121 protein-coding genes, 5 tRNA genes and 1 other RNA gene (2 of these 127 running past the window's edge) are annotated in these 113,051 nt (G+C 52.4%); 82 read left to right on the top strand and 45 right to left on the bottom strand.

Going from position 1 to position 113,051, the window contains the following annotated elements:
• Positions 1-608, bottom strand: the 5' portion of a protein-coding gene (locus KDX31_20675; GenBank protein UTW05535.1) for an FAD-dependent oxidoreductase. The gene continues 577 nt to the left of window position 1, outside the view; 608 of the gene's 1,185 nt are visible here — the first part of the coding sequence; it begins with the start codon at positions 606-608; its stop codon lies beyond the left edge, outside the window.
• A gap of 96 nt (positions 609-704) precedes the next feature.
• Between KDX31_20675 and waaA the strand changes: the two genes are divergently transcribed.
• On the top strand, positions 705-1,985 hold the full coding sequence (gene waaA / locus KDX31_20670; protein UTW05737.1) for a lipid IV(A) 3-deoxy-D-manno-octulosonic acid transferase: 1,281 nt from the start codon (positions 705-707) through the stop codon (positions 1,983-1,985).
• A gap of 15 nt (positions 1,986-2,000) precedes the next feature.
• Here waaA and KDX31_20665 read toward each other — a convergent pair whose 3' ends face one another.
• Together KDX31_20665 and cyaY are read right to left on the bottom strand one after the other, a co-directional pair.
• A complete protein-coding gene (locus tag KDX31_20665; GenBank protein ID UTW05534.1) occupies positions 2,001-2,564 on the bottom strand; it encodes a D-sedoheptulose 7-phosphate isomerase in 564 nt (187 codons plus the stop codon).
• A gap of 12 nt (positions 2,565-2,576) precedes the next feature.
• Positions 2,577-2,894 carry an iron donor protein CyaY gene (cyaY, locus tag KDX31_20660; GenBank protein ID UTW05533.1) on the bottom strand — a complete coding sequence of 106 codons (318 nt, stop codon included), beginning with the start codon at positions 2,892-2,894 and terminating at the stop codon, positions 2,577-2,579.
• A gap of 121 nt (positions 2,895-3,015) precedes the next feature.
• Here cyaY and KDX31_20655 point away from each other — a divergent pair, with 121 nt between their 5' ends.
• The 7 genes from KDX31_20655 (at position 3,016) to KDX31_20625 (ending at position 8,371) form a co-directional block, all read left to right on the top strand.
• Positions 3,016-3,135, top strand: coding sequence for a lipoprotein (locus KDX31_20655; protein ID UTW05532.1), 120 nt, complete (start codon positions 3,016-3,018; stop codon positions 3,133-3,135).
• A 76-nt stretch (positions 3,136-3,211) separates the two neighbouring features.
• Positions 3,212-4,462, top strand: coding sequence for a diaminopimelate decarboxylase (lysA, locus tag KDX31_20650; GenBank protein ID UTW05531.1), 1,251 nt, complete (start codon positions 3,212-3,214; stop codon positions 4,460-4,462).
• A 128-nt stretch (positions 4,463-4,590) separates the two neighbouring features.
• A complete protein-coding gene (gene dapF / locus KDX31_20645) occupies positions 4,591-5,421 on the top strand; it encodes a diaminopimelate epimerase (GenBank protein ID UTW05530.1) in 831 nt (276 codons plus the stop codon).
• Positions 5,418-6,146: a DUF484 family protein gene (locus KDX31_20640; protein ID UTW05529.1), complete on the top strand. Its 729-nt coding sequence runs from the start codon at positions 5,418-5,420 to the stop codon at positions 6,144-6,146. The genes dapF and KDX31_20640 overlap by 4 nt, the downstream gene beginning before the upstream one ends.
• Positions 6,147-6,163: 17 nt before the next feature.
• Positions 6,164-7,111: a tyrosine recombinase XerC gene (gene xerC / locus KDX31_20635; protein UTW05528.1), complete on the top strand. Its 948-nt coding sequence runs from the start codon at positions 6,164-6,166 to the stop codon at positions 7,109-7,111.
• Positions 7,104-7,829, top strand: coding sequence for an HAD-IA family hydrolase (locus KDX31_20630; GenBank protein UTW05527.1), 726 nt, complete (start codon positions 7,104-7,106; stop codon positions 7,827-7,829). The genes xerC and KDX31_20630 overlap by 8 nt, the downstream gene beginning before the upstream one ends.
• Positions 7,830-7,849: 20 nt before the next feature.
• Positions 7,850-8,371 (top strand): hypothetical protein, encoded by a 522-nt coding sequence (locus KDX31_20625; GenBank protein UTW05526.1) that lies wholly within the window; start codon positions 7,850-7,852, stop codon positions 8,369-8,371.
• A gap of 11 nt (positions 8,372-8,382) precedes the next feature.
• Here the strand turns inward: KDX31_20625 and phbB are convergent, their stop codons facing one another.
• The gene (gene phbB / locus KDX31_20620) at positions 8,383-9,126 is read right to left on the bottom strand and encodes an acetoacetyl-CoA reductase (protein ID UTW05525.1); all 744 of its coding nucleotides are present in this window, start codon (positions 9,124-9,126) and stop codon (positions 8,383-8,385) included.
• An 18-nt stretch (positions 9,127-9,144) separates the two neighbouring features.
• A complete protein-coding gene (locus KDX31_20615; GenBank protein UTW05736.1) occupies positions 9,145-10,533 on the bottom strand; it encodes a malonyl-CoA decarboxylase in 1,389 nt (462 codons plus the stop codon).
• 160 nt (positions 10,534-10,693) lie between these two features.
• On the opposite strand from KDX31_20615, the gene KDX31_20610 reads away from it, so the two are divergent.
• The 5 genes from KDX31_20610 (at position 10,694) to KDX31_20590 (ending at position 15,612) form a co-directional block, all read left to right on the top strand.
• Complete coding sequence (locus KDX31_20610; GenBank protein UTW05524.1) at positions 10,694-11,125, top strand: MaoC family dehydratase; 432 nt, start codon at positions 10,694-10,696, stop codon at positions 11,123-11,125.
• 14 nt (positions 11,126-11,139) lie between these two features.
• Positions 11,140-11,685 carry a hydrolase gene (locus KDX31_20605; protein ID UTW05523.1) on the top strand — a complete coding sequence of 182 codons (546 nt, stop codon included), beginning with the start codon at positions 11,140-11,142 and terminating at the stop codon, positions 11,683-11,685.
• A gap of 22 nt (positions 11,686-11,707) precedes the next feature.
• Positions 11,708-13,336 carry an acyl-CoA synthetase gene (locus KDX31_20600; GenBank protein UTW05522.1) on the top strand — a complete coding sequence of 543 codons (1,629 nt, stop codon included), beginning with the start codon at positions 11,708-11,710 and terminating at the stop codon, positions 13,334-13,336.
• 83 nt (positions 13,337-13,419) lie between these two features.
• On the top strand, positions 13,420-14,973 hold the full coding sequence (locus KDX31_20595; GenBank protein ID UTW05521.1) for a PAS domain S-box protein: 1,554 nt from the start codon (positions 13,420-13,422) through the stop codon (positions 14,971-14,973).
• Positions 14,974-14,988: 15 nt separating this feature from the next.
• Entirely contained in the window at positions 14,989-15,612 is a 624-nt protein-coding gene (locus KDX31_20590; GenBank protein UTW05520.1) for a response regulator transcription factor, read from the top strand.
• Between the two features lie 68 nt (positions 15,613-15,680).
• On the opposite strand, the gene KDX31_20585 is transcribed toward KDX31_20590, so the two are convergent.
• The 13 genes from KDX31_20585 to KDX31_20525 form a co-directional block, all read right to left on the bottom strand.
• Positions 15,681-16,586 carry an EamA family transporter gene (locus tag KDX31_20585; GenBank protein UTW05519.1) on the bottom strand — a complete coding sequence of 302 codons (906 nt, stop codon included), beginning with the start codon at positions 16,584-16,586 and terminating at the stop codon, positions 15,681-15,683.
• A gap of 74 nt (positions 16,587-16,660) precedes the next feature.
• Positions 16,661-17,389, bottom strand: a complete 729-nt coding sequence (locus KDX31_20580) for a helix-turn-helix domain-containing protein (protein UTW05518.1) — start codon at positions 17,387-17,389, stop codon at positions 16,661-16,663.
• A complete protein-coding gene (locus KDX31_20575; GenBank protein UTW05517.1) occupies positions 17,364-18,215 on the bottom strand; it encodes a methylated-DNA--[protein]-cysteine S-methyltransferase in 852 nt (283 codons plus the stop codon). Before KDX31_20575 ends, KDX31_20580 begins: the two co-directional genes overlap by 26 nt.
• Positions 18,208-18,354 (bottom strand): hypothetical protein, encoded by a 147-nt coding sequence (locus KDX31_20570; protein UTW05516.1) that lies wholly within the window; start codon positions 18,352-18,354, stop codon positions 18,208-18,210. The genes KDX31_20575 and KDX31_20570 overlap by 8 nt, the downstream gene beginning before the upstream one ends.
• A 119-nt stretch (positions 18,355-18,473) precedes the next feature.
• Complete coding sequence (hemW, locus tag KDX31_20565) at positions 18,474-19,613, bottom strand: radical SAM family heme chaperone HemW (protein ID UTW05735.1); 1,140 nt, start codon at positions 19,611-19,613, stop codon at positions 18,474-18,476.
• 11 nt (positions 19,614-19,624) lie between these two features.
• The gene (gene rdgB / locus KDX31_20560) at positions 19,625-20,224 is read right to left on the bottom strand and encodes an RdgB/HAM1 family non-canonical purine NTP pyrophosphatase (protein ID UTW05515.1); all 600 of its coding nucleotides are present in this window, start codon (positions 20,222-20,224) and stop codon (positions 19,625-19,627) included.
• A gap of 32 nt (positions 20,225-20,256) precedes the next feature.
• Positions 20,257-20,739, bottom strand: a complete 483-nt coding sequence (locus tag KDX31_20555) for a DUF4426 domain-containing protein (protein UTW05514.1) — start codon at positions 20,737-20,739, stop codon at positions 20,257-20,259.
• Positions 20,740-20,750: 11 nt separating this feature from the next.
• Complete coding sequence (gene metW, locus KDX31_20550; protein ID UTW05513.1) at positions 20,751-21,341, bottom strand: methionine biosynthesis protein MetW; 591 nt, start codon at positions 21,339-21,341, stop codon at positions 20,751-20,753.
• The gene (locus tag KDX31_20545) at positions 21,341-22,507 is read right to left on the bottom strand and encodes a homoserine O-acetyltransferase (protein UTW05512.1); all 1,167 of its coding nucleotides are present in this window, start codon (positions 22,505-22,507) and stop codon (positions 21,341-21,343) included. Before KDX31_20545 ends, metW begins: the two co-directional genes overlap by 1 nt.
• A 139-nt stretch (positions 22,508-22,646) precedes the next feature.
• Entirely contained in the window at positions 22,647-22,940 is a 294-nt protein-coding gene (locus KDX31_20540; protein UTW05511.1) for a YggU family protein, read from the bottom strand.
• A gap of 7 nt (positions 22,941-22,947) precedes the next feature.
• Positions 22,948-23,505: a YggT family protein gene (locus KDX31_20535; GenBank protein ID UTW05510.1), complete on the bottom strand. Its 558-nt coding sequence runs from the start codon at positions 23,503-23,505 to the stop codon at positions 22,948-22,950.
• Positions 23,506-23,666: 161 nt separating this feature from the next.
• Entirely contained in the window at positions 23,667-24,491 is an 825-nt protein-coding gene (locus KDX31_20530; GenBank protein ID UTW05509.1) for a pyrroline-5-carboxylate reductase, read from the bottom strand.
• Positions 24,492-24,527: 36 nt separating this feature from the next.
• Positions 24,528-25,238, bottom strand: coding sequence for a YggS family pyridoxal phosphate-dependent enzyme (locus KDX31_20525; GenBank protein ID UTW05508.1), 711 nt, complete (start codon positions 25,236-25,238; stop codon positions 24,528-24,530).
• 348 nt (positions 25,239-25,586) lie between these two features.
• Here KDX31_20525 and KDX31_20520 point away from each other — a divergent pair, with 348 nt between their 5' ends.
• Both KDX31_20520 and KDX31_20515 read left to right on the top strand, forming a co-directional pair.
• Positions 25,587-26,621, top strand: coding sequence for a type IV pilus twitching motility protein PilT (locus KDX31_20520; protein ID UTW05507.1), 1,035 nt, complete (start codon positions 25,587-25,589; stop codon positions 26,619-26,621).
• A 15-nt stretch (positions 26,622-26,636) separates the two neighbouring features.
• Complete coding sequence (locus tag KDX31_20515) at positions 26,637-27,803, top strand: PilT/PilU family type 4a pilus ATPase (protein UTW05506.1); 1,167 nt, start codon at positions 26,637-26,639, stop codon at positions 27,801-27,803.
• 112 nt (positions 27,804-27,915) lie between these two features.
• On the opposite strand, the gene KDX31_20510 is transcribed toward KDX31_20515, so the two are convergent.
• From KDX31_20510 to metK, 9 genes are all read right to left on the bottom strand, one after another.
• Positions 27,916-29,190, bottom strand: a complete 1,275-nt coding sequence (locus KDX31_20510) for a dihydroorotase (GenBank protein UTW05505.1) — start codon at positions 29,188-29,190, stop codon at positions 27,916-27,918.
• A 10-nt stretch (positions 29,191-29,200) separates the two neighbouring features.
• On the bottom strand, positions 29,201-30,202 hold the full coding sequence (locus KDX31_20505) for an aspartate carbamoyltransferase catalytic subunit (GenBank protein UTW05504.1): 1,002 nt from the start codon (positions 30,200-30,202) through the stop codon (positions 29,201-29,203).
• 19 nt (positions 30,203-30,221) lie between these two features.
• Entirely contained in the window at positions 30,222-30,737 is a 516-nt protein-coding gene (gene pyrR, locus KDX31_20500) for a bifunctional pyr operon transcriptional regulator/uracil phosphoribosyltransferase PyrR (protein ID UTW05503.1), read from the bottom strand.
• The gene (gene ruvX, locus KDX31_20495) at positions 30,718-31,194 is read right to left on the bottom strand and encodes a Holliday junction resolvase RuvX (protein ID UTW05502.1); all 477 of its coding nucleotides are present in this window, start codon (positions 31,192-31,194) and stop codon (positions 30,718-30,720) included. The genes pyrR and ruvX overlap by 20 nt, the downstream gene beginning before the upstream one ends.
• A gap of 37 nt (positions 31,195-31,231) precedes the next feature.
• The gene (locus KDX31_20490) at positions 31,232-31,813 is read right to left on the bottom strand and encodes a YqgE/AlgH family protein (GenBank protein UTW05501.1); all 582 of its coding nucleotides are present in this window, start codon (positions 31,811-31,813) and stop codon (positions 31,232-31,234) included.
• A 77-nt stretch (positions 31,814-31,890) separates the two neighbouring features.
• Positions 31,891-32,841: an energy transducer TonB gene (locus KDX31_20485; GenBank protein UTW05500.1), complete on the bottom strand. Its 951-nt coding sequence runs from the start codon at positions 32,839-32,841 to the stop codon at positions 31,891-31,893.
• 36 nt (positions 32,842-32,877) lie between these two features.
• A complete protein-coding gene (gshB, locus tag KDX31_20480) occupies positions 32,878-33,840 on the bottom strand; it encodes a glutathione synthase (GenBank protein ID UTW05499.1) in 963 nt (320 codons plus the stop codon).
• 82 nt (positions 33,841-33,922) lie between these two features.
• Complete coding sequence (locus tag KDX31_20475) at positions 33,923-34,651, bottom strand: 16S rRNA (uracil(1498)-N(3))-methyltransferase (protein ID UTW05734.1); 729 nt, start codon at positions 34,649-34,651, stop codon at positions 33,923-33,925.
• Positions 34,652-34,813: 162 nt separating this feature from the next.
• The gene (metK, locus tag KDX31_20470) at positions 34,814-36,004 is read right to left on the bottom strand and encodes a methionine adenosyltransferase (GenBank protein UTW05498.1); all 1,191 of its coding nucleotides are present in this window, start codon (positions 36,002-36,004) and stop codon (positions 34,814-34,816) included.
• Between the two features lie 66 nt (positions 36,005-36,070).
• On the opposite strand from metK, the gene KDX31_20465 reads away from it, so the two are divergent.
• The 6 genes from KDX31_20465 to KDX31_20440 all read left to right on the top strand — a co-directional run bounded on the left by KDX31_20465 (position 36,071) and on the right by KDX31_20440 (position 43,224).
• Positions 36,071-36,328, top strand: coding sequence for a hypothetical protein (locus KDX31_20465; protein UTW05497.1), 258 nt, complete (start codon positions 36,071-36,073; stop codon positions 36,326-36,328).
• A gap of 4 nt (positions 36,329-36,332) precedes the next feature.
• Positions 36,333-38,327, top strand: coding sequence for a transketolase (gene tkt, locus KDX31_20460; GenBank protein ID UTW05496.1), 1,995 nt, complete (start codon positions 36,333-36,335; stop codon positions 38,325-38,327).
• A 58-nt stretch (positions 38,328-38,385) separates the two neighbouring features.
• Positions 38,386-39,408 (top strand): erythrose-4-phosphate dehydrogenase, encoded by a 1,023-nt coding sequence (locus KDX31_20455; protein UTW05495.1) that lies wholly within the window; start codon positions 38,386-38,388, stop codon positions 39,406-39,408.
• Between the two features lie 79 nt (positions 39,409-39,487).
• Positions 39,488-40,648, top strand: a complete 1,161-nt coding sequence (locus KDX31_20450) for a phosphoglycerate kinase (protein UTW05494.1) — start codon at positions 39,488-39,490, stop codon at positions 40,646-40,648.
• 93 nt (positions 40,649-40,741) lie between these two features.
• Positions 40,742-41,782, top strand: a complete 1,041-nt coding sequence (gene fba / locus KDX31_20445; GenBank protein ID UTW05493.1) for a fructose-bisphosphate aldolase class II — start codon at positions 40,742-40,744, stop codon at positions 41,780-41,782.
• A 395-nt stretch (positions 41,783-42,177) separates the two neighbouring features.
• A complete protein-coding gene (locus KDX31_20440; protein UTW05492.1) occupies positions 42,178-43,224 on the top strand; it encodes an SUMF1/EgtB/PvdO family nonheme iron enzyme in 1,047 nt (348 codons plus the stop codon).
• Positions 43,225-43,243: 19 nt separating this feature from the next.
• Here KDX31_20440 and KDX31_20435 read toward each other — a convergent pair whose 3' ends face one another.
• Entirely contained in the window at positions 43,244-45,787 is a 2,544-nt protein-coding gene (locus KDX31_20435) for a hypothetical protein (GenBank protein UTW05491.1), read from the bottom strand.
• A 115-nt stretch (positions 45,788-45,902) separates the two neighbouring features.
• Entirely contained in the window at positions 45,903-46,544 is a 642-nt protein-coding gene (locus KDX31_20430; protein UTW05490.1) for a glutathione S-transferase family protein, read from the bottom strand.
• Positions 46,545-46,667: 123 nt separating this feature from the next.
• Between KDX31_20430 and KDX31_20425 the strand changes: the two genes are divergently transcribed.
• Positions 46,668-47,534, top strand: a complete 867-nt coding sequence (locus KDX31_20425) for a LysR family transcriptional regulator (GenBank protein ID UTW05489.1) — start codon at positions 46,668-46,670, stop codon at positions 47,532-47,534.
• Between the two features lie 138 nt (positions 47,535-47,672).
• Here KDX31_20425 and KDX31_20420 read toward each other — a convergent pair whose 3' ends face one another.
• The 3 genes from KDX31_20420 to KDX31_20410 form a co-directional block, all read right to left on the bottom strand.
• The gene (locus tag KDX31_20420) at positions 47,673-47,912 is read right to left on the bottom strand and encodes a hypothetical protein (GenBank protein ID UTW05488.1); all 240 of its coding nucleotides are present in this window, start codon (positions 47,910-47,912) and stop codon (positions 47,673-47,675) included.
• Between the two features lie 111 nt (positions 47,913-48,023).
• Complete coding sequence (locus KDX31_20415; protein UTW05487.1) at positions 48,024-49,178, bottom strand: c-type cytochrome; 1,155 nt, start codon at positions 49,176-49,178, stop codon at positions 48,024-48,026.
• A gap of 451 nt (positions 49,179-49,629) precedes the next feature.
• Positions 49,630-50,421, bottom strand: a complete 792-nt coding sequence (locus tag KDX31_20410; protein ID UTW05486.1) for a UDP-2,3-diacylglucosamine diphosphatase — start codon at positions 50,419-50,421, stop codon at positions 49,630-49,632.
• A gap of 148 nt (positions 50,422-50,569) precedes the next feature.
• Between KDX31_20410 and KDX31_20405 the strand changes: the two genes are divergently transcribed.
• Both KDX31_20405 and KDX31_20400 read left to right on the top strand, forming a co-directional pair.
• Complete coding sequence (locus KDX31_20405) at positions 50,570-51,793, top strand: methyltransferase (protein ID UTW05485.1); 1,224 nt, start codon at positions 50,570-50,572, stop codon at positions 51,791-51,793.
• Positions 51,783-52,379, top strand: coding sequence for a uracil-DNA glycosylase family protein (locus KDX31_20400; protein ID UTW05484.1), 597 nt, complete (start codon positions 51,783-51,785; stop codon positions 52,377-52,379). The genes KDX31_20405 and KDX31_20400 overlap by 11 nt, the downstream gene beginning before the upstream one ends.
• 158 nt (positions 52,380-52,537) lie before the next feature.
• Here KDX31_20400 and KDX31_20395 read toward each other — a convergent pair whose 3' ends face one another.
• From KDX31_20395 to hemC, 4 genes are read right to left on the bottom strand one after another with little or no spacing between them, the layout of a single operon-like run.
• The gene (locus KDX31_20395) at positions 52,538-53,794 is read right to left on the bottom strand and encodes a heme biosynthesis protein HemY (protein UTW05483.1); all 1,257 of its coding nucleotides are present in this window, start codon (positions 53,792-53,794) and stop codon (positions 52,538-52,540) included.
• A complete protein-coding gene (locus KDX31_20390) occupies positions 53,794-55,098 on the bottom strand; it encodes a uroporphyrinogen-III C-methyltransferase (protein UTW05482.1) in 1,305 nt (434 codons plus the stop codon). Before KDX31_20390 ends, KDX31_20395 begins: the two co-directional genes overlap by 1 nt.
• Complete coding sequence (locus tag KDX31_20385) at positions 55,095-55,877, bottom strand: uroporphyrinogen-III synthase (protein UTW05733.1); 783 nt, start codon at positions 55,875-55,877, stop codon at positions 55,095-55,097. Before KDX31_20385 ends, KDX31_20390 begins: the two co-directional genes overlap by 4 nt.
• Positions 55,870-56,811, bottom strand: a complete 942-nt coding sequence (gene hemC / locus KDX31_20380; GenBank protein UTW05481.1) for a hydroxymethylbilane synthase — start codon at positions 56,809-56,811, stop codon at positions 55,870-55,872. Before hemC ends, KDX31_20385 begins: the two co-directional genes overlap by 8 nt.
• Positions 56,812-56,996: 185 nt before the next feature.
• On the opposite strand from hemC, the gene argH reads away from it, so the two are divergent.
• The 3 genes from argH to KDX31_20365 all read left to right on the top strand — a co-directional run bounded on the left by argH (position 56,997) and on the right by KDX31_20365 (position 62,689).
• Positions 56,997-58,394: an argininosuccinate lyase gene (gene argH / locus KDX31_20375; protein UTW05480.1), complete on the top strand. Its 1,398-nt coding sequence runs from the start codon at positions 56,997-56,999 to the stop codon at positions 58,392-58,394.
• Between the two features lie 197 nt (positions 58,395-58,591).
• Positions 58,592-60,571, top strand: coding sequence for a HAMP domain-containing protein (locus tag KDX31_20370; GenBank protein UTW05479.1), 1,980 nt, complete (start codon positions 58,592-58,594; stop codon positions 60,569-60,571).
• A 135-nt stretch (positions 60,572-60,706) separates the two neighbouring features.
• Positions 60,707-62,689 (top strand): HAMP domain-containing protein, encoded by a 1,983-nt coding sequence (locus KDX31_20365; protein UTW05478.1) that lies wholly within the window; start codon positions 60,707-60,709, stop codon positions 62,687-62,689.
• 60 nt (positions 62,690-62,749) lie between these two features.
• Here the strand turns inward: KDX31_20365 and KDX31_20360 are convergent, their stop codons facing one another.
• A complete protein-coding gene (locus KDX31_20360) occupies positions 62,750-63,262 on the bottom strand; it encodes an ACT domain-containing protein (protein UTW05477.1) in 513 nt (170 codons plus the stop codon).
• Positions 63,263-63,561: 299 nt separating this feature from the next.
• Here KDX31_20360 and KDX31_20355 point away from each other — a divergent pair, with 299 nt between their 5' ends.
• Complete coding sequence (locus tag KDX31_20355; protein UTW05476.1) at positions 63,562-64,482, top strand: AEC family transporter; 921 nt, start codon at positions 63,562-63,564, stop codon at positions 64,480-64,482.
• 318 nt (positions 64,483-64,800) lie between these two features.
• On the opposite strand, the gene KDX31_20350 is transcribed toward KDX31_20355, so the two are convergent.
• From KDX31_20350 to KDX31_20335, 4 genes are all read right to left on the bottom strand, one after another.
• On the bottom strand, positions 64,801-65,406 hold the full coding sequence (locus tag KDX31_20350; protein ID UTW05475.1) for a 5-formyltetrahydrofolate cyclo-ligase: 606 nt from the start codon (positions 65,404-65,406) through the stop codon (positions 64,801-64,803).
• Positions 65,407-65,432: 26 nt separating this feature from the next.
• Positions 65,433-65,612, bottom strand: a non-coding RNA gene (gene ssrS, locus KDX31_20345) — 6S RNA.
• 131 nt (positions 65,613-65,743) lie between these two features.
• Positions 65,744-66,043, bottom strand: a complete 300-nt coding sequence (locus tag KDX31_20340; GenBank protein ID UTW05474.1) for a cell division protein ZapA — start codon at positions 66,041-66,043, stop codon at positions 65,744-65,746.
• Positions 66,040-66,249 carry a DUF904 domain-containing protein gene (locus tag KDX31_20335; protein UTW05473.1) on the bottom strand — a complete coding sequence of 70 codons (210 nt, stop codon included), beginning with the start codon at positions 66,247-66,249 and terminating at the stop codon, positions 66,040-66,042. The genes KDX31_20340 and KDX31_20335 overlap by 4 nt, the downstream gene beginning before the upstream one ends.
• A gap of 138 nt (positions 66,250-66,387) precedes the next feature.
• On the opposite strand from KDX31_20335, the gene KDX31_20330 reads away from it, so the two are divergent.
• The 8 genes from KDX31_20330 (at position 66,388) to KDX31_20295 (ending at position 75,101) form a co-directional block, all read left to right on the top strand.
• Complete coding sequence (locus KDX31_20330; GenBank protein ID UTW05472.1) at positions 66,388-66,984, top strand: UPF0149 family protein; 597 nt, start codon at positions 66,388-66,390, stop codon at positions 66,982-66,984.
• 17 nt (positions 66,985-67,001) lie between these two features.
• Positions 67,002-68,315 carry a Xaa-Pro aminopeptidase gene (gene pepP, locus KDX31_20325; GenBank protein ID UTW05471.1) on the top strand — a complete coding sequence of 438 codons (1,314 nt, stop codon included), beginning with the start codon at positions 67,002-67,004 and terminating at the stop codon, positions 68,313-68,315.
• Positions 68,316-68,370: 55 nt separating this feature from the next.
• On the top strand, positions 68,371-69,654 hold the full coding sequence (gene ubiH, locus KDX31_20320) for a 2-octaprenyl-6-methoxyphenyl hydroxylase (GenBank protein UTW05470.1): 1,284 nt from the start codon (positions 68,371-68,373) through the stop codon (positions 69,652-69,654).
• 48 nt (positions 69,655-69,702) lie between these two features.
• Positions 69,703-70,962, top strand: a complete 1,260-nt coding sequence (locus KDX31_20315) for a UbiH/UbiF/VisC/COQ6 family ubiquinone biosynthesis hydroxylase (GenBank protein ID UTW05469.1) — start codon at positions 69,703-69,705, stop codon at positions 70,960-70,962.
• A gap of 222 nt (positions 70,963-71,184) precedes the next feature.
• Positions 71,185-72,291 (top strand): glycine cleavage system aminomethyltransferase GcvT, encoded by a 1,107-nt coding sequence (gcvT, locus tag KDX31_20310; GenBank protein ID UTW05468.1) that lies wholly within the window; start codon positions 71,185-71,187, stop codon positions 72,289-72,291.
• A 23-nt stretch (positions 72,292-72,314) separates the two neighbouring features.
• Positions 72,315-72,707: a glycine cleavage system protein GcvH gene (gcvH, locus tag KDX31_20305; GenBank protein UTW05467.1), complete on the top strand. Its 393-nt coding sequence runs from the start codon at positions 72,315-72,317 to the stop codon at positions 72,705-72,707.
• Between the two features lie 121 nt (positions 72,708-72,828).
• Positions 72,829-74,019 (top strand): class I SAM-dependent rRNA methyltransferase, encoded by a 1,191-nt coding sequence (locus tag KDX31_20300; GenBank protein UTW05466.1) that lies wholly within the window; start codon positions 72,829-72,831, stop codon positions 74,017-74,019.
• A 44-nt stretch (positions 74,020-74,063) separates the two neighbouring features.
• On the top strand, positions 74,064-75,101 hold the full coding sequence (locus tag KDX31_20295; protein UTW05726.1) for an NADP(H)-dependent aldo-keto reductase: 1,038 nt from the start codon (positions 74,064-74,066) through the stop codon (positions 75,099-75,101).
• Positions 75,102-75,146: 45 nt separating this feature from the next.
• Here KDX31_20295 and KDX31_20290 read toward each other — a convergent pair whose 3' ends face one another.
• Together KDX31_20290 and KDX31_20285 are read right to left on the bottom strand one after the other, a co-directional pair.
• Positions 75,147-75,551, bottom strand: a complete 405-nt coding sequence (locus tag KDX31_20290; GenBank protein ID UTW05725.1) for a CBS domain-containing protein — start codon at positions 75,549-75,551, stop codon at positions 75,147-75,149.
• 197 nt (positions 75,552-75,748) lie between these two features.
• Entirely contained in the window at positions 75,749-76,402 is a 654-nt protein-coding gene (locus tag KDX31_20285) for an HAD family hydrolase (GenBank protein UTW05724.1), read from the bottom strand.
• Between the two features lie 151 nt (positions 76,403-76,553).
• Between KDX31_20285 and rppH the strand changes: the two genes are divergently transcribed.
• Together rppH and ptsP are read left to right on the top strand one after the other, a co-directional pair.
• The gene (rppH, locus tag KDX31_20280; GenBank protein UTW05723.1) at positions 76,554-77,057 is read left to right on the top strand and encodes an RNA pyrophosphohydrolase; all 504 of its coding nucleotides are present in this window, start codon (positions 76,554-76,556) and stop codon (positions 77,055-77,057) included.
• A 7-nt stretch (positions 77,058-77,064) separates the two neighbouring features.
• Complete coding sequence (ptsP, locus tag KDX31_20275) at positions 77,065-79,344, top strand: phosphoenolpyruvate--protein phosphotransferase (protein UTW05722.1); 2,280 nt, start codon at positions 77,065-77,067, stop codon at positions 79,342-79,344.
• 42 nt (positions 79,345-79,386) lie between these two features.
• On the opposite strand, the gene KDX31_20270 is transcribed toward ptsP, so the two are convergent.
• Positions 79,387-80,160, bottom strand: coding sequence for an NRDE family protein (locus KDX31_20270; GenBank protein UTW05721.1), 774 nt, complete (start codon positions 80,158-80,160; stop codon positions 79,387-79,389).
• 137 nt (positions 80,161-80,297) lie between these two features.
• Here KDX31_20270 and KDX31_20265 point away from each other — a divergent pair, with 137 nt between their 5' ends.
• Positions 80,298-81,086 (top strand): prolipoprotein diacylglyceryl transferase, encoded by a 789-nt coding sequence (locus tag KDX31_20265; protein UTW05720.1) that lies wholly within the window; start codon positions 80,298-80,300, stop codon positions 81,084-81,086.
• A gap of 56 nt (positions 81,087-81,142) precedes the next feature.
• Here KDX31_20265 and KDX31_20260 read toward each other — a convergent pair whose 3' ends face one another.
• A complete protein-coding gene (locus tag KDX31_20260) occupies positions 81,143-81,994 on the bottom strand; it encodes a thymidylate synthase (GenBank protein ID UTW05719.1) in 852 nt (283 codons plus the stop codon).
• A gap of 86 nt (positions 81,995-82,080) precedes the next feature.
• Here KDX31_20260 and folA point away from each other — a divergent pair, with 86 nt between their 5' ends.
• The 43 genes from folA to rplO all read left to right on the top strand — a co-directional run.
• Complete coding sequence (folA, locus tag KDX31_20255; protein ID UTW05718.1) at positions 82,081-82,587, top strand: type 3 dihydrofolate reductase; 507 nt, start codon at positions 82,081-82,083, stop codon at positions 82,585-82,587.
• 11 nt (positions 82,588-82,598) lie between these two features.
• A complete protein-coding gene (gene birA / locus KDX31_20250; GenBank protein UTW05717.1) occupies positions 82,599-83,564 on the top strand; it encodes a bifunctional biotin--[acetyl-CoA-carboxylase] ligase/biotin operon repressor BirA in 966 nt (321 codons plus the stop codon).
• Positions 83,561-84,259 (top strand): type III pantothenate kinase, encoded by a 699-nt coding sequence (locus KDX31_20245; GenBank protein ID UTW05716.1) that lies wholly within the window; start codon positions 83,561-83,563, stop codon positions 84,257-84,259. The genes birA and KDX31_20245 overlap by 4 nt, the downstream gene beginning before the upstream one ends.
• Entirely contained in the window at positions 84,259-84,993 is a 735-nt protein-coding gene (locus tag KDX31_20240) for a hypothetical protein (protein ID UTW05715.1), read from the top strand. The genes KDX31_20245 and KDX31_20240 overlap by 1 nt, the downstream gene beginning before the upstream one ends.
• A 24-nt stretch (positions 84,994-85,017) precedes the next feature.
• A tRNA-Thr gene (locus tag KDX31_20235) sits at positions 85,018-85,093 on the top strand.
• Between the two features lie 22 nt (positions 85,094-85,115).
• Positions 85,116-85,199: transfer RNA gene (locus KDX31_20230), tRNA-Tyr, on the top strand.
• 11 nt (positions 85,200-85,210) lie between these two features.
• Positions 85,211-85,284: transfer RNA gene (locus KDX31_20225), tRNA-Gly, on the top strand.
• Between the two features lie 9 nt (positions 85,285-85,293).
• Positions 85,294-85,368, top strand: a tRNA-Thr gene (locus KDX31_20220).
• Between the two features lie 93 nt (positions 85,369-85,461).
• Positions 85,462-86,685: an elongation factor Tu gene (tuf, locus tag KDX31_20215; GenBank protein UTW05714.1), complete on the top strand. Its 1,224-nt coding sequence runs from the start codon at positions 85,462-85,464 to the stop codon at positions 86,683-86,685.
• A gap of 73 nt (positions 86,686-86,758) precedes the next feature.
• A tRNA-Trp gene (locus tag KDX31_20210) sits at positions 86,759-86,834 on the top strand.
• 60 nt (positions 86,835-86,894) lie between these two features.
• Positions 86,895-87,263 carry a preprotein translocase subunit SecE gene (gene secE, locus KDX31_20205; GenBank protein ID UTW05713.1) on the top strand — a complete coding sequence of 123 codons (369 nt, stop codon included), beginning with the start codon at positions 86,895-86,897 and terminating at the stop codon, positions 87,261-87,263.
• Positions 87,264-87,275: 12 nt separating this feature from the next.
• Positions 87,276-87,809, top strand: coding sequence for a transcription termination/antitermination protein NusG (gene nusG / locus KDX31_20200; protein ID UTW05712.1), 534 nt, complete (start codon positions 87,276-87,278; stop codon positions 87,807-87,809).
• Positions 87,810-87,913: 104 nt separating this feature from the next.
• Positions 87,914-88,348, top strand: coding sequence for a 50S ribosomal protein L11 (rplK, locus tag KDX31_20195; GenBank protein ID UTW05711.1), 435 nt, complete (start codon positions 87,914-87,916; stop codon positions 88,346-88,348).
• Positions 88,348-89,043: a 50S ribosomal protein L1 gene (gene rplA / locus KDX31_20190; protein UTW05710.1), complete on the top strand. Its 696-nt coding sequence runs from the start codon at positions 88,348-88,350 to the stop codon at positions 89,041-89,043. Before rplK ends, rplA begins: the two co-directional genes overlap by 1 nt.
• A gap of 221 nt (positions 89,044-89,264) precedes the next feature.
• On the top strand, positions 89,265-89,759 hold the full coding sequence (gene rplJ, locus KDX31_20185; protein ID UTW05709.1) for a 50S ribosomal protein L10: 495 nt from the start codon (positions 89,265-89,267) through the stop codon (positions 89,757-89,759).
• A 63-nt stretch (positions 89,760-89,822) separates the two neighbouring features.
• Positions 89,823-90,197 (top strand): 50S ribosomal protein L7/L12, encoded by a 375-nt coding sequence (gene rplL / locus KDX31_20180; protein ID UTW05708.1) that lies wholly within the window; start codon positions 89,823-89,825, stop codon positions 90,195-90,197.
• 172 nt (positions 90,198-90,369) lie between these two features.
• A complete protein-coding gene (gene rpoB / locus KDX31_20175; GenBank protein ID UTW05707.1) occupies positions 90,370-94,470 on the top strand; it encodes a DNA-directed RNA polymerase subunit beta in 4,101 nt (1,366 codons plus the stop codon).
• Positions 94,471-94,542: 72 nt separating this feature from the next.
• On the top strand, positions 94,543-98,769 hold the full coding sequence (gene rpoC, locus KDX31_20170) for a DNA-directed RNA polymerase subunit beta' (GenBank protein ID UTW05706.1): 4,227 nt from the start codon (positions 94,543-94,545) through the stop codon (positions 98,767-98,769).
• Between the two features lie 220 nt (positions 98,770-98,989).
• The gene (rpsL, locus tag KDX31_20165; GenBank protein UTW05705.1) at positions 98,990-99,364 is read left to right on the top strand and encodes a 30S ribosomal protein S12; all 375 of its coding nucleotides are present in this window, start codon (positions 98,990-98,992) and stop codon (positions 99,362-99,364) included.
• Positions 99,365-99,507: 143 nt separating this feature from the next.
• Positions 99,508-99,978, top strand: coding sequence for a 30S ribosomal protein S7 (gene rpsG, locus KDX31_20160; GenBank protein ID UTW05704.1), 471 nt, complete (start codon positions 99,508-99,510; stop codon positions 99,976-99,978).
• 42 nt (positions 99,979-100,020) lie between these two features.
• On the top strand, positions 100,021-102,111 hold the full coding sequence (fusA, locus tag KDX31_20155; GenBank protein UTW05703.1) for an elongation factor G: 2,091 nt from the start codon (positions 100,021-100,023) through the stop codon (positions 102,109-102,111).
• Positions 102,112-102,141: 30 nt separating this feature from the next.
• The gene (gene tuf, locus KDX31_20150; GenBank protein UTW05702.1) at positions 102,142-103,365 is read left to right on the top strand and encodes an elongation factor Tu; all 1,224 of its coding nucleotides are present in this window, start codon (positions 102,142-102,144) and stop codon (positions 103,363-103,365) included.
• 603 nt (positions 103,366-103,968) lie between these two features.
• Complete coding sequence (rpsJ, locus tag KDX31_20145) at positions 103,969-104,280, top strand: 30S ribosomal protein S10 (GenBank protein UTW05701.1); 312 nt, start codon at positions 103,969-103,971, stop codon at positions 104,278-104,280.
• A 102-nt stretch (positions 104,281-104,382) separates the two neighbouring features.
• Positions 104,383-105,021, top strand: a complete 639-nt coding sequence (gene rplC, locus KDX31_20140) for a 50S ribosomal protein L3 (protein UTW05700.1) — start codon at positions 104,383-104,385, stop codon at positions 105,019-105,021.
• A gap of 11 nt (positions 105,022-105,032) precedes the next feature.
• Positions 105,033-105,638: a 50S ribosomal protein L4 gene (gene rplD / locus KDX31_20135; GenBank protein UTW05699.1), complete on the top strand. Its 606-nt coding sequence runs from the start codon at positions 105,033-105,035 to the stop codon at positions 105,636-105,638.
• Positions 105,635-105,931: a 50S ribosomal protein L23 gene (rplW, locus tag KDX31_20130; protein ID UTW05698.1), complete on the top strand. Its 297-nt coding sequence runs from the start codon at positions 105,635-105,637 to the stop codon at positions 105,929-105,931. The genes rplD and rplW overlap by 4 nt, the downstream gene beginning before the upstream one ends.
• Positions 105,932-105,945: 14 nt before the next feature.
• Complete coding sequence (rplB, locus tag KDX31_20125; protein UTW05697.1) at positions 105,946-106,773, top strand: 50S ribosomal protein L2; 828 nt, start codon at positions 105,946-105,948, stop codon at positions 106,771-106,773.
• A gap of 15 nt (positions 106,774-106,788) precedes the next feature.
• A complete protein-coding gene (gene rpsS, locus KDX31_20120) occupies positions 106,789-107,064 on the top strand; it encodes a 30S ribosomal protein S19 (GenBank protein ID UTW05696.1) in 276 nt (91 codons plus the stop codon).
• A gap of 15 nt (positions 107,065-107,079) precedes the next feature.
• On the top strand, positions 107,080-107,412 hold the full coding sequence (gene rplV / locus KDX31_20115) for a 50S ribosomal protein L22 (protein UTW05695.1): 333 nt from the start codon (positions 107,080-107,082) through the stop codon (positions 107,410-107,412).
• A gap of 10 nt (positions 107,413-107,422) precedes the next feature.
• Positions 107,423-108,109, top strand: a complete 687-nt coding sequence (gene rpsC, locus KDX31_20110; GenBank protein ID UTW05694.1) for a 30S ribosomal protein S3 — start codon at positions 107,423-107,425, stop codon at positions 108,107-108,109.
• A gap of 12 nt (positions 108,110-108,121) precedes the next feature.
• Positions 108,122-108,535 carry a 50S ribosomal protein L16 gene (gene rplP / locus KDX31_20105; GenBank protein UTW05693.1) on the top strand — a complete coding sequence of 138 codons (414 nt, stop codon included), beginning with the start codon at positions 108,122-108,124 and terminating at the stop codon, positions 108,533-108,535.
• Positions 108,535-108,726 (top strand): 50S ribosomal protein L29, encoded by a 192-nt coding sequence (gene rpmC / locus KDX31_20100; protein UTW05692.1) that lies wholly within the window; start codon positions 108,535-108,537, stop codon positions 108,724-108,726. Before rplP ends, rpmC begins: the two co-directional genes overlap by 1 nt.
• Position 108,727: 1 nt before the next feature.
• On the top strand, positions 108,728-108,991 hold the full coding sequence (gene rpsQ, locus KDX31_20095; protein UTW05691.1) for a 30S ribosomal protein S17: 264 nt from the start codon (positions 108,728-108,730) through the stop codon (positions 108,989-108,991).
• An 82-nt stretch (positions 108,992-109,073) separates the two neighbouring features.
• A complete protein-coding gene (gene rplN / locus KDX31_20090; GenBank protein ID UTW05690.1) occupies positions 109,074-109,442 on the top strand; it encodes a 50S ribosomal protein L14 in 369 nt (122 codons plus the stop codon).
• Positions 109,443-109,544: 102 nt separating this feature from the next.
• Complete coding sequence (gene rplX, locus KDX31_20085) at positions 109,545-109,862, top strand: 50S ribosomal protein L24 (protein ID UTW05689.1); 318 nt, start codon at positions 109,545-109,547, stop codon at positions 109,860-109,862.
• A 14-nt stretch (positions 109,863-109,876) separates the two neighbouring features.
• Positions 109,877-110,416: a 50S ribosomal protein L5 gene (gene rplE / locus KDX31_20080; protein UTW05688.1), complete on the top strand. Its 540-nt coding sequence runs from the start codon at positions 109,877-109,879 to the stop codon at positions 110,414-110,416.
• Positions 110,417-110,426: 10 nt separating this feature from the next.
• Complete coding sequence (rpsN, locus tag KDX31_20075; GenBank protein ID UTW05687.1) at positions 110,427-110,732, top strand: 30S ribosomal protein S14; 306 nt, start codon at positions 110,427-110,429, stop codon at positions 110,730-110,732.
• A gap of 68 nt (positions 110,733-110,800) precedes the next feature.
• Positions 110,801-111,193 carry a 30S ribosomal protein S8 gene (gene rpsH, locus KDX31_20070; GenBank protein UTW05686.1) on the top strand — a complete coding sequence of 131 codons (393 nt, stop codon included), beginning with the start codon at positions 110,801-110,803 and terminating at the stop codon, positions 111,191-111,193.
• Between the two features lie 11 nt (positions 111,194-111,204).
• Entirely contained in the window at positions 111,205-111,738 is a 534-nt protein-coding gene (rplF, locus tag KDX31_20065) for a 50S ribosomal protein L6 (protein UTW05685.1), read from the top strand.
• Positions 111,739-111,747: 9 nt separating this feature from the next.
• Positions 111,748-112,098: a 50S ribosomal protein L18 gene (gene rplR, locus KDX31_20060; protein UTW05684.1), complete on the top strand. Its 351-nt coding sequence runs from the start codon at positions 111,748-111,750 to the stop codon at positions 112,096-112,098.
• 11 nt (positions 112,099-112,109) lie between these two features.
• Complete coding sequence (gene rpsE, locus KDX31_20055; protein ID UTW05683.1) at positions 112,110-112,610, top strand: 30S ribosomal protein S5; 501 nt, start codon at positions 112,110-112,112, stop codon at positions 112,608-112,610.
• Positions 112,611-112,616: 6 nt separating this feature from the next.
• Positions 112,617-112,799 carry a 50S ribosomal protein L30 gene (rpmD, locus tag KDX31_20050; protein ID UTW05682.1) on the top strand — a complete coding sequence of 61 codons (183 nt, stop codon included), beginning with the start codon at positions 112,617-112,619 and terminating at the stop codon, positions 112,797-112,799.
• A gap of 10 nt (positions 112,800-112,809) precedes the next feature.
• Positions 112,810-113,051: the 5' portion of a 50S ribosomal protein L15 gene (gene rplO, locus KDX31_20045; protein ID UTW05681.1), read on the top strand. Its footprint extends 193 nt past the window's final position; 242 of the gene's 435 nt are visible here — the first part of the coding sequence; it begins with the start codon at positions 112,810-112,812; the stop codon falls past the right edge of the window.

Below are 113,051 nucleotides of genomic sequence, written 5' to 3'. Positions count from 1 at the left end.
ATGTAGCGTTGTGCCTCGATTCGCAGTTCAGGCAGCTGTACCCCCTGGATTTCCCCCTCTTTCGTGACCAGCTGCAGCTGATCTGCTGTGACTTTAATGATACGTTGAAGGTGGGGCTTCGCCAGAGCTTCAATGACAGAGGGGACATCCAGCACTATTTCGTTGAGGCGATAGAGGTTGCCACGAAAGCTGGGGTGGTTGAATACTCGGGGGCGCTGATCGGGAGAAATGGTTTCAACTCGGCCTTTCAGCGCTTTACTGGCAAAAAAGGTGGTCATTTTTGAGCCCAGCGAGGCTTTAGACCACATATAGTGGGCCTCTGAGAGAATATGTGCTGTACTCAGATCCAGCTCACCAGAACCCTCAATGCAGGCACGCCAGCGGGATGGCATATCGGCAATGCTGCTGGAAGCTTGTGTCAGCACGCCATTGAGCGCGTATTTGGTACCGCCATGGATGATCCCCTGGGAACGTACCGATTGGGCCCCACCGAGCGTGCCTGTTTCCAGCAGGAGCGCATCATACCCCTGTTGTAGCGCCCGGTTCAGCAGCCACAGACCTGCGATACCGCCACCAAGAATAACCAGATCTGTCTTTATCGTTTGCATGAATCACCCTGCCGGTTAACAGCGCTTATTATACCTTCGGTATCACAGGCTGATAATGGTAAACTGATGTTTTATGAATGGAATTCGTTTATCCCCATGGCCCGATTGCTCTATTCGCTGCTGTTTTACTGTCTGACACCATTGATATTGCTGAAGCTCTGGATGCGCGGACGTCAGAGTCCGGAGTATAGGCGTCGCTGGGGAGAGCGGTTTGGTTTTGTGCCCAGTTACAGCGGGGGGGGCGGGGAACGGCCGATCTGGATACATGCGGTGTCTTTTGGCGAAACCATGGCCATTATCCCGTTAGTTGAAAAACTGCTGGCTGAACGGCCCGAGATCCCGGTGTTTATTACCAGTATGACGCCGACCGGCAGTGCCCGTGTGCAGCACCATTTTGGTGATCGTGTGGGGCACGCCTATTGTCCTTATGATCTGCCCTGTGCTCTGAGTCGTTTTCATCGGCGCATACAGCCCCGCAGCTGTGTGATTGTTGAGACCGAACTCTGGCCCAATCTTATCCACAGTTGTGCTAAACGTGAGATACCGGTGCTGGTGACCAATGCCCGTTTATCGGCCCGCTCTGCCGCCGGTTATCAGCGGTTTAACTGGCTCACCCGGCCGATGCTGCAAGAGATCACGGGTATCGCAGCACAAAATCGTGATGATGGTGAGCGATTTATTGCACTGGGGCTGGCTGCGGACAGACTGCAGGTGACGGGTAGCATTAAGTTTGATATCGACGCACCGGCAGAGGTCACCGAAGAAGCCGGAAAACTGCGCGCTGCCTGGGGCGCGGAACGTCCGGTTATCATCGCTGCCAGTACCCATGACGACGAAGAGTCGCAACTGCTCAGTGTCTACCGTGATCTCAGATCCCGCTATCATAATCTTCTGCTGATTCTGGTGCCCCGACATCCGGAGCGCTTCTCGACGATCTACGATCAGAGTGTTAAATCCGGATTCCGTACTTGCCGCCGAAGTGTTTCACCATTGCCCGCGGCTGACTGTGAGGTCTATCTGGGGGATACCATGGGTGAGTTGATGACGCTCTATAGCGCTGCCGATATCGCTTTTGTGGGCGGCAGCCTGATTGAACGGGGCGGACACAATCCGCTGGAACCTGCGGTGCTGGGTAAGCCGGTGATAATGGGGCCCCACGTGTATAACTTTCATCAGATTGTGGCGACCCTAGAGCAGGAGCTGGCGTTGCAGGTGGTTGCCGGCCCTGAGGTATTACAGCAGACCATCGCTGAGCTGCTGGATCATCCTGATCAGGCCCGCGCGATGGGTACCAGAGGACGTAACTGCATTACCGCGAATCGGGGCGCGCTGGATCAGCAACTGACGCTGGTGAAACAGATGGCCGGTCTTCAGTAACCGTTGTCGCTTTGGCTATGCTGAACCGAGCAGCCGGTCCATCTCTTCACAGAGCCAGTGGCCGATAAAAATATGGGCCTCCTGAATCCGGGCGGTTTCGGTGCTGGGCGCTTTAATCAGGTGGTCGGCAATTGAGTCGAGTTTTCCTCCACTTTCTCCGGTCCATGCCCAGCAGATGGCGCCGATCTGTTGCGCCGCTTCAATCGCGCTGATTACATTTGCGCTGTTACCCGAGGTCGACAGCCCGATCACCAGATCATCGGGGCGACAAAGCGCTTCGATCTGCCGGGTGAATACCGAATCGAAACTGTAGTCGTTGGAGTGGGCGGTCAGAATTGAGCTGTCTACGGTTAACGCAATGGCGGGCAGCGCCCGACGCTCCGCTTTATAGCGGACGACAAACTCAGCCGCCAGGTGCTGACTATCCGCGGCACTGCCTCCGTTACCCATAAACAGCAGCTTACCACCCGCGGCAAAGGTTGCCGCAACCTGATCGGCGAGCGCCTGAACATCAGCCTGAATTTCCGGCAGACGGTTAAAGGTTTGCATATGGCGTTGCAGTGCGCTTTCAAATGACATCGTTTTTTGTCCTTACAGATCGAAGCTGAACTGTTCGCCAGCCTGTTCAGAGAAGATGTCGCTCAGGACATTATTCAGCCGCGCGCTATCACTGTCGCGGATCCAGGTTTCGCCGTTGAAGTCGAAGTGGAAACCGCCGCTACGGGCCGCCAGCCAGAGCTGTTTAACCGGAGTCTGACGGGTCAGGATTACCTGAGTTTTATTTTCACAGATGATGGTCAGCACACCGCCGTTATTGATAACGTCGATATCAGATTCCGCCTCATCCAGGACCTCCTCAATCAGCTCCAGGGTGTCATCAACGCGTTGGTTAAATTCAGATTCGTTCATTGTCATACTCGCAGGCGAAAAATTATCATCAGGGGAGAGTATATAGCAGTTCGTTCAGGTACTCATCATGGCAACAGCGCTGTATAATCGGACGATTAATCTAATATCAGGAATAAAAGCCGTGAAAGCCTGTTGGATCGCCATTTTTTTCAGTGTCCTGTTGATCAGTGGTTGCGGACAGAAAGGTAAACTTTACCTGCCCGACGAAGCGCCGGAACAGACACAGCAGCAGTCGCAGTAACATTCAGTTTTTTACTGTTGAACTAACAGACTCAGCACTCCTGAGCAGTAACCCTATTTGATACAGAAAGAAGACCATGGATAATTTTCAATATTTGAACGGCCGTCTCTGCGCCGAAGAAGTGCCGGTCAGCCGGATCGCCGAAGAGTTTGGCACGCCGACCTATATCTATTCCCGTGATGCGCTGGAACGCGCTTATCTGGATTATGCTCAGGCACTTGAAGGCCGTGATGCGCTGGTCTGTTATGCGGTAAAAGCTAACTCAAATATTGGTGTGCTGAATGTACTGGCCCGTCTCGGTGCGGGGTTTGATATTGTCTCTCTGGGTGAACTGGAGCGGGTTATCAAGGCCGGAGGCGACCCTGCAAAGGTGGTGTTTTCCGGTGTCGCCAAGCGTGAAGATGAGATGCGCCGGGCACTGGAGCTGGGGATTCACTGCTTTAATGTGGAATCTGAGGCGGAACTGGATCGTCTCAATAAAGTCGCCAGTGAGCTGGATAAAGTGGCGGCGATCTCGCTGCGGGTTAATCCCGATGTGGATGCCGGTACGCATCCTTATATTTCCACCGGCCTGAAGGATAATAAGTTCGGTGTGGCGATCGATGATGCCGTGCGTATCTATACCTATGCCGATAGCCTGAGCCATCTGGATGTGCAGGGTGTGGATTGCCATATCGGTTCCCAGCTAACGGAGATTGCACCGTTTCTGGATGCACTGGAGCGGCTGTTATTGTTGATTGATACTCTGGCAGAGCAGGGGATCACGATCAAACATCTGGATCTGGGTGGTGGTCTGGGGGTGTGTTATACCGATGAGGTGCCACCGACACCCCAAGAGTATATCGCGGCAGTGATTGACAAACTGGGTGATCGCCCACTTAAACTGGTCTTTGAGCCGGGTCGTTCCATCGCGGCGAATGCGGGCATACTGATCACTAAGGTGGAGTTCCTGAAGTGCACAGAGCATAAGAATTTTGCCATCATTGATGGGGCAATGAATGATCTGATCCGCCCGGCGCTTTACAGTGCCTATATGGAGATTATTCCGGCAGAGATGCGTGAAACGGGTGAAACACGCTGTTTTGACCTGGTCGGTCCGGTCTGTGAATCAGGCGATTTTCTGGGCAAAGACCGGGAGCTGAATATCGAACCGGGTGATCTGTTGGCGGTCTGCTCTGCCGGTGCTTATGGCTTTGGGATGAGCTCGAATTACAATACCCGCAACCGGGCAGCCGAGGTGATGGTGGACGATAACCAGGTTCACCTGATTCGTAAGCGCGAAACGATTGCTGACCAGTTGCGTGGTGAAACTGTTCTGCCGGGCTGATAGTCTTAAGCAGTGTGGTTAAAACCTGTTCATGAGATTGACTGAAAAGGTCGTCTAAAAAGATGGGCTAAGATAAGCCCCGGGAAAAGGCAAAGCGCTGTCCAATCAGTGCGCCTGAAGAGATAACTATGTTAGTTCGATTTACAAAAATGCATGGGCTGGGCAATGACTTTCTGGTGCTGGATACCGTGACTCAGAAAGTGAAGGTTAATTCTGCCATTGTTGCGCGTCTTGGGGACCGGAATTTTGGCGTCGGTTTTGATCAGATGCTGATCGTAGAGCCGCCAACGAACCCCGATATGGATTTCCGTTACCGGATTTTTAATGCGGATGGCAGCGAAGTCGAACATTGCGGTAATGGTGCCCGTTGTTTTGCTAAATTTGTCCGCGACAAGCGTCTGACGGCGAAAGAAACCATTGCGGTTGAAACCCAGAAGGGACCGATCTACCTGACTATCACTGAAGATAAGCAGGTGGTTGTGGATATGGGGGTGCCGGTACTGGAGCCTCAGCAGATCCCCTTTAGCGCCGACCATCAGGCCGCTACTTATCCGATCGAAGTTGAGGACCGTACTGTTCAGATCAGCGCGGTGTCTATGGGGAATCCCCATGGCGTGCTGGTGGTTGATGCGGTTGATAAGGCGCCGGTTGAAACTTGGGGGCCGGTGCTGGAGGCTCATCCTAAGTTTCCGGCTAAAGCGAATATCGGTTTTATGGAAGTAATCAGCGGCGCCGAGATCCGTTTGCGTGTCTATGAACGGGGCGCGGGTGAAACAAAAGCCTGTGGTACCGGCGCCTGTGCGGCGGTTGTAGCGGGCCGTTTACGCGGGTTGCTGGATGATAAAGTGACAGTTCACCTGCCAGGTGGCACACTTCTGATTGAGTGGGCCGGTGAGGGTGAATCTCTGATTATGACCGGGCCAGCCACGACTGTGTATGAAGGGCAGATTTTTATATGAGCGATAATACGCCAGAAACGATCAGACCAGCAGACGCCGCGTCTGACGAGACTAATGCTGAAATCAGCGCCGCACAGGTTGCTGAATATCTGCAACAGCATCCGGATTTCTTCAGCGGCAATGAATATTTGCTGGAAAAACTGTATGTACCCCATCAGCGGGGTACCTCCGTTTCGCTGGTGGAACGCCAGACCAGTCTGCTACGGCAGAAAAACCGGGAGTTGCACGATTATCTCGGTGATATGATCGGTGTCGCACGGGAAAATGATATCCAGTTCAGTAAAACCAAGAAGATGATTCTGGCGCTGATGGATGCCGAAACCCTCGACGACGTGGCGGTCGCCATCGATGAAAGCCTGTGTCAGGACTTTAACAGTGATACCACCGCGCTGGTGCTGTTCAGTGATGAGCCGGAAGAGCAGAATAATCTGCGCTTGATGCCCCGCAGTGATGCCTCAGCGATTGATGCGCTGGTGGATCAGTCACAGACCCGTTGCGGAAGCCTGACCGAACTGCAAAACCAGTTTATGTTCCGCGAACAGGCCTTCAAGGTGAAATCGGCCGCAGCGGTACCTCTGGTGAAAGGTGAAACGCTGGGGTTGTTGGCGATTGGCAGCTTCGACGCGACCTATTTCCAAAGCAATCAGGGCACCCTGTTTCTCGACTATATCGGTCAGGCACTGAGTCGGGTGGTCTCTCCATTGTTGCAGGGTCGCAAGGCCTGATCGATGAACCCTTGGTAATGAGCTCAGGCAACGTTGCGCTGGATGGGTTTTATACCTATCTGAGCAGCGAACGGCAGTATTCCCGCCATACCCTCAGTAATTACCAGCGTGATCTGGGCCGGCTGCAGGATTATCTGCAGCACAGCACACTGTTTCCGGATGGAAAGGTGGATTGGGCCCGGATCGAACCGAAACATATCCGTAACTTTGTTGCCTGGGTCCATCGCGAGGGACTGGGGGGCAAAAGTATCCAGCGATTACTCTCTGCGATTCGCAGCTTCTATAAATATCTTCACCGGGAAGGGCTGGTGCAGCAAAACCCTGCGCTGGGTATTCAGGCCCCCAGGAGTCCCCGGCGTTTACCGCAGACGCTGGATGTGGATCAGCTGAATCAGTTGCTGGAGAGTGATGAGAGTGAAACGGATCCGCTAGCGTGCCGTGATCAGGCGATTTTAGAGCTGATCTACTCTTCTGGTCTGCGTTTGTCAGAACTGGTCAGTCTGGATCTGCACAGTATCGACTGGCAGGATGCCAGCCTGCGGGTGATAGGCAAAGGCTCAAAAGAGCGGCTGCTACCGATTGGCGGGAAGGCGATGCAGGCACTGGATCGCTGGCTGGATCTGCGGGATAACATGGCCCGACCGGAAGAGATGGCTCTGTTTGTCAGCAAGCGTGGTACCCGTATCAGCACCCGCAGCGTTCAGTTGCGGATCGACCGCCGGGCAAAGATGCAGCATACTCAGGGCAAGGTCTATCCGCACCGCCTGCGCCACTCGTTTGCCAGTCATATGCTGGAATCCAGTGGTGATCTTCGTGCGGTACAGGAATTGTTGGGGCATGCTGATATTTCCACAACCCAGATCTATACCCATCTTGATTTCAGGCACCTGATGGATGTTTACGATAAAGCCCACCCCCGGGCCCACAAACAGTCACACAAGAAGGCCGATAAAGACGATGATTAAATGTATTACCTTCGATCTGGATGATACGCTCTGGGCGGTTGACCCGGTGATCGTTGAAGCAAACAAGACGCTGTACCGCTGGCTCAGTGATAATGCAGCGCTGTTTGTAAAATGTTACCAGTTACGGGATTTTGAACATCTGAAGCAAAAGGCGTTGGCGAATTTTCCCGGAATTAGTCACAGCGTGACCCAGATCCGGCTGAAACAGCTGGAAATTGGCCTGTTGGATGCGGGTTATCCTCAGGCGCAGGCGGAGGCACTGGCGCATCAGGCGTTTGAAGTGTTTATCGAAGCGCGCAACCAGGTTGAGTTGTTTGAACATGCACGGGCGATGCTGGAACAGTTGAAACAGTCCGGCTATCTGATCGGTGCGCTGAGTAATGGTAATGCCGATGTGCGTCGGGTTGGTCTGGGGGATCTGTTTGATTTTGCCCTGAATGCCGACGGCGTAGGCAAAGAGAAACCTCATCCGTTAATGTTTGAGCTGATGCTGCATCAGCAGCAGCTGAGGCCTGAGCAGGTAATTCATATTGGCGATAATCCCCATCATGATATTGTGGGGGCGCGCAATGCCGGACTCTGGACTATCTGGGTCAACCGGGTTCAGCAGGCGTGGCCAGAGGGTGATCCGGCAGATCGTAATGTCACCTGCCTGAGCGAAATCCCGGATAAAGTGGCGGAAATAGCCGCACTTTCTGATCACCGGGCAACTCTTTAGGACAGTCAATGGCAGAGCAGATGTCAGTGAATCAAGTGCCTCAGAATCAGATTAATCTGAGTTACGACTCAGTTGAGGATCGTATTCTGATTCGCGCGTGTGAAAACGGCAAAGAGTATCGGGCCTGGTGGACCCGAAGATTAGCCCTGCGCCTCTTTAAACTGTTCCAGGAGCATACCTTTCCCACCGAGAACAGTGCCAGTCATCTGCAGCCCGATCAGCAGCAGAGTTTAGGCGATATAGAAAAGCATGGCGCAGTTCAGCAGGCCGATTTTTCCACACCTTTCCAGGAGGGTGCCGATCATTTTCCATTAGGGGAGAACGGTATTCTGGTGCAGCGGGTGGATATTAAAACCGAGGGTAAGATAGTGCGCTTTGTTATGCTGCCAGCCGAAGGGGAAGGGATGACCCTGTCATTACCCCCCGGCCAGCGATACTCTTTCGAACATATGTTACAGCGGGTGATGGTCGCTGCCGAGTGGCTGTCAGAGGCTTCGCCCGACAGCAGTGTGGTCCGAGACAAGCCGCCATTAACTCATTGACGTATTAATGCTTAGCTCATATACGCGCCACCATTGACGGAAATATTAGTGCCGGTGATATAACCCGCATCCTCTGCGGTCAGGAATGCTACCGCCCGGGATATCTCCTCCGGTTGTCCAAGACGGCCCACCGGAACGCCTGCGATAATGGCATTCAGTACGTTTTCCGGTATCTGTCGTACCATTGGTGTATCAATAAAGCCTGGTGACACCGCGTTTACAGTGACACCTTTACTGGCACCTTCCTTGGCAATTGCTTTGGTAAAACCGTAGATACCGGCTTTTGCCGCAGAGTAGTTGGCCTGGCCAAACTGCCCCTGTTCCCCATTCAGGGATGAGATATTTACAATCCGGCCGAATCCCCGGCTGCACATAGCCTCAAATACCGGCTGGCACATGTTGTACATCGAATCCAGATTGGTGCGTAACACCGCCTGCCACTGTTGCGGCAGCATTCGTTTCAGGGGTGCATCGCGGGTGATGCCTGCATTATTGATGAGGATATCGATCGGCCCCAACTCCTGTTCCACTGTGCTGATAAAGCTGCAGCAGTGATCGTAGTCGGTAACATCCAACGGATAGAGAGCGATCTCATAACCTTCAGATTTCATCCGTCTCTGCCACTCATGGGCTCCGGCCTCGTCCGTTGGCAGAAAGCCACCTACGACCCGGTGACCCTGTTGACACATTGCAATACACATACTTTCACCCAGGCCACCATTAGCGCCTGTCACCACTGCTATTCGTTGATTCATAGTTAATCCGTCCTGTTATTATTTCTGGGGTTTAAGTCGGTTTTTCAGGGAGGGCGCTATAGCCCGCTCACCGTTGAGAATGTATTTCTGGCTGCGATTTTCGATTTCGGGTAACTGATACAAGTAATTAACCATCAGCCCTGCTGATTGCTTCATTCCCCGTTCAGAACTGTCCGCCAGCCAGTTAAGTTGTTCGATCCGTGCGCCGTTGCTGAGATGAAAATGAGCCACCGGATCTTTGCAGTCATTGCCTCTGCCGGTAACCCGGTAGAGGTAGTGAGCGACAAGTTGTAACAACGCATGGCGACAGCCCTCCCGGGCCAGACTGTCTGGAGTGATGCGTGGTTGCGGTAGCTGACGCCAGAATTCCCCTCCGGGAAGCTGGCTCAGGCTGCTGTCATCCTGCTGCTCCAGCCAACGGCAGAAACCGGGTATCGGTGATAGGGTAGAGAATTGCCGCAGTCCCGGCAGATCATGCTGTAACAGCCCTACCACTCGTTTAATCAGGAAGTTCCCGAAGCTGATCCCGGCCAGGCCGGGCTGAGCATTGGAAATTGAATAGAAAATTGCAGTATCCGCCTGCTCCGGTTCCAGTGCCGGGGCCGCCTGATCCAGCAGTTGCTGAACGTTATCTGCCAGCCCCTGTACCAGCGCTACCTCAATAAAAATCAGAGGTTCGGCGGGCATGCTGGGGTGGAAAAAGGCAAAGCAGCGACGATCGGAGTCAAGCCGGTTTTTCAGGTCTTCCCAGCTTTGAATAGCATGTACGGCCTCATACGCGATCAACTTTTCCAGTATCTCTGCGCTGGTCTGCCAGCTGAGCTGCTCAATTTGCAGTAAACCGATATCGAACCAACTGATTAACAGTCGTTTCAGATCGGCTTCCAGTCCTTTGAGTTGCGGGTGCTCTCGTTTCAGCTGTAGCAGGTCCGCCCGCATATCCACCAGAAATCTGACGCCTTCCGGCAGGCTGCTGAATTGGGTTAGCAGCTTAAGCCTGGGTGGGTCCAGAGCATCCCTCAGGGCCTGATCGGCCCAATGTTTCTGTTCCGGGCTGGCTTCACTCCACTGGCGGAAGCTCTGTTCAACCGCTTGCTGATCGAGATCGTAACGCTCCGCCAGCAGGATCAGGAAACGCAGACGTCCTTGCTTGCTCAACTCGAGATAATTCCTTCCCAGGGTTGCCGCCCGGTTTCTGGCGGTGACACTGTCACCGCCTTTGCTGAGACAGGCGTCGATCCAGCCGGCCAGTTTGTCAATATCCTCAGCGTCCAATTGCGGATTCAGCTGCAGAGGGGGTAATTGGCTGCTGCCCCGTGGTTCGCGCCATAAATGTCTCAGCCGCCGCAATGTGCGCTCCAGTAAAGAGCTGTCGGAAGGGGGTTGTGGATAATTTCTGACGGGCATTGTCATGGAGACCTCCAATGGCTTCCGGTTGGCAGAATTAATCATTTGTGAGGGTAAACTATCAAATAAATATAAAATAACCAAGGGTTAATACTTGGTTTTATAGGTATAAACCATTATGGTGTTTAAAAATAACAACATCTGATAAGAGGATGCAGCGATGCACGAGCTACATGGTTACTACCTTGAGGATCTGGACGTGGGCATGACCGCCAGTTATGCCAAAACGGTCACTGAGGCTGACGTGATTCTGTTTGCCGGGGTTTCCGGTGATGACAACCCTGTCCATATCAATGCGGAGTATGCAGAGCAGACGATGTTTGGTCAGCGTATTGTTCACGGCATGTTCAGTGCCGCCCTGATCTCTGCGGTGCTGGGAACCCGGATGCCGGGACCGGGGGCGATATATGTCGATCAGCAGCTTAAGTTCAAGGCACCGGTTCATATTGGCGATACCGTGGTGGCGACAGCGAAGGTTCTGGAGATCAATGAGGCGCGTCGCCGGGTTGTGCTGGAAACTGTTTGCACCGTCAGAGGTAAGGTTGTCGCTGCCGGTGTTGCAACCAACATGGTCGATCGTCGTCCCGTTTGATTCAGGAGAAAAAAATGCTGATTAACAGAGATGCGAGTGCGTTACTGGTGATTGATGTTCAGGCCCGGTTGTTGCCCGGAGTCCATGAGAGCGAGCAGTTAGTTAAAGGTTGTCGTTGGCTGATGGAGCTGGCCCGGTTGGTAGAGGTTCCGGTACTGGGGACTGAGCAATATCCACAGGGGGTGGGACCGACTGCGGACGAGTTAAAAACACTGCTGCCGGAGGAGGATTTTATCGCTAAGACATTCTTTTCCTGTGCCGACTCTCCCGAGAGTAGTGCCCGGATTGATGCACTTGACCGGGAGCAGATTGTGATCTGTGGTATGGAAGCGCATGCCTGTGTGATGCAGTCAGCCTTAAGGTTACAGGAGCAGGGTAAAAAGGTGTTTGTCGTGGCTGATGCTATCTCGGCCCGTAATCCGCTTGATACTGAATATGCGATCGCCCGGATGCGGGCTGAAGGGGTGAAAATCGTAACCCGGGAGATGGTGGGATTTGAGTGGATGGTGCGCTCTGATGTGCCGGAATTCCGGGATTTCAGTATGAAATTCTTACGCTAACTTAGCGGTGACTGAGGCCGATATGGAAAACAACAATAATCCGTACAACATGGGGTTGGCGCAGAACAGTGCCAACTTTAGCGCACTCAGCCCGGTGGGATTTATCGAACGGGCAGCGAGTGTCTATCCTGAGCATACCGCCGTGATCTATGGTGACCTGAGGCGTAGCTGGCGTGAAACCTATGAACGCTGCCTCAGGCTGGCTTCGGCTCTGCAGCAACGAGGCATTGGTGAGGGGGATACCGTTGCTGCAGTGTTACCCAATATACCGGAGATGCTGGAACTGCATTTTGCCATACCGATGCTCGGGGCTGTGCTGAATACCCAGAATACCCGGCTGGATGCCGAAACCATCGGCTTTATGCTTGATCATGGCCAGGCGCAGGTGGTTATTACCGATCGGGAATTTTCCGATACAGTGGGTAAGGCGCTGAAAATGTGTCAGCAACAGCCATTGGTAGTGGATGTAGATGATATTCAGTTCAGTGGGGGAGAGCTGCTGGGTTCATTGACCTATGAGCAGCTGCTGAACGAAGGTGATGAGCATTTCAGTTGGCAGCCTCCGGCAGATGAGTGGCAGGCAATCGCTCTGAACTATACCTCCGGAACTACCGGTAATCCCAAGGGGGTGGTGTATCATCACCGCGGCGCCTACCTCAATTCCCTGAGTAATATCCTCGGACAGAATTTGCCCCCCCACGCGGTTTACCTTTGGACTCTGCCGATGTTCCACTGCAACGGCTGGTGTTATCCCTGGGCGGTTACCGCGGTTGCCGGTACCCACGTGTGTCTTCGGCATCTGCAGGCAGAGCGGATTTTCGCGGCGATTCAGACTAACGGCGTGACCCATTTCTGCGGTGCGCCGGTGGTATTAAATATGCTGCTTAATGCCGCCCCACAAACCCGCCCGCTGGTGGATCACCCGGTAACCGTCACGACCGGTGGCGCCGCGCCGCCAGCGTCGATTATTGCGGGGATGGAAGCGCTGGGTGTCCAGGTGGTACACGCCTACGGCCTGACCGAAACCTATGGTCCGAGCGTGTTCTGCTGTTATCAGCAGGCGTGGGATGAACTGTCACTGGAACAGCGGGCGGCGAAGATGGCCCGTCAGGGTGTCAGGGCACCGGGGATGGCGGAACTGATGGTGGCTGATCCGCTGACGCTGGAGCCGGTAGCCAGAGATGGCACGGTGATGGGCGAAGTGATGATGCGGGGTAACACCATGATGAAGGGCTATCTGCGGAATCCTTCCGCTTCTGCAGACGCGTTCAGTGGCGGCTGGTTCCACACTGGTGATCTGGCCGTCTGGCACGCCGATGGCTATATCGAAGTGAAGGACCGCTCTAAAGATGTCATTATTTCCGGAGGGGAGAACATCTCCACGATTGAAGTAGAAGATGTGCTGTATCGTCATCCGGCCATTCTGGAAGCGGCAGTCGTGGCACAAGCGGATGATCACTGGGGCGAAGTGCCTTGTGCAGTGGTCACATTGAAACCTGGTGAGGCGCTGGACGCCCAGAGCATTATTGACTTCTGTCGCGATAAGATGGCCCACTATAAATGTCCTAAACGCGTGGTATTTGCCGAGTTGCCAAAAACCTCCACGGGTAAAGTGCAAAAGTATGCTTTGCGGCAGATGTTACAGCCTTAAACTGTGCTGCGGTCTGAGTCTCAGCGTTACCTCAAACGGGGCTGTATTCGCGGCCCCGGATTGCTACTATCGGAGACATTAAAATGTTAATGGGTCCGTTCGAGGAAAGTATAGTGAAACAGTCCCGGCTACAAAAGCGCCCGGTAGCAATCCCCGCCGATGAGGCCGAACGTAATCGTTTGCTGGCGGAGATGGCAGAGCAGTCGACCGATATGATCTCCCGACATACTCCGGAAGAGTGGCGTTTTATCTATGTCTCCCCCGCGGTAACCCACCTGCTGGGCTACAGTGTGGAAGAGATTATCGGGATGTCTGCCTACGAGCTTTACCATCCCGATGATGTGGAGGATTTCAAGCGCCGCTCGCCCAGCGTCAGTTATGATCAGGGACTCTACACCCATACGTATCGTTTTCGCTGCAAGGATGGCCATTATACCTGGCTGGAAAGTACCAGCCGTTCTATTCGTGACCCGGACACCGATGAGTTGCTGGAGATTCTGGTGGTGTCCCGTGACGTCAGTCAGCGTATCAATGCAGAACAGGCCAGCCGTCGCCTGGCCCGGGTGCTTGAATACAGTAGTGATCTGGTTGCCTTCGTGACTCCGGATCACCGGGTGACCCAGCTTAACGAGGCGGCTCGCGAGACTTTGGGACTGGAGCTTTCTGCCCATCAGCCCCTGTCCCTGGCACGTCTGTTTACGCCAGAGAGTTATGCTCTGTTGCAGCAGCAGGCGTTGCCTGTTGCCAATGAAGCAGGACGCTGGCGAGGCGAAGCAGAGATGTACAGCCATGGTCAGCAGTGCACTATCCCGGTGATGCTGGAGGTGCTGGCCCACCGATCTCTGGATGACAGACTGGAGTATTTTTCGACTGTCGCAAGGGATATGACGGTTGTGAAAGAGGCGGAAGCAAAAAAGCGGCAGTATCAGTTCGAGATCGATCACGCTGCGCGGCTCATTACGATGGGAGAGATGGCCACCGGTCTGGCCCACGAAATTAATCAGCCGCTGACCGCAGTGGTTAACTACGTGAGGGGCATCCAGCGGCGGATGGAGAAAGATTGTAATGCGCCGATGGTACAGATCGCTGAGCCGTTGGAACGGATTGGCAGTACTGCGCTTAGAGCCGGTGAGATCGTCCACCGGATGATGGATTTTACCCGCAAAACTGATCCGCGCTGGGAGATGCTGGAGTTGCCGCCATTGGTAGATGAGCTCATCAGGTTCTGTGTCAGTAATGCTAACCGGCACCATGTGCGGCTGCGCAACCGGTTGCCGGCAGACCTACCGAAGGTCTGGGGCGACCGGATTCAGCTGGAGCAGATATTATTGAACCTGATCCTGAATGGTATTGAGGCTTGCGATCAAAAAGAGGATCAGGGAGTACCAGAGGTTTGGCTTGAAGCTTCAATGAAAAAACCGGATCAGGTTATAATCAGTGTCCTTGATCAGGGGGCCGGACTCCCTGTAGAGGATCCGGAACAGCTGTTCGGAGCGTTTTTTACTACCAAAGCCGATGGTCTGGGGATGGGGCTGGCGATCAGCCGCACCCTGATAGAGCGCCATGGTGGTCAGCTGAGGGCAGCTAACCGGCCAGAAGGAGGCGCTGTATTCAGCTTCAATTTAAGCACCCGCTAAACTTAAAGGAATTGTATGGCGCAACAAACCGTTTATGTCGTCGATGATGATGCTGATGTGCGGGATTCACTGCAGTGGCTACTGACATCGGTTGGCCTGCAGGTCAGGACCTTTGGTAATGCTCAGGATTTTCTTGATGCCTTCGAACATGGCAGTAGCGGTTGCGTGGTGATGGATGTCCGGATGCCTGGGCTGAGTGGTATTAGTGCCCAGAAGCAGTTGCCAGACTATCAGATTGATATTCCCCTGATTATGATTTCCGGCCATGGCAATGTGGATATGGCGGTAACCGCGATGACTCAGGGGGCCAAGACCTTTATCGAAAAACCCTTCAATGACCAGTTGCTGCTGGATCATGTACAGCAGGCGCTGAAACAGGATCTGGACAAACGCGCCGGTCAGAACCAGCTTAGCCAGCTGCAGGAGCGCTATCAGTCGCTGACCAAGCGGGAGCGCCAGGTGTTTGAACAGGTTGTTAATGGACTGGCTAATCAGGAAATTGCTGATCTGCTGGCGATAAACCGCAAAACGGTGGAAGGGCACCGCGCCAATATGATGGCTAAGATGGCCGCTTCGTCTCTGCCTCAGCTGATCCAGATGGCGGTCAGTCTGGGTCTGGTGGCCGGCTATAACGGCTGACTTTTCAGCTGAGCTTGTTCTTATAGAATGAGTGGTACCGCCTGAACCCGGGCTGGAAACGGTCCGAATCAGCGCTCTGAAAGGCGGGTCGTTAGCTTGTTTTTTGGTTTATGTTGCCAGCCGGCAATCAGCGAGCCGGCGACTATAGCAAGGCAGGCGAGCAGCAATGTGATATCCGCAGTCGCGAGGCCTGTCAGCACCAGCAACAGAGCGGAAATAAGCGGCGCCGAGTAGGCCAGTACCCCCAATAACTGCAGGTTGCCATGCTTGATACCGTAATCCCAGGTAAAGAAGGCGATACCGACCGGCCCTAAGCCCAGACCGATGACGCCGAACCACTGAATTGCTGATGCCGGCCACACTGTGGTTTCCCACAATCCGTGACAGAGTAACGCCAGCAGCGCGGTGGCACCGCAAAACCATCCGGCAGCGTCGGTGGAAACCTGTTTTACCAGACGGCTTAATACCGAATAACCGGACCAGATAAACGCGCAGCCGAGTGCTAACAGGTAGCCGCTGAGGTATTGCGGATTGAAGCCATCGTTTCCCTGACCGATAAGCAGCCAGCAGCCATACAGTGCAAGTACGGCCCCCAGCAGGTGTCGTTTCAGCAGGCTTTCTCCTGGTAGCAGGCTGGCAAACAGGACGATCAGCAGCGGCCACAGGTAGGCGATCAGGCTGACGCTCACTGCGGGGGCTTTGGTCATGGCAAGAAAGTAGCAGAAGTGATAACCGAAATAGCCTCCGACACCCAGAAACCACGCCAGTTTAGGCTGTCGCAGGTGGCGCAGGCCCAGATGCCCCTGTCGCCACCAGTTCAGTGACATTAGCAGAAACGCCAGAGCAAAGGTCATCGCCATCATCTGAAAAGGGGGGATCCGACCGTCGGTCAGACGGGTTAGCAGCGCCAGAGTGCCCCAGAGAAAGATTGAAACGGAACCGATCAGGGTTGCCCGGATAATGGTGCTCGACATACAAAAGTTTCCTGATAATGAATCATTGCAGCATAGCTTCGGTGCCCGTGGTTATCTTTCTCGATTGGGCGGAATTATTTGCCGGAACGGCGGAAGTAGCTGGGCGGAATCGCAAAATGTTTGCGAAAGCGATCACTGAACGCTGCCAGACTAGTGTAACCTACCGCATCAGCTACCTGCTGAATGCTCAGGTTGCCCTGCTCCAGTAGCTGCCAGGCCCGCTGCATCCGCTTTTCGATCAGGTATTGATGGGGAGTCATCCCCAGTTGTTTGCGAAACAGTTCACTCAGCTGGCGGGTGCTCAGATTAGCCACTTGTGCCAGCTGAGCAATACTGACGGCTGAATCGAAGCGCTGATCAAGATAGTCCTGAGCCACTGCAATGCGGCGATCCAGCCGAGGCGATTTGCCGCATTGCTCCTGGAGTAACTGAATTAATAACAGCAGCATCTGTCGTTGGCTGTTGACTGAACTGTGCTGTTGCAGCTGTTGGTGAAGAAAGCGCACATACTGAATGAGTGTCGGATGCAGGTGGATAAATGCCGGTAACTGCTCGAACTCCGGGGCCAGTGATGCGGGAATATCTGCGACCACAAAACAGTTGTCTTCAGACCCTGAAAAGCCGTGTTCCTGTCCTGCACTGATGATGGCCGCCCGGTCTGAATCGACCAGCCCGCGCTGCCTGCCCACCGCGATATCCAGCTGCCCGCTGACCGGCAATACCAGTTGATGGTAGTCATGCAGATGGTTATCGGTTTCGGCGCTGTAACTGCGCAGATCAAGTGTCAGGTTGCTGCCTTGCATGTGCATATTCCCAGGTATGTATTGCCTGTTTCCGTTCTGCCCCCCAGCGGTAGTTGCCGCTTTCACCACTTTCGCGGATCACCCGGTGGCAGGGAATCAGATAACCGATATTATTGGCCGCCGCGGCACTGCCAACGGCCCGCTGCGCTTTTGCTGAACCGGTGGCCGCGGCCAGTTGTGAGTATGAATAAAACTGCCCCGGCTGGGTATTCAGCAATGCTTCCCAGACTTTTATCTGAAAATTAGTCCCCCGCAGCAACAAGTGCAGTCTGCCGGGTTGAGGGGTGGTTGGAAATATTTTTTCTAACAGCGCCGTTGCGCCCCGCTCATCGGCAACGACGGCTGCCTTTGGCCACTGACTTAACAATTCGGTATGGCGTTCAGAGAGATCGTTATCGAGAAATGCCAGATAGCAGAGGCCGCGCCGGGTCCAGCCTGCCAGCGCCAGGCCGAAAGGGGAGGCGGCAACGCCATAGTGTAGCGTTACACCTTCTCCTGCGGCCCTGATCTCGCCCGGCGTCATCGCTTCGCAACTGACCATCAGATCATGCAGGCGACTTCCACCGGATAAGCCGGCATCGTATGCTGCGGTCAGACTATCCGCGGACGCTTTAAGGGCGTTAAGCGCGTGTTCTTTGGTCAGATACTGAAGAAAGCGTTTGGGCGAGATCCCCGCCCAGGCACTGAATACCCGCTGCAGGTGGTACTCACTCAGATGCACAGCATCTGCAACTTCTGCCAGTTCTGGCTGGTTTCTGGCACGTTGGCGCAGATAGCGGATCGCGGCAGCAACGGTTTCATACTGTTGAACTGTACGGTCAGGCATCGTCCGCTCTCCGGTTACGCCAGCGATTCAGCGGTTGGAGTCCGGTTACCAGGATAGTGTCTCTGAGCGTGATCAGAGCATATCCCAGCAGGAAAAACGCTGCCAGACTCATGCGTAGCAGCAGATATTTTATTGCCATGATCTCGTTCTCTGTTGACGTTTTCCTTTAGTGTCAGCGAATTTAGCCGGCAAGGCCACCCGATTCTTGCGCTGTTTTTGTCTTTGAAGTGATTCAGCTGGCGTTGTAAAGGCCGCAGCTCAGTCGAGAAACTGCTCCAGCAGGTCATTCAGAAACAGGCGTCCCTGAGGGGTGGGGGCAAGCATTCCTGCATCGGTTTGCAGCAGTCCCCGGTTGCGGCTATGTTCTATCATCGGGGTGATTGAGGCTAAGGACAGCCCGGTGCGCTGGCTGAACAGCTCTGCTCTGACACCCTCCGTTAATCTCAATGCGTTCATCATAAATTCGAAAGGGCGTTCCCCAGGGCTGATATTCTGCTCTCCTGAGAGCGGCTTCAGGGCATCCATGTAGGCTTTGGGCTGACGCTGCTTCCAACGCCGGTTAATCCGGTTCTGTTCCGGCCAGCTGATTTTTCCATGGGCGCCGGCACCGATGCCGAGATAGTCGCCAAACTGCCAGTAATTCAGATTATGCCGTGACTGGCGGTCCGGCTGGCAGTAGGCGGAAATCTCATACTGATGATATCCGTGACTTTCCAGCAGCGCCTGCCCCTGTTCCTGTATCGCCCACAACGCTTCATCTTCCGGCAGCTGTGGCGGTTTACTGAAAAACTCGGTATTCGGTTCAATGGTTAGCTGATACCAGGAAAGGTGAGTGGGCTGCAGATCAATGGCCTGTTGCAGATCCGCCAGTGCCGCCTCCGGGGTTTGTCCGGGCAAACCGTGCATCAGATCAAGATTAAAATTATCGAAGCCGATCTCCCGCGCTTTACCGGCGGCATGCAGGGCATCATGACGGTTATGAATTCGTCCCAGTTGCTGTAGCCGGGCGCTGTCAAAACTCTGTATGCCGATAGAAAGGCGGTTGACCCCCGCTTCCCTGAAGCCGGCAAAACGCTCCTGCTCAAAGGTGCCGGGGTTGGCTTCCATGGTGATCTCGGCGTTGGCCGAGATGCGGGTACGCGCCGCGATACCGGTCAGTATCTGTTTAATGCCGGCGGCGTCAAACAGGCTGGGGGTGCCGCCGCCGATAAAGATTGTCTCGATTTCCCGGCCCTGAACTCCTGCCAGCTCCTGTTCCAGATCCCTCATTAACGCGTCGATGTAACGCTGTTGCGGGATCTCGCCATTGACGGCATGGGAGTTAAAATCACAGTAAGGGCATTTGCGCACGCACCAGGGGATGTGGATATAGAGCGAAAGAGGCGGCAGCGTGAGCATCGTCGGTGGACTCAAAGATAAGCCGGGATCATCCGGATCAGCTGCTGCACTGCCTGTCCCCGGTGGCTGATCTTGTTTTTCTGTTCAGGGGGAAGCTGAGCAGATGCGATATCGAGCCCGGGAACCAGAAACAGAGGGTCATAGCCAAAACCGTTTTCGCCCTGGGGCAGGGGTAAAATCTGTCCCTCCCAGCTGCCCTGACAGATCAGTGGTGTCGGATCTTCCGCGTGGCGCATAAACACCAGTACGCAACGGAAACGGGCACTGCGCTGTTCCGGTGAGGTGCCTTCCAGCAGTTGCAGCAGCTTATGGTTGTTATCGGTATCGGTGGCGTTGGGACCGGCAAAGCGGGCGGAGTAAATTCCCGGAGCACCGTTCAGTGCATCCACCTCCAGACCTGAATCATCAGCCAGTGCGGGTAAACCGGTCAGCTGGCAGGCATGCCGGGCTTTGAGAATAGCATTTTCAACAAAACTCAGGCCGGTTTCAGCGGCATCCGGCACATTGAACTGAGACTGTGGAACAACCTCGACGCCCAGGTTTCCCAACACCTGATTAAACTCTTTAAGTTTGCCTTTGTTACCACTGGCGAGAACGATTTGACGGGACATTGAGTGACCTTGTCTTGGGCGTTTTATGATGATTAATCGATATAGAAACGCTGTTCAAAATTAATGCTATAAGCGGGCAGGTTTGGATCGGGTTGAACCTGCAGATTAAATCGCAGCACCTGATCATCGGTAAAGCCAAAGTCGCCGATGTAGTAGAGTGCATTGCTTTCTTCAATTTTTTTAAAGTTCAGGGTTTGTTTTTGAGAGATCAGGTTAGTGACATCCCCTGACACAATCGCTGAAATCGGTTTGGTGCTGCCATCGGCTTGTTTTTTTAATACCGAGATATTCAGCAGTCCTTTCGTTTTAGCCCGCTGAATACCATAGGCTGACGCGACATCGGGCTGGATAAAGCTGCTGTTGAAGGCGTTGTAGTGAATCATGTAATCGCCATGGGAGACCATCTGCTCGGCCGTCGCGCTGCTGCTGAAAGCGGCACCCAGAAATCCGGCCATCATTAGCAGAATGGCTGCAGTTCTCTTAATAAGTCCATTGTGCCTGATAGACATTTTCATTTTCTTTCTCCCTATCGGGTGATCCGGTAGATTGCGATTTCGCCCAGCATGTTGGGCCACAACCGGATCGACCAGTGATGTTTGTGTTCATTATCCACTACGGTGCGATCAAGAATGTGGATATTGCGCTCGACACAGAGCTGTTCGAAATCCTTGAAGGTACAGAAATGGATGTTGGGTGTATTGTACCAAGTATAGGGCAGGAATTTAGATACGGGCATTTTGCCGCGAAACGCCAGATAGCCCCGGGCGCGCCAGTGGCCAAAGTTGGGGAAGGTGACAATGCACTCTTTACCGATGCGCAACATTTCGTTGACGATCTGGTCCGGATGGTACATCACCTGCAGCGCCTGAGTCATGATCACGGTATCGAAACTGTTGTCTTCAATGCTGGCGAGGCCTTCATCGATATTCTTCTCGATAACATTGACCCCTTTTTTGAGACAGGCGGTGATATTGTCGTGGTCTACCTCTACGCCGTAACCGGTAATCTGTTTCTGTTGCTGCAGAAAGGCCAGCAGTTCGCCATCACCGCAGCCCAGGTCCAGCACTTTGCTGTCGGGCGCGATCCACTCCTGAATAATTTCCAGATCCGCGCGCATCAGTTGTTCTCCTTAGCGGTTGCGGGAATGTCGCTGGCAACCTGATTCATATAGGCTGAGTAGATATCCATATAACGAGGGTTAGGGATCAGAAATGCATCATGCCCATGGTCTGAGTCAACTTCGGCGTAGCTCACCTTTTTCTCTGCAGCGACCAGAGCATCGACAATTTCCCGGGAGCGTTCGGGGGAAAAGCGCCAGTCAGAGGTAAAGGAGATCACCATAAATTTACACAATGCGTTGCGTACCGCATCTGCCAGACTGTGACCGTAGTCTGCGGCCGGATCGAAATAGTCGAGGGCTTTGGTCATCAGCAGATAGGTGTTGGCATCGAAGGCGGTGGAAAAACGTTCACCCTGATAACGCAGGTAGGACTCAATCTCAAACTGCGGATTGAAGTCGTAACTGATTTTGCCCTCCCGCAGTTCGCGGCCGAACTTTTCGCGCATACCGTCATCGGACAGATAAGTAATATGGCCAAGCATCCGGGCCAGCATCAGGCCGGTTTTAGGGACATTGCCATTTTCGTAGTAATGGCCGTTATTAAAATCCGGATCGCGGCTGATCGCCTGCCGGGCGACCTCATTGAAAGCGATATTCTGGGCACTGAGCTTGGGGGCTGCCGCGATGATCAGACAGTGACGTAACCGGTGCGGGTAGTTGATCGCCCATTGCAGAGCCTGCATGCCTCCCAGGCTGCCGCCGACAACGGCTGCCCACTGTTGAATGCCAAAATGGTCGGCCAGACGGGCCTGGCTTTCAACCCAGTCAGCTACCGTCATGATCGGGAAATCGGGTCCGAAGGGCTTACCGGTTTCGGGATTGGTACTTTGTGGACCGGTGGAACCATGGCAGCCGCCCAGGTTATTCAGGCCGATGACAAAAAAGATATCGGTATCGATCGGTTTGCCCGGACCGATGGCGGAATCCCACCATCCGGGTTTGCGCTCTTCTTCACTGTGATACCCGGCAAGATGATGATTTCCGGATAGTGCATGACATACCAGAATGGCGTTGGAAGCATCGGCATTCAGGGTGCCGTAGGTTTCTATAATCAGCTCGTAACTATCGAGCTGGCGACCACAGGCCAGAGCCAGTGGCTGGTCAAAACAGATCGTCTGTGGTGTAACGATACCGACAGAATCTTGAGGAAATGATTGAGGCATAATTCTCTCTAAGCTGATAACTGGAAATATGGTGCTGCTGATATACCCGGTTGAGCTTCACATTTCGTACAGCAGAGACTGACTATCGAGAATCAGATAGCCAGCCGGTCGGTAATTATGCAGAGATCTCAATATCACTTCAGTTGCGCTCAATCGTTAATTGTTCAGGAATTTTTTTCGGGTCTTCGATCTTTACCCGTTTCTGTCGGCCCAGCTCTCCACTGAGGATAGTGACCGAACTCTTCGCCACACCAAACTGCTTTGCCAGAAATTTTACCAGATGGACGTTGGCTTTACCCTCGATTGGCGGTGCGGTGATGCGAATTTTAACACTGTCGTCCAGCAGACCAACAATGGCATCATTGCTGGCTTTCGGCTGCAATCGACAGCTGATTATCAGACTGTCACCCTGCCAGCTATAAAAATCAGCCATCGCCGTCTCAGAGCAGATAATGGGTTAAGCTGCTTAACTGAGAGCGGGCGATCTGGATGATGATAAAGATCAGAATAGGCGACAGGTCCAGACCTCCGAGGGACGGAATCACCCTGCGTGCCAGGGCAAACAGAGGTTCGGTCAGCTGGACAATCAGCTGCGGTCCCGGGTGGTAACTGCCGGGAGCCACCCAACTGATAATAACGGCACCGATGACGGCATAAAAGTAGATATCCAGAATCGTATTCAGTACCCCGAAGCCTGAAAGCACCAGCACGGCAGAAAGGTTGCCGCCAATGCCCTGGCCTTTAAACAGCAGGATAAGCGCCCAGATGGCTATATTGACTAAAAAAGCCAGTACCAGCGGCGATATATCAATATTGGCAGGCCGCGGAACAATACGCTGCAGTGGGGCCAGCGGCAGAGCGGTAATTTTAACGACTGCCTGACAGATCGGGTTGTAGTAGTCAGCTTTGGCTATCTGTAGCAAAAATCGCAGGACGATAATGAATACATAAAGCTGGCCGAAAAGCTGGATTATTGAACTGAGAGGATCCTGTCCCATTGTCTCTGTTCCTGTTGCAGATATCTGTTTGGGGTTGGTTCTGTGCCCGACCTACTGACCTATTAAACTAAAGTCTAGAGTGCAGCGCCAGAGTATAGCATCTGAGTATAGAGCCTTTCCCGGTGACTATGAACCGAAGAAAGGCTTTTTATATCATTTGGTTATTTACCAAGCTCTTCAGCCAGCGCTTCAGAACGGTCACTGCAGGCCTGCATTCCGTTAGCGATTATCTCAGGTAGTCCCTGATCGATAAAAGTGAGTATCGCCTGCTCCGTTGTGCCCTTGGGTGAGGTGACCCGGCGGCGCAGTTCGGCCGGATCAACATCGCTTTGGCGCGCCATCTCGGCAGCGCCCAGCGCGGTCTGGATCGTCAGTTGCTGTGCCACTTCCCGGCTCAGGCCAAGTTTTTCACCGGCGGCAACCATCGCTTCCATCATCAGGAAGTAGTATGCCGGACCGCTTCCGGAAACGGCGGTAACCGCATCCAGTTGGGGTTCGCTATCGACCCACAGGGCGATGCCGGTGGCGGTCATAACCTGCTCGGTCTGACTGCGCTGAACCTCGCTAACACGGCTGTTGGCATAGAGACCGCTGGCACCCTGCTTAACCAGTGCGGGGGTGTTGGGCATACAACGGACCAAGGCGATATCGCCTCCCAGCCACTGCTCCAGGCTGCTGCACAGAATGCCTGCCGCCACTGAGATCAGCAGCGGCTGGTGTTGCTGTACGGCGGTAGCCATGTCCAGCGCGACGCTTTTAAGAACCTGCGGTTTAACCGCCAAAATAACAATATCGGCTTCAGCCACCGCCGCATTGTTATCGGTGGTGGTATTAAGCCCCTGTTGCTGCAGGTCGGCCATCTTGTCCAGCTGGGTATCACAGGCCCAGATCTGTCCTGCCGGATAACCGTTGCTGATAAGTCCGCCCATGATCGCCCGGGCCATATTGCCAGCGCCGATAAATGCTAATGTTGGTTGTGTGCTCACGTGTTAATCCTGATCTAAAAAATGCTTTGATAGTCGTTATGACTGATTATGGCTGCTGTAGTCGCGTGGGCCAAACAGCGCTGTGCCGATACGCACAATGGTTGCTCCTTCAAGAATCGCCGCCTCCATATCACCGGACATTCCCATCGAAAGGGTATCCAGGGGCTGGCCCGGCAGTTGCTGCTGCAACGATTGCAGCAGATCACTCATCTGTGAAAAGGGCTGCCGTTGCTGTTCAGGATCATCGCTACTGGCGGGAATTGCCATTAATCCCCGCAAGCGGATATTTTCCAGTGCTGCAACTTTTGCGGCCAGTGTCGGTAAATCAGCCGGCAGAACTCCAGACTTGCTGGCTTCCTCACTGATATTCACTTGCAGGCATATGTTCAGCGGGGGCATCTCCCCGGGGCGCTGATCGTTGAGTCGTTGAGCCACCTTAAATCGGTCAACACTGTGAACCCAGCTGAAATGTTCTGCAATCGGCCGGGTTTTATTGGACTGGATCGGGCCAATAAAGTGCCAGCAGATATCCAGATCTTTCAGTGCTTCGATCTTATCCAGTGCTTCCTGAAGATAGTTTTCGCCGAACTCCTGTTGCCCGCAGGCCCAGGCCTGACGGAGTTCATCCGCCTGACGTGTTTTGCTGACAGCCAGTAGCCTGATCGCGTGCGGCTGGCGCTTTGCGGCTTCAGCTGCCGCTGCTATCTGGCAATGAACCCTGGTTAAGCGATCTGTAATTTGTGTCATATTGTGATAACTAGCGATTGGCTATGATGGATGATTCTGATAAAACTGATATATATGTGCAACCCCCGATGGGGAAGCCCCTATAATACCAGAGAACATTTATCAGACTGTGAATATTTGCCCCTTGCTTAGGGGGCCGGGGAATTTTAGTGTCATTCATAGCTACTTTCTGGAATATCATACTAAATGCTGCCCAAAATAGGCGATAAAGGCTTTATATGCCTGGTTGCAGCTTTTATTATGGCTTAGGGCCCGTTATACAGTATGCAAAGACTTCGGGCTGAAGGCTTTGATGCTTACAGATAATCAATGGAACTGCCAGCAGATTCCCTAGACACCTGAGAAACCATGGATATTACAGAACTCTTATCGTTTACCGTTCATCAGGGAGCATCCGACCTCCATATAACCGCCGGTATGCCGCCGGTTATCCGGGTTGATGGTGAGGTTCGCCGAATTAAGCTGCCCTCTCTGGAGCACAAACAGGTACATACGCTGATTTACGATATCATGAACGATAAGCAGCGTAAGGATTATGAAGATCGGTTTGAAACTGACTTTTCCTTCGAAGTACCGGGTCTGGCTCGTTTTCGTGTGAATGCATTCAACCAGAACCGTGGTGCCGCTGCGGTATTCCGGACGATTCCCAGTAAAGTTCTGACGATGGATGACCTGGGGATGGGGCAGGTGTTCCGTAACCTTTCCAATAATGCCCGTGGCCTGGTATTGGTAACCGGTCCTACCGGCTCCGGTAAGAGTACCACTCTGGCGGCGATGGTGGATTACATCAATGAAAACCGTAGTGAGCACATACTGACTATCGAGGATCCGATAGAATTTGTGCATCAGAGCAAGAAATGTCTGGTCAATCAGCGTGAAGTGCACCGCGATACGCTCGGATTTGAGGAAGCATTACGTTCGGCGCTGCGTGAAGACCCGGATATTATTCTGGTGGGTGAGATGCGGGACCTTGAAACTATCCGTCTGGCGCTGACCGCAGCAGAAACCGGCCATCTGGTGTTTGGTACACTGCACACCACATCGGCGGCTAAAACGATTGACCGGATAATCGATGTATTCCCGGCAGCAGAAAAGTCGATGGTGCGTTCCATGTTGTCGGAATCCCTGCAGGGGGTTATCTCGCAGACGCTGCTGAAAAAGCCCAAGGGCGGCCGTATTGCTGCCCATGAGATTATGGTGGGGACTCCGGCGATCCGTAACCTGATACGTGAAGATAAAGTCGCACAGATGTATTCAGCGATTCAGACGGGTGCAGGATTTGGTATGATCACGCTGGATCAGTCGCTCACGGACCTGATGCAGAAAGGGCTGATCACCCGTGAAGCAGCGCGCGCTAAAGCGCTGAACCCTAAGAATTTTTAAAACGGAGCGGATATTTTGGATATTACCCAGCTACTCAAGGTTATGACTGACCGACAAGCATCCGATCTGTTTATTACCGCCGGAGCCCGCCCCAGTATAAAAGTCGATGGCACCATCAAAGCATTGACCAAAGAGGCATTGAAACCGGCGCAGTCGCGTTCGCTGACCTACAGCACGATGAATGACAAGCAGCTGGCCGAGTTTGAGGGCACCCGCGAGTGTAACTTTGCCATCAGTGCTCCGGGAATCGGCCGCTTTCGTGTGAGTGCTTTTTTTCAGCGCAACTCGCCCGGTATGGTGTTACGGCGTATCAATACCTACATCCCATCGCTGGAGGAGCTGAATCTGCCGCCGGTGCTGAAAGACCTGGCGATGACCAAGCGGGGATTAATCCTGTTTGTGGGCGGCACCAGTACCGGTAAGTCCACCTCACTGGCATCGATGATCGATTATCGAAATACCAATAATGCCGGTCATATCATTACCATTGAGGATCCGATTGAGTATATCCACGATCATAAGCAGAGCGTTATCACGCAGCGGGAAGTAGGGCTGGATACCGATTCCTTTGAAGTTGCCCTGAAAAACACCCTGCGTCAGGCGCCGGATGTGATTCTGATGGGGGAAATTCGCAGTGCCGACACCATGGGATATGGTCTGACCTTTGCGGAGACCGGCCACCTGTGTATGGCGACACTGCACGCGAATAACTCCAACCAGGCGCTTGACCGGATAATCAGCTTCTTCCCGCCTGAGCACCATGCTCAGATCTGGATGGATCTGTCCCTTAACCTGAAAGCGATTGTGGCGCAGCAGCTGTTGCCGACAAAGGATGGTAAGGGACGCAGGGCAGTGATTGAAGTGCTGATTAATACACCCTTGATGCAGGATCTGATCCGTAAAGGTGAGGTGCATGAGCTGAAAGAGGTGATTAAAAAATCCACTAATCTGGGCATGCAGACCTTCGATCAGGCGCTCTATAACGAGTACAAAGACGGAACGATTACTTACGATGTGGCCATTGCCCATGCGGACTCACCGAACGATCTGCGTCTGATGATTAAGCTGAATGCAGACACTAATCCGGATATTGATGGGGGATCGGACGATTCCGGTTTCTTTTTGCAGGATGAAGATGACTTTTTACAAAATGACGGCCCGCTGGATATTAAAGGGATGTAGTTATTTACCGCAGTAAAAAAACGGCGCATTGTATGCGCCGTTTTTTGTCTCTGTGCAGCCGGTCAGTTACTTCTGTCAGGCTGTATATACTACAAAGCCACTGATTAAGTAATTATTGCTGAAACACCACATTGCCTTCCAGCAGGGTGAAGCGCACCACGCCTTTTAACGGGAAGTCCATAAACGGGGTGTTAGCGCCTGCAGAGCGGCAATTCTCTCTGGTCAGTACCCATTCCTGCTCAGGATCAAAGATACAGATATCAGCACTACTGCCGGGAGAAAGCGTCCCCAGATCGACGTTGAGTACACTGGCGGGGCCCGTGGTCAGTTTCGCCAGCATCTGTGGCAGAGAGATCAGCTCCTGCTGTACCAACATCAGTGACAGTGATAGCAGTGTCTCCAGACCGGTCATACCCGGTTCCGTAGCTGCAAAGGGCGCCTGCTTGGCGGCCAGTTCATGGGGTTGGTGGTCTGAACAGATCGCCTGGAAACCATCCGCAACCAGTGCGTGGCGTAATCCTGCGCGGTCAAGCTGACTGCGCAGCGGTGGGATCAGGTGAAAGTTCGGATCAAAGCCACTGACATTCTCATCGGTCAGCAACAGGTTCTGAATAGCGATATCGGCAGTCACCGGAAGTCCCCGGTCGCGGGCCTCCATCACCATCTTCACGGAACGTTCGCAGGAGAGCTGACCAAAGTGTGCTTTAACGCCGGTCTGCTCGATCAGCAACAGGCTGCGGGCAACCTCAATCGTTTCTGCGCTTTCCGGAATGCCGCTGAGTCCGAGCCGGGTGCAGGTAGTATCGTCATGCATGGTGCCACCGGCGGCGAGGTCTGCATCCTGTGGCTGGAAAATAACCAGCAGGTCATGGGTTGCAGCATATTCCAGACAGCGCGCCAGCGTCAGTGCGCTGTGGATCGGTTCCCGGGCGTTGGTGAAGCCGATGCAGCCCGCCTTCCTCAACCCATGCATCGGACTCAGCTGCTCCCCTTTCAGCTCCTGAGTCAGGGCGCCCATTGGCAATACGCGGGCATTGCCGGCTTGTTTTGCCAGGTCTTCTATCAGATCTATCACTGCGGTGTTATCGGCGATAGGTTTGGTCAGTGGCGGCATGCAGAGTGTGGTGATTCCGCCGGCTGCGGCGGCCGCTGTTTCACTGGCGATGGTGCCTTTACGACTGTAGCCGGGTTCGCGCAGGTTGGCGCAAAGATCAATCAGGCCGGGGCTGACTACCAGGTTTGTGGCATCAATTTCCCGGTCGGCAATGAAACCTGCGGGTGGTTCGCCAAGCGAAGCGATTCTGCCGTCGCCGATGAACAGGTCGGTAATCTGGTCCAGGTTGTTGGCGGGGTCGATGACACGACCGTTCCTGATTGCAATATTCATCGTCTTCACCTTATTCGCTCCCCCGCTCAGCCTGATGCTCAGTCATCTGACCACCCATTGCCATCGACATCACTGCCATCCGTACGGCGATGCCGTTGGTCACCTGTTTCAGAATCATCGATTTAGGGCCATCGGCAACTGAGGTCTCTATCTCGACACCACGGTTGATTGGCCCCGGATGCATAACAATTGAATCAGGGTGGGTGAGTTTCAGTTTTTCTTCGGTGAGACCGTATAAGTTGTAGAACTCAGACTCGCTGGGCAGCAGGGCGCTCTGCATGCGCTCTTTTTGCAGTCGCAGCATCATCACCACATCGACATCTTTGAGGCCCTGCAACATATCGGTGTAGACCGTCACCCCCAGTGCCTCTATATGCCGCGGCAGCAGTGTTGTGGGGGCGATCACCCGGATCTCTTTGGCGCCCAGGGTGCGCAACGCGTGGATCTGTGAGCGGGCGACCCGGGAGTGCAGGATATCGCCCACAATGGCCACGGTCAGCGGTTCAAAGGCGCCTTTATGCTGGCGGATGGTCAGCATGTCGAGCATCGCCTGAGTCGGGTGTGCGTGACGTCCGTCACCGGCATTGATCACGGCAACATGCGGGGTTACGTTGCTGGCGATATAGTGAGCTGCACCGCTATCCGAGTGACGCACGACAAACATATCGGAATGCATCGCTTCCATGGTCATCAGCGTGTCTTTCAGGGTTTCACCTTTAGACGTTGATGAGGTCTTGATATTCAGGTTCAGAACATCGGCAGAAAGGCGTTTAGCCGCCAGTTCAAAGGTGCTGGCAGTTCGGGTGCTGGCCTCGAAAAACAGATTGACGACAGTTTTACCCCGCAGCAGCGGAACCTTTTTGACCTGTTGCGCGCTCATATCGACAAATGAGTCTGCTGTATCGAGAATCTCGGTCAGCATCTCCCGGCTCAGACCTTCGGTCGTCAGAAAGTGTTTAAGCTGACCGGCGCTGTTTAGCTGGATCAGGTTGGGATCTTGTTGTTCAAACATGTCAGATTCCGGCGATGGGTTAGAGGTTATCTTTTTTGCGGATCTCCAGTGCCAGTGGCACCGGTCCGGTCAGTTTTACCAGCTCGTCATCGGCGAGTTGCAGGGTATCGCCGGTAACATCCGCCTGAATCGGCAGCTCTCGACGGTTCAGATCAAGTAGCGTGACCAGTGTAATCGAGGCGGGGCGGCCGTAGTCAAACAGCTCGTTCATCGCTGCCCGTATGGTGCGTCCGCTCATGATCACATCATCCACCAGGATTATATGGCGATCTTCCGTCGCGCAGGGCAGCGCTGAGGGCTGAACTTTAGGGTTCAGGCCCGCACGGCTGAAATCATCACGGTAGAATGAGATATCCAGTGTTCCCAGCGGGCTCTCTATCGCCAGCTGCTGATGCAGATGTTCTGCCAGCCAGACCCCGCCGGTATGGATACCAATCATAAGCGGATTGTCGAGTTGCCGTGCTTTGATCAGTGTTGTCAGCTCTGCTGCCATGTTTGTCAGCAGGTGATCAACTTTAATTACGCCCGATACCATAAAGGTCCTCCAGTCGGGTTTCACTGGATATCAGCTGGTCTGATTCAAACCAGCTTTCCAGAATCAGTTGTGCGGCGATGCCGTCAACCGAGTTTTCTTTAAAATTGCTGCTGCCACCTCTGGAAAGACTGATTTGCTTGGCTTCCCGGGTGGAAAGCCGCTCATCAATCAGATAGCAGGGGAGCTGACAGCGTTCTTTGAGACGGTTGGCAAATTTTCGGGCTCTGCGGGACATGTCGCTGATCGTGCCATCCATATTCAGGGGGATGCCAACAACAATGGCCGCAGGTTTCCACTCTGCGATAATCTTTTCGATCACCGACCAGTCGGGAACGCCATCCCGGGCACTGACCGGAGGCAGGGGTGAGGCAGTGCCGGTAATGGCCTGACCTGCAGCGATACCTATCCGAGTGGTGCCGAAATCAAAGCCTATAACTGGACCTGAAAGTGTGATCATTCCGTTTCTTTGAGTGGGTTAGTGGTGAGGGGGCAGATCAGGCGTGGCCGCTTTGAGAGGTTAACAGATCAAGGTTGATCCCCAGAGTCGCAGCCGCGGCCTGAAGTCGCTCTTCAGCCGGAGTGCGGAACATTATATCTAAATTAGCCGGGCAACTTAACCATACATTGTCAGACAGTTCCTGTTCCAGCTGACCCGGACCCCAGCCGGCATAGCCCAGCGCCACCAGAAACTGTTCAGGGCCACTGTTTTCACTGATTGCCTGCAGAATATCCATCGAGGTGGTCAGGGTCAGCTCATGGGTAATGTCATAGCAGGAGTCCCACTCATTCGCCGTGTGTCGGTGCAGGATGAAGCCGCGGTCATTCTGTACCGGCCCTCCGGCATAAATCAGATCGGTCAGATCACTGTTATCGCTGAACTCAAGGTGCTGCAGTAACTGGCCCAGATCCATCTCAATCGGACGGTTAACAACGATGCCCATCGCACCAGACTCGTTATGTTCGCAGATATAGATGACCGTCTGCGCAAAGTTAGGATCATCCATATGCGGCATCGATATGAGAAAATGCCCCTGAAGACTGCCGGGGGTGTATATAGAGGGGGAGTCTGAGGTCATATTAAGTACCTGCCCTTGAAACGCGAAATAGCGAGATACGGCACTGTATATCTTCTTTTACGCGTTCATTCTTACTTTTAGTATATCCGGCTGGTTTTCTCAAACTTCCAGGTACGGATAATTTCCAGCAGATCGGTATTTTTGCGCATCTCTACGGGGAATTTCTGGAATGGTGCCGCCAGCTGCACTATGCGTACGGCGGCATCGTCGAGAATGCGGTTGCCGGAGGAGTGGAGAATGCGGATCTCCTTTACATTGCCGTCCGGCAAAACGCTGACCATCATCCGTAAGTTGCCATAGAGCTGGCTCCGCTGCGCTTCTTGCGGGTAGTTGAGGTTGCCGACTGATTCGATCTTGCGCCGCCAGTTAGCCAGGTAGACTGCATCACTATGACTTTTAGTGGCGGCCGAAGTCAGGCGTTTTATGCGTGGTCGCTTAGCATATTCCTGCCGCTGAAACTCCAGCTGGGCTTCCAGGCTGGCAATTTCAAGGCTGCGGGATAACAGCGACTGCGAGCTGCCCGGGGCGGGGGGCGGAGGTGTCGATTGCTGATGTTTTTCCGGCAGCTTAGAAACCCGCTTCTCCTGCTTAGCGCTGGTAATGACGACCTCTTGCTCCGCGGCTGTGACATTTTGCAGATCGGTTGTTTCAGCAATCGGGGCCGGCTCTGTGGGGATGGCCGGTGTCGGCGTCGTGGTGGCCGTGGTTGGCTGGGTTTGCGGCTGCAGCGGTGCGGTTTCCTGAATGTCCTGATGCTGAAACTCGGCTTTCTCCCGGGTTGCCGGCAGCGCTTTTTCCTCCAACTGACCGCTGCCCTGCTGATCGGCCTGAGCAATAAAGTCGGCTTCTTCCGGTGGTTTCTCGCTTTGAAACTGAGCCAGCGTTATTTCCAGCGTTTGTGCCGGAGGGGTCTTCGGCGCTATGGCAAAACCGATTCCCAGAATGGCAGCGGCATGCACTGCTACCGCCAGAAACAGGGTGAAGCCGAGCCGGTCAGCTGCAGATACAACGGCAACAGCTTTACTCATAGCATGTTCCTGAAACAGGGGAGAATACCATCGTTGTTATGCTTTACTCTGGTTAAGCTTGGCTTCGATCACATTCATCAGCTGCATGCCGATATCCAGACCAAACTGGTCGTCCAGTTCGCGGATACAGGTCGGGCTGGTGACGTTCACTTCGGTGAGATAATCACCAATGACATCCAGTCCGGCAAACAGAATGCCCTGGGCTTTCAGTGTCGGCCCCACCTGCGCGGCAATCCACTGCTCCCGCTCGGTCAGGGGGCGGCCCTCACCACGGCCACCGGCTGCCAGGTTACCCCGGGTTTCACCGTTGGTTGGGATGCGGGACAGGCCATAGGGAACCGGCTCACCGTCAATCATCAGGATTCGTTTGTCACCGTCGACAATTTCCGGCAGATACTTCTGCGCCATAATCGTCTCAGTGCCAAACTTGGTCAGGGTTTCAATGATCACACCGAGGTTTACGCCCGGTTCCTGAATGCGGAAGATTGAGGTGCCGCCCATACCATCCAGTGGTTTGAAAATGACATCTTTATATTCGGTATGGAATTCGCGTAACAAATCGTCACGGCGGGTTACCAGCACCGGAGGACAGCATTGTGGGAAGTGAGTGGCGAAGATCTTCTCGTTATAGTCCCGCAACGCCTGTGGCCGGTTAACCATCAGGGTGTTGCCCTGTGCCGCAGCGAGCTCCAGCAGGTGAGTGGTGTAGATAAACTCGTTATCGAAAGGCGGATCTTTGCGCATCAGTACAACGTCGAGGGTGCAAACTTCCTCAACCTGATACTCGCCCCGCTCAAACCACTTCTGCGGATTCATATCGACCGTGAGAGGCGCCATCTTTGCCAGGACTTTACCATCCTTGAGGTAAAGGTCCTTTTGCTCCATATACCAGAGTTCCCAGCCTTTATTCTGTGCGGCCCAGAGCATCGCCAGAGAGCTGTCTTTTTTGTAGCTGATAGACTCAATTGGGTCCATCACAATGCCGACTTTTACTGTCATCGAATTGCCTTGTTAATCTTTTGATTAAGGGGATTCTACCTGCCTGCTCTGGTCATCACCAGTATTACTGTTGTCCCCCGGTTTAGCCCAGGTCACCCCATAAATACTGCAGCACCGAAAGCGCGGCAACCGGAGCCGTTTCCGTGCGGAAAACCCGCGGGCCAAAGGCCACCGGCTTAAACCCTTTGGACAGCGCTAGTTGTACTTCGGTTTCACTCAGTCCGCCTTCCGGGCCGATCAGCAGCGCCACCGACCCCGGCTTTGCGAAGTCACCCAGGGGGCGTTCGGTATGGTGATGCAGTACCAGTTTAAGGTCCGCCTCAACGGTATCGATCCAGTCGTTCAGCGATCGGGGCTCACTGATCTCCGGCAGATCGCAACGCAGGCTCTGTTCGCAGGCGCTGATGGCAACCTGCTGCCAGTGCTGACGGCGTTTATCCTGACGCTCGTTATTGAGGCGAACTTCGCAGCGCTCAGTAAACAGTGGCACCAGCTGATTCATCCCCAGCTCAGTGGCTTTCTGGACCGCGTAATCCATGCGTTCTCCCCGGGAGACCGCCTGACCGACAGTCACATGTAAGGGGGAAACCCGACGCGGCTGAGCCGAACCGGTTATGCGGACGGTTGCGTTGCGCTTGGCAACGGTAGTCAGTTCGGCGGAATACTCCAGCCCATCGCCATTGAACAGGATGAGTGGATCGCCGGGACGCATTCTCAGTGCCCGGGAAACATGCTGGACCACGTTGTCGCTAAGGTCGGTTTCGCTGCCTTCAGCGAGTGGCTGAGGTTCGTAAAAACGGGGGATTCTCATTGTCTCTGTCAATCAGTTGTGCTGCTGGAAACGCTATTATGCCATGGTCATCGCCGGATCAGTTAGAGGGATTACTGATCTGTTAAGTGCCGCCGTCTGCCGGGCATAAAAAAGGCCGGATTTTCATCCGGCCTTGTTTGTCTGTCCGATATTAATAAATGCTTACAGGCCCGCTGCAGCGCGCAGTTCGTCAGCTTTATCGGTTTTTTCCCAGGAGTAGGCGGTAAAGGTATCGTTACCCACTGTCATCTCATACGGATCGTGACCGAAGTGACCGTAGGCCGCTGTCGGACGGTACATCGGGTGCAGCAGATCCAGCATCCGGGTAATCGCATGTGGACGCAGATCGAAGTGGTTGTGTATCAGTTCAATGATCTTGGCATCAGAGATCTTGCCGGTACCGAAGGTATTGATCGATACAGAGGTCGGTTCAGCCACGCCGATAGCATAGGAAACCTGGATTTCACACTTATCGGCCAGGCCTGCCGCGACGATGTTTTTCGCAACATAACGACCGGCGTAAGCGGCTGAACGGTCGACTTTTGACGGGTCTTTACCGGAGAACGCACCGCCACCGTGACGGGCCATGCCGCCGTAGGTGTCGACGATGATTTTACGTCCGGTCAGGCCGCAGTCGCCCACCGGTCCACCGATAACGAACTTGCCGGTTGGATTGATATGGAACTTAGTGCTCTTGTCGATCCACTCGGCAGGCAGGGTGTGCTTGATGATCAGTTCCATCACCGCTTCCTGAAGATCCGCCATGGATACTTCCGGGTTGTGCTGAGTCGACAGAACCACCGCATCGATACCAACCGGCTGACCGTTTTCATAACGGAAGGTGACCTGACTCTTGGCATCCGGACGAAGCCACGGCAGCAGGCCGGACTTGCGCGCTTCAGCCTGACGCTCAACCAGACGGTGAGCGTAGCAGATTGGCGCGGGCATCAGGACATCGGTCTCGTTGCTGGCATAGCCAAACATCAGGCCCTGGTCACCGGCACCCTGATCTTCAGGTTTAGCGCGGTCCACACCCTGGTTGATATCGGGTGATTGCTTGCCAATGATGTTGAGGACGCCGCAGGTGGCGCCGTCGTAGCCAACGTCTGATGAGGTGTAACCGATATCGCAGATAACGCCGCGAACCAGTGCCTCCAGATCGACCCATGCAGAGGTTGTGATCTCGCCGGAAACAATTGCTACACCGGTTTTAACCATGGTTTCGCAGGCCACACGGGCGTATTTGTCTTCAGCAATAATTGCGTCAAGAACCGCATCAGAGATCTGATCTGCGATCTTATCAGGATGGCCTTCGGAGACAGACTCCGAAGTAAACAGGCTGTATTCGCTCATTACGCGTCTTCAATCCTAACGTTAGGGAATTAAATATGGCATCGGACCGATGGCCCGGGTATAAGAATGACAGGTATTTTAATCGTCTTGCGTCATGATTGCATGGGCGGTATTCCTGTTTTAGATGATTTTTTTGCTTTTTTAGATGAAATCCACTCATTTTCATCAAATTTCTCTGAAATAGATTTGAAGCTGGGGGACGGTTACGAGAAAATAGCCGCCTATTTTTTTATCGGTGCTGGCTTTAACTATCTTCACAAGAGATATCACTGCTGCATCAAACACTTTTTAATCTCAACTTGGGCTTGTTCGGCCCTGGAGTGAATGAATGTCCTCGCGTAGAGAACTTGCCAATGCAATTCGTGCCCTCAGTATGGATGCTGTCCAAAAGGCTAAATCCGGTCACCCTGGTGCCCCGATGGGTATGGCGGATATCGCTGAAGTATTATGGAATGATTTCCTGAAACATAATCCGGCAAACCCGCATTGGCTGGATCGCGACCGTTTTGTTCTGTCGAACGGTCACGGTTCAATGCTGATCTACAGTCTGCTGCACCTGACCGGTTACGACCTCTCAATTGAGGACCTCAAAAACTTCCGTCAGCTGCACTCCCGGACAGCCGGTCATCCCGAATATGGTTATGCGCCGGGTGTTGAAACCACCACCGGTCCGCTGGGCCAGGGGATCACCAATGCGGTGGGCTTTGCCATTGCTGAAAAATCGATGGCGGCACAGTTTAACCGCGAAGGTCATGAGATTATCGATCACCACACCTACGTATTCCTGGGTGATGGCTGTCTGATGGAAGGCATCTCCCACGAAGCGTGCTCGCTGGCGGGTACGCTGGGACTGGGCAAGCTGATCGCGTTCTACGATGATAACGGCATCTCTATCGATGGCGAGGTCGACGGCTGGTTCACTGACGATACCCCTAAGCGCTTCGAAGCCTATGGCTGGCAGGTGATCCCGGCGGTTGACGGTCACGATGCTGAGCAGATTAAAGCTGCCATTGAAGCGGCCCAGGACAATGAGGATCAGCCGACGCTGATCTGCTGCAAAACCATCATCGGTTTCGGTTCGCCTAACAAGCAGGGTAAAGAGGATTGCCACGGTGCACCTCTGGGCGATGAAGAGATTGCTCTGGCCCGTAAACAGCTGGGCTGGGAACATGAAGCTTTTGTTATCCCTGAAGATATCGCTGCCCAGTGGAATGGACTGGAATCCGGTGCGGTTCTGGAAAATGACTGGGAAGAACGTTTTGCTGAGTACAGCAAAGCTTACCCTGCGGAAGCCCGCGAGCTGATCCGTCGTTATACCGGTCAGCTGCCGGCTGATTTCTCTGAAAAAGCCGATGCCTATATCAAAGAACTGCAGGAGAAAGGTGAGACGATCGCCTCCCGCAAAGCGTCTCAGAATGCCCTCAATGCCTATGGCCCGCTGCTGCCTGAACTGATGGGCGGCTCTGCTGACCTGGCCGGTTCTAACCTGACGCTGTGGTCCGGTTGCAAAGGTGTAACTAAAGATGACGCATCGGGTAACTATCTGTTCTACGGCGTACGTGAGTTTGGTATGTCCGCCATCATGAATGGTATCGCCCTGCACGGCGGCTTTGTTCCTTACGGTGCAACCTTCCTGGTATTTATGGAATACGCCCGTAACGCCCTGCGGATGGCGGCGCTGATGAAGCTGCGCGCGATTCATGTGTATACCCATGACTCTATCGGTCTGGGTGAAGATGGTCCGACCCATCAGCCAGTTGAGCAGATCGCTAATCTGCGTCACACCCCGAACATGAGCACCTGGCGTCCGGCGGATGCGGTTGAATCTGCCGTTGCGTGGAAGGCTGCCCTGGAGCGTGCCGATGGCCCGACGGCGATGATCTTCTCCCGGCAGAACCTGCCACATCAGCAGCGCAACGATGAGCAACTGGCGAATATTGCTCGCGGCGGATATATCCTGCGCGACACGGCCAGCACTCCCGATGCTATTCTGATCGCCACCGGCTCTGAAGTGGGTCTGGCGATGGATGCTGCCGCAGCGCTGGAAGCCGAGGGTAAACAGGTTCGTGTCGTCTCTATGCCATCTACCGATCTGTTTGATAAGCAGGATGCTGAATACCGTGAAGCGGTACTGCCTGCTAATATCACTGCGCGGGTTGCGGTTGAAGCGGCTCAGGCTGACTTCTGGTACAAGTATGTGGGTCTTAACGGTGCTATCGTCGGTATGACCAGTTTCGGTGAGTCTGCTCCGGCGGGCGATCTGTTTAAGCTGTTTGGCTTTACCGTCGACAACGTAGTCGAAAAAGTGAAGTCTGTTCTGTAAGTTCAGGCGTATAAAAAGGCCAGCTGTATCAGTTGGCCTTTTTGTTTAACGAGGTCGTATGGCGTATCGGGTTGCAATAAATGGTTATGGCCGTATCGGGCAGAGTGTCCTGCGGGCGATCTATGAGTGTGGCTACCGTGATCAGTTACAGATTGTAGCGATTAATGAGCTGTCTGATATCGAAACGGTCACCTATCTGACCCGCTATGACACCACCCACGGCCGTTTTCCGCTGCCGGTAGAGCATAACGGTCGTGAGCTGCTGATCAATGGCGATGCGATCCGGGTGCTCAACGAAGCCCGGTCGTCGGCGATGCCCTGGCAGGCGATGGATATCGATCTGGTGCTGGAGTGTTCCGGTTCATTCAGTGACCGGCTGACCGCCCAGCAACATCTCGATAGTGGCGCTAAAAAACTCCTCTTCTCACAGCCAGCCGGCAGTGATGTCGATGCGACGATTATCTACGGCTTTAACCAGCAGTTGCTGGCTGCAGAGCATACGATTGTTGCGGCAGGCTCCTGTTCGACTAACTGTATTGTGCCGATTCTGGATCTGCTGCACCGGGAACTGGGTATTATCAGCGGATTAACCACCACGATTCACTCGGCGATGAATGATCAGCCGGTGATCGACAGCTATCATCAGACCGATCTGCGCCTCACACGGAGTGCCATGCAATCGATTATTCCGGTTAATACCGGACTTAATCGCGGTATCGACCGATTGTTGCCCGAGCTGGCGGGTCGTTTTGAGTCGCTGCATGTGCGGGTGCCAACCATCAATGTGTCATTGTTGGATATCTCGCTCAATGTCTCCCGGGAGACCGATGCGGCTCAGGTTAATCAGATCCTGCAGCGCGCTGCAGACGGACCGTTAAAGGGTCTTTTGGGGTATACCGAAGAGCCACATGCATCGGTAGACTTCAATCGCGATTCCCGTTCAGGGATCGTTGATGGTACGCAGACCCGCGTCAGTGGTGGCAACATGATAAAACTGATGTGCTGGTTTGATAATGAGTGGGGCTTTGCCAATCGCATGCTGGATGTCGCGCAGGGATGGTTAAACTGCCAGCCTGATTGAGACAGCTCCGGATATAATTTCAGGGTATGGTCTTCGAAGACGATACCTTACATTTTTAGACTACAAAGCAGGAAATAGTATGAGCGTATTGAAAATGACCGAACTGGATCTGAAGGGCAAGCGTGTTCTGATCCGTGAAGATCTCAATGTGCCCGTTAAGGATGGTAAGGTCACCAGCGATGCCCGTATCCGTGCTTCGCTGCCAACTATAAAGCATGCCCTGGCTGCGGGTGCTAAGGTGATGCTGATGTCTCACCTGGGGCGTCCTGCGGAGGGCGAGTATGATGAAGCCAGTTCCCTGGCGCCGGTTGCTACCCACCTGAGCAGTTTGCTGGGACGTGAAGTGCCGCTGATTAAGGCATGGCTCGAGGGTGGTTTCGAGGTTGCTGAAGGCGATGTTGTGCTGCTGGAAAATGTTCGCTTCAATGTTGGTGAGAAGAAAGACGATGAGGCGCTGTCCAGGAAGATGGCTGCGCTCTGTGATATCTATGTCATGGATGCGTTTGGTACCGCGCACCGCGCTCAGGCTTCCACCCATGGGGTGGCTAAGTTTGCCCCGGTTGCCTGTGCTGGCCCATTGCTGGCCGGTGAACTGGACGCACTGGCCAAGGCGCTGGATAAACCGGCCCGGCCCATGGCTGCCATCGTCGGTGGTTCTAAAGTTTCAACTAAACTGACCGTACTGGAATCCCTGTCAGATAAAGTAGATCAACTGATTGTTGGTGGTGGTATTGCCAATACTTTCCTGGCAGCCGCGGGCAAACCGGTGGGTAAATCACTGTGTGAACATGACCTGATTCCTACCGCGAAAGCGCTGATGGAAAAGGTGAATATTCCACTGCCGGTCGATGTGGTAGTGGCAACTGAGTTTGCAGAAACCGCTGTCGCGACGGTTAAGCTGGTCGATGAAGTTGCTGAAGATGATATGATTCTGGATATTGGCCCACAGTCAGCAGCGGATCTTGCAGAACTGTTGAAAGAAGCTGGCACGATTATCTGGAACGGACCGGTCGGTGTCTTTGAGTTTGATCAGTTTGGCGAAGGCACTAAAGCGCTGTCGATGGCGATCGCTGAGAATAAAGGCTTTTCTATTGCCGGCGGTGGAGACACCCTGGCGGCTGTGGATAAGTATGGAATTGCTGAGCAGGTATCTTATATCTCTACCGGCGGTGGCGCTTTCCTCGAGTTTGTTGAAGGAAAAGTACTCCCTGCGGTGGCGATGCTCGAGTCACGTGCTTAATTAAAACATTATTTAAATAGCAGCCGTTGTACGTGCTGCTAACTATAGAGTTCAAGATCGCAAACCGGTCTGACAATTTCAAAAGGTGAACATATGGCTCTTATCAGTATGCGTCAGTTGCTGGATCATGCAGCAGAGAACGACTATGGTATCCCGGCGTTTAACGTAAACAATCTGGAACAGATGCGCGCGATCATGGAAGCGGCGGACAAGACTAACTCTCCGGTTATTGTTCAGGCATCTGCTGGCGCCCGTAAATATGCGGGGTCCAACTTCCTGCGCCATATGATTCTGGCGGCAATCGCTGAGTTTCCGCATATCCCTGTGTGTATGCACCAGGATCACGGTACCTCGCCGGCAATCTGTCAGCGGTCTATCGCGATGGGGTTCTCCTCCGTGATGATGGATGGTTCCCTGAAAGCGGATGGTAAGACACCCTCTGACTACGAATATAACGTTGATGTAACCCGTCGTACCGTGGAGATGGCACACGCCTGCGGTGTTTCCGTTGAAGGCGAGCTGGGCTGTCTGGGGTCTCTGGAAACCGGCCAGGCCGGTGAAGAAGACGGTGTTGGCGCTGAGGGCACGCTGTCCCACGAGCAGATGTTGACCGACCCTGAAGAGGCGGCTGACTTTGTTGCTAAAACCGGTGTCGATGCGCTGGCAATTGCCTGCGGTACCTCCCACGGTGCTTATAAGTTTACCCGTCCGCCAACCGGCGATATTCTGGCGATTGATCGTATTAAAGCGATCCACGATCGCATCCCGAATACTCACCTGGTGATGCACGGTTCCTCTTCTGTTCCACAGGAGTGGCTGGCGATTATCAACGAGTTCGGGGGTGAAATTCCTGAGACCTACGGTGTGCCGGTTGAGCAGATCGTAGAGGGGATCAGGCACGGTGTGCGTAAGGTCAATATCGATACCGATCTGCGTCTGGCATCCACTGGCGCGGTACGTCGCTTCCTTGCACAGAATCCGTCAGAATTCGACCCGCGTAAATTCCTTAAAGTGACTATGGATGCGATGAGCGACATCTGTATTGCTCGTTATGAAGCATTCGGTACTGCCGGTCATGCAGATAAGATCGTACCGGTTTCTCTGGAAGATATGGCTGATACTTACGGTCTGTAAAACGCCTCTAGCGTTTACAAGGCAGTTACTAGCGGCCAGACGTTGCTACGCGACGCGCTAGAAAAATCAAAAACCGCCAAAACAGGCGGTTTTTTTCTGGCTACTCGCAAGCGCGGAGCGTGTCTAATAACGAGCCACTGTGTTACACCTCTTCCTCCTCTATCACTTCGCTTTCCTGTTGTGCCAGCTTCAGCCATTCCTGACAGGCGTCCTTTTTCACACATCCGGTTAAAAATCTGCATAAAGCGATGTCATGCACATACTTTATTCATTCTATTGATGATGACGATGTTCTGATTCACTCATATTACAATTATGTGTTTATGGCTGGTCTGTAGAGGATCGCTGATGTATGCTTTTGCGTGTAAATGGACCCCGGCAACAAGGATGAATTAATGCCCACTCTGACTCGACTATCTCAGTCTGTATCCTTTATCTATCTCGCCTGCGTTCTGGCTCTCAGTGGCTGTAACAGTGAAGCTGACATCGTTGTTACCAGCGATGTTGTGTCTGCAGAAAAGATTGCGGAGATCCGCACCAATATCCAAAAACTACATCCCGATGCCGATAGTCAACTGCAGGTTCAGGTGCTGGATACCGCGGTGCGGGCAGTTGAGGATATGGTATTTATTGAGGGCGGTAAGTTTATGATGGGGGATTTTGGTATGCCCTGTGATGCTGACCCTGAACGGCCCGTCTGGCGCGAGACAGAGAATATGTGTAATGCCAGCCACTGGGCGGATACCAGTCCCGCCCATCCGGTGGAGCTGGATAGCTACTCGCTGTCAAAATATGAAACCCGGGTTAAGGATATGGATCGTTATCTTCTGGCTCATAATGAGCCACTGCCTAAACCTGAAGTCCGGGAGCGCAGGCCGGATAGCTTTCAGTTCCAACCCGATAATCCTGCCAGTACAAGGAGGTGGCAGGATGCTAAAGATTACTGCACCTGGCTGGGTCAGTTAACTGGTTATGCGTTTGATCTGCCCACTGAAGCCCAGTGGGAGTTTGCTGCCCGCAATAGGGGACAGAATATTTATTATGCAACGGATAATGGTTTTTTAGAGTCGCCGAGGAATACCAAGCCATATAATCGAGATAGTGGTAAGTTAAAAGATACTTATCCAGTTGATATGCTGCCACCTAACCAATTAGGAATTTACGGGTTGCAGAATAATGCCGCTGAATGGGTGAATGATTGGTATGACCCTGATTATTACTCATATAGTCCTGTAAAAAATCCAAACGGCCCCGGTCATGCTATTGAATTAACCCTTAATGATGATGAATCTCAAAGCTATCACCTTCTTCGAGGAGGGGTAGCTACAGAAATAAATTCTAACGTGTTAATTCGAAGGGCTATAGGTGATTTAGGAGATGCGCCCTATAACCCATGGTTTGGCGTAAGGTGCTCGATAAAGTCCTCTATGAAAGTAAATTAGCTGCATTCGGTCATTGCGCTTAGGATAATTTGACATTCCATGCGGATTCAATATTAGCAATAATTTTACTGTTTTTACGTTTTTCAATGGGGCGTGCTAGGGGGGTGAATGGTTTTTTGGGGTTTTCTGCGGTTTGTTGAGGTTTGACGACTTTTAAATTTGTGGTCCAAGTAATGAATTCCAGATATTGGGCGCCATCCAGGATTGAACAAAGTTGCTGCATGCTTTGGTACATGTCAACTGAATCGCCTTTTTCACTCATCCGTTTCAGAATCTGCATAAAGTGACGCCATGAGTGTATCTTGTTAAGGATGTTCATAATTGCTGTTTCCTGATCTTCTTCAAAACTAAAAATAAAGGAAAAGCTTAGACTGTAAAGTATTGGACCTACGGTTTCAGGGGGAAGTATGCTTGGGTTAATGACGAAAAGGTCGTTATTAATATTTCTAGCTAATGCTTCGGCTTCATCTTGTATTTTAACGCGGTCACTCCACCATATTTCTAGATCGTTAAACGCAGAATCAGCGCTGGAGAAAAAGGCTATGAGGGTTTCTTTCATTAGTTTGTTTTGTAATTCATCTTTAAGCAGCATTACTTTATAAAGCCCTTGAGCCATCAAGAGAAAAGTTTCTTCATCCACAAACGTCAGATCCCGATAGTCTGATTGTTGTAATGCTTCTAGTACGATATAAAAAACTTTGAGGATGTTCTCTTTATCTACGGCGACCTCAAATCCGCCGGAAAATCCCAGTCCCCAGGCGGCAGAGGCGTGGATATAGAGAATAAACTTACCGCCCTCCCAGTTGATTTTCAGGTGACCACCCGCACCAACGCCTGCTTTGAGAGAGCCCTGATAACCGGTTTTCGCCAGTTCGACAAACTCTGTGCTGGATATTTCCGGAATAAAACCCTCTGTTTCAGCGGTTGATGGTTGATGACTTTTGGGGGCCTTCCATAAGGTTTGCAATGTTAGCGCTGCTCCTCCTTCTGCTCCGGCAAAGCCTTCCGCGCTTAAGCCAACACAGGCGCAGGAGTCCTTAGCTTTACCATTTGATTTTACCTTTTCGGTCCAGTGACCGATTTTTTTGGTTTCGACTTTGGCTTTAGGAATAAGCAGAATCCCTGCACCGGCGCTCTGTTCTATCTCCCGGCTGGTTTGTGTGGTGATGGCGTTGCTGTTTGCTCTGGACGACTTTACTAGTTTCTGCGCATCTATATCCAGCTTGGCATTCATATTACCCCTAACACCAGCAAATACGCTTAACAGCAGTTTGGCATCGAAGCGCATATAGCCAAATTCCATCAAGCGCTCTTGTTTATCCGCGCCACGGAAGCTGACATAGATCTGTTGTCCCTCTTTACTGGGCAGGATCAGTTCTGCACTGGCTTCACCTTCAAACAACGAGTACTTTGCTTCAGCGCTGGCGCTGAGTTTAATTTTTCCCTGCGAGGGTTTGAACTCAACCTTGCCAAGGTTTGCCCCGGCGGCAAAACGAAGCGCCTGGGCCTCCGCAGAGACGGCAAAGGCGGGTCCCCCTTTCTCGAATTCACCTTCGATGACCTTTTTCGGGAACAGTTCCAGATGAAGCGCATTCAGGGGGTTGTAAGTCGGGCTCTCCCAAGAGTTTCCTTTGGTGTTGATAAACCAGGGCAGGTTGGCTAGTTCGCTGACATCGAAATCCGGCTTTAACTGTTTCTTGAAGTCATCAATCATTAACTCTGCAAAGAGTGAGATGGTGTCTTCATTGATAGTTGAAAAGCTTTGCAGGGACGCGGAGGAGAGTTTTACCGGGATCCAGCCGTAAGTGTGCTTATTCAGCCCCTGGATAACATCGAGTGGCAGATAGTAGAGTTGATCCGGAGCGCTGAATCGCTGAAACTCAACAATGGTAAAGTTTCCACTGGCATTGCCGCCAGCTTTAACCAGTGTGTCGACACTGTAAATCTCATCAAGAATACTGGTTGGGTGGCAGAGATCTTCCTGCTGCAACGTTTGGAGTTGCTGCATTTTAGATTCCAGTACCTCCAGTTCAGCCAGTTTTAATTGGGTGAGGGGGTGGCTTGAATTATTTCTGGACATCTGTCCATTTGATGACATCCTGCTGCGCAGTTCGTTACGCTTTGCGCTAAGCTGACCCAGTTCAGCGGTACAGCTTTGAATATTAGTGTTGCGCTCGACCTCGTATGGTGTACCAAAGACAGCATGTTCGGGGGGGAGTTCCGGCTGTGGCGCCAGTAAGCCCGCATCAGATGCTTTTCCTAACCAGGCAAGTCTTTTTTTCAGTAGCGCTGCCTGCGATTGAGGAGAGCTTTTATCTTCGGTTTCACTTTTAACCAGATTAGAAAACTCGACCATCAAGTCCCGAACTTTTCCCCAAGCTGTATTAAGCTCTTCGGTTGCCTGGTGGGTCAGTGCATAGAATTGACTTCTTTCGCCGGTTATGTGAACAACCTCATACAGTGGAGGGGTGCAGGCGGCTTCACCTGAATTTGAGCTGCCTTTATCAGGGTTGTCTGTCTGATCAGGTGTTTTCTGGATATTGCATGCAGATTGAGTACTCATTATTCATCCCTGTTGAGTCACTTGAAAAGAAACCGGAGAGCTTCCCGCTCTCCGGCTGCTAATGTGCCATTTTCAGGGCAGAAATGCCAGTGTTGCCAGGCACAATCAGAGGCGATTACACCTCTTCCTCCTCTATCACTTCGCTTTCCTGTTGTGCCAGCTTTAGCCATTCCTGACAGGCGGGTAGGGCAAGGATATGGTCGCAGTAGGTTTGAAGTTGCTCAGGCAGCGGGACGCCGTAGCCGGTCAGGCGGAATACCACCGGGGCGTAAAAGGCGTCAGCGATGGAAAAATCACCGTAGAGGAACTGTTCTGAGGCGCTTAGATTCAGCGCGCCACTCCATAGCTGCATGATACGGTCGATGTCCTGTTGTACTTCGGCTGAGATAGCAAAGTTTTCCACTGTACGGCGGCAGTTCATCGGCAGTGCATGGCGCAGCGCCATAAAGCCGGTGTGCATCTCGGCGCAGCTGCTGCGGGCATGGGCGCGCATTGCCGGATCAGCAGGCCAGCCCTTACCCTGCAGATGCTGTTCGCTGATATATTCGCAAATCGACAGTGAATCCCAGATGGTCAGCCCGTTATCGATGAGCACCGGGACTTTACCCGCTGGATTATAGCTTTTTATCTGTTCCGCTGAGCCTGGGGTGAACAGGGCGATACGCACCGCTTCAAAGTCCAGCTCAAAGTGTCGCAGTAGCAGCCAGGCCCGCAGAGACCAGCTTGAATAGTTGTGATTACCGATAATCAGTTGCATATAAAAATCCTTTTATTCCGTTGTTTAATAAGTTTGTTAAGCCGATTGATTTAGGCCTGAGTCTGGCGCTTAATTGATTGTCCGACAAACGAATAAATCTGATAACAGGTATCAATACCCTTGATGTTAGATCATGAACTGCTGCGTACCTTTACCGCTGTTGTGGATACCGGGAGTTACACCCGGGCCGCCGCTCAGGTGTGCCGTACCCAGTCAGCCGTCAGCATGCAGATGAAGCGGCTGGAGGAACAGCTCAGTAAGAAGCTGTTTCTGAAGGAGGGGCGGGAGCTGCAACTGACCGATGACGGGCTGAAGCTGGTGAGCTATGCCCGACGAATAATGAAGTTGCATGATGAAGCGCTGGGCGTGCTGGCCGCTGAAGGTGCAAGCCGGCCGCTCATGCTTGGCTGTCCGGATGATTATGTTACCGGTGTGTTGCCGCAACTGTTGTCTGAGATTCAGAAGCAGCTGCCGGGCTTGCAGGTGCAGGTGCGTACTGGCTCATCGGCGCAGCTTCGCGGTCTGATTGATAAAGGCGAACTGGATCTGACAATCCTTACACGTCGTCCGGATACCGAGGAGGGTTATCTTTTACTGCAGGATAAAGGTGTCTGGGTTGCCCCGTCGGCTGATTTTCTTGGGCCTGATGATCCAGTCAGGCTGGTACTGGTGGAACCGGATTGCAAGTTTCACAGTACAGCCGTGGATGGACTTATAAAGCAGGGACGGCTTTTTGAAGTCGCTTGTATCAGCGGCAACTGCGCGCTGCTGATTGAGCTGGTCAGACGAGGAGAGGCGGTGACCACGCTCTCCTCCTGCTGTGTACCTGCTGATCTCTATCGGCTGCCTGCAGAGCTGGGATTACCGGAACTGCCAACGGTGGATATCGTGCTGCAGTCAGCCGCCCGGCCACATCATGATCTGGGAGCGAACAGGATAGCGCTACTGGCTGAGAAAACCGTTCAACAGTTGCAGCGTCACGCTGGCTGAGACCGGGTTATCCGTCCCTGAGGAAAGAGCGGCTCTGTTTCAGGGATGTACCGACAATAATAGCATTCGGCCACGCAGCTTGGATATTTTGCAGGCCATCCCGGCTGGCAGGCGACCTTTTTGGTTTGAGTGCGCAGTTTAGTGTGGCGGCGGCAGCGACTGAATCAGATCCAGGCGGATGCGGAACTGTTTGCCGCTCTGGTTGGTCGCGATGAGAAACTCCTCGCCATTGCGGGTTGCCGTATTCATAAAACGGAGCTTATCCCGGTGCAGCTGACCGTTGTCATCCCGCCAGATCACCTGATCGATCAGCTTACGCATACAGGCCAGCTCAAAGGTATCGTGCAGTTCACATTGAATCGGTTTGTATTCAGTCATAACGCCACTTTTTTAAAGGTCGTATTTTTTAAAAGGTCGCATTACACCATAGCAGATAGTTCAGCCGCCGCCCGGTTTTGCCAATGCGGCGGCTGTTGTTCCTCTTGCCTGTTACTTCAGCAAAGCTTCGTAGCGTTTATCCGTCAGGGTCTTCATAAACGCAACCAGGGCATCGACACGCTGATCGGTCAGCGCCGGACCGGTTTCCAGTTCTTCAACTGACAGGTTGGCGGCAACTTCGGCTGTTGCCCATGCCTGGCCGGTTTCCGGATTGATCTGACGGGCGTTGCTGCGACTGTTGTACTTGTTGTAAAACAGCACCACGGTACGCAGATCTTTAAACACACCGTTATGCATGTACGGTCCGGTGACAGCAATGTTGCGCAGGGTCGGCACTTTAAACTTACCCGCCTGAGCCGGATCTGAAACCGCCGGGTTTTCCAGTAAGCCGCGATCGATATGATCGCTGGCCACACCATTCACGGCCCGGGCGTTCTGGTTAACCGGCACGCCGATATTGTGATACTCGTAACTGGTAAAGGTCTCTCCGGCGGCCCGGGGACTGGCTTTTAGCTGATGGCAGAGGTTGCAGTTGGTAAACTGTTGCGAGAAAAACAGCGTCCGCCCCAGCTCCTCCTGTTCACTCAGTTGATACTCGCCGCGCAGAAACCGGTCGTATTTCGAATCAAAGGGGGCAAACAGCTCGGTGCGTTCAAATGCCGCGATACTATCCGCCATGGCGCTATAGGCCTGCTCCGGCGTGTTAAAGATATCCTGCCCATACAGGGCAATAAAACTATCCCGATAGCGCGGATTCTCATTCAGCCGTTCAATGACTGCCGCTTTTGACGGCATACCCATCTCAATCGGGTTGGTGGGTGGTCCGCCGGCCTGCCCCTGCAGATCATTTTCCCTGCCGTCATGGAACTGGCCGCCTTTATATATCCCTTCATTGCTTAGCTGAAAGGCCGGACTGAACATCGCATACGCTGCGGTGGGGGCGTTACGATCGCCCAGCGAGTGACCATCGTCACCTAAGGACACCGCACCCTGTGCCGCATTACCGCGGGGATCGGCAAATCCCGCTTCCGGTGCATGGCAGCTGGCACAGCTTTGGGTTCGGTTGGCTGACAGATTAGTATCAAAGTAAAGCTGCTGACCCAGTTCTGTTTTGCTGAGAAGAGGCTGAGCGGGAGTAGACTGACTGCTGTTACAGCCGCTGATAATCAGCCCGGTTACGATGCTGAGGAGAATTAGTTTTTTCATTGTTAATGCAAATGATAGTGAATCGTATTTGCAATACTATCAGATGGTCCTTGTAAAGACAGCGGTTTTTAAACTGGGTCTTTACGGCTGAGTCTGGAGGATATCCCAGTGTGAATATCTCTTTGATTTCAGGAGAAGACTACCAGGATCCCTAAGGGAAGTGCGGTATAGATGTGCTCTCGAAGCGGGGTTGATTCTTACGGTTTAGCAACCATCGGGGTAAGGGCGTGGGTAAATCCGTCAGGTGACGTCGATGAGTCAGTGGTAATGGAATTAATCGTTGTGCTGCTCGCGGGCTAAATCATCATGATTTAGAGATGTTGCAGCAGGCTTGGGCTGGGTGCTGTTACTGAGGCAGGGCGAAATGCTTTATCAGTGAACGATTGAGCGTATTCGTGATCTGGACTATAGCTTCGCCGAATACTTTCAGCTGTTTGTTGAGTTGCACTGATTATATATGGACCAGTTCATCGGATAGCCGCAGCGGAGCAGCGGGCTCATTGACGATTTTCATCGTTGGCCACTCCAGTAGCTGCAGTCTGCCGCTCTCGGTTTCTACCAGTGCGGTGCAGTGCTCGACCCAATCCCCATCGTTACAATACAGCGTGCCTTTCAGGTGGGTAAAGCCGGCCTGATGGATATGGCCACCGATATACCCATCCAGCGATTGCCGGCTGGCTTCGGTACAGGCGGCGTGCTGAAAATGTTGAATATAGCGCTGGGCAGTACTGAAACGCTGCTTTATCATCGCCGCCAGTGAACGATAGGGCATATTCAGACACTGACGCAGTTTGTTGTAACTACGGTTCAGCCAGAGTAGCAACTGATGCCCCTGATCGCCGAGTAAAAGCATCAGTGGATGGATGCGGACATGACTATCGAACTCATCCCCATGAGACACCAGAAAGCGGCGGCCATCGCGGGTTTTGTGGATCGCTTTGCGGCGGATCTGCAGCTTACCCAGTTTTAAGCCGCAGATCTTGCGCATCGGTGCATCATGGTTGCCCGGAATATAGATAATCTCACAGCCATCTTTGGCCATCTGCCAGAACTGCCCGATCAGCAGTTGCTGATCCTGTGACAGCACCGCTTTCTTTCGCATCGCGGCCAGGTCGATAATATCTCCCACCAGATAGAGCTTTTGTGGAGCGAGTTTCGTCAGGGCTTCACTCAGGAGTTTAGCCTGGCAATCCGGCGTTCCCAGATGCACATCTGAGATAAACATGGTGTGAATATTCTGCATATCGCCATCCAGCAATCAGTTTATGGGCAGTATGGCGGCTGAAAATGACAGTGACCTTTAAAAAAGATGAACAGATGATGACAGCATCCGTAGGCCATGATGATAAATGACGGTTTATCAGATCAGGGCGGGGGATTAGAATAGCGCCATGACAACACCTCCTTCATATTGGCGCCAGCGGCTGCAGCAGATTGATCAACTGCTGTGTGCAACTGCACCCCTGTGGCGCCCCCAGCCGTTCAAACAGCAGCGGCCCGAGTGGTGTAAAGATTATCCTGAACTGACCGAGGCATTGCTGGCGCTGGATGATCCGTCTTTGCAGGTGCTCAATAATGCCCCTGTAGCGCTGACTGACTGGATCGGTCGCTACCTGCCGCAGGTGTCTCGCCTGCACCGGTTATGTGGATTGCCCGAGCGTCTGTCCGCGGAATATTCGCCCCCGGAGAACCGCTTTTTTGATGGTATTCCTGGTCGTAAACGTACTCAGATCGAAGCCTTCGTCCGGGGAATCGGGCCGGTGCAATCCCCTCTGATAGAGTGGTGTGGCGGTAAAGGGTATCTGGGGCGATTGCTGGGGAAAAGCTGGCAACAGCCGGTGACCACGCTGGAGTGGAACACGGATCTTTGCCGTATGGGTGAGCAGCAGGCCCGGTGCTTTGGTATTCCTCAGCGCTTCAGGGTGATTGATCTGTTGCAGCCGGGGCTGCAACTGGACAGTGCGGGTCAGCACGCGATCGCTCTGCATGCCTGCGGCGAACTGCACCGCACTCTGGAACAGGTCGCCATTAAGCAGAATCTGGCAGCGCTGGATATTGTGCCCTGCTGCTATGCTTTTGGTGTTGAACAGCAGTATCAACCGAGAACAGCGGGGTTATCACTTCAGCTGAGCCGGGATGACCTGCGTCTGGCGGTCACAGAAACAGTGACCGCCGGGCAGCGGGAGGTGCTCAGCCGAGATCGGGAGATGGCCTGGAAACTCGGTTTTATTGGGCTGCGAAACCGGGTGTCGGGTTGTGAGCAGTACCGCTCGATGAAACCGGTTCAGAAAGCCTGGCTGAAACTCAGCTTCAGTGGCTTCTGCCACAAACTAGCCGAGCGTGAACAGTTACATCTGCCTGGCGAAATGGCATGGGATGAGTTCGAGGCGTTTGGCTGGCAGCGCTATCATGAAGTGATGCGATTATCACTGCTGCGCAACAGCTTTCGTCGGGCAATTGAACTCTGGCTGGTGCTGGATCTTGTCGCTGACCTGGAAGCCCATCAGTATCATGTTGAACTCGGCACCTTCTGCGATCGCTCAGTGACTCCGCGTAATATTATGTTGTCTGCCCGAAAGAGCCCAACTTATAAGGAACAGGCAGATGGAATCTGATCGGCAGCTGATTGCCCGGATAAAAGCTTGCGACCTCTGCCTGCCCCAGCTGCCCGATGGCGTACGCCCGGTGTTTCAGTTTGATTCCGCGGCAAGGATTCTGGTTGCAGCGCAGGCCCCCGGTCGGCGGGTGCATGAAACGGGTATCCCCTTTAACGACCCCAGCGGCGAGCGCTTGCGACAATGGATGGGTATCACGGCAGAAACCTTCTACGATCCGAAACAGCTGGCGATCCTGCCAATGGGGTTTTGCTTTTCTGGCACCGGCCGATCCGGTGACCTGCCGCCGCGTAAAGAGTGCGCCCCCCAGTGGCGACAGCAACTACTGGACCGCTTACCGAATCTGCAACTGATACTGGTAATCGGCCAGTATGCCCAGGCCTGGCATCTGCAGGAAAAGGGTTCAGTCACGGAAATCGTCTCCCATTGGCGGGATTATTGTTGTCAGGGACAGTCCCCGGCAGTGTTTCCTATGCCCCATCCCAGCCCACGCAATAACATCTGGCTGAAACGAAACCCATGGTTTGAGGCGGAACTGATACCGGAATTACAGAAGCGGATTCACTTATTAGTCGCTAGTGGTTAGACCGCAACGAAGAGCGCGTTGCTTGCGAGTGCTCGACGGGCTGCGCCCTTGCCAGGAAAGCATAAAAAAGAGAGCCAATGGCTCTCTTCTCTTTTTTCTTTCCGCTTTTTCTAGCCACTAACAACTAGCAAGTCGCGAAGCGACGTCTAGCGGCTGCTCTATAAAGGAGCAATCTTCGCCCCTTTTTGTGGTAGTGGTAAAGAGGGTAGCCCGCCGCCGATCACCCCCAGATGCCGATCCATTACTGCGCGCATCTTGTCGGTTTCGCCAAGGTGTTTCAGCAATCTTGCCAGTTCGCTCAGGGTTTCGGCTCTGGGGCTTTGTTCCAGACTTTGTTCGAAGTAGGTGATCGCTTTGCCCCAGTGCTGGTTGCGTTGCGACAGGCGTCCCAGCGTCAGCAGCAGGTCAGGGTTGAGCGGATCATCTTTTAGCCAGCCGCGGGCGGTATCCAGCTGTTTCTTTGGATTTTCCCCCTCAATGCGGCCGTACAGGTTGACCAGCTCGTTGTCCCAGTGGCGCTTGATCAGGTCGCGGATTACCGGTTCCGCCTTGGCTTCTGCTCCGATGTTCACCAGCAGGCGGGTGTAGTGGCGCGCCAGAACATCATCCTGGGTTAGCTGACCGGGCATGTTGTGCCAGGTTTCTGCCAGGGCTTTACGCTTCTCTTCGGACGATGCGCTATCCGGCAGAATGATACTGAGTTCCAGCAGTTTCTGGTAACAGAGCTGCTCGGTTTGTAGTAGTTTTTCAGGCTTGAGTGCTTTGTTTTTACGTAGTTCCGGAATCAGTTGCTGTACCGCCTGCCAGTCGTTCAGTTGAATATAGACTTTGCGCAGCAGCTTTATCACATAGGTGTTTTTGGGTGCTTTTTTACGCAGGCTTAGCAGGGTGGCAAGGCTGGATTCCAGCTGTCCGCGGGCCAGTTGGGTCTGTGCCTGATTGATGCCGACCGCGATCTCGGCTTCCGGTGTTGAGGCTCTGGCTTTCTGCAGCAGTTCGTCACAGGCTTTTTCATCGCCCTGTTCCTGGGCCGCATGAGCTGCTGCCAGATAGTTGATCAGTGGCAGGTCTGCGTTGTCTGCTGAGAGGGATAACAGCCGCTGGGCTTTCCACCAGTTGCCTTCAGAGAGCGCGATCAGGCCCTTGAGCGTTTTGTCGTGAGCGATGCGGCTTTTACGGCTGCCGCTCCAGAGGCGCAGACGACTACCGGACTTGAGCGAACGATTGAAGAGGTTGATGCCCCAGTGCAGCGCAAAGAAAAGCGCGACGATCAGTACCAGAAAGGCCCACAAGCTCATCTCAATGGTGGTCTGGCCGTAGGCGAACAGGGTGTAACCCGAATCCTGGATCATCTTCTGACCGATCCAGGTGCCGGCAAACATAAATGCCAGCAGCAGGATAAATACGCGTTTCATCAGGCAGCTCCCTCTTTCAGCTTACGCATCGCCTGGAGGTAGCTCTTCAGGGCGGTCAGTGATCCGGATATATCCGGCATCTGCGGTGCTACTTCAACCTGTTCCAGGTCTTTCAGGGCTTTTAGCAGAGCCTGAGTGTTGCTGTGGTTCTGTTCAAAGTAAGTACCCACCCATTGCTGCGCCTTGGTCAGGCTGTTGAGGTAGCTTTTCGGTTTGCGCTGCAGCAGAGACAGCTGTGCCTGCTCCAGCATCAGATGCAGGTTTTGTTGCAAGTAGTAGCTTTGCTGCGGTGACAGCAGAGGCTCAACCGGCTCGCTGCGATCCTGAATAACGATCAGCTTACTGGCTTTATCGGACAGGGTTGCCCAGGCTGCTTTAATGTCGCTACTCCAGCTGGAAGCGAATGCTTCACTGTTAACCTGATCCAGCAATTCCGGCAGTTTGTGCTGCTCTGTCAGGGGGATGACCTGAAGCTGATCCACCTGTGCACTCAGTGCGCCCAGGCGCAGGAAAACGCCCTCCGTGTCCAGTTGGGGGACCGCTTCCAGCGCCGCGATATCCGCCGCAACGGCTTTGCGAATGTCGTAGATACTGACATCATCGGTTTCCCTGAGGATTTTGTCGGCAGAGCGCAGCAGTTGCAGTGCTCCGTTCGGCGTTTGTTCCATCAGTACCCGCTGGTTGGCCAGTCGCAGCAGATATTCGACCTCTGCCAGCAGCCAGTCTGCACGGTTACTGTTCTGTGCGGCGGTGACCTGCTGGATGCTGCGGGTCAGGCGATCCTGCAGCTCATTGATATTGGACTGATCCTGAGCTGATTTGCTTTGCAGGGCTGACAATGTCTGATTGAGAGAACCGATCTGCTGACTCAGCTGTTGCTGGTTTTTTTCCAGAGTGCTATTGAGTTCAGCCGCCGCGGTTTGCTGGTTTTGCTGTATCAGACTTTCCGCCTGGAGCTGCAGCCAGTAAAGGTAGCCGACGCCAACCAGGGCGATCAGGGCCAGCAGCAGGGCGATTCGGCCAGCCCAGCTGGCTTTTGATTCTGGTTTTTCTTTCGCTGTCGCTTCTGCCGCTTTAGGAGGCTCTTTTCGGGTTTTATCCGCAGATTTTTTTACCGGTGTTTCAGATGACTTCGGATCGGCAGGTTTTTCTGCAGAGCTGTTAATGGCAGAACTTTTATCTGCGTTGCTTGCGGTCGTTTCCTGTTTATCGGCGGGGCCGTTCTCCTTTTTAATCAGCTCTCCCTCAATCACTTCTTCTGGCTTGTCTGAAGTGGCTGGATTGTTATTCCCGCTTTTTTTCATGTTCTGTCATCCATATCGATAGTCGATAAAACTGTTTCTGCCATCGCCTGATTATCTGGCCCGCTGGCGGTAATTACCCGAGTATAGCCTAACTCGTCCGCAATTCGGGCAACTCGCTCACTGGGTACCACCAATGTTGTATGTTTTAGCGCCCCGAGACGGTGGTCTGTGATCAATCGAGTCAGGTTGCTGACCGCTTCTCCACTGGTGACCAGCACCGCTGCAAGGGGGGTGTCCCCGATAGTACTGCTGATCTGCCCGGAGGTATAGTGGGGCAGGCTGCGACGGTAGAGATCGGCATAATCGACCCGGGCGTCACGTTGACTCAGTTGCTCGGCCAGGGTTTCCCGACCCCCTTCGCCGCGCATAATCAGTACTTTCTTTTCTTTCATCTGTTGTAACTGGGGCAGAGCGAGGAGTGCTTCCGAATCATACCCCGCGGGCGACTGCGTTGCGCTGATACCAAACTCATGCAGTTTGAGGGCGGTTTGCCGGCCAATGGCCAGCCACTCTATACCGACAGGCAGTTGAGGCCAGTATTGATCAATCAGGTCCATCCCGGCGATTACCGCATTGGCACTGATGAAAATTACTGTGTGGTAAAGATCGAGATCCATAATCCGGCTTTTCAAAAGCGGAAAAGCCGGGTCGGATTCGGTCACCGGGGCGATTTCCAACAGCGGCAACTGCACCGGATCAAACCCCAGATCTGCAAGCAGGGCTGCCTGATCGGGGGCCTGATGTGCGGGGCGGGTGACCAGTATCCGGGGGTTAGGCATTCTGCTGATATACATCCGCCAGAATTTTTGCTGCGCCGGCATCCAGCAGGCGTTCCGCCAATTCGATACCCATCGCTTCGGCATTCTCGGGTGTGTTGCGTAGCTCATCCTGCAGAATTTTTGTACCATCGGTACTGGCAACCAGACCGCGAAGATAAAGCTCATCACCGGCATTGTTCAGGGTGGCGTAACAGGCGATTGGCACCTGACAGCCGCCTTCCAGGCGACGATTCATCGCCCGCTCCGCAGTAACACGGTATGCGGTTTGCTGATCATGCAGTGGTTTCAGCAACTCGATCGTGGTTGCATCATCAGTACGGCACTCAATGCCGACAGCGCCCTGACCTCCAGCCGGCAGGCTCTCTTCGGGAGTGATCTCACTGGCGATCCGGTCGGCCATCTCCAGGCGCAACAGGCCTGCCGTCGCCAGTATAATGGCATCGTACTGTCCTTCATCCAGCTTACGCAACCGGGTGTTGACGTTACCGCGCAGGGTTTTGATCTGCAGATCGGGACGCCTGGCTTTCAACTGGGCTTCACGGCGCAGTGAGGAGGTGCCAACGACCGCACCTTGTGGCAGCTCATCCAGTGTTTTGTAATTGTTGGAGACAAACGCATCGGTGGGCTTCTCCCGAGGACAGATCACCGCCAGTCCCAGGCCTTCCGGAAACTCCATCGGCACATCTTTCATCGAGTGCACGGCGATATCGGCTTCATTCGCCAGCATCGCGACTTCCAGCTCTTTAACGAAAAGCCCCTTGCCGCCAATTTTCGACAGTGGAGAGTCGAGCAGTACATCTCCTTTGGTGGTGAACCCCATCAGCTCAACTTTGATGCCAGGATGAAACTTTTCTAATTCAGCTTTAACATACTCGGCCTGCCACAGGGCGAGGGGGCTTTGACGGGTGGCGATACGGACTACTTTATCGGTCATACAGGATCCTGGAGGGCGATTGCCCGGTCAGCTACGCAAAATAATTACCGATTTTAACAGATAAGCAGGCAGGTAACAGCTGATCGGGCATGCCGGAAGGGGGCTGGTTGCTGTATAATGCCCGCCATTGATTCAGGACAAGATCCGCTTGCCGTTGGCGTGGATGAAAGATTTGAGGTTTCAGCATGAGTGAAGAAAAAACCAACCAGCAATGGGGTGGCCGTTTTAATGAGCCAACGGATGCCTTCGTTGCCCGTTTCACCGCGTCGGTTCAGTTTGATCAGCGGATGTATAAGCAGGATATCCGGGGCTCTGTCGCGCATGCGAAGATGCTCACCAAAGTGGGCGTGCTGACCGAAGCCGAGTGTGCCGATATTCTGCAGGGACTCAGTGAAATTGAATCCGACATTGAAAGCGGCAACTTTGAATGGTCGATCGCGCTGGAAGATGTGCATATGAACATCGAGGCGGCGCTGACCAAAAAGATCGGTGTTACCGGTAAAAAACTGCACACCGGCCGCTCCCGTAACGATCAGGTGGCAACGGATATCCGTCTCTACGTGCGCGACGAGATCGATAATGTGCTGGCTGAGATCAGCCGTCTGCAGCAGGGGATTGTCGGCCTGGCCCGTCAGGAGGCCGAGACGGTGATGCCGGGCTTTACGCATCTGCAAACCGCGCAGCCAGTGACCTTTGGTCATCACCTGATGGCCTGGTTTGAGATGTTGAGCCGGGACTATGAGCGTTTTCAGGATTGTCGCAAGCGGGTGAATATTCTGCCACTGGGTGCTGCTGCGCTGGCGGGGACCACTTATCCGATAGACCGGCATATGACCACCGAGTTACTGGGCTTTACTGCCCCGACCGAAAACTCTCTGGATTCCGTTTCTGATCGTGATTTTGCTATCGAGTTCTGTGCTGCGTCCAGCGTGCTGATGATGCATATGACCCGCTATTCAGAAGAGCTGGTGATGTGGGCTTCAGCGCAGTTCAACTTCATTAATCTGCCTGACCGCTTTTGTACCGGCTCCTCTATTATGCCGCAGAAGAAAAACCCCGATGTGCCGGAGCTGGTGCGCGGTAAGAGTGGCCGGGTTTACGGTCATCTGATGTCGCTGCTGACCCTGATGAAGTCGCAGCCGCTGGCTTATAACAAGGACAATCAGGAAGACAAAGAGCCGTTGTTCGATGCTATCGACACTGTTAAAGGCTGCCTGCGTGCCTTCGCTGATATGGTTCCGGCGATTGAAGCGAAACGTGACAATATGCGTGAAGCGGCGCTGCGTGGTTTCTCCACCGCGACCGATCTGGCTGACTATGTGGTACGCAAAGGGATTCCGTTCCGCGATGCGCATGAGATTGTGGGCAAGGCGGTTGCCTACGGTATTCAGCAGAGCAAGGATCTGGGCGAGATGACTCTGGAGGAGCTGCAGCAGTTCTCCGATCAGATCAGCGATGATGTCTTTGATGTGCTGACACTGGACGGTTCTGTCAGTGCTCGTGATCATATTGGCGGTACTGCGCCGAATCAGGTGCGTCAGGCCTGTGACCGGGCCGAGGTGATGTTGTCTCAGCGCAGCTGATAGACACACAGCTTTGCCTAACCCGCTAAGGTCTGCCCTGGCGGGTTTTTTTTGTAGCTTTATTACCCACCTTGGGATATATACACACGCCTTTAGTCGTATAACAGGGTAGATTGTCTGATACAGCTTTTCTCTGGATTGTAGAAGCGTGGAGTTAAAGCCAACTAACATAATAATATTTGGCCAGCGGAGCTCACATGAGACTGAATATCACCCATAAAATGATAGTTGGGTTTGTCCTGATGGTAGTCTTTATTATCGTCGTGGGTGCCGGAGGGGTAGGCGCTATTCAACTAATCTCTCAGAAGTTTGAGAACGTTACCCAGAATGTTGTGCCCTCTCTGACCGACGGTTTACGTCAACTGGTCCGGTTAGAGGAAGCGAATAATGAGTTGTTTGTCGCGCTGTCTCAAAGGCAGGTCCGGGAGTTGAACCTGCAGCGTGAATCATTCAAACAACAGCTGGAACAGTTCAGGTCTGATCAACAGGCGTTAGCCGGACGGGTTGCGCATGATGAGGTGCTGACAGCGTCATTGAATCAGGTTGCCGCACAGGTTGATGAGTACTTCTCTCTGGCCGATATCGTCCTGACCGAACAGAAGAAAATACTCGATAATGAGCGGCATATTATCAACGCGGATATAAAGCTGCGTAAGGCCGACAATGCGCTGTCAACTTCACTGAGTAAGCTGCAGGTTGATCATAGCGGAACCCCGATTGCGGCAGCCGGTAAAGACCTGGCTAAGACCATCGGCATTTTTCGTTCCCGCCTGATGAACTTCAGCCGTACCAAAACGTTTTCCCGGTTGGAAAAAGTTCTGGCAACTCGCAAAGGGGATATTCGTGAAGGTTATGAGGATATTATCCGTTTAGGTGGTCCTTTCCGTTTGGCGCTGGACGATCTTAACGAATTTGAGCAACAGTTCTATGGAGGCGAGGGTTTGGTCGCGTACCTGCGGACGATGCAGGCAGCTGAAAAGGCGCAGGAGGTGCGTCTGAAACAGACTTACGCGCTGATTGCCGAGACCCGTTCAGCCGTTGAAGACTTTATCGCGAAGAATAACCAGATCCTGAACCGGGCTCAGGAACAGGCTAGTCAGGAAGTCTTTGCCGGACGGCTGTGGATCATCGGTTTGTCGATAGGCGCAGTGATATTTGCGTTAATTGTCGCCGTTGTGCTGGTGCAGACTATTCGCTTACCTCTGGCGCATATTCGGGAGAAGTTGAGTGCGGTTCGTGAGGGCGATCTGAGTGTTCACTTTGATGTCAGTCGCCAGGATGAGTTTGGTGATCTGAGTAACTATCTCAATGAGGTCGTTGCAAGCCTGAAATCGATTCTCCAGCAGGTTGCGAGCGGTGCTGAGCGGTTGTCTACTGTGGCCAACAATAATGCCACTATCAGTCAGCAGACGACCCAATCGATGAACCTGCAAAGCATGCAACTGGAGCAGACCTCCTCTGCGGCTGTAGAGATGGAACACAGTGTTTCGGAAGTGGCCGGGCACAGTAAAACGACCCTGAATGCGGTTCATGAGTTTGAAAATCTCAGCCATGATGTCAGTCATCAGATGCAGGAGACCGTGGTCAGTATTGAAAATCAGGCCCGGGGGATCGATCAGGCGATGGGGGTCAGTCAGGAGATGGCGGCGTTCGGCAATCAGATTGTAATGATTCTGACCACCATTAAGGATATCGCAGAAAAAACCAACCTTCTGGCGCTGAACGCGGCCATTGAAGCGGCCCGTGCGGGTGAGCAGGGGCGTGGATTTGCCGTGGTTGCTGATGAGGTGAGAGCGCTGGCCGGACGAACCCGTGATTCGGTTCAGGATATCCAAGACATGGTTGGTAATATGCAGAATGCCATCCAGCGGGTGTCTGAAGTGATGGATCAGAGTTATCAGCAAACCCAGACCTGTGTTGAGCATGCGGGCCGGTCGCAGGGCGTACTTAAGGCAATGAATGATGCTGTTGCCCACATCAGGGATCTTAACGCTTTCATCGAAACCGCCGCCAGTGAACAGACTGACGCCGTTGCGGAAGTCAGTCAGACACTGGTCTCGATCAGTAGTGCCGCTGCAGAGACGACCAGGGGCGCGGAGTCTGCGGCTGAAAGCAGCCAGACGCTTCTGGATGTTGCCCGTCAGCAGCAGTCGCTACTGGCACGTTTTTCTATCTGAGAATCTTTTTATTAACACAACAGTCAGGGGCTTCCTGGCCGTTGTGTTCAGCTCTGCTATCAGAGAAGTGTGATATCTGAATTATAAAAATAATTAGTAAAAATATTATTAAAAGGCATGGTTGCCGGAGTGAAAATGAGACTGAATATTACCCATAAACTGATTGCAGGCTTCTCTTTGATGGTGTTGTTTATCATTGTTGTAGGGGCTGGTGGTTTGCTCGGCAGTAAAACGATCTCAAATCACTTTTTTAATGTCTCCGACAATGTGATCCCCTCGTTATCGGGGAGTTTTCAGCAGCTAATCTATCTTGAAGAGGTCAACTCTGAACTGTTTGCAGCGCTGTCTCAGAACCGGATTAAGGAACTTAATCAGAAAAAGAAGGCGGTGAAAGAGCGGATTGTTCAGTTTAATGAGGCCCAGGCGGCTGTGTCGGAAAAGGTGGCCGATCGACCTGAGCTAAAAGCCAGTGTCGATAGAGTTCAGACGGTCAGTCATGAGTTTTTTGAGGTTACCGAGAAGGTGATGGCCGACCGGAAGCAAACGATGATTCTGGAGTTTCAGACCCGGCAGGCGGAGATCGATTTTCGGGGGCTGGGTAATGCTCTTAATCTGTGGCTAAAATCCCTGTATGAAAATCAGGTGAGTCAGGATGTGTTGGATAGAGCGGATGATCTGATGGTGCAGTTCAGCATGCATCGATTTCATCTGGTGGACTTCCAGCGTACCGGTGATATTGGAAAACTGGAAAAACTACTGCAAGAGAATAACGGGGAGCTGGTCAGGGCTCTGAAGAAGATCGGGGCTGAAACGCCGAATATTCAGCTGCTGAAGCGTACTATTAACTCAGTCAATAACCATCTCTATCAAGAGGGAGGGCTGGTTGATTATTACAAGCAGAAGGCTGAGGCTGCAGTTAAACTCGAACAAAGCCTGCAAAAAACGGATAGCTTAATCTCTCAGGCACGTGAAGCCGTGAATGCGTTTATCGCAGCCAATAATGCACTCGCCGGGAATGCCCGTGATGAAGCGCAACAGCTGGTTAATTTCAGTCAGGTTGGCATATTGGCGCTCTCTGTGGGGTCGGTTGTCTTTGGCCTGATCGTGGCAATCATTCTGGTTCAGACGATCCGGGTGCCGCTGGCGCATATCCATAAAGGGCTGAGTGCCTTCAAAGAGGGGGATCTGAGTGTCGTATTTGAGGTTAAGCGCGAAGATGAGTTCGGTGATCTGAGTCGCTACCTGAACTCTGTTGTTGAAGAGCTGAGGGATATTCTGCAGAAAGTTGCTTCGGGGGCTGACCGTTTGTCCAGTGTAGCGAACCGCAATGCCTCGGTTAGTCAGCAAACCACCGACGCAATGAGCTCCCAGGGGATGAAGCTGGAACAAACTTCCTCGGCTGCTGTTGAGATGGAACACAGCGTTTCGGAAGTGGCCGGTCATAGTAAGACCACCCTGAAGGCTGTGCATGAGTTTGAGGTGCTGAGTCAGGACGTGAGTCAGCAGATGCTGGATACGATTGCCAGCATCGAAACCCAGGCGCAGGGTATTGATCAGGCGATGGGTGTGAGTAATGAGATGGCCGCGTTTGGTAATCAGATCGTTATGATTCTGACTACTATTCAGGATATCGCCGAGAAAACTAATCTGTTGGCGTTGAATGCGGCGATTGAGGCGGCCCGTGCGGGCGAGCAGGGCAGAGGGTTTGCTGTGGTTGCTGATGAGGTGCGTGGTCTGGCGGGTCGTACCCGGGATTCGGTTCAGGATATTCAGGATATGGTCGGTAATATGCAGAATGCCATCACCCGTGTATCGGAGGTAATGAATCAGAGCTTTGAACAAACTCAGAACTGTGTGGAGCAGGCGGGTCGTTCGCAGGAGGTGTTGCAGGCGATGAGTGATGCAGTGTCTCATATTAGCGATCTGAATGCCTTTATTGAAACGGCCGCTACGGAACAGGCCCAGGCGGTGGCTGAGGTGAGTCAGACGCTGGTGTCAATTAACGCGGCTGCGGCGGAAACATCTCAGGGAGCTGTCGTTGCTTCTGAAAGTAGTCAGGAGTTACTGGATGTCGCCAGGCAGCAGCAGGCATTACTGGCACGATTCTCGATCAGCTGAATGACCGGCCCTAAAAAAAGCCCGCTGAGTTGCGGGCTTTTTTATGCAATCGGCACGGTCTCAGTTCAGAGTTATATCGACCATCAGGTCGTTGGCAATGCCCTCAAGGGACTGTTGCAGGTCGTCCAGATCGACTCCGGCTGGCACTGTCAGATCGGCATCGGCTTTAAATAAAAGCTCTGCAGACATCGAGCCGCTGACCAGTTCAGTGGATAATCGCTCAACATTAATATTATAGCGGCTCAGTGCCTGGGATATCTCCCGGACAATTCCGGGCTTGTCGTGGCCGATCAGTTCCAGGGTGATGCTGTTGCTGTCGGTTGGTGTTGTCGCTTCACTGCTGCGTTCGGCGATCACTTTCATACCCTGCGACTCAAGTTTCTGCAACGCCTCCAGCAGCGTGTCTGCCTGAGCGTCCGGAACTGAGACCGTCAGGATGCCGGCAAACTTCCCCGCCAGGCGGGACATGCTGCTTTCCAGCCAGTTACCTTTATTGCTGGCGATGGTTTGGGACAGCTGTTCTACCAGACCGGGTTTGTCCGGGGCGATCACCGTAAGTACGAGGGATGTCATTGTTGTTGCTCCTGTAAAGTGTGTCCAAACCAGGATCGCTGTCCCCGTTGATCCCGGTAGTCATTTTCGCCTGTGCAGTGCAGGCGTTTTAAACCTTGTGTATAGAGATGATCCGCTGACCGGTTGATTAACTATCCAGATCCTTATCAGAAGGATAGCTGCAGTCTGCAAAAAGTGCTGACAACCTCTGTTGATCATCCGATAATCCTGCAGATCTTTTATCAACATTGCATCTGCGGCTCTCAGGCTCCGCATCTGCAACCTGACAGTGGCAGGGTTCTAATGGATTATAAACACAGATGAGCGAGATTCTCACGGCCTTATGGCCGGTTTTTGCACTGCTATGTGTCGGGCATGTTATTCGCAGGTCTGGCTTTCCGGGCGATGGTTTTTGGGAGCCTGCGGAGAAGCTGATCTATTATCTGCTGTTCCCGACTCTGCTGGTCTACAAACTGAGTCTTGCGGATGTAGGAGCGGTGCCGGTTTCTGACGTTGCGCTGGCGGTGGTGCTGTTACTTTTTTCAGCAACCGCGATCTTGCTGGGGGTGCAGCGGCTGATGCCCTTGGCCAACAGCAGTTTTACGTCGGTGTATCAGGGAGGTATGCGTTTTAATACCTATGTGGGGCTGGCTTCAAGCGCGGCTCTGTTTGGTGATACCGGGGTGGCAGTGGCGGCGGTTATTATCGCGGTGATGGTGCCCCTGTTAAATCTTCTTTGTGTGCTGATTTTCAGCCTTTATACCCGCAAGGATGCCGGCTATCTGAGTGCCCTGCTGGCGGTGGTGAAAAATCCGCTGATAGTTGCCTGTTTTGTCGGCATCTTTCTGAATCTGACAGGTATCGGCTTACCGTGGATGGTGGCTTCGGTTGCAGAATTACTGAGCGGCATTGCCTTGCCGCTGGCGTTGTTGGCGGTTGGTGCCGGTCTCAATCTTACTGCTCTGCGTAAAGCGGGTGGCGCGGTTATCTATAGCAGTGTTATTAAGCTGTTACTGTTTCCCTGTCTGATGTCACTGATCTGCTGGCTGTTTGTTGCTTCCCCTGACGTGGTTCAGGTGTTACTGCTCTTTAGTGCACTGCCAACGGCTCCCTCTGCCTATGTTCTGGCCCGGCAGTTGGGTGGAGATGCGGTGCTGATGTCAGCGATCATTACGGGGCAAACGCTGCTTTCTATGGTGGTGATGCCCGTGGTTTTGTCGATTTTTCCGCTTTTTCTGTGATTTTCTTTAAAAAAGCGGAACTTATGTCATGAAATTGCTGTCTTCTCTAAAGCTTTTAAAGCAATTGTCGATAAAGTGCATGTAACATCTTAAAAATACATGATAAAAATGCTTGTATTTTTTCGCCTTTATGGAAGAATGTGCGCGCTTTTGATTTAGTGAAATAAACCTTTTGAGCAGTAGAGAATGAAAAAAGGACCGGATCTGGTTGCTGTATTAATCGCCGTGTTTGTACTGGGTACTGTTTTTACAGGCGTCAGTCATGCCGATATCGAGTTTGTCTCGTTGGTTGGGCAGGTGTTTAACAACTAATTTCTGTTATCGGGCGGCGGGATAGAAGCGTTGCTCGGTGGCTACACCCTCAAGTGGAATGTCCCAGCTTTCGGTTTTCAGCTGATCCACTTTCTGCAGGTCATGTGCCAGTCCGATCAGGCGGGTTCCCCTGTCTTTACGCCACCCCTGTTTAAATGCAAAGGTGCGGTCATAATAGCCGCCACCCATACCCAGACGCCCACCTTCATCATCAAATGCCACCAGTGGCAATAGTACCAGATCCAGTGCCCAGGCAGGGCGTCGTGGTGCCTGTATCAGTGAAGGCTCTTTAATTCCGTAGATATTATTAGTTAAAACAGTGTCTTTATTGTATTTAATAAACCAGAGGCGGTTGTGGCGTACCGGGTGCAGGACGGGCAGGAAGCATCGTTTACCCCGTTTCCGGCAGTAATGGATAATCTGTTCGGCACTGATCTCCCCGTCACTGGCAAGGTAAAGGGCAATAGTGCGGCTGCGGCGGAACTGAGTCAGGCGGCGCAGGGTCGCGAGTATTCCATGGGCGTTATTCCGCTGCTGTACAGGGGTAAGGTTGCGTCGGGCTGTACGCATCTGTCGACGCAGACTCTGTTTGAATTCTGTGGCTTTGTTCATACATTAGGTGCGGAAGGAAAAAGAAAAGACTCCCCAAGGTTGCGGCGCAGGTATCGGCCCTGAACCCGAGGGTTCAAGGTGGCAGCCTCCGGAGAACATTAGGCTTTCCGTCTGGCGGACATGCACATCAGTTAACCTGGAAGCTTCCAAAAGTGTGATTATCGGCTCAAGGGACTAAACCCGACTACCAATAACCTCAGGGAGCTGACTCCATTATACTGCTCCAGAATGGAAAGTCAGCCTTGAATTAAAACTTAACTATGCTAAACAGAAAAGAATGTGCGACATAACCGCATGAAAGTTATGTGTATTTATTGTAGATGAAAAAAATTCAAGTTTAAGGCTGTCCGCTATCCGGCAGGGTGTGCGCAATTAACTCACTCAGCTGATCGAGCCGGGCGCTGGTCGCCTGTCGTTCTGCAGTCTGGCTGGATTGTAGTTCGTAAGTGATATTCAGCGCCGCCATGACGGCGACTTTTTCGGAGCCGATAATTCGTCCTCCGGCTCTGATGTCCTGCATCTTCTTATCCAGATAGGCTGCCGCTTTAAGTAGCTCTTCCTCTGCTTCTGCCGGGCAGGCGACCACATACTCTTTTCCCAGCAGGGTGACGGAGATGTTTCGGGGAGAATTGCTCATGCCTGCCGCTCCAGTGTTTTAAGGCGACTGACCATCGCTTCGATTTTCTGCTCAGTCTGACTGACGACCTGAAGGCGTTGGCTGCGCTCCTCTTTCAGGGCAGAGATTTGCAGGTGCAGATCCCGGTTTGACTGCTCAAGTTGATGGCAGTGCCGGATCAGCTCATTAATCTGTTGTTCCAGTTTATCGAACGCTTGCGCAGACATAGTGTAAGACTCAATTATCAGAGACCGTATAATAAGCGGAAAATGGTTGGTAATCGAGCGCTGTTTCGTGGTGCCACCGTAGTTGAAGTGCTAGGATATGAATCCTGAAAAGTTAAGCCGATACAGAGTAGCTCCGCCATGCCCGAAACGCAGTCCCCTGAAGATTTTCTCCCTGAATATTATGAAATGTGTGATGTGCTGGTCGCTGAAGACAGCATGACCAGCAGTGCCGCAGAACTGCATGGCTTATTGTGTGGCTATCTTTCTGCCGGCGCCCGCTTCAGTCACGAAGCCTGGCTGAAGCTGGCCGCGGAGCTAACCGATATCACTGAGTTTCGCCATGAGTCATCGAAACTGGCGTTTACCGATCTCTATGATGGAGTGGTTGCGCAACTGGAGCAGGGCGATTTTGGTTTTCAGTTGTTGTTGCCCGATGATGATCTGTCTATGGCCGAACGGGCCGAAGCGCTGGGGTGCTGGTGTCAGGGGTATCTGACCGGCTTCGGCCTGCAGGGAGGGCATACCAATGAGTCACTCTCAGATGAGCTGAAAGAAGCGCTCTCCGATATGGAGCAGATCGCTCAGATAGAACTGGAGCCTGAAGCGGATGAAGACAGTGAGTCGGATCTCATGGAGCTGCAGGAATATGTCCGTATCTCATCTATGATGATATTTGGCGAGTTTAATGCTCCTCCGTCGCAGGATGAGGTTGCACCGGGTGCAACCCTTCATTAACAGGAGTGACTACAGAGATGCGAATCAGTCAGTCAGATTTTGCCGCCCGCCGTCAGCAGTTAATGGATCAGATGACTCCGGGAAGTGTTGCGGTTATCCCCTCGGCGGCAGAAGTGCCGCGCAACCGGGATGTGGAGTATCCGTTTCGCCAGGATAGTGATTTTTATTATCTGACCGGTTTTAATGAGCCGGATGCGCTGTTGTTGCTGATACCGGGCCGCAACGAAGGGCAGGTGGTGATGTTTTGTCGTGACCGGGATCCTGAGATGGAGATCTGGAACGGCTATCGCGCCGGACCTGAAGGTGCATGTAATGAGTACGGTGCTGATCAGGCCTATCCGGTTGCTGAACTGGATGAACGGATGGACGGCTTGTTAGAGGGTAAGGCGCGGATTTACTACTCCATGGGAACCCGTGAAACCCTCGACGGTCAGGTGCGTGACTGGCTCAACAGTATCCGTAAAAAAGCCCGTCTGGGAGCTGTTGCTCCCGCTGAGATCGTGATGCTTGACCATCTTCTGCATGAAATGCGGCTATTTAAATCAGCTCAGGAGATTGAGGTGATGCGCGAAGCGGGGCGAATCTCTGCGGAGGCTCATGTCCGGGCGATGAAAGCGTGCAATTCCGGTATGAAGGAGTATCAGCTGGAAGCTGAGATTAGTCATCACTTTGCCATGAATGGCTGCCGACTGCCGGCATACTCTTCTATCGTGGGGGGCGGTGATAACGCCTGTGTACTGCACTATACCGAAAACCGGGATGAGCTGAAAAACGGTGACCTGGTATTGATCGATGCCGGCTGTGAACTGGATTATTATGCCGGTGATATTACCCGGACTTTCCCCGTCTCGGGGCTGTTCAGCCCGGAGCAGAAAGCGATCTATGAGCTGGTGCTGAAGTCTCAGCTGGCGTGTATCGAAGCGATTCGCCCTGGTGTTCCCTGGATCCGTATTCATGATCTGTCAGTAGAGATATTAACCCAGGGGCTGATGGATCTTGGGCTGCTAAAAGGGGAACTGGAAGGGTTAATTGAAAGCGGAGCTTACAAAGCATTTTATATGCATCGTATTGGCCACTGGCTGGGTATGGATGTGCACGATGTCGGTGATTACAAAGTCGATGGCGACTGGCGGCCACTGGAACCGGGCATGGTACTGACGGTAGAGCCGGGTATTTATATCTCGCCGCAGAATGAACATGTGGATGAAAAGTGGCGCGGTATCGGTATTCGCATAGAAGATGATGTGCTTGTGACCGCAGATGGATATGAAATTCTCAGTGCCGGAGTGCCTAAGAGTGTGGCTGAGATAGAGCAGTTAATGCGTCAGTAATCGGCCCGTGCCGTGTTACTAAAACGCTACTTTAAGTCTTAATAATCAGGCCTTTATGAAACAGCATTACGATATTTTGATCATTGGTGGCGGTATGGTGGGTGCCAGCCTCGCCGCGTCCCTGATCCCCGCGGGCAAGCGGCTGGGGTTATCGGTCGCGGTGGTTGAAGCGTTTCCGATGCCCGATGCTGACAGTATCCAGTTCCAGCCCAGCTATGATGCCCGGGCCACTGCCCTGGCGTATGGTAGCCGGCTCATTTATGAACAGATAGGGATCTGGGATCAGTTGCGTGAGCATGTGTGCCCGATCACCGATATTCATGTGTCAGATAAGGGGCGTTTTGGCGTTTCACGACTCAATGCCCGCGATGAGAATGTCGCCGCCTTAGGCTATGTGGTGGAAAATCACTGGCTGGGACGGGTATTGATGAATCGCCTGTCGCAGGATGATGCTGGCCATATCGATCTGCTCTGTCCGGCCGAAGTGACTGCAGTGAACTACCAACAGGACCAGCAGGACCGAATGGAGGTGTCACTGACCGTAGAGGGGGGTGAGCATCGGCTGACCGCCGAACTGGTGGTGATGGCTGATGGCGGTCGCTCCGGGCTGTGCGAACAGCTGGGTATCGGTTATCAGCAACAGCGCTATCATCAGCATGCATTGGTTACCAATATCAGTCCGGAAACGGCGCATCATAATATTGCCTATGAGCGCTTCACCGATACCGGTCCGATGGCCCTTCTGCCGCTCGAAGATCTGCCGGCGGATCCCGCGACAGGACAGAGCGGTATCAGCCACCGCATGGGACTGGTCTGGACCGTGCCTGATGACCAGATAGAAGAGATGATGGCGCTGAACGACCGGGAATTTATTGAGCGGGTGCATGAGCGGTTTGGTTACCGTGCCGGCGTGTTTGTTAAAGTGGGTGAGCGCTACAGTTATCCCCTGAAACTCAGTGTTGCCGATGAGCAGGTGCGACAGGGGCTGATAGTGCTCGGCAATGCTGCTCATGCGCTGCACCCTATCGCCGGTCAGGGTTATAATCTGGCGCTGCGCGGTGTGGTGTCTCTGGCGGCTGAACTGATCCGGGCCCGGGAGGCGGGCATCAGTCTGGGGGATATCAACCATCTGACCCGGTTTGCCGAACAGGTGCGTCAGGATCAGCAAAAAACCATTGGCTTCAGTGACAAGGCAATGAAACTTTTCTCCAACAGTAATCCGTTGCTGGCGCTGGGGCGAAGTGCCGGTTTGCAGCTGCTGGATATCTGTCCGCTGGCTAAAACAGTGTTTGCCCGCAGCGCGATGGGGCTCGATCAGCCAACCCCTGATCTGCGCTAATTTACCCTGTATCCGGTTGCTTTGTATAAGCGGTCTGAGAGGACTCAAATGACACAACACAACGAAACAGATCTGGTTATTGTCGGTGCCGGTATGGTGGGGCTGACACTGGCGGCATTGCTGGCAGAAAGTGGTCTACGTATCCGTATTCTTGAAAGCCGGGATTTCGATCCTCAGAGCGCTCTGGAAGGGGAGCAGTCTCAGCGGGAGATGGGCTATGATCCCCGGGTAAGCGCATTAACCGTTGCCTCTCAGCAGGTGTTAACGGTTGCCGGCGCCTGGTCCCGGATTGAACAGATGCGTTTTATGCCCTATCGGGCAATGGATGTCTGGGATGGTGAGGGTAGTGGCCAGATTCGCTTTGACTGCACTGAGCTGCATGAGCCTTGTCTTGGTCACATCGTTGAAAACCGGGTTACTCAGGCTGCATTGCTGCACCGGGTGCTGAGTCAGGCAAACTGTGAACTGTCTGTTGGGGTAAAACTGGAAGCGCTTTCGGAGCCCGATACGGATGCTGTGCGCACGCTGACACTCAGTACGGGCGAAACTATACCGGCGCGCTGCGTTGTCGCTGCCGATGGCGCTCTGTCAAATACCCGCAGACTGGCGGGCATCGGCATGTGGGAGTGGGATTACGGCCATCATGCGATCGTCACCACGGTGACAACTGAGCAACCCAATCAGGCGACCTGTTGGCAGCGTTTTACCGAAGACGGCCCGCTGGCATTTCTGCCTTTGCCGGACGCTCACCTCAGCTCGATTGTCTGGTCAACCTCGCCCGATCACGCCAAAGCGCTGATGGAACTTGACGATACTGAGTTCTGTCTGGCGCTGGAACGCGCGTTTGAGGGACGTTTAGGGGCCGTGAAACATACCGATCAGCGGTTTGTTTTTCCTTTGCGTCAGCGTCATGCAAAACAGTATGTAAAAGCGGGATTTGCAGCGATCGGAGATGCGGCGCATACAATCCATCCGCTGGCAGGACAGGGAGTGAACCTGGGGCTGATGGATGCCGCCGCGCTGGCTGAAACCATTATGGAGGGGCTGGCGGCGGGTGTGGCGTGGAACTCTGAATATCATCTGCGCCGATTTCAGCGTTCACGACAGAGTGAAAACCTGCAGATGGCCGCCACTATGGAGGGGTTTAAGCGACTGTTTAACACCCGTGCTCCGGTTTCAATATTATTGCGTAATACCGGGATGAGTCTGATGAACCGCTTGTCGCCGGTTAAAAATCATATCGTCCTGCAGGCGATGGGACTGAGTGGCAATCTGCCGCGCCTGGCCCGAAGGCCTGTCAGGGATTAATGTCGGTTATTGAACTGAGAAAAAGAGTGCTGCGGCCGCGGGTCTTGATAGACATATAAATGGATCTGCGAGAATCTGAGTACAAAATTTGCACTGTCTGAAAATTCTATATACATTGTCTGCCCTTTTCAGATATAGCCCTTAGCTTCAACGCTTAATAACAATTAACAGTGTCAGTTACAGAGTGATGAAAGAGTCGCTCAGGATAAAAGAGTTAAGAATATGGGACACCAAACCGCACTTTACCAAAAACACCAGCAGGCGAACGCTAAGCTGGTCGACTTTGGTGGCTGGGATATGCCTATTAACTATGGATCACAGGTTGAGGAGCATCATAAGGTACGTACCGATGTCGGTATGTTTGATGTATCGCATATGACCGTGGTTGATGTGACCGGGGCGGATGCCAAAGAGTATCTGCGTTATTTACTGGCGAATGATGTGGCTCGTCTTCAGGAGCATGGTAAAGCGCTCTATAGCGGCATGCTGAATGAAACCGGTGGCGTTGTCGATGACCTGATAGTTTACCTGATGACCGACCCTGATGTGACGGGTGAGTGGTTCCGGGTGGTGGTTAACTGTGGCACTCGTGAAAAAGATATACGCTGGATGGCTGATCATACTGCGTCGTTCGATAATGTCGCATTGACCGAGCGCCCTGAACTGGCAATGGTAGCGATTCAGGGCCCCAATGCGATAGCAAAAGTGACCTCTGTCGTGAGCGAATCCCGTGGTAAACTGATTCAGGGTCTGAAGCCTTTTCAGGGGCTTGAATCGGAAGGCTGGTTTTTTGCCAGAACTGGCTATACTGGTGAAGATGGGCTTGAGGTCATGGTGCCGGAGGAGTATGTTGCAGACTTCTGGCAGGCACTGGCAGATGCGGGTGTTGCCCCCTGTGGTCTGGGTGCTCGCGATACCTTGCGTCTGGAGGCCGGAATGAATCTGTATGGTTCCGAGATGGATGAGAAAACTTCTCCGCTATCGGCTAATATGGGGTGGACAATCGCCTGGGAACCGGCTGAACGTGATTTTGTTGGCCGTAAGGCGCTTGAAAATCAGCGCAGTGTTGGTGTAAAACAGAAACTGGTAGGTCTGGTGCTTGAGAGCCGTGGTGTTCTTCGTAGCCATCAGAAAGTGATGATTAACGGTGAGGAAGCGGGTGAAATCACCAGTGGTTCTTTTTCGCCTACATTGGGTTGTTCTGTCGCAATGGCCCGGGTATCAACTGAAATTGCTGATACATGTCATGTTGATATGCGTGGCAAACTGGTAGAAGTTAAAGTGGTAAAACCGTCATTTGTGCGTAATGGCGAGAAAGTGTTTTCATAAACTCTCACTGTAGGAAAGAGAAAATGAGCGATATCCCAAGTGATCTGAAGTATGTTGCCAGCCATGAATGGATCCGTGACGAAGGTGACGGTGTGGTTACTATAGGTATTACCGATCATGCCCAGGATCTTCTGGGTGATGTAGTATTTGTTGAGTTGCCTGAAGCGGGCTCTGAATTTGCTACTGGTGATGATCTGGGTGTGGTTGAGTCGGTTAAAGCTGCATCAGATGTGTACGCGCCTCTGAGTGGTGAAGTGATTGCCATCAATGAGGAGCTGGAAGATGCTCCTGAACTGGTCAACAGCGATCCGTACGGTGATGGCTGGTTTGTAAAGATCCGTCTTTCTGATGTAAGCGAAACCGATGACCTGCTGGATGCGGATGGTTACGCGGAGCTGTGCGAAGCGGAAAGCTGATCGGATCACTGATCACAAAAAAATTTAAGCCCTGCCACTGCGGGGCTTTCTGTTTTCTGGGTCCGCGGGATATCTCTGTCGGTTGCCCTCCTAATAACGGTAATCCTGAAGGTAACTCTCCTTGCAACAACTACGTTTGAATTCCGGCGCTGATAAGCGTCTTCGCGGTGGCCATGTCTGGATCTACAGCAATGAAGTGAACACAAAGCTAACCCCGTTGAAGCAGTTTACCCCGGGTGAGCAGGTGGTGGTGGAGAGCTCTTCCGGAAAGGCGCTGGGGTTGGCGTATGTGAACCCCAATTCGTTGATCTGCGGGCGTCTGGTAAGTCGCAGTGTAAAGATTCCGCTGGATCGCTCGCTGATTGTACACCGTTTGAATATCGCGCTGTCTCTGCGTGAAGCCTGCTTTGATAAGCCCTGCTACCGTCTGGTTTTTGGTGATAGTGATGGTTTGCCGGGACTGGTGATCGACCGGTTCTTCGATATTTTTGTGGTGCAGATCTCAACCGCCGGAATGGAGTTGTTTAAAGAGGATATCGTTGCCGCGCTGGAAAAGGTGTTTAAGCCGCAGGGAATACTGTTTCGGAATGACGGCAAGATGCGTCAGACTGAAGGGTTGGAGAGCTACACCGAAGTAGCCTTTGGTGAGGTGCCCGAACTGGTGCCGTTTGAAGAGAACGGGGTGTCCTTTCTGGCACCGGTGCATAAAGGTCAGAAAACGGGCTGGTTCTATGATCACCGCCTTAACCGTGCCCGGATGCAGCAACATGTTGAAGGCAAGCGGGTACTGGATCTGTTCAGCTATATAGGTGGCTGGGGCGTTCAGGCGCTGGCTGCCGGTGCAGAACATGTCACCTGTCTGGATGCCTCCGAGTTTGCGCTGGATATCGCTCAGGAGAATGCCGTTCTGAACGGTGGTGAGGAGCGTTTTACCACGATTCAGGGGGATGCTTTTGATGGTTGTAAAATGTTGCTGGAGGAAGAGGAAAAGTTTGATGTGGTGATCGTGGATCCCCCTGCCTTTATTCAGAAACGCAAGGATATCCGCAATGGTGAGCAGGCCTATAAGCGGATTAATCAGTTGGCGATGCGTCTGGTGGCCAAAAACGGTGTTCTGGTTTCAGCATCCTGTTCGATGCATCTGGAGCGTGAGCGGCTGGTGGATATGATCCGTTCAGAAAGCCGGGCGCTGGATCGTCAGGCGCAGATTTTTGATCAGGGGCATCAGGGAGGGGATCATCCAGTGCATCCGGCTATCCCTGAAACCGACTATCTTAAATCGTATTTTGTCAGGTTATTGCCGGTTTCCTGATTGATTAATCTCTGATCTCGGTAAACAGGAAAGGGGGAGAGGGTATGGAGTATAAAATTTTAGGCGGCAGCGAGTTGAATGTCAGTCGTATCTGTCTGGGTACGATGACGTTTGGTCAGCAAAATTCTGAAAGTGAAGCCCATGAGCAGCTGGATTATGCCGTTGCCCGGGGGGTGAATTTTTTGGATACCGCCGAAATGTACCCGGTTCCTCCTCAGGCTGAAACTCAGGGGCGAACCGAGCAGTATATCGGAAGTTGGTTAAAAGCCCGGGGTAACCGGGAGCAGATGATTATTGCGACTAAAGTGGCCGGCCCTGCCGAAATGGCCAGCCATATCCGGCCAGGTCTGTGTCTCGATCAAGCCAATATCAGGGCGGCTGTGACCGCCAGTCTGCAGCGACTGCAAACCGATTATATCGATCTCTATCAGTTGCACTGGCCCGAACGGGCGACCAATTTTTTTGGTGAACTGAATTACAGGCATCAGCCAGATAAAGATGGCACGCCATTGCTGGAGACGCTTGAGGCATTGAAAGCGCTGGTGGATGAAGGTCTGATCCGCTATGTCGGGTTGTCCAATGAGGTACCCTGGGGCGTGATGAAGTTTCTGGGATATGCTGAGTCGCTGGGGCTGCCCCGGGTGGTTTCTGTGCAGAATCCTTACAACCTGCTGAATCGTAAAGATGAAGTTGGCCTGACAGAGGTGTTGATGCGGGAAAATGTCGACCTTCTGCCCTATTCGCCAATGGCCTTTGGTACGCTGAGTGGTAAGTATCTGGATGGTAGTGCGGGCGCCGATGCCCGGATAAATCAGTTTCCGCGATTCTCCCGCTATTTGACAGAAAACGGCCTGAAAGCAACCGCTGAATATGTACAGCTGGCCCGTGATCATGGTCTTGATCCGGCTCAGATGGCGCTGGCTTTTGTCAACAGTCGTCCGTTTGTCGGCAGTAATATTATCGGCGCCACAACGCTGGCGCAGCTGAAGAGCAATGTAGACTCAATCAACCTGGCTTTGTCTGCGGAGGTTCTTGAGCAGATAGACCTGATTGGGGTGCGGTATTCAAACCCCTGCCCCTGAATCCTTCTGCAGAATGCTCTGTTAATCAGCAGAGCATATCTGCTCTCAGGCGACCCGACAGTGCTTAAGTTGCTGATTTAACACCGCCATTACCTGACTCCGTTTAACCACGCCTACCAGTATGCCGTTTTCTACCACGGGGTAAACTTTCGGTTTATTGGTGGTCATCATCTGAGCCAGCTCCAGTGCCGTGTTGGTCGGCTTCACTGTGAGTGGGTCACGCCGCATCATATCTTTTACCAGAACATGGCTGTCGCAGTGGTAACTATCACCCAGCAGGTATGGGATGCAGTCTTGTTCAGACAGAAAGCCAGTGACATGTTTTTTGTCATCTGTAACCGGAAGTCCGAGCATATTGCTGGCGAGAAGGTGGTCTAGGGCTTGGGGTAACGACATCCCTTCTTTTAATGGAGTCATGTGCTCAGACATGATCTCTTTAACCAGAATCATTGTCTCTCTCCTGTTGTTCGCTGAGCAAGTTTTGCTTTTGCTCAATGCTATTTCACAGTTTTGCAGTAAAACGGCGATTTAACCAATCAAAATTGACTATTTAGCGGATAGGAAAAATTAAATGAGGGGCGGGATTAGCTGTGTGGTTGGGGGTGCGGGCGAAATCGCACACCCCGGATGGCGCGTGGGGAGGGTAATTAACGCAGGCTGATAATCGGCCAGCCCTTCTCTTTTGCTGCCTGCTCGAGGAGTTCGTCCGGATCGACGGCGACGGGATAGGTGACCAGCTCCAGCAGTGGTTTGTCGTTGATTGAATCGCTGTAGAAGTAGCTGTTATCCAAGGTGTGGCCGGTTTGCTGCAGCCACGCCTGTAGCCGCTCCACTTTACCCGACTGGAAGCAGGGTGTGCCGGCCACTTTACCTGTGTAGCGGCCATCGATCTGCTCCGGCTCGGTTGCCAGCGTGTCGTCAACCCCCAGTGCCGCAGCGATGGGACCGGTGACAAAGCGGTTGGTGGCGGTAATGATCAGCAGGAAATCACCCTGTTGGCGGTGCTTTTGCAGCAGGGTGGCGGCTTTATCCAGCATCATCGGGGCAATCGCAGTCTGCATAAACTCTTGGTGCAGCCGTTCGAGCGTCTGGGGGGCATGTTCGGTCAGAGGTTTCAGGGCAAACTCGAGAAACTCAAAGATATCCAGCGTCCCGGCTTTATACTGCTGATAGAAATAGTCATTTGTCTGACGATAATGTTCAGTATCTACAATGCCTTTGTCGCACAGAAACTCGCCCCAGGCATGATCGCTATCGCCGTTCAGCAGAGTGTTATCCAGATCAAAAATAGCCAGACTCAAGGTGACCTCTCCAACTCAATTCAAGGGAGCGCTTAGGATAGAGGCTTGCTGTAAAGGAGGCAAATGCTAATCTCTGACATTTGATGCCTTAATTTGCTGAACTACCTGAAGTTGTGGAACAATAGCGTAAAAGAGTTTGAAGGAATTCACCGTGATAGATTCAGATGGGTTCAGGCCGAATGTCGGTATCATTCTGGCTAACTCGATGGGTCAGGTGCTTTGGGCAAGACGTATAGGGCAAAATGCATGGCAGTTTCCCCAAGGGGGGATCAACGCGTCAGAGTCGCCGGAACAGGCGATGTATCGGGAACTGAAAGAAGAGATCGGGCTCTCACCTGAGGATGTTGAGGTGATTGCTGTTACCCGAGGCTGGCTCCGTTACCGGCTGCCCAAGCGAATGATAAGGCACCATTCCCATCCGGTTTGTGTAGGACAGAAACAAAAATGGTTTTTGCTGCGAATGTTGAGTGATGACAGCGCAGTAGTCATTGATTCAACCAATTCGCCGGAGTTTGATGGTTGGCGATGGGTCAGTTACTGGTATCCTCTGGGTCAGGTAGTTGCATTTAAACGGGATGTGTACCGTAAAGCGATGCGTGAGCTGTCGCCTAAACTGACACGGCTGGTTCTTGGTGGTTGGTATTTAAAGGAGTAAGCACTACATGCTGGAAACGCTGCGCAAAATTGTACAGGAGGTTAACGCCGCGCCTGATCTTGAATCGGTGCTGGATGTTATTGTCCGCCGGGTGCAGCGTGCTATACGTACAGATGTTTGTTCCATCTACCTGATTGATCGACAACGTGAACGCTATGTCCTGATGGCGACTCAGGGACTGAATCGAAAATCAGTCGGGCAGGTTTCCCTGTCGATGGATGAGGGCGTCGTCGGTATGGTGGGGCAGCGTGCTGAGCCTATCAACCTCGAAGATGCTTCTGTTCACAGCGCATTTACCTACCTGAAAGGAACGGGCGAGAAGAAGTTTCATGCTTTTCTTGGGGTGCCGATTATACATCACCGGACTTTGCTGGGGGTTCTGGTTGTACAGCAGAAGCTGATCCGTAAGTTCGATGAGTCTGAAGAAGCGTTTATGGTGACGATGTCGGCACAGTTGGCTGGCGTCATTGCTCATGCTGAAGCGACAGGCTCCATTCTGCAGATATCTGATCATACCAAGACTGAAGCTGACCGAAAGTTCGAGGGGGTTTCCGGCTGTATCGGGGTGGCGATAGGACCTGCGGTGGTCATGACCCCACTGGCCGATCTTGATGGAGTACCCGATCGTAAGATAGAGGATATTAAGGCTGAAGTTGCTAAATTCAAGAGCGCGCTGGCTCAGGTTCGTCGGGATATTAAACGGGTAGGGCGCAGTCTGGCTAAGCGGCTGCGCTCAGAAGAGCGCGAGCTGTTCGATGTTTATATCCGTATGCTTGATGATAATGCCCTGGCAGGTGAGATCATTGCCCGCATTAAAGAGGGGAGTTGGGCGCAGGGGGCTTTACGGCAGGTTATTGGCGAGCATGTACAGCAGTTTTCCATGATGGAAGACCCCTATTTGCGGGAACGGGCGACGGATATCCGTGATCTTGGTCGCAGAATGCTGACCTGTATGCAGGAGTCGGGTCCCTCTCTGGCGGAGATCGAATTTCCTGAAAATACTATTCTGGTCGCCGATGAGCTGACTCCGGCTATGCTGGGTGAGGTGCCCACGGAGAAGCTTATTGGTCTGTTATCGGTCCACGGCTCCGGTAACTCCCATGCGGCTATTCTTGCCCGTTCGATGGGCATTCCAACGGTTATGGGGGTGGTTGACCTGCCCTACACGCGTATTGAAGGGCTGAATGTTATCCTCGATGGCTATTCCGGCCGGGTATTCGTAAATCCTTCCGACGATCTGAGTCAGTGCTATCAGGATATTATCCGTGAGGAGAACGAGGTTAATGCCGGGCTGGAGGGGCTGAAAGAGCTGCCGGCAGAAACCACCGATGGTTACCGTATGCCACTGTGGGTGAATACCGGTCTGATTACCGATGTTGCGCGCTCCCTTGATCGCGGCGCGGAAGGTATCGGTCTTTACCGTACCGAAATTCCGTTTATGATCCGGGATTTTTTCCCCAGTGAGCAGGATCAGATGGAGACCTACCGTAAGCAGCTGGAAGCGTTTGCGCCCCGCCCGGTAACGATGCGAACCCTGGATATTGGCGGTGATAAACCTCTGCCGTACTTTCCCATTGAGGAGGATAACCCTTTTCTGGGATGGCGGGGTATTCGGGTAACGCTGGATCATCCGGAGATATTTCTGGTACAGATCCGGGCGATGCTGCGGGCCGCTGAGGGGTTAGATAACCTGCGTATCATGTTACCCATGGTGACCAGTGTTCATGAGGTCGACGAGTCTAAAAAACTGATCGCTCAGGCGGTAGATGAGCTGCGTGAAGAGGGGCATATCATCAATCAGCCGCTCATTGGTGTGATGGTGGAAGTTCCCGCTGCCGTGTATCAGGTGCGCCGCTTTGCCCGACGGGTAGACTTTATATCGGTCGGCTCCAACGACCTGACTCAATACCTGTTGGCTGTTGACCGCAACAACCCCCGGGTTGCTAATCTTTATGTGCCGTATCATCCTGCCGTTTTAAAAGCACTGCAGTTTATTGTTCATGAAGCTCATAAAGAGAATGTTTCAGTCAGTATCTGTGGTGAGATGGCGGCCGATCCGGGAGGCGCTATTCTGTTGATGGCAATGGGCTATGATGTCCTCTCAATGAACGCGACGAACTTGCCTAAAGTTAAGTTTGCCCTGCGGGGTATCAGCTTTGACCGTGCCCGGGAGTTGCTGAATCAGATTATTGTTATGGATGATGTGGATAAGATCCATATGATGCTGCGCAATACGCTGAAGGAGCTGGGGCTTGGTCAGTTAACCCGGCCAGCCATACCCGACTGAGTCGTCGATTGATTTTTATGACTCTCTGTTTTGGGCAGTACTTTATTCCGGGATCATTGCCGTCTCTGCCACAAAGCTGAACTCGCTGTGTTCGGTTTCTCCTGCTGCGTCAAAGTTCTGTTCAACAACCAGGGTTTCACCGCTGTGCCTGATCAGCACTGCGGTGGTCGCCCGGGTGCCGTAACGTTCAGAGCGGATAAACCGGGCAGAGAGCAGACGCTCCAGTTCAATACTGATACCGGTCTGCGGCAGCAGATCGTCGTGATAGGTGGTGGGATCCTGCATTACGCTGATCAGGTTATCTGCGGATAACAGCTCGCTGTCGATGCAGGCCTTAAATGCCGCTTTCGCTGCGACAAGTTTGGGCCAAGGAGTATCGAATACGGCATTGCTGATGCCGTGAATGCCATGCGGTACCGGCTGCAGTGCCGGGCTGCGGTTTGACAGATAGCAGAGTTGCCCGCCATCATCGATCAGTTGATTGAAGCCATCGAACCGGCCGGTCTCTGTGTCGCGAATAAAGCTCTGGCAGCTCATCTCACCGAGCAGAAACTGCAGCGGCAATTGGCCTCTTGAACTGATCCCCCGGGGTTTTATCAGTCCGTTTCTGTGGTTGGTTAGGGCGGAGAATCGACCCGTGCGGGTCAGTCCTAGCCAGGTGCCTCCCTGCTCCAGATCCTGGCCTGCCAGCAGTTGTGGCTGTTCGGCCCAGTACTGCATCGGCCGGGTGGGGCGTTGATAGAACTCATCCCGGTTGGCAGTCAGGATGAGTCTGTAATCGGGATGGTAGTTATAGGCGAACAGAATCAGGCACACGGCAGGAACTCTTTTTGATGGTGTGGATCAATGTATAGCAGCTTTATTTAAAACCAATAATTGTAATTAATCTATTGTAGGATGTCCGGCGGACAGGGTTGTATCCTGGCAGCTTCAAAATAAGGAAGAGTGTTTTAATGTGGGTTCATGAGATTGATCCGATTGCGGTGGCGTTAGGGCCGTTAACAATTCACTGGTATGGTCTGATGTATCTGGTTGGCTTTGCCTCCGCCTGGTATCTCGGAGGCCGGCGCGCCCGACAGCCTGGTTCCGGCTGGACCGAGGAACAGGTCTCCGATCTGATTTTCTGGGGTGCCATTGGCGTTGTACTGGGTGGCCGTTTTGGTTACGTGGTGTTTTATAACTTCGGTCAGTTTCTTGATGATCCGCTGTGGCTGTTTGCGGTATGGGAGGGCGGTATGTCGTTCCATGGCGGCTTGCTGGGCGTGATTGCGGCGATCGGTTATTTCTCCCATAAGTACCGCAAGAGCTATTTTGATATCGGTGACTTCGTTGCTCCGCTGATTCCGATCGGACTGGGTGCCGGGCGGATCGGTAACTTTATTGGCGGTGAGCTCTGGGGCCGGCCGACGGATCAGACCTGGGGGGTTATCTTTCCCCGGGCCGGCGATATGCTTGCCCGTCACCCTTCCCAGTTGTATGAGTTCGCTCTGGAGGGAGTGTTGCTGTTTACGGTGCTGTGGTTTTATTCGGCCAGACCGCGCCCCAAAATGGCGGTGTCGGGAATGTTTTTACTGCTCTATGGCATCTTCCGTTCCAGCGTTGAATTCTTCCGTCAGCCGGATCTTCAGCTGGGGTTTGTGGCGCTGGACTGGATGACGATGGGGCAGGTGTTGTCGCTGCCGATGATTGTGCTGGGGGCTCTGTTGCTGGTGCTGGCGTATCGCAAACCGGTTATGCCGTGAGCGATTGTTGTGTCTGTAGGAACTGAAAGGAAAAAACCGCCCATAGGCGGTTTTTTTTATACTGAGAACGGGTACTGAATCGGTGCGTGGTATTGATAGTCTTCTACTTCGAAATCATCAGTGCTGACCCAGGTCTCGAGATCCTCCAGGGTTTTAATGTCCGGGTTGATCTTAAAGGTTGGCAGCGGTAGTGGCTCGCGGGTGAGTTGCACGTCACGCATGAGCTCAATCTGATCCTCATAGATGTGAGCATTGACGATCTTGTGGTACGCCTTACCCGGTTTTTTGCCGGTAATCTGAGCGATAATCGCCAACAGGAAGTAGACCTGAACCATGTTGAACGTCAGCCCCAGTGGCACATCGCAACTGCGCTGTGTACTGTTTAGGTAGAGCGTATCATCCAGCAGAGAAAAGTGGTGGCTGTACATGCAGGGACGCAGGCAGCCCATATGAAATGCACCGGGATGATAAAAGGTGTAAATCTCGCCGCGATCGTCAATGCCGCGCGTCAGGTCATCAACAATTTTGCGTAACAGATCGATGCTGCCGCCATCTGGTTTTGGGAAATTTCTGCCCACCTTGCCATAGATAAAACCGCAGTCATCGGTGCCCTTGCGGTAGGGATTTTCCAGCCAGGCAGCATTGTCGTTAGCGTTGGCATCCCAGGTTTTGGTGCCGATCTTTCTGAACTGTTCGGCGTTGTCATAGCCGCGAATATAACCCAGCATCTCTGCGATCGCTGACTTATAGAAGCTTTTACGGGTGGTCACCAGTGGAAAATCGCCGGCGGCAACATCGTAAGTGAGATCGGCGTTAATAACCGTCAGACAGCGCTTGCCGGTGCGGTCGTTTTCTACCCAGACGCCTTCGTTTATGATTCTCTGGCAAAGATCGAGATATTGTCTCATTGGTTTGTTATTAACACCTGTGGTTAAATTCAGCTTGCTAATGTTATCAAACAGCAAGGCGCTGGTACCAGTATTAAGGAGATTATATGAACCTGGCGATCATTGTTGCCCAGGCAGAGAACCGGGTAATCGGGATCAACAATAACCTGCCCTGGCATCTGCCGGAAGATCTGCGTTATTTCAAGCAGGTCACGATGGGTAAACCGATTATTATGGGGCGCAAGACCTTCGAGTCGATTGGTCGGCCGCTGCCGGGGCGCACCAATATCGTGGTCAGTCGCGATCCTGCCTATCAACCCGACAATGTTAAGGTGGTGAACAGTCTTGAGGCAGCCCGGGAGCTGGCTGAGAGTATCTGTACCATCGATGGCTGTGATGAAGCAATGGTGATCGGCGGGTCGCAGATTTATGAGCAGGCTCTGCCGCTGGCGGATCGGCTCTATCTCACGCAGGTGCACGCATCGGTTGAGGGTGATGCATGGTTTCCGGCGTTTCATCCCGGAGACTGGGCTGAGCTGGGTCGGGAAGACTTTTCTGCTGCCGGTCATAACCCCTATGATTACAGCTTTATTGTTCTCAAACGGATCTCCTGAAGGATGTCGCTATGATTGAACCGCTGTTGGCTGTACTTGCGGATGGTAAATTCCATTCAGGGCAGGCGCTGGGTAAGGTGCTGGGCGTTAGCCGAAGTGCTATCTGGAAGCAGATTAAAAGTATTGAAGAGTCTGGCTTAGAGATATACAGCGTCAAAGGGCGGGGCTATCGTATCCCCGGAGGGCTGGATCTGCTGAGACGGGAGTTGATCGAAGAGGAGTTGAAACCTGAGGTGGCTGATGCTCTCAAGCTGATCGACCTCAACCTGATTATTCCCTCTACCAATGCCAAGGCGATGGATGCTGTCTACTGTGATGGTCACGGATCGCTTTATCTGGCGGAACAGCAAACCTCCGGACGCGGTCGCCGGGGGCGTAGCTGGACCAGCCCGTTTGCCAGTAACCTGTACTTCTCGCTTACCTGGCAGTTCAGTAATGGTGCTGCAGCACTCGAAGGGCTCAGTCTGGCGGTCGGTGTGGCGTTGGTTCGCGGGCTGGCGCGTATGGGAATTGAAGGTGTTGAGGTTAAGTGGCCCAACGATCTGCTGTGGCGTGGTCGTAAGCTGGCGGGAGTGCTGCTGGAGATGAGTGGCGATGCCGCCGGTGACTGTTTTGTTGTGATCGGGGTAGGTATCAATGTGAAGATGCCGGAAGCGGCGGCTGAGTCGATAGACCAGCCCTGGGTGGATCTGCAGCAGGCGCTGGGTGTTGCGCCCTCGCGAAACCGGTTGCTGGCTGAGCTGATCAATGAACTGGTGCCGGTGTTGCAACAGTTCTCCGAGGAGGGGTTTGCGGTATTCCGGGATGAGTGGCAGGCGGTCAATGCACATCGTAATCAGGTGATCAGTCTTAATCTGGGGAGTCGTCAGGAGCTGGGTGTGTGTCGTGGTGTTGATCAGACGGGAGCGTTGTTGCTGGAAGTGGATGGCAGGTTGCAGCCTTATCATGGCGGCGAGGTGAGCGTTCGGCTGGTATGAATATTCTCGATCTGGATGCAGGTAATACCTTTGTTAAGTGGCGGGTTTTCGGAACCTCTTTGCGGGGGCGAGTAGGTCATCATGAGCTTGACCACGAGGCCTGGCCTGAGTCTGTTGATCGCGTCAGGGTAGCTTCGGTTGCCGGTGAGGGGGTTAACCGGGCGCTACGTGATTTTGTTCAGCGTCGCTGGCGGTTAGTGCCTGAGTTTGCCGAGACCCGGGCATCGGCGTGCGGGGTTGTTAATAGTTATACGGATCCGTCCCGGATGGGGGTCGATCGTTGGCTGGCTGTACTGAGTGCCTGGCAGCAGGCCCAAGGGGCCTGCTGGGTGGTGGATTGTGGTAGCGCGATCACTGTCGAGCAGCTGGATGATGCGGGTCAGCATTTGGGAGGCTATATCATGCCGGGGTTGCAGCTGATGAGTCAGAATTTACTCAGTAATACCGCTAAGGTGATTGTCGATCACTCAATTGAGGGTTTTAGTGCGGCGCCGGGTGTGAATACGTCAGAGGCGGTTCAGCATGGAGTTAACCTGTTGCTGGTGTCGCTGGCCGAAAAGGTGATGCGCAAGGCGGCGGGGCAGCCTGTGTACGTCACCGGAGGGGATGGTGAGCTATTCTGCACGCTGGCTGATGGCGCGATCTGGTGTCCCGATCTGGTATTGGATGGTCTGTCGCTGGCGCTCGGAGAGTAATGGTGCGCTGGATATTTTTTCTGCTGCTGTTGGCAAACGCCCTTTATCTGGGTTGGCAGGTGCGCCAGCCGGTGGTAAGTGATGCTGTTGTGATCCCGGAAAATGTCGCCCGACTGCGTCTGTTGAAAGAGGAAGATGCTACTTTGTTATTGCCGCGGGAATCTGCCCGCCGGCAGGTGCCGCGGTCCAAGGAAAGCGCTCTGGCGTCATCGGAATCATTAACTCCACCCGTTAAATCTGAAGCGGAGGCTCAGTGGTGTCAGGTTGTCAGTGGTATTGCGCAGCAGAGTGCTGCCATTGAGCTGCAGCAGCGTCTTCAGCAGCGAGGGCTGAGCGCAACGCTGATCCCGGTCGATAATGAGCGGGTGCTGGCGTATGAGCTGACGCTGGATAGACCATTGCAGCCTGAGCGTCAGCGAGCGCTGGTGGAGAATCTCGCGGCGCTGGGGCTGAATGCAGAAGAGGCGCAGGTTGATATGCAACCGGTCTATGTTGTTGGTCGTTATGGTAGTCGTGAAGAACTGAATCAGGCCAAAAATATACTGATCGGATTGTTTAGTTTCGATGAGCACCGGGTGGTCAGTCAGGAGCGTCTGTTCGAGGTCTGGGTAGAGGTCGGTGGTTCAGTTGAAACTGCTAATGAAATCAAAGGAGTAGAACAGTTTCTGAATTCTGCCATAAAAATCGAAAAAAAATTATGTAAAGGGGTTGCAAGCACAGGGGTGCGTGATTAATATATGCGCCACTTCGCAGCTGATGCCGGTATAGCTCAGTTGGTAGAGCAACTGACTTGTAATCAGTAGGTCCCGAGTTCGACTCTTGGTGCCGGCACCATTTAGCGGTGAAGTATTGGTAGGGTGGGGTTCCCGAGTGGCCAAAGGGATCAGACTGTAAATCTGACGCGCGAGCTTCGGTGGTTCGAATCCACCCCCCACCACCAATAGCTGTAAGGCGGGTATGGTACAATGGTAGAACCTCAGCCTTCCAAGCTGATGATGCGGGTTCGATTCCCGCTACCCGCTCCAGTTTGATGTGCTCATGTGGCTCAGGGGTAGAGCACACCCTTGGTAAGGGTGAGGTCGGCGGTTCAAATCCGCCCATGAGCTCCATTTTTTTCAGAGGGTAGATATAGAGATATGTCTGCCCTTTGTTGTATGTGGCAACGTGGTTAACCACACTTACTTTACTCAAGGTAAATGGCAATGGCTAAAGAACAATTTGAACGTAATAAACCGCACGTTAACGTTGGTACAATCGGCCACGTTGACCACGGTAAAACTACTCTGACAGCTGCACTGACTCGTGTATGTGCTGAAGTTTTCGGTGGTAAGGCTGTCGCTTTTGACGGTATCGACAATGCACCAGAAGAGCGTGAGCGTGGTATTACTATCGCAACTTCTCACGTTGAGTACGATTCTTCTGTTCGTCACTACGCGCACGTTGACTGCCCAGGACACGCGGATTATGTAAAAAACATGATCACCGGTGCTGCACAGATGGACGGAGCGATTCTGGTATGTGGCGCGACTGATGGTCCTATGCCACAGACTCGTGAGCACATCCTGCTGTCCCGTCAGGTTGGTGTACCTTACATCGTAGTATTCCTGAACAAAGCTGACCTGCTGGCTGAAGATTGTGGCGGTGTTGACTCTGAAGAATACGCAGAGATGCTGGAACTGGTTGAAATGGAGCTGCGTGAGCTGCTGGACCAGTACGACTTCCCGGGTGACGACACTCCAATCATCGCTGGTTCTGCCCTTATGGCGCTGAACGGTGAAGATGAGAACGGTCTGGGTACCACTGCTGTAGCTAAGCTGGTAGAAGCTCTGGATAGCTATATCCCTGAGCCAGAGCGTGCGATCGATCAGCCATTCCTGATGCCTATCGAGGACGTATTCTCTATCTCTGGTCGTGGTACTGTAGTAACTGGCCGTGTAGAGCGTGGTATCGTTAGAACGGGTGAAGAGATTCAGATCGTTGGTATCCGTGACACTCAGACTACTACCTGTACAGGTGTAGAGATGTTCCGTAAGCTGCTTGACGAAGGTCGTGCAGGTGAGAACATCGGTGCGCTGCTGCGTGGTACTAAGCGTGATGACGTTGAGCGTGGTCAGGTACTGGCTAAGCCGGGTACAATTACTCCTCACACTCGTTTCGAAGGTGAAGTATACGTATTGTCAAAAGATGAAGGTGGTCGTCACACGCCATTCTTCAAAGGCTACCGTCCGCAGTTCTACTTCCGTACAACTGACATCACCGGTGCTTGTGAGCTTCCAGAAGGCGTTGAGATGGTAATGCCAGGCGATAACATCAAGATGGATGTTACCCTGATCAACCCAATCGCGATGGAAGAAGGTCTGCGCTTTGCGATCCGTGAAGGCGGTCGTACTGTCGGTGCAGGCGTTGTAGCAAAAATCATCGAGTAATCGGTGATTCAGGCAACTTAACGGTTGCCACCTAGTAGGGATGCGTGTAATATATGCGTCCCTAGTTAGCACTAGGCCAGTGGCTCAATTGGCAGAGCAGCGGTCTCCAAAACCGCAGGTTGGGGGTTCGAGTCCCTCCTGGCCTGCCAACTCTAATCTGAGTTGGCATCTAACAAGTCATAGCAAATTATCGATAACCGAGGCCCATCGTGAATTCTAAAGTGTCTTCCGAAGGTTCAAAGCTGGATGGCCTGAAATGGGTCGTAGTGGTAGCAATTGTAGCTGCTGGCGTAGTAGGTAATTCTGTATATTCAGAAGAGTCTCTGCTGTATCGCGTAATTGCATTATTAGTTCTTGCTGGTGTTGCAGGCTTTGTTGCGCTGCAGACAGCTAAAGGTCTGGCTTTCTTTACACTGTTTAAAGAAGCGCGATCTGAAATTCGCAAAGTTGTATGGCCAACCCGTCAGGAAACACTTCAGACAACTCTGATTGTTACTGTCGTGGTTTTGATTGTAGGTTTGCTTTTATGGGGTCTTGATTCGTTGTTGAGTCTGGGCGTCGCAGCTGTAATCGGATAAGAGGAAAGAGGCATGGCTATGCGATGGTATGTTGTACATGCGTACTCCGGTTACGAGAAGCGTGTGATGAACTCTCTGAAGGAACGGGTCGAGCTGCATAATATGCAGGAAGGCTTCGGTGATATTCTGGTTCCTACAGAAGAAGTTGTTGAAATTCGCGAAGGTAAAAAGCGCAAGTCTGAGCGTAAGTTCTATCCGGGCTATGTTCTGGTTCAGATGGAAATGAATGACGATACCTGGCACCTGGTGAAGGATACGCCGCGAGTTCTTGGCTTTATTGGTGGTACGGCTGATAAGCCTGCACCGATCACCGAGAAAGAAGCTCAGGCGATTCTGCAGCGTGTGGAAAGTGGTGTTGATCAGCCGCGTCCGAAGACACTGTTTGAGCCGGGTGAGATGGTGCGTGTTACCGATGGCCCGTTCGCTGACTTTAACGGTGTTGTCGAAGAAGTGAATTATGAGAAGAACAGGCTGCATGTTGCAGTGTTGATCTTCGGTCGCTCGACTCCGGTCGAGCTGGAGTTTGGTCAGGTCGAAAAAGCCTGATAACTGTATTGTAGGAACTGACCTCGGCGCTTGAATGGGTGCTGGGGTTTTTCCGTCTTTAAACCGGGGAGCCGAAAGGCGTTACTACCCACCAGGAGTGAAACATGGCTAAGAAAATCCAGGCTTATATTAAGCTGCAGGTTGCCGCCGGTCAGGCGAACCCAAGTCCACCCGTTGGTCCAGCATTGGGTCAGCATGGTGTGAACATCATGGAATTCTGTAAAGCGTTTAACGCTGCTACTCAAGGTATCGAGCCGGGTCTGCCGACTCCTGTTGTGATCACTGTTTACGCTGATCGCAGCTTTACCTTCATTACCAAGACTCCACCGGCTGCAGTTCTGTTGCTGAAAGCTGCTGGTCTGAAGAGTGGTTCTGGTCGTCCTAACACTGAGAAAGTGGGTACTGTTACCCGTGCTCAGCTGGAAGAGATTGCAACTACTAAAATGGCTGACCTGACTGCTGCCGATATGGATGCAGCGGTTCGCACCATCGCAGGTAGTGCTCGTAGCATGGGTCTGATCGTGGAAGGAGCTGAGTAATGGCTAAGCTGACTAAACGCCAAAAGGCGATTGCTGAAAAAGTTGAACCAGGTAAGCAGTACTCTGTTGTTGATGCGGTTGCACTGCTGAACGAGCTGTCTTCTGTTGGCTTTAAAGAGTCTGTAGATGTTGCAATTAATCTGGGTGTAGATCCACGTAAATCTGACCAGAACGTTCGTGGTTCAAGCGTGCTGCCAAGCGGTACTGGTAAAGATGTTCGTGTTGCTGTATTCGCTCAGGGCGAAAACGCAGAGAAAGCTAAAGCAGCGGGTGCTGATGTTGTTGGCTTTGAAGATCTTGCTGAGCAGATTAAAGGCGGAGATCTGAATTTTGACGTTGTTATCGCGACTCCGGATGCGATGCGCGTTGTTGGTCAACTGGGTCAGATTCTGGGTCCGCGCGGCCTGATGCCAAACCCTAAAGTGGGTACTGTTACGCCTGATGTTGTTACTGCGGTAAACAATGCGAAGGCAGGTCAGGTACGTTTCCGTACTGACAAAAACGGTATTATCCACGCAGGCGTTGGTAAGGTCGGCTTTGAAGCTGATGCTATCAAAGCTAACCTTGAAGCACTGTTGGGCGAGCTGAAAAAGCTGAAGCCTGCATCTGCTAAAGGCGTGTACATGAAGAAAGTTACCCTGTCCACCACTATGGGGCCAGGTCTGGTAATCGATCAGGGCTCGCTGAGCGCTTAATCGGTTTTCAGAAAGAATTGAGGGTCTCTGCAGCATCGTTGCAGAGGCCGTCAAAGACCGCAGGTGAGGATGGCGCACGTAGCCGGACTCTTAATCTATCAACCTGCGCAGACGGTGTGATCCCCTTAACAGGATCAATTGAACCACCGTACTCGGCGCTTCAGTGATTGATGCTGAAGTGAATGGTAAACAGTCGAAAAGACTAAACCCAGGAGTAAATCGTGGCATTAGGACTCGAAGATAAAAAAGCGATTGTCGCTGAAGTCCAGGAAGCTGCCAAGGGCGCTCTCTCTGCTGTAGTTGCAGATTCTCGCGGTGTTACCGTTGAGAAGATGACTGAGCTGCGTAAGCAGGCACGTGATGCGGGAGTATGGCTGCGCGTCGTACGTAACACGCTGGCACGTCGTGCAGTAGAAGGCTCTGATTTCGAATGTATCACAGATGCGTTCGTAGGTCCGACTCTGATTGCATTCTCTACTGAGCACCCAGGTGCCGGTGCGCGGATTCTGAAAGATTTCGCCAAGGGAAATGACAAGCTGGAGCTGAAGACCGCTGCTTTCGAAGGACAGATCGTTGATATCGCTATGCTGGCTTCACTGCCAACATACGACGAAGCGATCGCCAAGCTGATGGGCTGCATGAAAGAAGCTGCAGCAGGCAAGCTGGTCCGCACTATCGCGGCTGTTCGCGAACAGAAAGAACAAGAAGCTGCTTAATTTTACAAGCCGCTTAAGAAACGAGTTTAAGAGCCTCAGGCTCGAATATTTTAGGAATTGAACATGTCCGTATCTAAAGAAGATATCTTGAATGCAATCGCTGAAATGTCTGTAATGGACGTTGTTGCACTGGTTGAAGCAATGGAAGAAAAATTCGGTGTATCTGCTGCTGCTGTTGCAGTTGCTGGTGCAGCTGGCGGCGACGCTGGTGCTGCTGCTGAAGAGCAGACTGAATTTGACGTTGTACTGACTGGCGCTGGCGACAAGAAAGTAAACGTAATCAAAGCTGTTCGTGCAGCAACTGGCCTGGGCTTGAAAGAAGCTAAAGGTATGGTTGACGGCGCTCCTGCTACCGTTAAAGAAGGTATCAGCAAGGAAGACGCAGAAGCACTTAAAGCTGCTCTGGAAGAAGCTGGCGCATCTGTTGAAGTTAAGTAAGCAGCGCGATGCTTCGTATCAGACTATTTAGTAGCTGATACATCTACGGCTGGTGGCAACATGCCACCGGCCTTTTTCCGTTATTAGTAAGAGCAAATAATAACGGTTCACAAGCCGAGAAATTTCCTTCGGTTTGTTTGAATTTTTCAGGTGCAGATGCTGGGGAACTTAGATGGCTTACTCATATACTGAAAAGAAACGCATCCGTAAAGACTTCGGAAAGCTGCCGGAAGCGATGGATGTGCCATATCTGTTGGCAATCCAGTTGGATTCTTATTTGAAATTCCTGCAACAGGGTGCTGATTCTGCAGAGCGTAAAGATATCGGACTGCATGCGGCTTTCAGTTCCGTATTCCCGATCGTTTCCTATTCCGGAAACGCCGCATTGGAATATGTAGGTTACCGTCTGGGCGAGCCGGTTTTTGACGTTAAAGAATGCCAGATGCGTGGCATTACTTATGCTGCCCCGCTGCGCGTTAAAGTACGCCTGGTAATCTATGATCGTGATTCTTCAAATAAAGCGATCAAAGATATTAAAGAACAAGAAGTTTACATGGGCGAAATGCCGCTGATGACCGACAACGGTACATTTGTTGTCAACGGTACGGAGCGGGTAATCGTATCCCAGCTGCACCGTTCGCCGGGTGTATTCTTCGACCATGACAAGGGTAAAACGCACTCCTCCGGGAAACTGCTGTACTCTGCCCGTGTCATTCCTTACCGTGGTTCATGGCTGGACTTCGAGTTTGATCCTAAAGATAGTCTGTTTGTACGTATCGACCGCCGCCGTAAACTGCCGGCAACGATACTGCTGCGTGCGCTGGGCTATACCACTGAAGAGATCCTCGATACCTTCTTTGATAACACAGCGTGGACCCTGAGTGCAGATGATATTCTGATGACTCTGGTGCCTTCACGTCTGCGTGGTGAAACCGCAACGTTTGATATTAAAGATGGCAGTGGCTCTGTTGTTGTAGAGTCGGGCCGTCGTATTACACCGCGTCATATCCGTCAGCTGGAAAAAGAGAATATCACTCAGCTGGAAGTGCCGGTTGAATACCTGCTGGGCAAAGTGCTGGCAAAAGACATTATCGACCCGACTACCGGTGAGCTGCTGTGCGAAGGCAACAGTGAGATTACTGAAGAGCTGCTTGAGCAGATGCGTAGCCGTAATGTCACCGGTTTTGAAACGCTGTACACCAATGAACTGGATTGTGGTCCGTTTGTATCTGATACGCTGCGTATCGATACCACCCGCAACCAGCTGGAAGCACTGGTAGAGATCTACCGTATGATGCGTCCTGGTGAGCCGCCAACCAAAGAATCAGCGGAAAATCTGTTTGAGAACCTGTTCTTTACTGAAGAACGTTACGATCTGTCAGCCGTAGGCCGGATGAAGTTTAACCGTCGCCTGAGTGTTGATGAGGAAACCGGTTCTGGCGTATTGGATAAAGAAGATATCCTGGCGGTCATGAAGACCCTGATCGATATCCGTAACGGTAAAGGCGTTGTGGATGACATCGATCACCTGGGTAACCGTCGTATACGTTCTGTCGGTGAGATGGCTGAAAACCAGTTCCGCGTTGGTTTGGTCCGCGTAGAGCGTGCCGTGCGTGAGCGTCTGAGCATGGCTGAATCCGATAATCTGATGCCTCAGGATCTGATTAATGCCAAGCCTGTTGCTGCTGCGGTTAAAGAGTTCTTTGGCTCTTCTCAGCTGTCCCAGTTTATGGATCAGAATAACCCGCTGTCAGAAGTTACCCACAAGCGCCGTGTATCTGCGTTGGGGCCTGGCGGTCTGACCCGTGAGCGTGCTGGCTTTGAGGTACGTGACGTACATGCAACCCACTACGGCCGTGTATGTCCAATCGAGACCCCTGAAGGACCAAACATTGGTCTGATTAACTCGCTGGCTACCTATGCCCGTACCAACGACTATGGTTTCCTTGAAACGCCATATCGTAAGGTGGTCGATTGTAAGGTAACTGACGAAGTTGAATACCTGTCCGCGATTGAGGAAGGTCGTCATGTTATCGCTCAGGCATCAGCCGGGATGGATGAGAACAAAACGCTGACCGATGAACTGGTAGCGGTACGTCACGAAAATGAATTTACCGTAATGCCGCCGGAAAAAGTTACCTACATGGATGTATCTCCACGTCAGGTAGTATCAGTTGCGGCGGCGCTGATCCCGTTCCTGGAACACGATGACGCGAACCGCGCATTGATGGGATCGAACATGCAGCGTCAGGCTGTGCCAACGCTGCGTGCTGATAAGCCATTGGTCGGTACCGGCATGGAACGTTACGTTGCCCGCGACTCCGGTGTGTGTGTTGTTGCCGATCGTGGTGGTGTTATCGAAGCGGTTGATGCCGCGCGTATCGTGGTCCGTGTTAACGATGAAGAGACGCTGGCCGGTGAAGCAGGTGTAGATATCTACAACCTGACTAAGTACACCCGTTCTAACCAGAATACCTGTATCAACCAGCGTGCGATTGTACGTCAGGGGGAGCAGGTTCAGCGTGGCGATATTATGGCTGACGGTCCGTCCGTTGACCTGGGTGAGCTGGCGCTGGGTCAGAACATGCGTATCGCGTTCATGCCGTGGAATGGTTACAACTTCGAGGACTCCATTCTGATTTCAGAACGGGTGGTTCAGGAAGATCGTTTCACCACTATCCACATTCAGGAACTGACCTGTGTGGCGCGCGATACCAAGCTGGGTTCTGAAGAGATCACCTCTGATATTCCCAACGTCGGAGAGTCTGCGCTGGCTAAGCTGGATGAGGCCGGTATTGTGCATATCGGTGCTGAAGTAGGCCCGGGCGATATTCTGGTGGGTAAGGTTACACCAAAAGGTGAAACTCAGCTGACTCCGGAAGAGAAGCTGCTGCGTGCGATCTTTGGTGAGAAAGCATCCGACGTTAAGGATACTTCCCTGCGTGTTAAGACCGGTACTATCGGTAAAGTTATCGATGTACAGGTATTTACCCGTGACGGTGTGCCTAAAGATGAGCGGGCTGTCTCTATCGAGCAGTCTGAACTGAATCGCATCCGTAAAGACTTGAATGAAGAGCTGCGGATCGTCGAGCAGGCAACCTTTGAGCGTCTTGGACGTGCTCTGTGCGGTCTGAAGGCTGAAGGTGGCGCTAACTTCAGGAAGGGTGAAGAGATCACGGCTGAGGCCCTGGCTGAGCTGAAGAGGTCTGACTGGTTTAAGATCCGTGTTGCTGATGAAGCGACTCAGGAGATGCTGGAGAAGGCTCAGGAACAGCTGGAAGAGCGTCGCGTTGAGCTGGATGCCAAGTTTGAAGATAAGAAGAGCAAACTGCAGACCGGCGATGACCTGGCCCCTGGCGTACTGAAGATTGTTAAGGTTTACGTGGCTACCAAGCGTCGCGTACAGCCGGGTGACAAGATGGCTGGTCGTCACGGTAACAAAGGTGTTATCTCGGTTATCATGCCGGTTGAAGATATGCCATACGATGAGAATGGTGAGCCGGTCGATATCGTACTGAACCCACTGGGTGTGCCGTCACGGATGAACGTTGGTCAGGTGCTTGAAACCCATATGGGTATGGCCGCTAAAGGTCTGGGCGTGAAGATCAATAAGATGCTGCAGGCAGAGCGTGACCGTCTGGAAACCGTTAAAGAGCTGCGTGAGTTCCTTGACCGCATCTACAACAGCGAGCTGGGTGGTTATAAGTCTGGCCGTCACGAAGATATCGACTCACTGAGCGATGACGAAGTGATGGAGCTGGCGAAAAACCTGAAAGGTGGTGTACCGCTGGCAACCGCAGTATTTGACGGTGCTAAAGAGGCGGAAGTGAAGGAACTGCTGCGTATGGCAGACCTGAGCGATACCGGACAGTTTACTCTGTTTGATGGTCGCACCGGTGATGAGTTCAGCCGTCCGGTAACCGTTGGTTACATGTATATGCTGAAACTGAACCACCTGGTCGATGATAAGATGCACGCACGTTCTACCGGTTCTTACAGTCTGGTTACTCAGCAGCCGCTGGGTGGTAAGGCGCAGTTCGGTGGTCAGCGATTCGGTGAGATGGAGGTATGGGCACTGGAAGCATACGGTGCTGCCTACACTCTGCAGGAGATGCTGACTGTTAAGTCCGATGACGTGAATGGCCGTACCAAGATGTATAAGAACATCGTGGATGGCGATCACCGCATGGAGCCGGGCATGCCAGAATCGTTCAACGTGCTGGTGAAAGAGATCCGCTCGCTGGGTATCGACATCGAGCTGGAAAACGAGTAACCCTTTAACAGATAGTTTGCTGCGCAGCTGATTAACCGCTGCGCGGTCAACTCCCCCGAGGAGCTGAATGAAATGAAAGATTTACTTAATCTGTTGAAATCCCAGGGACAGAACGACGAGTTTGACTCGATCCGTATCGGTCTGGCATCACCTGAGATGATCCGTTCCTGGTCTTTTGGTGAAGTTAAAAAACCAGAGACCATCAACTACCGTACGTTTAAGCCTGAGCGTGATGGTCTGTTCTGTGCCAAGATTTTTGGCCCGGTAAAGGACTATGAGTGTCTTTGTGGTAAATATAAGCGCCTCAAGCATCGTGGTGTTATCTGTGAGAAGTGTGGCGTTGAAGTTGCACTGGCTAAGGTTCGTCGTGAGCGTATGGGTCACATCGAGCTGGCCTCTCCGGTTGCGCACATCTGGTTCCTGAAGTCTCTGCCGTCCCGTATCGGTCTGATGCTGGATATGACCCTGCGTGATATTGAGCGGGTGCTGTACTTCGAATCGTTTGTTGTTATCGATCCGGGCATGACTACGCTTGAGCGCGGTCAGCTGATGAACGATGAGCAGTATTTTGAAGCGCTGGAAGAGTTTGGCGATGACTTCGATGCCCGTATGGGTGCTGAAGCGGTTCAGGAGCTGCTGAAGTCGATCGATCTGGCTGAAGAGATCGAGGTTATGCGGGAAGAGCTGCCTGCGACTAACTCTGAAACCAAGATCAAAAAACTGTCCAAGCGTCTGAAGTTGCTGGAAGGTTTCTATACTTCAGGTAACAAGCCTGAGTGGATGATTCTGCAGGTTCTGCCTGTTCTGCCGCCGGATCTGCGTCCGCTTGTGCCTCTGGATGGCGGTCGTTTTGCGACTTCTGACCTGAACGATCTGTACCGTCGGGTGATCAACCGTAACAACCGTCTGAAGCGACTGCTGGATCTGAGTGCACCGGATATCATCGTACGTAACGAAAAGCGTATGTTGCAGGAATCTGTCGATGCGTTGCTGGATAACGGTCGTCGCGGTCGTGCGATCACCGGTTCTAACAAGCGTCCTCTGAAATCCCTGGCTGATATGATCAAGGGTAAGCAGGGTCGTTTCCGTCAGAACCTGCTGGGTAAACGGGTTGACTACTCGGGTCGTTCGGTCATCGTGGTAGGTCCATACCTGCGTCTGCATCAGTGTGGTCTGCCTAAGAAAATGGCACTGGAACTGTTCAAGCCATTTATCTTCTCCAAGCTGGAGCTGCGTGGTCACGCAACGACCATTAAAGCCGCTAAGAAGATGGTTGAGCGCGAAGAGTCGCTGGTCTGGGATATTCTGGATGAAGTTATCCGTGAACACCCGATCATGCTGAACCGTGCACCGACACTTCACCGTCTTGGTATTCAGGCGTTTGAGCCGGTACTGATCGAAGGTAAGGCAATTCAACTGCACCCACTGGTGTGTGCTGCATACAACGCCGACTTTGACGGTGACCAGATGGCGGTACACGTACCGCTGACAATCGAAGCGCAGCTGGAAGCCCGCGCGCTGATGATGTCAACCAACAACGTCCTGTCGCCAGCGAACGGTGAGCCTATCATCGTACCGTCTCAGGACGTGGTACTGGGTCTGTACTGGATGACCCGTGACCGTATCAACGCTCAGGGCGAGGGTATGGTGTTTGCCGATATCAAGGAAGTTCAACGTGCCTACGGTGCCAAGCAGGTTGATCTGCAGGCGCGGGTAAAAGTCCGCATCAATGAGACTATCCGTGATATCGAAGGCAACGAAGAGCACCGGACAACCATTCAGGACACTACTGTTGGTCGTGCGATGCTGTTTAATATCGTGCCTACAGGTCTGCCGTTTGAGCTGGTAAACCAGGCGATGACGAAGAAGGCGATCTCACGCCTGATCAACACCGCTTACCGTATCGTTGGTCTGAAGGATACCGTTATCTTCGCTGACCAGGTGATGTACATGGGTTTCCGTCAGGCAACTGTTTCCGGTTCCTCAATCGGTGTTAACGACTTCGTTATTCCGGATGAGAAAGTCGATATCATCACCTCTGCCGATGCTGAAGTGAAAGAGATCGAGATGCAGTATGCGGACGGTCTGGTTACTCAGGGCGAGAAATACAACAAGGTTATCGATATCTGGTCTCGTGCCAACGAGATTCTGGCTAAGAAGATGATGGATAACCTGAAGAAGGAAGAGGTCATCAACCGTGATGGCGAGCTTGAAGCTCAGGACTCTTTCAACTCAGTTTATATGATGGCCGACTCCGGTGCCCGGGGTAGTGCGGCACAGATTCGTCAGCTGGCAGGTATGCGTGGTCTGATGGCGAAGCCGGATGGCTCGATCATTGAAACACCAATCACCGCGAACTTCCGTGAAGGTCTGAACGTACTTCAGTACTTCATCTCAACCCACGGTGCTCGTAAGGGTCTGGCGGATACCGCACTGAAGACTGCGAACTCCGGTTACCTGACCCGTCGTCTGGTAGACGTGGCACAGGACCTGGTTATCACTGAAGAAGATTGTGGTACTGAAGAAGGTCTGATCATGCAGCCGCTGATTGAAGGTGGCGACGTTGTGGTGGGTCTGGGTTACCGCGTGCTGGGTCGTACCGTTGCACAGGATGTAATGGATCCAACCGGTAAAGAGGTGCTGATCGAAAACGGCACCCTGATGGATGAGGCCTGGGTTAAGCGTCTTGACGATGAAGAGCGTTATTCCTCTATCGATGAGATTATTGTTCGCAGTGCAATCACCTGTGAAACTACCTTCGGTCTGTGTTCTAAGTGTTATGGTCGTGATCTGGGTCGTGGTCATCGGGTTAACCCGGGTGAAGCGGTCGGTGTTATCGCTGCACAGTCTATCGGTGAGCCGGGTACACAGCTGACCATGCGTACCTTCCACATCGGTGGTGCGGCATCACGGGCAGCGGCAGTTGACAGTGTTCAGGTTAAGAACTCCGGTGAGATCCGGATGCACAACCTGAAGTCGGTAGAAAAAGCTGATGGTTCACTGGTGGCAACCTCCCGTTCCGGTGAACTGGGTGTGACCGATGAGCACGGTCGTGAGCGTGAGCGTTATAAGCTGCCGTACGGTTCTGTGATCAAGGTTAAGGATGGCTCCCAGGTTGAAGCCGGCTCTATCGTCGCCAACTGGGATCCGCATACCCACCCGATCATCTCTGAGGTAGCGGGTAAGCTTGAGTTTGTTGGTATCGATGACGGTATTACCGTTAAGCAGCAGACCGATGAGCTGACTGGTCTGTCGACTATTGAGATTCTCGATCCGGCACTGCGTCCGGCGGCGGGTAAAGATATCCGTCCGATGATCCGTCTGGTCGATGCGACTACAGGAGATGACCTGTTCCACCCGGGAACTGATTCTCCGGCACAGTATCTGCTGCCAGCGAAAGCGATTCTGAACCTGAACAATGGTGCCGAGGTTGGTATCGGTGACGTACTGGCGCGTATCCCGCAGGAAGGTTCTGTGAACAAGGATATCACCGGTGGTTTGCCACGGGTTGCTGACCTGTTCGAAGCGCGGAAGCCAAAAGAGTCCTCTATTCTGGCAGAGATCTCCGGTACCGTTACCTTCGGTAAAGAGACTAAGGGTAAGAAACGTCTGGTTATCAGCCCGCAGAATGCGGATCCGATGGAGACCATGATTCCTAAGTGGCGTAACCTGAACGTATTCGAAGGTGAAACCGTGCAGAAGGGTGAGATCATCTCCGATGGTCCGTCTAACCCGCATGATATCCTGCGTATCAAGGGTGTGGCCGAACTGGCGAAATACATTACCTCTGAGATTCAGGACGTTTACCGTCTGCAGGGTGTAGGTATCAACGATAAGCATATCGAAGTGATCGTGCGTCAGATGCTGCGTAAGGTAGATATTACTGCCAGCGGTGACAGCTCGTTCATTAACGGTGAGCAGGTTGAATACCACCAGGTGGTTGAAGAGAACAAGCGTCTGGAAGCGGAAGGTAAGATTCTGGCTAAGTATGATCGTGTACTGCTGGGTATTACCAAGGCTTCTCTGGCAACTGAGTCCTTCATCTCTGCGGCATCCTTCCAGGAGACAACCCGCGTACTCACAGAGGGTGCGGTGTGTGGTAAGAAAGACTATCTGCGCGGTCTCAAAGAGAACGTTGTTGTGGGTCGTCTGATTCCGGCCGGTACTGGTCTGGCATACCACAAGGCGCGTAAGCGTAAGGCGATCAAAGCCGATGATGGCGTTTCTGTAAGTGCAGAAGACGTTCAACTGGCTCTGACTGCTGCATTGAATCAGGCGGCAATGCCTGATTCAGAATAATGAACCTGGACAGGCCCTGATTCGTTTCAGGGTCTGTCCATGGGGTCATTTACAGATAGTTCTTGGCGATTATCGAAAGAAACATCCAAAAAGAGCTATCTATTATCTGGTCGAATATTGACCTGATGGGCCGGGATTGAGTACAATCTCGGCCCTTTCGTGACAGGAGTGAAATAAATCCTGTTTTTTAGTGCTTAAATAAAAGCGTGGAGTTTGCTTAATGGCAACTATTAACCAGCTGGTACGACAGCCGCGCAAGCGCAAAATGGTAAAGAGTGATGTACCTGCATTGCAGGCATGTCCTCAGCGCCGTGGCGTTTGTACCCGCGTCTATACAACAACCCCTAAGAAACCGAACTCAGCACTGCGTAAAGTGTGCCGTGTTCGTCTGACAAACGGATATGAGGTTACTTCCTACATCGGTGGTGAAGGTCATAACCTGCAGGAGCACTCTGTTGTTCTGATCCGTGGTGGTCGTGTAAAAGACTTGCCGGGTGTTCGTTACCACACAGTACGTGGCGCACTGGATACCAGTGGCGTTAACGACCGTAAACAGGGTCGTTCTAAGTACGGTACCAAGCGTCCTAAGTCTTAAGCGTTTCCGGGACGGCGACAGAAGTCCGGCACAGCTGTTTAAACAGCCCGCTATACAACTAGAGCTAGACCGCAAGCAATAAGAGTAAGGTCAGGTATCAATTCCTGAAATAACCTGAAGACCTGTAGATAAAGGGGCTTATCATGCCAAGAAGAAGAGTTGCGGCAAAACGTGAAATCCTGCCGGATCCTAAATTCGGTAACATTACACTGGCAAAATTTACTAACCACCTGATGATCAGTGGTAAGAAATCGGTTGCCGAGAAGATTGTTTATGGTGCGCTGGACACAGTTGGTCAGCGGACTGGTGAAGATCCAATCGAAGCATTCAATAAAGCACTTGAGGCTATCCAGCCAATGGTTGAGGTTAAATCTCGCCGTGTGGGTGGTGCTACTTATCAGGTGCCTGTGGAAGTTCGTCCTTCCCGTCGTATGGCTCTGGCTATGCGTTGGTTGGTTGATGCTTCCCGTAAGCGTGGTGAGAAATCCATGGCGCTGCGTCTGGCTGGTGAAATCGGTGATGCAGTAGAAGGTCGTGGTGCAGCTGTGAAGAAACGTGAAGACGTGCATCGCATGGCTGAAGCGAACAAAGCATTCGCTCACTACCGCTTCTAAGCTTTTAATAAAGCTTTTGATGTAAGTTTCGAGGATTGAGTTTTGGCTCGTAAAACGCCTATTAACCGTTACCGAAATATCGGTATCTGTGCCCATGTTGATGCTGGTAAAACCACTACCACTGAGCGTGTTCTGTTCTACACCGGTATGTCCCATAAGATCGGTGAAGTGCATGACGGCGCAGCGACCATGGACTGGATGGAGCAAGAGCAGGAGCGTGGTATTACTATCACCTCCGCTGCGACCACCTGTTTCTGGAGTGGCATGAGTCAGCAGTTTGATCAGCATCGGATCAACATTATCGACACCCCGGGGCACGTTGACTTCACTATCGAAGTTGAGCGTTCTCTGCGGGTGCTCGATGGTGCGGTTGTGGTGTTATGTGCATCTTCTGGTGTGCAGCCTCAGACTGAGACTGTCTGGCGTCAGGCTGATAAGTATGAAGTGCCACGCATGGTGTTCGTCAATAAGATGGATCGTGCCGGTGCGGATTTCTTTATGGTTGTCAGGCAGTTGAAAGAGCGCCTGGGCGCAAACGCTGTACCGGTCAACTTCCCGATCGGCGCAGAAGACGAGTTTAAAGGTGTTGTCGATCTGATTCGCATGAAAGCCATTATGTGGAATGATGCTGATCAGGGTATGACATACGAGCTTTACGATATCCCTGCCGAGCTGCAGGAGCAGGCTGAAACACTGCGCGAGCAGTTGATTGAAGCTGCCGCAGAAGCATCTGAAGAGCTGATGGATAAGTACCTTGAAGAGGGTGACTTGTCCAACGAAGAGATCAAGGCGGGTCTGCGTCGTCGTACCCTGGATAACGACCTTGTTCTGATGCAGGCCGGTTCTGCATTCAAGAATAAAGGGGTTCAGGCAGTGCTGGATGCTGTCATTGAGTATATGCCGTCGCCGGTAGAAGTGAAGGCGATTGAGGGTACGCTTGATGATGATGAAACCCTTGATACCCGTGAAGCGGATGATTCTGCGCCGTTTGCGGCTCTGGCGTTTAAAATTGCGACTGACCCGTTTGTCGGTACCCTGACGTTTGTTCGGGTATACTCCGGCGTGCTGGCTTCTGGCGATAGTGTGGTTAACACTGTTAAAGGTAAGAAAGAGCGCGTTGGGCGGATGGTGCAGATGCACGCAAACAACCGGGAAGAGATTAAAGAGGTTCGCGCAGGCGATATCGCTGCTCTGATCGGTATGAAAGATGTAACAACCGGAGATACTCTGTGTAATCCTGAGCATAAGATCGTTCTGGAGCGCATGGAGTTTCCTGAGCCGGTAATCTCTGTAGCGGTTGAGCCTCGATCTCAGGCTGACCAGGAAAAAATGGGTATCGCACTGGGCAAGCTTGCCCAGGAAGATCCTTCATTCCGGGTGGCAACCGATCCAGAAACGGGTCAGACAATTATCTCTGGTATGGGCGAATTGCACCTGGATATTCTGGTGGATCGTATGAAGCGTGAATTCAGCGTTGAAGCGAACATCGGTAAGCCGCAGGTAGCCTATCGCGAGAAAATCCGTCAGTCTGTCGAAGCAAACCATAAGTTTATTCGTCAGTCTGGTGGTCGTGGTCAGTATGGCCATGTAGTCATTGAGTTTAGTCCGTCTGACAAGGAAGGGCTGGAGTTCATCAATGAGGTCGTAGGTGGTGCGATTCCTAAGGAATACATCCCGGCGATTGAAAAGGGTATCGAGGAGCAGATGAAGAACGGCGTTATTGCCGGCTATCCGCTGATCGGCCTGAAGGCCCGTCTCTATGATGGATCCTTTCATGAAGTTGACTCTAACGAGATGGCGTTTAAAATTGCTGCCTCCCAGGCGCTTAAGAAATTTGCACAGGAAGCAAGTCCCTGTGTGCTTGAGCCGATGATGAAGGTAGAGGTTGTAACGCCCGAAGATTACATGGGTGACGTGATGGGTGACCTGAACCGTCGTCGTGGTCTGGTTCAGGGTATGGATGATTGCAGTTCCGGTAAGATAATCAATGCGCAGGTTCCACTGGGCGAGATGTTTGGTTATGCTACCGATCTGCGTTCGGCTACCCAGGGTCGTGCAACATACTCAATGGAATTCTTTGATTATGCTGAGGCGCCAAATAACGTCGCTGAAGCTATAATCAATGCAAGATAATTTGCCCAATATATTAATGAGGAATTAATCGTGGCTAAAGAACAATTTGAACGTAATAAACCGCACGTTAACGTTGGTACAATCGGCCACGTTGACCACGGTAAAACTACTCTGACAGCTGCACTGACTCGTGTATGTGCTGAGGTTTTCGGTGGTAAGGCTGTTGCTTTTGACGGTATCGACAATGCACCAGAAGAGCGTGAGCGTGGTATTACTATCGCAACTTCTCACGTTGAGTACGATTCTTCTGTTCGTCACTACGCGCACGTTGACTGCCCAGGACACGCGGATTATGTAAAAAACATGATCACCGGTGCTGCACAGATGGACGGAGCAATTCTGGTATGTGGCGCGACTGATGGCCCTATGCCACAGACTCGTGAGCACATCCTGCTGTCCCGTCAGGTTGGTGTACCTTACATCGTAGTATTCCTGAACAAAGCTGACCTGCTGGCTGAAGATTGTGGCGGTGTTGACTCTGAAGAATACGCAGAGATGCTGGAACTGGTTGAAATGGAGCTGCGTGAGCTGCTGGACCAGTACGACTTCCCGGGTGACGACACTCCAATCATCGCTGGTTCTGCCCTTATGGCGCTGAACGGTGAAGATGAGAACGGTCTGGGTACCACTGCTGTAGCTAAGCTGGTAGAAGCTCTGGATAGCTATATCCCTGAGCCAGAGCGTGCGATCGATCAGCCATTCCTGATGCCTATCGAGGACGTATTCTCTATCTCTGGTCGTGGTACTGTAGTAACTGGCCGTGTAGAGCGTGGTATCGTTAGAACGGGTGAAGAGATTCAGATCGTTGGTATCCGTGACACTCAGACTACTACCTGTACAGGTGTAGAGATGTTCCGTAAGCTGCTTGACGAAGGTCGTGCAGGTGAGAACATCGGTGCGCTGCTGCGTGGTACTAAGCGTGATGACGTTGAGCGTGGTCAGGTACTGGCTAAGCCGGGTACAATTACTCCTCACACTCGTTTCGAAGGTGAAGTATACGTATTGTCAAAAGATGAAGGTGGTCGTCACACGCCATTCTTCAAAGGCTACCGTCCACAGTTCTACTTCCGTACAACTGACATCACCGGTGCTTGTGAGCTTCCAGAAGGCGTTGAGATGGTAATGCCAGGCGATAACATCAAGATGGATGTTACCCTGATCAACCCAATCGCGATGGAAGAAGGTCTGCGCTTTGCGATCCGTGAAGGCGGTCGTACTGTCGGTGCAGGCGTTGTAGCTAAAATCATCGAATAATCTTCGCTGATGCAAAAAAGGCTCCTTCGGGAGCCTTTTTTTGTTCTTGCTTTTGTGTTTTTTGATATGGCTGAAGTGTTGTGTCTTTCAAACTTCTGTGCGGCCATATCAAAAGTCGCATTGTTAAGTCAGGCGCAAAGGAACTTTGCTGGACTTAACTCGCTCGCATTTGCGTCCGCAAATGGTTGGGTGATTTATCTCTTCGTCGTTTTATCGCTGGCTGGAATCCGGTGTATTTCTGGCTTCTGTGCGGCCATATCAAAAGTCGCATCGTTAATCCTGGCGCAAAGGGGCTTTGCTTGGATTTGCTCGCTCGCATTTGCGTCCGCAAATGGTGGGATAGATGATCACTTGGTAATATTTGTGTCTGCAAATGAGCTAAGCATTAATGCTTCGTGACTCTCCTTTTTCCTGAATGCTGGCCCTTCAGTCTGTTTTTTTGTTTGTCAGGCTTTCTGCGTTATAAATTACTCAAAAATCGTGCTGTATAATTCGTAACCGATACTGGCTTGACTTGGGGGTAGGGGGTATGTAGAATGCGCTACCCCGTTAAATGGGGTTAGGTGGCGAAAGCCTTTTTTTAATTCTAGGAATTGTGGTCAAATGCAAAACCAGAAAATCAGAATCCGTCTGAAGGCTTTTGATCATCGCCTGATTGACTCTTCCGCTCAGGAGATCGTTGAGACTGCTAAGCGGACAGGTGCTCAGGTGCATGGTCCGATCCCGCTTCCTACTCGCAAAGAGCGTTTTACAGTTCTGATCTCTCCACACGTGAACAAAGATGCACGTGACCAGTATGAGATCCGTACTCACAAACGCGTTCTGGACATCGTTGAACCAACAGAAAAAACTGTTGATGCTCTGATGAAGCTGGATCTTGCTGCGGGTGTTGAAGTGCAAATTAGCCTCGGCTAATTAGACGATTGCGCAGATTAGTAAATCTGCGTGTGGAATGCCTTTTAGGCAGCCATAGCGGGTTTTAGCCCCGTACACAACTGGCAATGTGAGGTTTATAAAATGTCTGTATCTTTAATCGGACGTAAAGCAGGTATGACTCGTGTCTTCACAGAAGACGGCGTGTCAGTGCCAGTCACTGTCATCGAGGTGGAACCGAACCGCGTAACACAGGTTAAGAGCGAAGAGACTGATGGTTATTCTGCTGTGCAGGTAACTGTAGGTACTCGTCGTGCTAGCCGCGTTACTAAAGCTGCTGCTGGTCACTTTGCGAAAGCAGAGACCGAAGCAGGTCGTGGTTTGTGGGAGTTCCGTCTGTCAGGTGACGAAGAAGTAAATGTTGGTGATCAACTGACTGTTGAACGCTTTGAAGCGGGTCAGAAAATTGATGTAACCGGTCAATCCAAAGGTAAAGGTTTTCAGGGCGGCATTAAGCGCTGGAACTTCTCCATGCAGGATGCGACGCACGGTAACTCTCTTTCTCATCGTGCTCCTGGTTCTATTGGTCAGTGTCAAACTCCTGGTCGCGTGTGGAAAGGCAAGAAGATGGCAGGACACATGGGTGCTGAACGTGTAACCGTTCAATCCCTGGAAATTGTTCGCATCGATGCCGAGCGCAATCTGCTGTTAGTGAAAGGTGCTGTACCTGGTGCTACCGGCGGCGACGTAATCGTTAAATCAGCTGTTAAAGCTGGTGCCTGAGGGGGTTTGAAATGAATCTGAATCTTGCAGGAGCTGGAGGAAGCGTAGAAGTTTCCGATCTGGCGTTTGGTAAAGAATTCAATGAATCACTGGTTCATCAGGTTGTTACGGCATACCTGGCCGGTGGTCGTCAAGGCACCAAGGCTCAGAAAAACCGCGCCGCTGTAAGCGGTGGTGGTGCTAAGCCATGGCGTCAAAAAGGTACTGGCCGTGCACGTGCCGGTACTATTCGTAGTCCTCTGTGGCGTACTGGTGGCGTAACATTCGCTGCTCAGCCACGTGACCACGCTCAAAAAGTTAACAAGAAAATGTATCGCGCTGCGATGCGTTGCATCTTGTCTGAGCTGGTTCGTCAGGAGCGTCTGGTAGTTGTAGAAAACTTCCAGGTTGACGCGCCTAAGACTAAGCAGTTTGTTGCTAAGCTGAACGAGCTTGAGCTGACTAACGCACTGCTGATCACAGAAGACGTAGAGCAGAATCTGTATCTGGCCGCACGCAACGTACCACACGTTGACGTTCGCGATGCAGCTGGCATCGATCCTGTCAGCCTGGTTGGTTTTGAGAAGGTTGTTGTGACTGTTGCTGCTCTCAAGAAAATTGAGGAGGCGTTAGCATGAATCCAGGACGCATCTATCAAGTACTGCTAGGGCCGCATATCTCTGAGAAAGCAACTATCGTTGCTGAAGGTTCTCAGCAGGTTGTTTTCCGCGTAGCAACTGATGCAACTAAGCCTGAAATCAAAAAGGCTGTTGAACAGTTGTTCGACGTAAAAGTAACTGGCGTGAACATCGTCAACGTTAAGGGCAAAACCAAGCGCACACAGCGCGGTATGGGTAAGCGCTCTGACGTTCGCAAGGCATATGTTTGCCTGGCTGATGGTCATGACATCGACTTCGTCGATGGCGAATAAGAGGGGTTACAAGAATGGCTATTGTTAAATCTAAACCGACCTCCGCTGGACGCCGTCACGTAGTTCGGGTAACTACCCCGGATCTGCATAAGGGCAAGCCACACGCTGCTCTGGTCGAAAAGAAAAGCAAGACCGGTGGTCGTAACACATATGGTCGCATTACGACTCGTCACATTGGTGGCGGTCATAAGCAGCATTACCGTGTAATCGATTTCCGTCGCAACAAGCTGGATATCCCTGCTACCGTTGAGCGTCTGGAATATGATCCAAACCGCTCTGCGCACATCGCTCTGCTGATGTACGCTGATGGTGAGCGTCGCTACATTATCGCCCCTAAAGGCGTTAAAGCTGGTGATACTCTGGTATCTGGTCAGAATGCTGATATTAAACCAGGTAACTGCCTGCCACTGCGTAACATCCCTGTTGGTAGCGTAATTCACTGTATCGAGATGAAGCCAGGTAAAGGTGCTCAGATTGCACGTTCCGCTGGTACATCTGCACAGCTGATTGCTCGTGAAGGCGCTCATGCGACTCTGCGTCTGCGTTCAGGTGAGATGCGTAAAGTGCTGGTTGACTGCTGTGCGACACTGGGTGAGGTCGGTAACTCCGAGCACTCTCTGCGTCGTCTGGGTAAAGCTGGTGCTACGCGCTGGCGTGGTGTTCGTCCTACCGTTCGTGGTGTAGCGATGAACCCGGTAGATCACCCGCATGGTGGTGGTGAAGGTCGTACATCTGGTGGTCGTCATCCTGTGACGCCATGGGGTGTTCCGACTAAAGGTAAGAAAACTCGTTCGAACAAGCGTACCGATAAGATGATCGTACGCCGTCGTCAAGCGAAATAATCAGAGGATACAGCTGTGCCACGTTCACTGAAGAAAGGTCCTTTTATCGACCTTCACCTGTTGAAAAAGGTAGAAGCTGCAATTGAGGCCAATGATCGTCGTCCGATCAAAACCTGGTCTCGCCGTTCTACAGTTTTTCCAAACTTCGTAGGACTGACGATTGCAGTTCATAATGGCCGTCAGCACGTACCGGTGTTTGTCACCGAGGATATGGTTGGTCATAAATTAGGCGAGTTTGCTGCTACCCGTACGTACAAGGGTCATGCTGCAGACAAGAAAGCTAAACGCTAATCGGGAGTTAAGAAAATGGAAGTAGCCGCTAAGCATAAAGGCGCCCATATCTCCGCTCAGAAAGCGCGTTTGGTTGCCGATCAAATCCGCGGGAAGGCGGTGGGTGAAGCCCTGAATATTCTGGCTTTCAGCCCGCAAAAAGGTGCGGTGCTTGTTAAGAAGGTACTTGAGTCTGCTATTGCTAACGCTGAGCATAACGAAGGTGCTGATATTGATGAGCTGCGTGTTTCACAGATCTTCGTTGATGAAGGTATGACTATGAAACGCATCAGACCGCGTGCCAAGGGTCGTGCTGACCGTATTTTGAAGCGCACCTCCCACATCACCGTCAAGGTAGCTGACTGCTAGGAGATACCACATGGGTCAGAAGGTACATCCAACAGGTATTCGTCTTGGAATTGTTAAAGATCACACTTCTGTGTGGTATGCAGACAAGAATGAATACGCTAATAAGCTGTTGAACGACCTTCAGGTACGTGAGTATCTGGAAGGTCAATTAAAAGCAGCATCTGTAAGCCGCATCGAAATCGAGCGTCCTGCACAGAATGCTAAAATCACCATTTTCACTGCCCGTCCAGGCATTGTAATTGGTAAAAAAGGTGAAGATGTAGAAAAACTGCGTAATGCTATCTCTAAAATGATGGGCGTTCCGGTTCACATCAACATCGAAGAGATCCGTAAACCAGATCTGGATGCCAAACTGGTTGCTCAAAGCGTAGCAAGTCAGCTGGAGCGTCGCGTGATGTTCCGCCGTGCTATGAAGCGTTCTGTACAGAATGCTATGCGCCAGGGTGCTGAGGGTATCAAGATTCAGGTAGGTGGTCGTTTGGGCGGTGCAGAGATTGCACGTTCCGAATGGTACCGCGAAGGTCGTGTGCCACTGCACACCCTGCGTGCTGATATCGATTACGGTACTTATGAGGCGCACACTACTTACGGTGTGCTTGGTATTAAAGTCTGGATCTTCAAAGGTGAGATTCTGGGTGGCATTGAAGAAGTGCGCGCTCAGAGAAATGCTCAGCCTAAGAAGAAAGGTTCAAAGTAGGGGTAATTATCAATGCTGCAACCTAAGAGACTTAAATTCCGCAAGGTTATGAAAGGCCGCAACCGCGGTCTGTCAGAGCGCGGTAGTGCAGTCAGCTTCGGTGAAATTGCACTTAAAGCGACAGAGCGTGGTCGTATCACTGCTCGTCAGATCGAGGCTGCTCGTCGTACTATGACTCGTCACGTAAAACGTGGTGGTAAAATCTGGATTCGCGTGTTCCCGGACAAGCCGATCACAGGTAAGCCGCTCGAAGTACGGATGGGTAAAGGTAAGGGTAGTGTTGAATACTGGGTATGCCAGATCAAACCAGGTAAAGTGCTGTTCGAAATGAGCGGTGTACCTGATGAGCTTGCAACCGAGGCGTTCAATCTGGCTGCGGCAAAACTGCCGCTGGCTACCACCATTGTTAAACGGACGGTGATGTGATGAAAGCAACTGAACTGCGCGAACAATCCGCCGAAGAACTCCAGCAGACTCTGCTGGGTCTTTTGAAGGATCAGTTCAATCTGCGTATGCAGAAAGCAACTGGTCAGCTGGCTCAGAATCATATGCTGGGTCAGGTGCGTCGCGATATCGCGCGCGTTAAGACCGTACTGAATCAGAAAGCAGGTAACTAATATGGCTGCAGAAAAACGTACACGTACTGTGACCGGTAAAGTTATCAGCAACAAGGCTGACAAAACTATTACCGTTCTGGTTGAGCGTAAAGAGAAGCACCCGATCTACGGGAAATTCGTAACTCGCTCCACTAAGCTGCATGCGCATGACGAACAGAATGAATGTCAGATGGGAGATACAGTGACTGTTGCTGAATCCCGTCCGCTTTCAAAAAGTAAGTCTTGGACGCTAGTTAAGATTGAAGAACAGGCAGTAAAGGTGTAATATAACGCACCTTTGCTTCTGGCAGGCTATTTTTGAGCCCGAAAGAGCAAAGAAAATAGTCTGAATTTTGGAGTAGAGACCCATGATTCAAACAGAATCTATGCTTGATGTTGCTGATAACAGCGGCGCCAAGCGAGTACAGTGTATCAAGGTCCTGGGTGGCTCACACCGTCGTTATGCCGGTGTAGGCGACATCATCAAAGTTACCGTTAAGGAAGCAATTCCTCGCGGTAAGGTGAAAAAAGGTCAGGTCCTTAATGCTGTTGTGGTACGTACCCGTAAAGGTGTTCGGCGCCCGGACGGTTCAATTATCCGCTTTGATACAAACTCAGCGGTTCTATTGAACGCCAACTCCGCACCGATCGGTACTCGTATCTTTGGCCCAGTAACTCGTGAACTTCGCTCTGAGAAGTTTATGAAAATCATTTCCCTGGCGCCTGAAGTGCTATAAAAAATCCCGACCGTCGCAAGTCAGGATTTATGCAAAAACGCTAAGCTCGAAAGGGCTTGGCGTTTTTAAGCATGAGAGGGTAGTAGGAAAGGATGGAAATTAATGCGTAAAATTATTCGTAACGACGAAGTAATCGTTATTGCAGGCAGAGACAAAGGCAAGCGCGGCAAGGTTTTGCGTGTTCTTGCTAATGATCGCCTGGTCGTGTCTGGCATCAACATGGTTAAGAAACACACCAAGCCTAACCCAATGCTGGGTAAAGCTGGCGGTATCGTAGAGAAAGAAGCAGCGATTGCAGTATCTAACATCGCTATCTTCAACTCTGCTACCGGTAAAGGTGACCGTGTTGGTTTCAAAGTTCTGGAAGATGGCAACAAAGTCCGGATCTTCAAATCCAACGGCGAACTTATCGCTAAGTAATAGGAGTTGATGCCATGTCTAGATTAAAAGCACTCTATAACGAGTCCGTTAAGCAGCAGTTGAAAGATGACTTGAGCTGTCCTAACGTGATGGCTGTACCACGCCTGACCAAAATTACCCTGAATATGGGTGTTGGTGAAGCGCTGGGTGATAAAAAGCAGCTGGATAATGCCGTAGCAGAAATGCAGGCAATTGCAGGTCAGAAGCCTGTTGTAACCCTGGCCCGCAAGTCAATTGCTGGCTTTAAGGTTCGTGAAGGTTGGCCGATCGGTTGTAAGGTTACTCTGCGCGGTGAGCGTATGTGGGAATTCCTGGACCGTCTGGTTGATATCTCGATCCCACGTATTCGTGACTTCCGTGGCCTGAACCCGAAATCTTTTGATGGTCGTGGTAACTACAGCATGGGCGTGAAAGAGCAGATCATCTTCCCTGAAATCGAATACGATAAGGTAGATAAGCTGCGTGGTATGGATATTACCATCACCACCACTGCTCGCACTAACGACGAAGGTCGTGCCCTGCTGGCAGCCCTCAACTTCCCATTCAAAAAGTAAGGGTAGAGTAATGGCTAAGGTATGTATGAAAGCGCGCGAAGCTAAACGCGCAAAAATGGTTGCCAAGTATGCTGAAAAGCGTGCTGCTCTTAAAGCAATCGTTAAGAACCCTGCTTCTTCTGAAGATGAAGTATGGGAAGCTCAGGTAGCGCTTCAGAAGCTACCGCGTGACGCTAACCCGGTTCGCCAGGTGCGTCGTTGTCAGGTAACTGGTCGTCCACACGCTGTTTACCGTAAGTTTGGTCTTAGTCGGATCAAGCTGCGTGAAGCTGCAATGCGTGGTGATGTGCCGGGCCTGAAAAAAGCAAGCTGGTAAGCACAATGGTCCGGGCAGGATGATTCCCATCCTGCTACCGCATTGCGCTGCACAAAGGAAAATAAACCATGAGTATGCAAGACACTCTTGCGGATATGCTAACCCGTATTCGTAATGGTCATATGGCTGAAAAAACAGCTGTAACTATGCCTGCTTCTAAACTGAAAGCATCTGTTGCTGCAGTTCTGAAAGAGGAAGGTTACATTGCTGACTTCGCTGTTGAAGGCGAAGGTAAGCCAGTGATGACTGTTGAATTGAAATACTTCGACGGCAAGCCGGTTATTGAGTCAATCCAGCGAGTTAGTCGTCCAAGTTTGCGAGTATATAAAGGCGCGTCTGATCTGCCTAAAGTTGCTGGCGGTCTGGGCGTAGCTATCGTTTCCACCTCTCACGGTGTGATGACTGATCGCGCTGCACGTGCTGCCGGTATCGGCGGCGAAGTCATCTGCACGGTATTCTAGGAGCTGGAAATATGTCTCGAGTTGCTAAAAGTCCCGTTGTCCTACCGGCAGGTGTTGAAGCTAAGGTTGAAGGTCAGCAGATCAATGTAAAGGGCGGTAACGGTGCCCTGGGTCTGACTGTTCACCCGTCTGTAGAAGTAACCACTGAAGAGAACACTCTGAAGTTCGCAGCACGCGATGGCAGCAAGTCTGCTAATGCGCTGGCTGGTACTACCCGTTCTCTGGTTAATAACATGGTTGTTGGTGTAAGCGCTGGTTTCTCTAAGAAACTGCTGCTTCAGGGTGTTGGTTATCGTGCTGCCGTAAACGGCAAGACACTGAGCCTGACTCTGGGTTTTTCACACCCAATCGATTACCAACTGCCTGAAGGCGTTACCGCAGCAATGGAAGGCCAGACTACTATCGTGCTCAATGCAGCCGATAAACAAGCTCTGGGCCAGGCCGCTGCAGAAGTTCGTGCTTTCCGTCCACCAGAGCCTTACAAAGGTAAGGGTGTACGTTACGCTGACGAATTTGTTCGCCGTAAAGAAGCTAAGAAGAAGTAAGGTAGGGTCATGAACGAAAAGAAAACATCTCGTATTCGCCGTGCCCGCCGTGCCCGTTTCAAGATGCGTGAACTGGGCGCAGTACGTCTGTGTGTAACCCGTACACCACGTCACATCTATGCACAGGTTATCTCTGCTGATGGTGGTCAGGTTCTGGCTGCAGCTTCAACTGTAGAGAAAGACCTGCGTAGTGATACTACCGGTAACACTGATGCCGCTACTAAAGTAGGCACACTGATCGCTCAGCGCGCAAAAGACGCTGGCGTGACTAAGGTTGCTTTCGACCGTTCTGGTTTTAAATACCATGGACGTGTTAAAGCGTTGGCAGATGCAGCCCGTGAAGGCGGCCTGGAATTCTAAGGGGTTTGACAATGGCAAATCACGAACAGAAAGACGGTGACCTACAAGAGAAACTTGTTCAGGTTAACCGTGTTGCCAAAGTAGTTAAGGGTGGTCGTATCTTCGGTTTCACCGCTTTGACTGTTGTTGGCGACGGTAATGGCCGCGTAGGCTTCGGTCGCGGTAAGGCACGTGAAGTGCCTGCGGCGATTCAAAAAGCGATGGAGCAAGCGCGTCGCAATATGATCACAGTTGAGCTGAACGGCACAACTCTGCAGTACCCTATTAAAGCCCGTCACGGTGCTTCTAAAGTGTACATGCAGCCAGCTTCTGAAGGTACCGGTGTAATTGCCGGTGGTGCAATGCGTGCCGTACTGGAAATCGCTGGTGTTCACAACGTACTGGCTAAGTGCTACGGCTCTACCAACCCAGTAAACGTTGTTCGCGCAACTATCAACGGTCTTGCTAGCATGACATCTCCTGAAGATGTTGCTGCTAAGCGTGGTAAGACCGTAGAAGACATTCTGGGGTAATCAACGATGGCATCTACTCTCAAGGTAACACTTGTACGCAGCACCATCGGTATCCTGCCTAAGCACAAATTGTGCGTCCAGGGTCTTGGTCTGCGCCGTATCGGTCACTCCGTTGTTGTGGAAGACACTCCTTCCGTACGCGGTATGATCAACAAAGTTAACTACATGGTTCGTGTAGAAGGCGAATAAGGAGTCCGTTATGCGTCTTAATACACTGAGTCCTGCCGAAGGTTCTAAGCACGCTCCTAAGCGTGTAGGCCGCGGTATTGGTTCCGGCCTGGGTAAAACCGGTGGTCGTGGCCATAAGGGTCAGAAATCCCGCTCCGGCGGTTCTGTGAAACCAGGTTTCGAAGGTGGTCAAATGCCACTGCAGCGTCGTCTGCCTAAGTTCGGTTTTACCTCTCGTCAGGCTGCATTCGTTGCAGAAATTCGCCTGAACGA

The sequence above is a fragment of the Amphritea atlantica genome, assembly GCA_024397875.1.
In the GTDB taxonomy this organism is placed as follows: Bacteria; Pseudomonadota; Gammaproteobacteria; order Pseudomonadales; family Balneatricaceae; genus Amphritea; species Amphritea atlantica_B.
This window is presented reverse-complemented; position numbering and strand designations above follow the sequence as displayed.

Bases quoted from the DNA above. Each gene is read 5' to 3' on its own strand.
- waaA (UTW05737.1), top strand. From the start codon at position 705: ATGGCCCGATTGCTCTATTCGCTGCTGTTTTACTGTCTGACACCATTG.
- KDX31_20665 (UTW05534.1), bottom strand. From the start codon at position 2,564: ATGTCATTTGAAAGCGCACTGCAACGCCATATGCAAACCTTTAACCGT.
- cyaY (UTW05533.1), bottom strand. From the start codon at position 2,894: ATGAACGAATCTGAATTTAACCAACGCGTTGATGACACCCTGGAGCTG.
- lysA (UTW05531.1), top strand. From the start codon at position 3,212: ATGGATAATTTTCAATATTTGAACGGCCGTCTCTGCGCCGAAGAAGTG.
- dapF (UTW05530.1), top strand. From the start codon at position 4,591: ATGTTAGTTCGATTTACAAAAATGCATGGGCTGGGCAATGACTTTCTG.
- KDX31_20640 (UTW05529.1), top strand. From the start codon at position 5,418: ATGAGCGATAATACGCCAGAAACGATCAGACCAGCAGACGCCGCGTCT.
- xerC (UTW05528.1), top strand. From the start codon at position 6,164: ATGAGCTCAGGCAACGTTGCGCTGGATGGGTTTTATACCTATCTGAGC.
- KDX31_20630 (UTW05527.1), top strand. From the start codon at position 7,104: ATGATTAAATGTATTACCTTCGATCTGGATGATACGCTCTGGGCGGTT.
- KDX31_20625 (UTW05526.1), top strand. From the start codon at position 7,850: ATGTCAGTGAATCAAGTGCCTCAGAATCAGATTAATCTGAGTTACGAC.
- phbB (UTW05525.1), bottom strand. From the start codon at position 9,126: ATGAATCAACGAATAGCAGTGGTGACAGGCGCTAATGGTGGCCTGGGT.
- KDX31_20615 (UTW05736.1), bottom strand. From the start codon at position 10,533: ATGCCCGTCAGAAATTATCCACAACCCCCTTCCGACAGCTCTTTACTG.
- KDX31_20610 (UTW05524.1), top strand. From the start codon at position 10,694: ATGCACGAGCTACATGGTTACTACCTTGAGGATCTGGACGTGGGCATG.
- KDX31_20605 (UTW05523.1), top strand. From the start codon at position 11,140: ATGCTGATTAACAGAGATGCGAGTGCGTTACTGGTGATTGATGTTCAG.
- KDX31_20600 (UTW05522.1), top strand. From the start codon at position 11,708: ATGGAAAACAACAATAATCCGTACAACATGGGGTTGGCGCAGAACAGT.
- KDX31_20595 (UTW05521.1), top strand. From the start codon at position 13,420: ATGTTAATGGGTCCGTTCGAGGAAAGTATAGTGAAACAGTCCCGGCTA.
- KDX31_20590 (UTW05520.1), top strand. From the start codon at position 14,989: ATGGCGCAACAAACCGTTTATGTCGTCGATGATGATGCTGATGTGCGG.
- KDX31_20585 (UTW05519.1), bottom strand. From the start codon at position 16,586: ATGTCGAGCACCATTATCCGGGCAACCCTGATCGGTTCCGTTTCAATC.
- KDX31_20580 (UTW05518.1), bottom strand. From the start codon at position 17,389: ATGCAAGGCAGCAACCTGACACTTGATCTGCGCAGTTACAGCGCCGAA.
- KDX31_20575 (UTW05517.1), bottom strand. From the start codon at position 18,215: ATGCCTGACCGTACAGTTCAACAGTATGAAACCGTTGCTGCCGCGATC.
- KDX31_20570 (UTW05516.1), bottom strand. From the start codon at position 18,354: ATGGCAATAAAATATCTGCTGCTACGCATGAGTCTGGCAGCGTTTTTC.
- hemW (UTW05735.1), bottom strand. From the start codon at position 19,613: ATGCTCACGCTGCCGCCTCTTTCGCTCTATATCCACATCCCCTGGTGC.
- rdgB (UTW05515.1), bottom strand. From the start codon at position 20,224: ATGTCCCGTCAAATCGTTCTCGCCAGTGGTAACAAAGGCAAACTTAAA.
- KDX31_20555 (UTW05514.1), bottom strand. From the start codon at position 20,739: ATGAAAATGTCTATCAGGCACAATGGACTTATTAAGAGAACTGCAGCC.
- metW (UTW05513.1), bottom strand. From the start codon at position 21,341: ATGCGCGCGGATCTGGAAATTATTCAGGAGTGGATCGCGCCCGACAGC.
- KDX31_20545 (UTW05512.1), bottom strand. From the start codon at position 22,507: ATGCCTCAATCATTTCCTCAAGATTCTGTCGGTATCGTTACACCACAG.
- KDX31_20540 (UTW05511.1), bottom strand. From the start codon at position 22,940: ATGGCTGATTTTTATAGCTGGCAGGGTGACAGTCTGATAATCAGCTGT.
- KDX31_20535 (UTW05510.1), bottom strand. From the start codon at position 23,505: ATGGGACAGGATCCTCTCAGTTCAATAATCCAGCTTTTCGGCCAGCTT.
- KDX31_20525 (UTW05508.1), bottom strand. From the start codon at position 25,238: ATGACACAAATTACAGATCGCTTAACCAGGGTTCATTGCCAGATAGCA.
- KDX31_20520 (UTW05507.1), top strand. From the start codon at position 25,587: ATGGATATTACAGAACTCTTATCGTTTACCGTTCATCAGGGAGCATCC.
- KDX31_20510 (UTW05505.1), bottom strand. From the start codon at position 29,190: ATGAATATTGCAATCAGGAACGGTCGTGTCATCGACCCCGCCAACAAC.
- KDX31_20505 (UTW05504.1), bottom strand. From the start codon at position 30,202: ATGTTTGAACAACAAGATCCCAACCTGATCCAGCTAAACAGCGCCGGT.
- pyrR (UTW05503.1), bottom strand. From the start codon at position 30,737: ATGGTATCGGGCGTAATTAAAGTTGATCACCTGCTGACAAACATGGCA.
- ruvX (UTW05502.1), bottom strand. From the start codon at position 31,194: ATGATCACACTTTCAGGTCCAGTTATAGGCTTTGATTTCGGCACCACT.
- KDX31_20490 (UTW05501.1), bottom strand. From the start codon at position 31,813: ATGACCTCAGACTCCCCCTCTATATACACCCCCGGCAGTCTTCAGGGG.
- KDX31_20485 (UTW05500.1), bottom strand. From the start codon at position 32,841: ATGAGTAAAGCTGTTGCCGTTGTATCTGCAGCTGACCGGCTCGGCTTC.
- gshB (UTW05499.1), bottom strand. From the start codon at position 33,840: ATGACAGTAAAAGTCGGCATTGTGATGGACCCAATTGAGTCTATCAGC.
- KDX31_20475 (UTW05734.1), bottom strand. From the start codon at position 34,651: ATGAGAATCCCCCGTTTTTACGAACCTCAGCCACTCGCTGAAGGCAGC.
- metK (UTW05498.1), bottom strand. From the start codon at position 36,004: ATGAGCGAATACAGCCTGTTTACTTCGGAGTCTGTCTCCGAAGGCCAT.
- KDX31_20465 (UTW05497.1), top strand. From the start codon at position 36,071: ATGACAGGTATTTTAATCGTCTTGCGTCATGATTGCATGGGCGGTATT.
- tkt (UTW05496.1), top strand. From the start codon at position 36,333: ATGTCCTCGCGTAGAGAACTTGCCAATGCAATTCGTGCCCTCAGTATG.
- KDX31_20455 (UTW05495.1), top strand. From the start codon at position 38,386: ATGGCGTATCGGGTTGCAATAAATGGTTATGGCCGTATCGGGCAGAGT.
- KDX31_20450 (UTW05494.1), top strand. From the start codon at position 39,488: ATGAGCGTATTGAAAATGACCGAACTGGATCTGAAGGGCAAGCGTGTT.
- fba (UTW05493.1), top strand. From the start codon at position 40,742: ATGGCTCTTATCAGTATGCGTCAGTTGCTGGATCATGCAGCAGAGAAC.
- KDX31_20440 (UTW05492.1), top strand. From the start codon at position 42,178: ATGCCCACTCTGACTCGACTATCTCAGTCTGTATCCTTTATCTATCTC.
- KDX31_20435 (UTW05491.1), bottom strand. From the start codon at position 45,787: ATGAGTACTCAATCTGCATGCAATATCCAGAAAACACCTGATCAGACA.
- KDX31_20430 (UTW05490.1), bottom strand. From the start codon at position 46,544: ATGCAACTGATTATCGGTAATCACAACTATTCAAGCTGGTCTCTGCGG.
- KDX31_20425 (UTW05489.1), top strand. From the start codon at position 46,668: ATGTTAGATCATGAACTGCTGCGTACCTTTACCGCTGTTGTGGATACC.
- KDX31_20420 (UTW05488.1), bottom strand. From the start codon at position 47,912: ATGACTGAATACAAACCGATTCAATGTGAACTGCACGATACCTTTGAG.
- KDX31_20415 (UTW05487.1), bottom strand. From the start codon at position 49,178: ATGAAAAAACTAATTCTCCTCAGCATCGTAACCGGGCTGATTATCAGC.
- KDX31_20410 (UTW05486.1), bottom strand. From the start codon at position 50,421: ATGCAGAATATTCACACCATGTTTATCTCAGATGTGCATCTGGGAACG.
- KDX31_20405 (UTW05485.1), top strand. From the start codon at position 50,570: ATGACAACACCTCCTTCATATTGGCGCCAGCGGCTGCAGCAGATTGAT.
- KDX31_20400 (UTW05484.1), top strand. From the start codon at position 51,783: ATGGAATCTGATCGGCAGCTGATTGCCCGGATAAAAGCTTGCGACCTC.
- KDX31_20395 (UTW05483.1), bottom strand. From the start codon at position 53,794: ATGAAACGCGTATTTATCCTGCTGCTGGCATTTATGTTTGCCGGCACC.
- KDX31_20390 (UTW05482.1), bottom strand. From the start codon at position 55,098: ATGAAAAAAAGCGGGAATAACAATCCAGCCACTTCAGACAAGCCAGAA.
- KDX31_20385 (UTW05733.1), bottom strand. From the start codon at position 55,877: ATGCCTAACCCCCGGATACTGGTCACCCGCCCCGCACATCAGGCCCCC.
- hemC (UTW05481.1), bottom strand. From the start codon at position 56,811: ATGACCGATAAAGTAGTCCGTATCGCCACCCGTCAAAGCCCCCTCGCC.
- argH (UTW05480.1), top strand. From the start codon at position 56,997: ATGAGTGAAGAAAAAACCAACCAGCAATGGGGTGGCCGTTTTAATGAG.
- KDX31_20370 (UTW05479.1), top strand. From the start codon at position 58,592: ATGAGACTGAATATCACCCATAAAATGATAGTTGGGTTTGTCCTGATG.
- KDX31_20365 (UTW05478.1), top strand. From the start codon at position 60,707: ATGAGACTGAATATTACCCATAAACTGATTGCAGGCTTCTCTTTGATG.
- KDX31_20360 (UTW05477.1), bottom strand. From the start codon at position 63,262: ATGACATCCCTCGTACTTACGGTGATCGCCCCGGACAAACCCGGTCTG.
- KDX31_20355 (UTW05476.1), top strand. From the start codon at position 63,562: ATGAGCGAGATTCTCACGGCCTTATGGCCGGTTTTTGCACTGCTATGT.
- KDX31_20350 (UTW05475.1), bottom strand. From the start codon at position 65,406: ATGAACAAAGCCACAGAATTCAAACAGAGTCTGCGTCGACAGATGCGT.
- KDX31_20340 (UTW05474.1), bottom strand. From the start codon at position 66,043: ATGAGCAATTCTCCCCGAAACATCTCCGTCACCCTGCTGGGAAAAGAG.
- KDX31_20335 (UTW05473.1), bottom strand. From the start codon at position 66,249: ATGTCTGCGCAAGCGTTCGATAAACTGGAACAACAGATTAATGAGCTG.
- KDX31_20330 (UTW05472.1), top strand. From the start codon at position 66,388: ATGCCCGAAACGCAGTCCCCTGAAGATTTTCTCCCTGAATATTATGAA.
- pepP (UTW05471.1), top strand. From the start codon at position 67,002: ATGCGAATCAGTCAGTCAGATTTTGCCGCCCGCCGTCAGCAGTTAATG.
- ubiH (UTW05470.1), top strand. From the start codon at position 68,371: ATGAAACAGCATTACGATATTTTGATCATTGGTGGCGGTATGGTGGGT.
- KDX31_20315 (UTW05469.1), top strand. From the start codon at position 69,703: ATGACACAACACAACGAAACAGATCTGGTTATTGTCGGTGCCGGTATG.
- gcvT (UTW05468.1), top strand. From the start codon at position 71,185: ATGGGACACCAAACCGCACTTTACCAAAAACACCAGCAGGCGAACGCT.
- gcvH (UTW05467.1), top strand. From the start codon at position 72,315: ATGAGCGATATCCCAAGTGATCTGAAGTATGTTGCCAGCCATGAATGG.
- KDX31_20295 (UTW05726.1), top strand. From the start codon at position 74,064: ATGGAGTATAAAATTTTAGGCGGCAGCGAGTTGAATGTCAGTCGTATC.
- KDX31_20290 (UTW05725.1), bottom strand. From the start codon at position 75,551: ATGATTCTGGTTAAAGAGATCATGTCTGAGCACATGACTCCATTAAAA.
- ptsP (UTW05722.1), top strand. From the start codon at position 77,065: ATGCTGGAAACGCTGCGCAAAATTGTACAGGAGGTTAACGCCGCGCCT.
- KDX31_20265 (UTW05720.1), top strand. From the start codon at position 80,298: ATGTGGGTTCATGAGATTGATCCGATTGCGGTGGCGTTAGGGCCGTTA.
- KDX31_20260 (UTW05719.1), bottom strand. From the start codon at position 81,994: ATGAGACAATATCTCGATCTTTGCCAGAGAATCATAAACGAAGGCGTC.
- folA (UTW05718.1), top strand. From the start codon at position 82,081: ATGAACCTGGCGATCATTGTTGCCCAGGCAGAGAACCGGGTAATCGGG.
- birA (UTW05717.1), top strand. From the start codon at position 82,599: ATGATTGAACCGCTGTTGGCTGTACTTGCGGATGGTAAATTCCATTCA.
- KDX31_20245 (UTW05716.1), top strand. From the start codon at position 83,561: ATGAATATTCTCGATCTGGATGCAGGTAATACCTTTGTTAAGTGGCGG.
- KDX31_20240 (UTW05715.1), top strand. From the start codon at position 84,259: ATGGTGCGCTGGATATTTTTTCTGCTGCTGTTGGCAAACGCCCTTTAT.
- tuf (UTW05714.1), top strand. From the start codon at position 85,462: ATGGCTAAAGAACAATTTGAACGTAATAAACCGCACGTTAACGTTGGT.
- nusG (UTW05712.1), top strand. From the start codon at position 87,276: ATGGCTATGCGATGGTATGTTGTACATGCGTACTCCGGTTACGAGAAG.
- rplK (UTW05711.1), top strand. From the start codon at position 87,914: ATGGCTAAGAAAATCCAGGCTTATATTAAGCTGCAGGTTGCCGCCGGT.
- rplA (UTW05710.1), top strand. From the start codon at position 88,348: ATGGCTAAGCTGACTAAACGCCAAAAGGCGATTGCTGAAAAAGTTGAA.
- rplL (UTW05708.1), top strand. From the start codon at position 89,823: ATGTCCGTATCTAAAGAAGATATCTTGAATGCAATCGCTGAAATGTCT.
- rpoB (UTW05707.1), top strand. From the start codon at position 90,370: ATGGCTTACTCATATACTGAAAAGAAACGCATCCGTAAAGACTTCGGA.
- rpoC (UTW05706.1), top strand. From the start codon at position 94,543: ATGAAAGATTTACTTAATCTGTTGAAATCCCAGGGACAGAACGACGAG.
- rpsL (UTW05705.1), top strand. From the start codon at position 98,990: ATGGCAACTATTAACCAGCTGGTACGACAGCCGCGCAAGCGCAAAATG.
- rpsG (UTW05704.1), top strand. From the start codon at position 99,508: ATGCCAAGAAGAAGAGTTGCGGCAAAACGTGAAATCCTGCCGGATCCT.
- rpsJ (UTW05701.1), top strand. From the start codon at position 103,969: ATGCAAAACCAGAAAATCAGAATCCGTCTGAAGGCTTTTGATCATCGC.
- rplC (UTW05700.1), top strand. From the start codon at position 104,383: ATGTCTGTATCTTTAATCGGACGTAAAGCAGGTATGACTCGTGTCTTC.
- rplD (UTW05699.1), top strand. From the start codon at position 105,033: ATGAATCTGAATCTTGCAGGAGCTGGAGGAAGCGTAGAAGTTTCCGAT.
- rplW (UTW05698.1), top strand. From the start codon at position 105,635: ATGAATCCAGGACGCATCTATCAAGTACTGCTAGGGCCGCATATCTCT.
- rplB (UTW05697.1), top strand. From the start codon at position 105,946: ATGGCTATTGTTAAATCTAAACCGACCTCCGCTGGACGCCGTCACGTA.
- rplV (UTW05695.1), top strand. From the start codon at position 107,080: ATGGAAGTAGCCGCTAAGCATAAAGGCGCCCATATCTCCGCTCAGAAA.
- rpsC (UTW05694.1), top strand. From the start codon at position 107,423: ATGGGTCAGAAGGTACATCCAACAGGTATTCGTCTTGGAATTGTTAAA.
- rplP (UTW05693.1), top strand. From the start codon at position 108,122: ATGCTGCAACCTAAGAGACTTAAATTCCGCAAGGTTATGAAAGGCCGC.
- rpmC (UTW05692.1), top strand. From the start codon at position 108,535: ATGAAAGCAACTGAACTGCGCGAACAATCCGCCGAAGAACTCCAGCAG.
- rpsQ (UTW05691.1), top strand. From the start codon at position 108,728: ATGGCTGCAGAAAAACGTACACGTACTGTGACCGGTAAAGTTATCAGC.
- rplN (UTW05690.1), top strand. From the start codon at position 109,074: ATGATTCAAACAGAATCTATGCTTGATGTTGCTGATAACAGCGGCGCC.
- rplX (UTW05689.1), top strand. From the start codon at position 109,545: ATGCGTAAAATTATTCGTAACGACGAAGTAATCGTTATTGCAGGCAGA.
- rplE (UTW05688.1), top strand. From the start codon at position 109,877: ATGTCTAGATTAAAAGCACTCTATAACGAGTCCGTTAAGCAGCAGTTG.
- rpsN (UTW05687.1), top strand. From the start codon at position 110,427: ATGGCTAAGGTATGTATGAAAGCGCGCGAAGCTAAACGCGCAAAAATG.
- rpsH (UTW05686.1), top strand. From the start codon at position 110,801: ATGAGTATGCAAGACACTCTTGCGGATATGCTAACCCGTATTCGTAAT.
- rplF (UTW05685.1), top strand. From the start codon at position 111,205: ATGTCTCGAGTTGCTAAAAGTCCCGTTGTCCTACCGGCAGGTGTTGAA.
- rplR (UTW05684.1), top strand. From the start codon at position 111,748: ATGAACGAAAAGAAAACATCTCGTATTCGCCGTGCCCGCCGTGCCCGT.
- rpsE (UTW05683.1), top strand. From the start codon at position 112,110: ATGGCAAATCACGAACAGAAAGACGGTGACCTACAAGAGAAACTTGTT.
- rpmD (UTW05682.1), top strand. From the start codon at position 112,617: ATGGCATCTACTCTCAAGGTAACACTTGTACGCAGCACCATCGGTATC.